We start from the raw sequence: 115,343 nt of genomic DNA, 5'->3' as shown, positions 1-115,343 counted from the left end.
TCAATATTGATTTCATTGTCAATGTATGAAGAATTCTTCTAAAAAGCCGTTTTTATCCGCGCTCGAGGCGGCGCAGGAACTAGGAGTGGAAGTGGAGACGATCTATGCTTATGTAAGCAGAGGGATTCTTCATTCCGAACCGGGAGGTTCCAAGGACCGAAGTAAACGATATCGACGCGAGGAAGTGGAACGTCTTCTTCTGCAAAGAGAGGAAAAACTTCATCCCGGAAAAACGGCACGAGCCGCGTTGACGTTCGGACAACCCGTTTTGGAATCCGCAATCACTCTGATCCAGGACGAAAAACTTTATTATCGCGGAAAGAATATCCTGGATCTTGCGGAATCCTACACGTTCGAACAAGTTTGTGATCTTCTCTGGGAGGCGGCATCGTCCACTTTCGATTCCCCTTGGCCTTTGCTGGGGGATGCCTGCAAAAAGTCGCTTCCTTATCTTTCCGATCGCCCTTTGATCGATCTTTGCAGGATTCTTCTCGGAATCGCGGAATACGATGACACGGGGGCGCTCTTGAAAACTTCGGAGGCGTTGCAGAAAACGGCTTCTCGAATCGTTCGACTTCTTTGTTTATTCGCATCTCGCGTAAAGCGGGGAAAAACGTCGATCGCGGAAACTTTATGGTCGGCTTGGAAAAATTCCGATGCATCAAACTCCGTCCGCTCCAAATCACATTCGAAAACTTTAATGGATCGGAATACAATCTCCAACTCTAAGAGCGAGGATAAAAAGGCCGTCCGATTGATCGAAGCTTCTCTTATTCTATCGGCGGATCACGAACTCAACGTTTCTTCGTTTACGGCACGTTGTGTGGCTTCGAGCGAAGCGAGTTTGTATCAGGCGGTGATTGCGGGACTGGCCGCGCTTTCCGGAAGAAAGCACGGTTTGCTGACCGAAAAAACGATCGAACTTCTCGAAAGTGCGAGCGTTCGTAAAATGGACGCAAAGGAATTTCTCACCGAACGTTTGCGAAAAGGAGAAACGATTCCAGGGTTCGGCCATCCATTTTACAAAAACGGAGATCCAAGGGGAAAAAAGCTGATGGAACTCTGCGAACGTTTCTTTCCTAAGAGCAAGGAATTTCTTTCCGCAAAACGAATCATCGACCAAGCAGCCGAAATGTTAGGGGATCATCCCACGATCGACGCGGGGTTGGCCGTTGTAAGCAGAACGTTGAAACTTCCGAAAGGGGCGGGTCTTGCGTTATTCGCCATTGGGAGATCGGCGGGTTGGACGGCGCATTCGATGGAACAATACCAAACGGGACAGTTGATTCGGCCTCGGGCGCGTTATAACGGAATCGCGCCCGAAACGACTTCGTATTAAAAAGTCAGATTTCTTCCTGAAGGATTCCGAGACGTTTCGGTCGTACTTTTGTGATCTGAGGATTGCCGTCGTTTCCTAAAAAGACAAAGGAAGGTCCGGGGATTTCCTTAAGACGGACTTTGAAATTTTTCCCTTTGCCGGGATAGATGTCCACTCCGGGAAAAATCTCTTGCTCCACTTCCACATACGAATCCTTATCAGGTTCGAAACCCATAATCATGGTTTGTTCCTGACCCAACAAGTTGTTTAGAATTCCTGAATATTTCTGTTTGATCGCTCCGAGTTTGGGAAGGCTTTCCTTTTCTTCGGAAGTGAGTTGCCTTCTTTGCGAATCTTCGTGAAGTTTGACGAGACTTAACTCGACCTTTTTCAGAATTTCCTGATTCTTTTGAACTTCGGAACGGAGTTTTTCCAGGTCCTCCAAAAGTTCGGGTCGAATCCCGACCGAAACGGAAGTTTTGGTTTCGGCTACGGCGCCTAACTTCGTGCAGACGACCGATTTACCCGCGACGCAGCTTCCTCCGATCAGTTCTCCCCGTCCGCCGCGGATCACGACGGACTCTCCCGCAACGAGGTCGGAGTGCATGGACGCTTCTTCGATAAAGATCGTATTTTTCGCGATCAATCTTCCTTGTTCGACGAAGCGCGTATAGATATCCGCTCCCGATTCGATCAGGCCGCCGTTTCTACCCATAAAACCGCCGGATAAAACGACGTCGCCGCCCGCTTTGAGAAATACCTTGCCCACCGATTTTTTGACGATGATCGATCCTTCGGTTTCCAACGTGAATCCGTCGGCGATCGAACCTTCTACGATGATCGTTCCCGGAAAACTTACGTTTCCGGTGGAGAAGTCCACGTTTTCAAGATGACATACCTCGTCGACTCGGATCGTTCCTTGACGATCGAGAATCGGTCTTCCGTTGATAAGCGAATGGACCGTCGTCCCTTCCGAAGAGAGTCTAACGTTGGCTCCGAGTTTCCATTCGGCTTCCTTTCCCGGATCGTAAGGAAGGATTTCTCCCAATACGTTTTTTCCCTCCTTGCCCGGAATCGGAGAAACTTTTTCGGCTAGTTTTTGATCCTTAGCAACACTTTGAATAATTTGAATATTCTTAAAATCTACTCTTCCGTATTGATCCTCTTCCAAATGAGGAGTCGCGGGATGAATGAATAAGATTCGAATGTCTCCATTCTTTCCGGGGATCGGCGCCGTACCTTCCGCGATGAGAATTCGTTTTCCGTATTCCGGTTCCTGCGAAAGTTGATCGATGGTTTCTTGAAGAATTCCGAATCGAATTCCGCGGAGTTGAATCGATTCGCGGATTTGCTCCGTGTTTAAAATTCTTCCTCCGTATTTGGGAGGATGAAAGATCAAGAAGGCCTTCATTTTGTCTTCGGGGATTTCGATTTCGATCCGGGAACTTTCCGGTTTACCGGGCCATTTTCCGATAAGATGAGAAAGTCCATCCGATTTCTGAACCAGATCCTTGACGACCGTGGGGGAAACTTCCGTAATTTGAAAGAGTTCGATTCTTCTTAGAATTTCTTTGGAGTCGACGGGCTTTCCCTTTTTACCCGCGGGAAAAACCGATAGATAGGCGAGCCCGTCTTCATTTTCGATTTTGAAGAAGCCGTTTTCATTCTCTTCCAGATCCTTTAAAAGGGAATCCGTAAAATTCTTGAGAGAGTCGCTCATCCGGGGTTTCAGTGTAGAAATCATTGTTCCTTTTTACAATCGAAATCTCCCGGAAAAACTTGAATGTTTGGAAGGAATTTTTCTTTAGTGGTGATGCGAATGATCCTCGTTCGGAGAGGAATTCCACTCGGTTTTGTTTTCGGGAGCGGAATGTTCATGATTTGCGTGAGAATGGTTCATTCGAATGAAGATCATTGAAATTCCGATCAGAATGATCGCGATTCCTCCGAAACGAATCGCTCCGCTCGGCAGTTTAGTCAAAATCTTGCGAAATCCGATTCCGAACAAAAAGAGCGCGGGAAACGTTCCTAAAAAGAAGGAGGACATTACAAGAATTCCGGAGGGCGCGCTTCCCGTGGCGAGGGCTAAGCTGAAAGCGGGATATAAAACCGCACAGGGTAAAAGTCCGGTAACCATTCCGAACGCGAGAGAGGCTCCGCTCAGATTCTTTCCCTGTTTGAGGGAAGCGATCAAAGGAGCCGCAAAGTAGTTTAGAATTTTCTGATAGAATCCGGAACGTTCGGGACCGGCGTTTTGAATCAGACTCAACCCGAAGACGACGATAAAAATTCCGGAGACGATGGCCGCAAACTCGTGCAATGAAACCAGGCTTCCCGCGAGATTGAGACCGGAGCCTACGAATCCGAATATGGCGCCTAACGTGGAATAGGAGAGAAGTCTTCCCAAGTTGTAGAGTAGGTTCGTTTTAAATTTGGATTTTTCACCCGCCAGGTTTAAGGTTCCCGCAAACGGTCCGCACATTCCGAGACAATGAAGCGAACTCGTGATTCCATGAAGGAAGGCCACCGAAATCGTAGTAAGGACCAATTCAGTCTGCACGGGATTCTTCCTTTTTCGCTGAAACGCCCGTGTTTCTTTTTTCCGTCTGCGGAGGATCGTCGTCGAAAAGCATTCTGTATTTCGGACCTTCTATGTCTTCATATTGCCCCGATTTTAGTGACCAAAAGAATACGACCAAGGCTCCGAGTGCGATCAACATCGCCATTGGGATCGTGAGATACAAAGCGTTCATAGTTTGGTTCTCCATTGTAACGAGATCGAATTGAGGACGACGGATAAGGAACTCAACGTCATAAATCCGGCGCAGATGACCGGAAGCATAAACCCGAAGGCGGCGAGCGGGATCATGATCGAGTTGTACGTTAAGGATATTAGAATATTCTGAAATATGATTTTGCGCGTGCTTTTGGAGATTCGAACCGCGGAAACGAGAGAGTCCAAACGATTGGAAAGAAGCACGAGATCGGATTTGTCGATGGAAAGATCGGATGCGATTCCCATTGAAATCCCCAGATTGGCCGCCGCCAAACATGCGGAGTCGTTGATTCCGTCGCCCACCATAACGACCGTATGTCCCTCGTTCTGAGCCTTTTGGATTTCTTCCAGTTTCTCTTCCGGTTTTAATTCATAGAAAGAATGTTCTAAATGCAAAGCGGAAGCCAAGGATTGAACGTTGGATCGGGAATCCCCGGAAAGAATTCCTAAGAATGGAATCGTTTCGTTTAGGGTTTGGATGGTTGATTCCGCTTCGGGGCGAATCGTATCTTCCATGGAAAAAGATACGATGGGTTCCCGATTGCAGCCGAGATAAATCTTTCCGTCCTGCGGAACTCGGCCGTAAGTCACGAAATGTTTGTTTCCGATTCGATACGTTTGATTTCCGTTGAGGGAAACCGCTTCGATTCCGTTTCCCGGAATTTCTTTCAATTCTTTCCAAGAGATCGGAATCGGAGTCTGACCTAGGTCTTCGAGTTTCTTTTCGATCTCTTTTTTTAATCCGACTGCCAGAGGGTGCGTGGATTTGGATTCGAGCGAAATCAGAATCGAATAGATCCGAAGCGGATCTTCCTGTTTTAAAAACCGTTCCTCTTGAATCGAAAGTTTGCCGAGGGTCAAAGTTCCGGTCTTATCAAAGTAGATCCGATCGGCGCGGCTCAAAATTTCCAGCGAATCCGGGTTTTTAACAAGAATTCCCTTGGAACCGTGAAGCAGATTGCTGACCACGTAGGCCGCCGGAACCGCCAAACCGAGCGCACAAGGACAGGCGACGATGAGAACGCTGATCGTATTGAGGGTTGCGGCTTCCCAAGTTCCATAATAAAATCCGAATATACTAAACGTTGCAATCGCGATCAGAAATACGACTTGGATAAAGTATGTCGAAAATCGATCCGTGGTTCTTTGAATCGACGGTTTTGTCTGAAGAGAACTTTCGATGAGGGATGAAATTCTCGCGAGCGTGCTCTCCTTCGCGGTGGTGGAGGCGCTCATCCGAACGTTCGAACTGAGACAAAGCGCTCCGGAAAAAATCGATTCTCCTTCTTTTCGAGTGACCGGTTTGGATTCTCCCGTTAAAAAGGATTCGTCGAAATAAGCCGTAGTCGATCGTAGGATTCCGTCCACCGGAACTCGATTTCCGTTTTTTAATAGAATGAAATCGCCTGTTTGGATTTTGTTCGGAGATACGGAGAGTTCAACGTCGTCACGCGATACGGTGTATTCCTCCGGTAAGGTGGACAAAAGTTCTCCGATTTTTCTTCCCGCTTTGAGACGAATCGCCGATTCGAGAAATTTTCCGATCAGAATAAAAAAGTAGATCGTGCAGACCGAATCGAAGTAGACTTCTCCCTTATCGCTTAACGTTACGTAGACGCTGTAAAAGTAGGCGAGAGAGACTCCCAAAAAAAGAAGAGTATCCATGGACAACATTCTTCGTTTGATCGATTCGATCGCTCCTTTGTAAAACGGATATCCCGAATAAAGATAAACGGGGGTCGCGAAGATCCAGGAAACGTAATGAAAGAGTCGCTTGAATTCGATTTCGATTCCCGTAAAGTATCCCGCGTAGAGTCCGATGCTGAAAAGCATGATGTTTCCCCAGGAAAATCCCGCAAGTGCCATTCTGAGAAACAGATCTTTGGAAAACAGTCCGACTTTGGTTTCCGCTTTCAAGGGAGAATACAAGGAAGGTTCGTAACCGATCTTTCGGATGATGGAGAAGATTTCCCCCAAATCCACTTTGTTTCGATCGTAGACGAGTTTCATTCTCGCGGTCGCGAAATTAATCCGAACTTCGAGAACCCCGTCCCTTTCGGAAAGAACTCGTTCGTTTAACCATACGCAGGCGGAACAATGGATTTTTCCGATCGTAATCAGGGTTTCGCAGATTCCGTTTTCCTTTTGGACGACATATTCCTGATATACGGAAGGAGTTTCCAAATCTTCTTGATTGTTTCTTTCGGTAGCGACCGGCTCCAACGTCTCGGATCCCCTGAGATCATAAAACCGAGTCAGTCCGTTTTCCACCAGAAGGGTTGCGAGGGATCTACAGCCGGAACAGCAAAAGGTTTCCGTTTTTCCTTTCAGTTCTCCGAATACGATTTCCTTTTCAGAGCGGATCTGTGTGTTACAGTGATAACAGTTCGTGATCGTCAGGGTTTGCATATCGTTTATTGAATATTCAGTTCTTGTGTTTTTTCAAGGGTTCTCCCGCTTGTTTCCCCGCGGAGGCTGAGAATCCATCTTCCCTTTTCCGGAAATTCGATTTCTCCTAAGTAAGTTCCCTTGTTTTTGGAATCTTCCCGTAACTCTAAGGTTTGATTCCATTGATCGGTGGCCGATCTTTCGATTTGAACCGTGATTTTTGCACCCGAAACGGGATGGCCCGATTTCAGGAAACGGATCGAAATCGGATTTTTTCCGGCTTTGAGTTCACCGTTCAATTCAAAAAGCGGACTCGCATACGAATAACCTTCCGCGAGCATCTTTCTTTGTTCGAGAATGGACTTTTCGTAGTTTAATCCTTTTTCGTAATATTCCTTTTCGATCGGTCCGGTATAACCGTTGTTTGCGTATCGGATCGTTACCACGGTCGCGGCGATCAATGCGACGAATGCGACTCCGATCCAAGCGAACGCGAATTTCATAGTTCTGTGTAGCGCCATAGATTTTCCTTTAGTTTCGATCCTGAATCGGAATTCGAAACGGAATCTTCTTTTTTAATACGTAATTTTTGTTTTCCGCATCGCCTATTTTGAGCGTAATTTGATGCGATGTTTTACGAAGATCTTCTTCTTTGATCTCCGTTTCCAAAATGATTCTGAAATCCTGGGAACTATTCCGCTGAATCGAAATCGAAGGAACTTCCGTTCCTCCCAAAAGGATTCGAACGGGAGAATGGAGAGTGCTTTCCTCCACGGAAACGCCCAAATTCCGGTTTTGAAAGGTCATATTCAAAATTTGTGCATTATAAAAGTTGCGTACGATTCCTCCCGGGATTTCCATCGGCTGTATGATTCGATCCGGTAGAACGTTCGCGTAAAGCGGAACTCGATTGTAGAGCAGAATCGCGGAAACGATCGCAACTCCGAAAAGAAGAACTCCGTATACGATGCTTCTCGGGCGAATCCAACGAATTTTCGCACCGGGTTTGTTCGCTTGGTTTTCGGACATATAACCGATGAGAGTTTTCTTTCCTTCTTTCCCCATGGTTTTGGTGCAGGCGTCCACACATTTTCCGCATGCGATACAACCTACGTTGACGCCTTCCCGAATGTCGATTCCGGTGGGACATACCACCAAACAAAGGTTACACGCCGTGCAGTCCCCGACTTGGGTCCCGGCCTTTCTGCGAGGTTCTCCTCGTTTGTAGTCGTAAGTGACGTTGACCGAATCCGCATCCATCATCACGGTTTGAAATCTTGCGTAAGGACATGCGTATTTACAGAATTGTTCCCGCACGAATGCCATATCGAGATAAAGAGTCATCGTGAAAAAGAGAACGAAATAAATCCAAGTCGGCGGCTTTGAAAAAAACGAAGCAGATCGGATGTCGCTTATCATTTCGTATGGGTCCGCAAAATACGAAACCCAAGCCAAGGCACCCAGGATGCTCACGAGAATCCAAAGTTTTTGAACGAGAATCTTTCCGAATAGAGGTGCATCCTTTTTCCCGTATTTGGAACCGAGAACGGTTCTTCCGATCAGATCGAACAGATCGGTGAACACGGTTTGAGGACAAGCCCAACCGCACCAAACCCTTCCGATCAAAGTGGTGAAAAAGAAAAGGGAAAGTCCCATCCCGATCAGAAATAGATGAAGATAAAAACCTTCCTGCGGAGTGAAGATGTTTCCGAGCAGGTAAAATTTTCTTCCGGGGATGTCGAGCCGGATCAGAGGATGTTCTCCCCAGCGCAGCCAAGGAAGAAGGAAGTAAAACGGAAGTAAGAACGCTTCTACAAGATATCTCGCCGAACGAATCTTACCGGAAATTTGTCTGGAGATGACCACAAAAGTCCTCCTTGTGGTCCCCGGAAAAAGTCTCGATGTTTTTTAGACGGATCGAAAACTTTCTCCGGAGTTGAAACGATAAATTAACGAGACGCCTTGATACTTGCGTTTTGAGAAGCAAGCCAAGCCATCACTTGATACACTTTTTCGGAGCCGAGAGAATTCTCATGCGGAGGCATTGGACCTCTTCCGAGTTTCGTTTTGTCCGCGGCGATTCCTTTCATGATGGTTTCGTAAACTTGCGGGTCCGCGGATCCGTGGATCCATTCGTTGTCCATCAGGCTCGGTCCGACAAGACCTTGACCCGTGGGGCCGTGACAAGCGGCACAGATCGTTTTGAAGGTCTTTTCTCCTTCCGCGATCGCACTCGCATTTCCCCGGAACGGGTTGCTACCGTCGTTAGACGTAACAGCGGCTTCTTTCGGAAACTTCGCTTCGTGTTCCTGTACTTCCAACTCGTAAGCCACTTCCTGCCCCCAATTGGAAAATTTATGAAAATAAACGGCGTAGACCGCCGACACCGCTATACATGTGACGAAAATCCATTGCCACCATGCGGGCATCGCGTTGTCTTCTTGCCGAATGCCGTCGAAATCCTTATTGGAATCATGAGTCATCGATTTAGTCCTCCTTGAGCATTCTGAACTTGGGTTCTTCCATTTCCGTCTTCCGTTTCCGGTTGTAGACGTATGCCGTGATCAAAGCGATCGCCAACACGAGAATCGGAAGTCTCGCGAACTTGTAGATTTGAATCAATTCGAGTTCCATACTTCGCCTCACTGAATGGATTTGGAAAGGTCCGCGGTGTCCTTTCCGAGTTTCAAGAGATACGCGATAAGAGCGTCTCCTTCCGTTTTACCTTCCAATTCCTTAGCGGCGGAAAGATAATCCGCTTCGGAATAAGGAACGCCGATTTTGGAAAGACCTTTCATGTGATTCACGATCTTTTCCGCGTCGAGTCTCGCGCTTTCTTCGAATAACCACGGATAGGCGGGCATCACCGATCCCGGAGAAGTGTCTCTCGGATTGATCAGGTGCGTCTTATGCCAAGCGTAAGAAGGTTGAATCTGGGATTCGTGCGCGAGATCCGGTCCGGTTCTTTTGGAACCCCAGAGAAACGGGTGATCATACACGAATTCGCCGGCTTTGGAATATCCGTCTCTTCCGTAGGATTTGGAAGGATCGAAACGATCCACTTCCCATTTGAAAGGACGAATCATCTGTGTGTGACAGTTGTTGCAACCTTCCTTTTGATAGATATCTCTTCCTGCGAGTTCCAAGGCGGAAAACGGTTTTACTCCTTGGATCGGAACCGCAGTTCTCGAGATAAAGAAAGGAGGAATGAGTTCGAAGATACCTCCGATCAAAACCGCGATCGTGGTATATACGGTGAACTTAACACCCTGTTTTTCCCATTTTTCGGTAAAACCGCTAAACCAGGTAAGAAGACTGTCGAATAGTTTCATGCGTTTCCTCCTTGTTCTTTCACTCTCAGATCGATTTCTTGAAAACCGGAACCCGAGTTTTGAATCGTCTTAACGATGTTATAGATCATAACGAAGACGCCGCTCAGGTAAATCGTACCGGCGACTCCTCTCGCAAACCGGAACGGTTTGAGAACTTCGGTGATCTGAACCCAGTTCGGATATTGAAGAAAACCTTTCGAGTCGATCGCTCTCCACATGGAACCTTCGGTGATTCCCGAAACCCACATCGAAACGATGTAGAGAAGAATTCCGAGTGTGGCGAGCCAGAAGTGAAGGTTCGCCAATCTTTCGGAGTAAAGATTCGAGTTCCATAATCTAGGAACGAGATAATAAATCGCGGCGAAAGACATCATTCCCACCCAACCGAGGGTTCCCGAGTGAACGTGACCCACGATCCAATCGGTGTTGTGACCGAGGGCGCTGATGGAACGAATCGAAAGAAGCGGACCTTCGAACGTAGACATACCGTAGAACGTGATTCCCACGAGCATCATCTTGAGAAGAGCGTCGGTTTTGATTTTCTCCTTCGCTTGAGTCAAGGTAAGAAATCCGTTCAACATACCACCCCAGGAAGGCATCCATAACATGATGGAGAACGCCATCCCCGTGGTTTGCAACCATTCGGGGAGAGGAGTGTTGAGTAAGTGGTGAGGGCCGGCCCAGATATAAATGAAGATCAAGGACCAGAAGTGAATGATCGACAATCTATGACTGTAGATGGGTTGTTTGATATGTTTCGGAAAGTAGTAATACATCAGACCGAGAAACGGTGTCGTTAATACGAACGCGACCGCATTGTGTCCGTACCACCACTGAATGTTCGCGTCGTAAACTCCCGAAAAAATCGAATAGGATTTTCCCAAACCTACCGGAATCGAAAGGTTGTTCACGATAAAAAGAATCGGAACTGTCACGAAGGAGGCGATGTAGAACCAAATCGCGGCATAAAGTTGTTTTTCCTCTCTTGTGAAGATGGTTGCGAAGAAGTTTACGATAAAGATCACGAACCAAACAACGATCAAAAGATCGAGAGGCCATTCAAGCTCGGCGTATTCCTTGGATTGGTTAAGTCCCAAAGGAAGAGTAATCGCCGCAAGAACGATGGTTAGATTGTATAATACGAAGTGGATCTTCGCTAAAGAATCGCTCCAGATTCTTACTCTGCATAATCTTTGGATGAGATGATACGCCGTCGCAAAGATGATGCTCAATGCGAAGCCGAAAATCGCCGCGTTGGTGTGCAAGGGTCGGATTCTGCCGAAGCTGAAATACTGAGTGAAATTCAGTTCCGGGAAAACCATTTGAAATGCGGCGAGAACTCCCACTAACATGGAAGCGACTCCCCAAACCATAGCCGAGATGATGAACCCTTTTACGATGGAATCGTTGTATTTGGCGTTCGTTTGGCTCATGAGATTTAGTCTCCTGATTCGATTGTTCCTGTTGGATTAAACCGAAAAATCACCATTAATCAATTATAATTTAATAAAATTGAATATAATATGAATTTTCGGCTTATGCTTTAACCTTATATTAAAATCGACGTATAATTGGAAGAATTCTGGGTCGGATTTCGGGTATTGGAACGATGATAAAAATCAAGTCGGACTCTTGTGCTTGGAGTTGAGTAAAAAGCGGAGAATTCTAATTTGGTCGTTCTTAGAATAAAACGTTTATGAGATTGTTTCTCAGAATGAAAACGAATGCGGCTAGGAGAAATCCGTTCCTGACGGACCCGTTTTCATCGGCTTCTCCTTCTCACTAAAACCGTAAAAAAACGGGTCGAGAATTTTCTCTTTGTTAGTAGAATTGGGAAAACGGCCGAAAATAGAAACAATGGATCTCAATTTCAAAGATAAACTTCAATCCGGATTTTCCTCGATCGACAGTCTATCCCGCAATCTTCCCCCACAGGTGCAAAAGACCCTTTTGTACACCGGAATATCCCTCGCGGTATTGGGGGTATCTTTGGCCGTTCTTGTGGGAATTCAAAGAGGAAAGGAAGGGGCAGCGTTCGACGACCAAGCCAAGGAGCTGGATCGTAAGGCGCTCTTTTTAGAAGATATAGAACGAAATTATAACCGCAAACGGAGATCCATCCACTACAGCGATCCCGATCTTTCGATCACGGGAGAATCCTCTAATCTTGAAATCGATCGTTATGAAAGGGATAAACCCAAAAGCGGATTGTTGCCCGAGTCGAATTTTCCGGAAGGAAAAGATCCTTTGCGTGAGGGAAGAAGGGAAGGAACGGGAACGCCAAAACTTCCGACGGAATCCGATTCTCTTCCGACCGAGGATCGACAAAGAACCCCCGATTCGAATCGGAATTTGGACGATCCGGGAACCGTTTCCCCCGATCGAAATTCTTCCAATAATCAGGATCGGCCGAGTTTGATTCGTCCTCCTAAAAACAATACGAAAGGATCTCCCGAACTTCGATGAAACGTTTTTCGGCGGCCGTCGTAACATTCTTGCAGATCAGTATTACGGTTTCTTTATATGCCGATATGCCCCTTCCGTTTCCGGAGGAATTGGGGGAAAGCTCGGTTCCCGTGAACGAAGCAGGAACATCCAACCCGACCGGTTCTGGTTCCGTGGAAACAGGAAATTCTGGGGATTCAAAATCAAAATCGTTGAGCGACGGAAACTCGCAAAGCGACGGCGGTTCGGAAGAAAAAAAGAATTCGAACGTCGAAGTTTCCGACTCAACGATGGATCCGAACACGTCTAAGATCGCTTCTTCCTCTGCGGAAAGTGGGCAAGAAATTTCCAAAATAACGACGGAAGAATCCGCACGACCTTCTAAGACGACCCTTCCGAATTCCGAAAAAACGAATTTAAAAAAGAAGAAGGATAAGAAGAAAGAAGATCCGTCCGAGAGCGGGTATAAAAAAGGACTTCTTCGTCTGCGTGAAAATCAGAGAAACAACGCAAAGACCGAGTTCAATCAGGCGGGGCAGGGAAAGTCGGCGAACGCTTCGAGACTGGAAGACGCAAGATTGACAGCGGAAAGTTCGAACGACGCGAATGCGATCACAGAGCAGATCGATTCCGACGAGGAAAAGTGGAAGGCAGTTTTCGAAGTTGCGCGTTCTTTGCGAGGCAACGGAAAAATCGCCGAAGCCGAAACGCAATATTTACGAATCATCACCGAAGCGCCGGAAAGTTTTCAATCCATCTCCCTTCTTTCCTTAGGGGAAATGCTTTCCACAACGGATCGTAAGGATTCCGCGAGAAGATATTTGTTGCAGCTTGTCAAACTTCTGCAGAAAAAACCGGAGCTGGATCCGAAAAAGGATGGTCTCGAAAAAGCAATTACTTTGATTGCGAGAATTTACGGCGATCAAGGTAAATACGAGGAAGCGGAGAATTGGGCGAAAGTGTATCTCCAGCGATTGAACCCGGACGCTTCCGAAGATTCTCCCTTTGTGAAAGAACTCCGTAGAATTTTAAAACGAAGATATTATTGATTTCTAAAGCGATAATATCTTCGAATACGAGAAAAGCGTTCGAGGAAACATTCAAGAATTCTTATGAACTAGAAAAAACCGGACTTGAGATTCCGTTTTTTTCTAGTTTCGAGTTGATTTCTTATGCTTGCGCGAAAGAAGCACTCATAACTCAATCTCACTTCCTATGGGTCGTTCGATAGTGCTCTGGTGTCATTTGTTTGAATTGCTTCCTGAACTCAGCGTCTCATTCTCTAAGGTCATTCGGCCGGTCGCAATCACTCAGCGAATTGCTTTCGCGATAATTTTTCGTACTTCGTGTGAAAGCCAACGCTTGCGTTCCGGTATCTTTTGGCCGACTCGCTCTCTATGGATCGCTCGTCAAGTCAGAGATACGTTTACGTCCAATTTTCCGAACTTGGAAAAAAGGCTGATTCCTAAGGAAGGTTTTTTAGGGATCTTTAATGTTTCGTTTTTGGAATCGATGATGTTCGGAGCGGTAATCTCGATCGATTGACCGGAACTCGCAAAGATGTTCATCGCATTTCCCGTAGTCATGTTCGCGATCTCACCGAGGATATCCTTGTATTCGTTTTTGATATCCTGGTCGCTCATTCCGGGCATCAGAACTCCAGCGATCTTATAGGCGGCGTCGTAGTTGAGACCGTAGACGACTTCTCCGTTGAAGGTTCCGATCACACCGATCACGATGGAAAGTTCAAGATTGGTTTCCGGACTATCCTTGATTCCGATCTTTCCACGGATCAGGTCCGTTTTTAAGACATCCCTAAAAACGATCGTAGCAGCTTCGAGAAAGGGGTTTACCAGTTCAGCCCGGATTTGCATTATTCTTCTGCCTTTTGACCGATCCTTCTTTCAATCGGGTATTTTTCCTGAAGCGCCTGACTGATTTCCATTACGAACCCGTTCATCAGGTTCGGATTGTCTCTCAAATCGGGTCCCTGGGAGGTATTGATTTTAGACGTATCTATTTCCAAGGAAGCGAATTCCACAAAAACATTTTTTTCGGAATCTTTGTAAGGACCGCCGACTTTTTTAGACCCGAATGCTACGGTTGTCAAATCTTTCAGAAACTGAGTGTTATTTCCCAAACGAATGTTTTGATTTCCGGCTTTGAGTTCCCAGAGATTCAAAAGAGATTGGTCCTTGAATTCCTGAACGCCACTGCCTAAAAGAGAAGCGATTTTCTGAAGTCCGTCCGGCTCTTGTTGAAGAGACGCGATTCTTCCCTTCCATTCTTCCTGAGATTTGGAACGGGTTTCGAGAAGAAGTTTGCTTCTTAGGAAATTTTTTCTTTCCTCGAAGCTGACTTCCTTTCCGTCCTTGTTTTTCGGAAGTTTTCCTTCTTTCTTTTCGTTTTCGTATTTAGCGCGTAAAACTTCGTCGGTGATCGGAGCTTCTTTCTCCGCGAGTTTCGTCAGTTGATCGTCCGTATAGGAAACGATGCGAAGTCGAACTCTTGCGGAAGAGGATTCTTTTTGAACCGCGACTTCTCCATCCGTCTTTTTGAGATCGGAGGTTAAAAGAGCTTCGTAAAGACCGCTTGCGTTTTTGCGGTCGATTCTGTACTGCATAGGAGCGGAATTGAGGATCTGCTTGTAGATCGCTTCCGGTTTACGGACGTCTTCGTCCGAATATCCGGCTCCGTTCATCGATTCGCGATAGATTCTGCGGGCTTCGTCCGAAAGTTCTTCACGGATTCCGGTTTCGGAAACGGAGAATCCGGTCGCGTCCGCGATTTGTTTGGTGACCACCAAACTGCGGATCGTCTGAAATGCGCAGGATTGAAGAGTAGAGGGATCTTCCGCGAGGGACGGGGCGATGCTTCTATATTGGAAGAAACAATCTCTTCGCGCAGCTTGAAAATAGTCCATCGGGATGGAATAGTCCCCGATTTTTCCCGCGTTCAAATTGGAGCGGCCGGAGATTACGTCGAAAAAGCTTTTTTCGGCGTCGCCGGGGAGAAAGGTGATGATCAAACCACCGACAAGGATAAACAGAAAGAATCCGACGACGGTGCGGATGATCTTGTCTTTGAGGGAAACGTTTTCTAATTCCATGATTGTAACTGTTAAACTGAAAGGGTTTGTGAAGGAATATTTCTGTAAAGGAGAAAAGTGAGAAAAACGCTTCAGAAACCCGCCCAAACGACAGATACATAAAATGATGCTCTTTATTGCGATCGCGCTCATTCTTGTGGGACTACTCTGTTTTATCTATGTCTCTCTGAACCCGAATCCTTCCGAAGGTTTTGGATTCAAGCCGGGCTTGCGCAAAGGCGGTTCGGAAAACGAACATTTGATTTCAAGACCGAATGCTCGGAAGGGAGCGGAGATTCTCTCTTCTTCCAAAAGGGCTCCGAGTTTGGAACAGATCGAAAAACAAAAACATCTGGAGAATCTTTTTGTGGAAGGAAGGAGAATTCCGAAACAAAGCAAGATCTCCTCGTCGGAGCCGGAAGCGAGTTACGAAACCGTTTCGAGCATCGAAGTCGAGGAAGACTTTGGGGAAGACAACGATCCTCATTCCGGCATAGAGGTTTTGGAGGAATCTCCGAAGTTTTCCATTGCAAGCGAGCTAAAGAAGGAAGAAGTTCGGGAGGTTCGTTTTGAAATCGACGGGCTTTTGTATTTGGATCAGAATCGCGAACTTCCGTATGAAAAGCTCGCGAGCAAAAAGGAAGAATTGACTCCGGATAAACTCAAAGGGTTGAAACGGATCGGTCCGGGTAAGTTGAACGAGAGCCGCGATATGCTCGCGTTCGAAGCGTTGAACAGCAGTTATAAATATTCTTTTTCGGAGATTGAAAAGATTCTCTTTTTCGACGAGGGGATCGTTCTCATTCCCTCTAAGTCGAATTATCCGGTTCCGGTCTTTTTTACGAGAGAAACCAATCACTTGAAATCGTATTTGGAAAGTTCGTCCAGGACGTTTTCGAATTAGCGGAAGGTCTTCTTGAATTCTACCTACAATTTATCGTAAAACCGCCGGGCCCCCTCCCGAATTGGGTGGAGGTGGCGGGCTTTGTGGGCGTCCTTCCGCAATTTTTCCACATATCAGAAAAGTCGCATGAAGTCAATTCCGTCCTGAAGGAACTGTTCCGACAAGATGAATCGATATTGTTTTTGACTTTAGAGGGAAGACATAGAGTCACGGACGAACTCAGCCTTCCGGTCGTTCAATAGATCGCTCAGGAACTCAGCCGCTTCGCTCTCTGAACTCATTGAATTGCTCTCTACGGATCGCAATTCAGATCGCTCAGCGACCCTCTACATGCAAAAGTTTTGTCGTTTTAACGATGATTCTCACGAGAAGATAAAACACAAGACCGCCGCCGAACAGAATGATCTGCGGAAGACGAATCGCTTCTACAAGATTGCTCACGGGCTCATTGAAATAAACAGCAACCAAATCGAACACGCTGAAGATCACAAGAATTCCGAAAAGACTCGGATATTCTCGTTTGAGAACGTTGCGGATCGAAAAGCCCAAAGCCGGTTTTTTATAGCCGCTGAACTTAGGGATAAACGCGGGAACTGTGTTCGCCCAGGAAAGATACGCATCTCCGAATTTCTTACGCAGAAATTGTTCTTCCGCAAACATAATTCTTTCGTAATATACCCAGAAGAATAAAATAAATACGGACGCGATCAGAAAATTCTTTAAGAAAAGAACCGCACCGAGATACATCAAAAAATTTCCGAGATACAAAGGGTGACGAATCAAGGAATAGATTCCTTCTTGGTTCACCAGGTCCGCGACTTGTTCTTTCGTATTTCTTCCGGAAGTTCGCGCGGGTGCGTAACCGATTACAAAGCTGCGAACAAAAAGTCCCAAGAGACTGACCGCAAAACAAAAAGACTGATAATAAAGATGATACGTGTATGAATTGCCGGGGAACTGATAGAACGGCAAAAGACCGATGCAGAGAATCAAGATGATACCGGGGATATAGGATCTCCAACGAAATAAAAAATTCCCTTGAGATTCAAATTCTTCGATCAAAGCCATGCTTTTGTCCTAAGTTATAGAGTTCTTTTGAAATGAAATTGGACGCCCTTGCCCTGTCAATAGAGAATCGGAGCTTCAAAACGGATCGGAAGAATCCCGAAAGAACTCGTTTGCGTTGAAATCTTCTCGAAATCCGCGTAGAAAAACGGGATCGGCAACGAACAAAACGGAATCCGAGTTCGAACGAAAGATCGGTTCTTGATCGATCGTGTTTCCAATCCATTCCAAACGCAAGGGAGAATTTTGTCCGCCGTGAAAGCGTATCTCGATCTGCAATTTGTCCCCGGATGATAGAGGAAGAATTCTTTCGTGAAACGGTTTGATCCAAATCCGTTCCGCCTTCCAGGAAAGAATTTTTTGAATCAATGGAGAGCAGTCGTCTCCGGGACAAAGCGGAGTGTCGGTGCGGTTAGGCTTCCAAACGCCCGATCGTATTTGTTCTATATTGATTTCGATTTTCCGGGCGCCGTCGGAGTGTATTAGAATAGTATGAATTTCTTGTATATTTCCGGTTTCGGGAAAGAATTTTCCGGAAAAAAAGAACGTTTCGTTTCCCCGGCCGGAAAGAGAATTTAAGTTTTCTTCCACAAGCCAAATCGGGCCGCCCGCACGTTCTTGCACGAACGTTCCGTTCGCATTCGTTTCGCCCGCGCCGATTCCTAGGGAAGCGATTTCTCCCGACGCGGTTTGGAGTTCCAGTTTGAGTTCTTCCCCGTTGAATCCGAACTCCGCTCCGTTCGAACCGTTTTCCTCGATCTTGGTAAATTTTCGAATCTTCAAAATTCCGTTTAAAAACGCGGCGACTTTCTGCGAATCGGAGTCCGCCGAATTGTTCCGAACCGTCACGATCCAGGCGCCGCCCGTTCGTTCCAAAACGGTTTCATGTCCTTTTCTGCCGATTTGAATCCGTTCGATTTCGTTTTTTGCAAACGGAAAAAACGGGTCCGCGCTTTGGTAGTTCTTTAAAAAGAATCCGAATGGATTTGCGAGTAAAATCCAAACCGTCGCTAAAACGACATTGATCAGAACCAAAGAAAGCGCCTTGTCTTCCTGAAAAAAACGGACGACCCAAGAAACGGTTCTGTTTTGAAAGCGCGCTTTCACGTCGACGATTCCTCGGAGACAAAGGGTGGCGCGGAGTTTCGACTCCTGATTCTTAAAAACGCATAAAGACCCAATAAAAACGGAATTCCAAGAAGATTCAAAAAACTGAATGTGATTCTTTCCGCGTCCGAAAAGGGCTTCAGCTTTAAAAAGGCGGATTTTTTTCCGCGCAAAGAAATCAGATCCGTATCTCCGTTGGAAACGTCCAATACGTTCAACAAAAACGGAAGATTGGATTCTTGATAGATTTCCCTCGTATCCGGAAATGCCAATAGATCGGAAACGAGATAGGGCGAACCGACCACGAAAATCCGGGAAACCTTTCCTTCCGGCGTGGATGGAAAAAACGAATTCGATTTTTGGAATGGATTCTCCGCTTGTGAAAAACGGGATCGGAATCTTCCTTCTAAAACCGCACCTAACACGATTCTATCGCCGAAAGCGGACAACGGGGTCGCAAAAATCTGTTTTTCTCCTAAGGCAACGATCGAGGAACGGACCGTCGCTTCTTCGGAGGACCAAAGGATCGGTTCCATTTTTACCGTCGGCTGGCGTTCCGGAAACAAACTTACGCTGGAAACCCAGGGTAAAAGAAGACTTTGAAAGGGTTTTGTGAACGGGCTCACTTCGCTTAACATTTTTTCGGAAGAATCCGCCACGATCCAAGCGGGATAGGCGTATCTTCCGATCACACCGGGTTCCACTTCCATCAAGGAGCCGATCGGTAAAGAATGATTGAGATCGAGAACGAGATCCGTGTTTACTCGAAAACCGTAATATTCAAAAAGTTGATTTTGTTCTTCGTTGTGCGCGGAAGGTTTTGCGATCCCGAGCCCGGTCGCGTTCATTCCGATTCCGGTTTCCCGTTCGGGAGATTCCAAACGAAAGTCCATCGATTTTGCAAGAATCACCAGATTTCCCCCGCGCATCAAAAACTGATCGAGGCGATAGGCCGCTTTCGGCGATAACGCGCCTTCGCCGATCCAAAGCAGGGTCCGAATCCATAGCGGGACTTCTTTTTCCTCGAGTTTGAGTTCGGGAATGTTTCCGTATTCTTCCTTTAAGATTTGATGCGTAAAAATTCCGATCGTGTCTTTTCCGGTTTCGGGTCCGGGAGGAGCGGAGGATAAACTTCCGGATAAGGAAAGAATTCCTATTTCCGCGTCTCGTCGTTCGCGGATCATCTTTCGCAAAGTAGTCAAAATCTGATATTCGATTTCCTCCGCATAAAACGCGACCGGAAGCGTTTCTTTTCGTGTGCCGAGGGTAAGAGTCAGTCCGAGAAAAAGACGTTTGAATTCGGCGCCGCCTCTCTCCGTTTTTTCCAGGATCTGCGGTTGAATCCCCGCTTCGGCCGCTTTTCGTTGTTCTTCCTCCGATTCGTCCGGATCATGAAACCGCAACGAAACCTTTGCTCCGCCGAGCGAGGCGATCTCTTTCAAAAGTTCTTTGGTCAAATCCAAACGGACCTTGTATTCTCCCGGAATCTTGGAGGAATAATACGCGTCGATGGTCAGGGGAGAATGCAGATTTTTGAATACGTTTTTCGTACTCTCCGATATTTCGAATCGGCCGGATTTGGAAAGATCCTTTCTACAGGCGAATTGCGAAACGATTCCATTCAAAAATAAGAATATAATAAAAACCTGAAAAAACAAAAACGACGGATTTCCGTTCCAACGCGCAAAAAAAATCCGTATTCGGGCGATCATCGTTTTGACCTCAAACGAAGCACGTTTGCGTAAAGTGTCAGAAGAATAAAACTCAGATAAAAGAATATTTCTCTTCCGTCCAAAATCCCGAGACGAAACGTTTCGAAATGTTTGGAAAGCGACAGAAACGAAAGCGCGTTTCCGAGTTGCGGTCCTACGAATTGCAGAAAGGGCCGATATCCCAAAAGAAAGAACGCGAGGCAAACGATCAAACCGAGAAGATACGAACCGATCTGATCTTTCGTAAGGGAGGAAACGAAACTTCCCAAGGAAAGATTGGCTCCCCCCAAAAGAAAAATTCCGATGTAACCGACCGCGACCGTTCCGAAATCCAAATCGCCTAAATAGAAAATCGTTCCGGGGATGATGAACGTGAACGAAAGCACGAACCCTAAAAAACTCCAAGCCGCCAAAAATTTTCCGAACACGAGTTCCGCCTCGCGCAACGGGAGAGTAAAAAGAATTTCTAATGTTCCCGAACGTTCCTCCTCGGACCAAAGACGCATGGACAACGCTGGGATAAATACGACATACAGGATCGGAACCCAAAGAAAATACGCTTCCATACTCGCGGATTTAAAATCCCAAAACGAACCGTCTCCGAGGCCGAAAAAAAATAAGAACGAAGTCAGAAACAAAAAGAAGGACGCGAAAATCATTCCGGAAGGAGAATTGAAATACACGGAAAATTCTTTCCAAAAGACGGTTTTGACGTTGTTTAAAAATTCCTGTAGAAAATCGAAAACGTTCATCTTTGCGCGGGGGAAGTGAGGGATTCAAACACGGATTCCAGGGAATTTTTTTCCGGAATCAAGGAACGGACCGGAAAGGAAGCTCCTTTCAAAATCCGAAAAACATCTTCCGATACGATTCGTTCGTGTTCGGACAACGCGCTCACACGAAATTCCGCGAAACGATCCCGGGTTTTACCGGTCGTTTCGATCGTATATAAATCGCTCGGAAACAGGGCTCGGATCGTTTTTAGATCCGTTTCGGCCAAAATCAGACAGCCTTTTCCTTTGGATAAGGATTCGACCGAACCGTCCGCGATCAGTCTTCCTTCGTCTAACACGAGAATGTGATCGCAGATTTCCTCCACTTCCTTCAAAACGTGCGAGGACAAAAGAATCGTTTTCTCTTTTCCTAATGTACGAAGGAGGGTTTTCAGTTCGGAAATTTGGAGCGGGTCCAAACCGGAACTCGGTTCGTCCAAAATGATATATTCAGGATCTTGAATGAGCGTTCCGGCGAGCGAAGTCCGTTGTCTAAATCCTTTGGAAAGAAATCCGATCGGTCTATGGACAACCGTTTCCAGTTTTAAGAGCGAAATCACGAAATCGATTCTTTGTTTCAAACGATCGGAAGCGATTCCCTTTGCCTTTCCCAAAAAGGAAAGAACTTCGAAGACCGTAAGATCGGGATAAATCGGAGAGGATTCGGGAAGATATCCGATCCGTTTCTGGATCGAAATTCGGTTTTGAAAAAAATCGAGACCGTCGTAACGAACGGATCCTTCGTTCGGAAGAAGAGATCCCGTTAAAAGTCTGAGAGTGGTGGTTTTACCGGCCCCGTTCGGACCGAGCAGGCCCGTAATTCTTCCTTTTGGAATTTCAAAATTAAGATTCGAGACCGCTATTTTTCCCGGATAGGATTTGGAAAGTTGGCTGACGGAGATCGTTCCCATTGGGATAACCCAGAGATTGCCGATCTGATCCGAGCGGCAATCGTTTTTCGAAACATCTCAGAGCCCGAGTTTGCCGTCCACTTTGAACTTTTTCAAAACTTCGAGAAGATCGGGACTGAGATTTTTGATTTTCATCTTTACTCCGTAGTTGTCCATCAAGTTCTTCAAGGTGAGAAGTTTCGCGATTCCGCTCGAAGTGATTTTTTTCACCGAGTCGACAAAAAACTCTACGTCCGTCAAAGAACCCGAGGAAGCACTTTTGGAAACCTCGTCGAAGATCTTATCATAACCGTCGATCACCGTCGTATCGATCATTACCTTACCGGATTTTCCTTCTAACTTTAACTTGGACATACGCTTTTTCCTCGGTTTCCGTCTTCGACGTTGTGAAACTGAAATCCTTTCTCTTCTTTTTCTGTATCAGTACTTTCTAAAACGATTTTGTTTGAACCCATTCTTATAGGTTAACACACTTCGACGTAATAAATCGAATGCTAAATATATGATAAATGTCACCGATTCCGTAAATAAATTTCTGAATTTCCGCAGAGATAATTTATCAGAGAAGCGTCTTCTCGTAAAATCCAATCTTCGTAATCGGAGCCTTCTTCCAAAAGGAAGAGTCCGGATTCCCGCAGAAGTTGATGAATCGTATTCCTTGGGAAGTATTTATGAACATGAGTTTCGGTAAATTCTTCGTCCGTTCGTTTGTGAGAAAATGTGAGCGTCGATTCGAGAACGCGCTCTTCTTCCAAAAATCGATTGATCCATCGGATTTTATAATCCCCGGCGCGTTCCACAAAGGTCTGTCCGTCAAAATGATTCTTGAAGTTGTAAAGACTGCTGATATCGAAAAAGAAAAGTCCGTCGGGCGCGAGATGGGATCGAATCTTGGAAAAAATTTGTTTCAATTCGCCTTCATCATTCAAGTAATTGAGTGTATCGTGTGTGGAAAGAATGAGGTCGAATTTTCGCGGGGAAAGGTCGAACTTTAGTAAATCGGAAAGGATCAATTCTCCGCAAATCTCCTTTTTTCTCGCAATTTCGAGCATTTCCGAGCTTGAGTCGATTCCGGTCATTTCCGCCAAATCCGGGAATTCTTCCCAGAGCCGGCAAGTGCCGCAGCCTAAATCCAAGATCGTTTTCGGAAAAATTGTTTCGCTGTGAGCGCAATAAGAAGAGAGAATAAATTCAGACCAACGCTTGTACTGAACTTCACGCATAACTGCGTCATAAACCGACGAAAAGCCGGAATAGGGCTTTTTTTTAAGCATAATTTAATTTTTTCTTGCTCTTTTTACGATCTTTCCAATAGTCAATCGTAATTTGATGAGACATAATGTTTCCGGAAACATTTTGTCTATGGTAAACAAAATTCAATGGGAATAGAATTACTCCTGCCGTTTATAGCCAGCGTAGGAATTACAATCCTTCTTCGAAGGCTGGATAAATCCAACTATAAACTCAGTCAAATCAAACGTTTTACGGGAAAAGTTCAAGACGAACTGAATGATATTGCCTTAGAAAAAATCCAATCCGTAAAAGACGCAGGAATCGATTTAGAAATCAGCCTCAAACAAACGCGTAAACTCGCAAACGACGTCCACGCACTCAACGAAGAATCCAGACAACTTCTCGATTCGATCAAAACAAACCGCGATTTTCTCGACGGCGTGGCGCGCGATCTCAAGGAAGTCGTTCAACTTTCCTCCGATATCCGCGAAGAATCCAACGCGATTCAACAGGGACTTCTTCGTATGGAATCCGGAAAAAAGGAAATCCAGCTTCTGGATCAGAAAATTCTGGATTTGAGATCCGAAGCCGAAGCGATCTTGGAAGTGTTTACCGATAAGGTCAATCTTCGTTCGGACGAACTCTTACAATCTCTTGCTTCCAAAATCGTGGAACTCGAAGAACTTTTAGAAATTAAAAACGATAAGATCGATCAAGGTTTGAACTCGATCGCAGCAAATTACAGAGACAGCCTGGAAGCACATTCCAATTCTCTAATGCGTGAATCCGTGGGAAGAATCGAACAGCTTCGTTCGGAAATCTCCTCTCTCTTTGAAACGATCCGCAACAAAGAGGAAGACTTGGATCTGAGATCCGAAAGACTGCAAACCGTATTCTTAACCGTAAGCGATAAACTCGAACGCCTGGATTCCAGAGTGGAAGAGAAGGCCGAGGCCGCGGACCGCAAACTCGAAGAGATGGCGCGTGTCGCCGAAAAATCCGCTCAGGAAAAACTGGATCGTATCCTCGAACAGGTCACTCATTCCAAAGAAGCGTTCATCAACGGAGTTAAACTCGAAGTGGATTCGATCCGCAGAGAGATCGAGGGAATGAGTTTGGAAACGATGACTCGTCGCGACGAAATTCTCAACGAAACAAGACGTCAGGCGGAATCGATCAACGAATCCATCCAGTTCTTTCAGGAAAAATATCTCGAGGCGGAAAACAAACTGCTTCGTCAAGCAGACGCTCGCAAGTCGGAGCTGCTTCGTCAAATCGACAGCTTTGAAGAGGAATTCAACCGAATCAGCAGCAATCTTAGAAACGACGCGGACGGTCTTAAAAAGGAAATCTCTCTCGGACTCCGGGAATTCCATTCGGCTTTGGATTCGGCGAGGGAAGAGGCGAAGGAAAAAACGATTCACGGGATTTCCACGCTTCAGGAGAATTTCGATTTAGAACTTTCTAAAATGCACGCCGAACGTTCCGAACAGATCCAACAGGATTTAGAAGCGGTTCGTCAAAGCATCGTTACTCTCGATAAACAGATCTCCACTCGAATCAAGGACGTGGATTCGTATTTGGGCGATCTTCAATCCGCGATGGAATCCAGCGCGGGCGATCTGATGTCTCAGGTCGAAGAAAAGATCGATCTTCTTTCCGGAACCGTGGACGAAGAAGTCCGTAAAATCGATCAGAGATTCGAGAATTTGGGCCGTTACTGGGAAGAAGAACTCGGTACTATCCGACTCGGCGCACAAGATCAAATGGGCCGTTTGCAGGATAAACTCGGCGAAATTCACGTCGAAGGGCGAGGTCTTCTCGAAGAATTCAAAAACGAATACGCGCTTCAAAAAGACAAGATCGAAGAATTCGTTTCCCGTTATAAGGCGAACTTTCAAAAAGAAGGCGATAGCGTATCCGATCGTCTCGGCGAATCTTTACGCAGCATCAAGGAAGAAGGATCGGAGATCCTCCAGAACCTTCGGGAAGAATTTTCCGGAACCATCGATAAGATGGAACAGATCGTTAAAAAGAACGAAAAGGTTCTCGAAATCCACGCGGAAAAAATCCGCAACAACGTGGAATCCAATCTCGAAAACGCAGGCCGCGACGCCGAACGCGTGTTAGACCGTCTCCGTGATTCCGCCGAAGACTTTTTTGAAAAACAGGAAGAAAAGATCAGCCGTTTGAACGGAACGATCGACGCAAAAATTTCGAAACAACTTACTTCTCTCATGGACAAGGGCCAGCTCCAGCTCGGTCAACTCGAAGAGAGAATCAGCAAATACATTTTGGACGTGAAAAAGAATCTGGAAGAATCCCTCAAGTCCTCGCGCAAAGACAGCGACGATCAGATGAAGGGTTTTCAAAAACAGCTTCAAAATCAACTGCGCGAAATGGAATCGGCCGCGGAAGAATTCTTACGTTCCGGAAAAGAAGAGTTCAAAGATTCCATGGAAGAATACAGAACTCTTCAACTCGATCTTAAAAAAGACCTCGAAGAAATCCGCAACGCGAAAAAAAATCTCATCGCGGAAATCCAGGAAGAATCCGAAGGTTTACGTTCTTCCGTGGAAGCGATCACGGACAAGATGGAAGAACTCGGAGAAAAAACAGAACTCTTCCACAAAGCGAGCGAGGTCGTGGAAAGAACCGATTCTTACATTCAAACGATGGAAGAACTTCTCTCCAGAGCGGACGAGAAGACTCCGTTGTTAAACGAACTCGAAACGAAACTCGACGAACTGCAGAACTTAAAACATTCTCTTCTTTCCGAAACGGAAGACTTGAAACTCAGATTGGATTCCCTTACTTCCATCAAAGACTCTTCGGATCTTTTACGCAGAGACTTCGAAGAACTGCAAAGAAGGTCCTCCGATTGGGAAGACACCTTTACGAGACTTCTCGAAGCAGGTGAAAAGGCGCTCGAAATGGAAGAGACGTTCGGAGATCTTACCGCAAGACTGGAAACGTTGGAGTCCGTTCGCGAAGAAGTCAAAGGTCTTTTCGACGAAACCGACGCGCACAAAGAAGCCGCGAAAGGACTTACAAACAAACTGTATTCTCTTCAAAACGACGTTGAAATTCTCGAAGCGAGAGAAAAGGAAATCGCGGAAACGGTGCGTAAAACAGACGACCGAATCGAATCCTTGTTCCGCAAAAAGGAAGAAATCCGTTCCGTGGAAGCGAAGTTCGAAAAAATCGAAGACCTGATGGTCGATCTTTCCGAAAGACACAAACAGATTTCCACGCTGCAACATAGAATGGAAGACTTGAAGGCCGGAGCCCTAGTTGTGAAGGAAGATCTCGAAAGTCTTTTGGGAGAAGCGGACGATAAGTTTGAAAAACTCTCCGGATTTTTGGACGCGGTAGGCGCGGTTACCGAAGGTTCCTCTCCTTCCGGCAAGTCGAAGGACACTTCCAAGGATCATTTGATCCAAAGAAAGAAGGCCACCGTGCTGAATCTGTATCATAACTTTCAATGGCCTGCGGAAACCATCGCGGAAAAATTAAATTTAGAGACGGGGCTTGTGAATACGATTCTACAAAGCGAATCCATTAAGAAGAAATGAAATACTTCTTGACGACTTCCGATTCGAGCTCTATGTCTCATTTTCAAAGTTATGGTATCATTTTTTTTAAAACAAAGGTAAGGTCGCGAAGGGGAAAGTTCTAAAAGGTTGTTCTTTTTCCGGGTTTCTGAAAAGAATACAAACTGAAACCGAAAACGGACAAAAACAAACTGGACGGCCGTGAACCGGAGCAATATTGAAGATGGCACAAAAGAAGAAAACTAAGACAGAGAGGAAGAACTCAATGGCTGGAAAGAATGTCGAAAAGGAAACCCTGATCGTAACGAGCAAAGTAAAGGCTTATATCAAGTCTAAAGGATTTATGACTTCCGGAGACGCGATTGACGGTTTGAATGAGAAGATTCATCAACTGATCGACGACGCGGTGAAACGTACTGAATCCAACAAAAGAAGTACGGTCCGCCCGACTGATTTCTAATTCGATTTGATCTTCATCAAAAACAAGAGCGAAATCGAAAAAATGAGAGCGGCTGGGAAACTGGCCGCTAAGCTTTTGGATTATATTTCCGCACACGTTCGACCGGGTGTTTCTACTCTTCAGCTGAACGATCTCTGCGAGGAATTTACGAAGAAGCACGGAGCTAAATCCGCTCCGCTCGGTTACAAAGGATTTCCTAAATCGATTTGCACATCCGTGAATCAAGTCGTTTGTCATGGGATTCCCAAGGCGACGGACGTTTTAAAGGACGGGGACATCATCAATATCGATGTGACTCCGCTCTTGGACGGTTATCACGGAGATTCATCCCGTACGTTCATTGTCGGCGGTAAGACAAGTCCCGAAGTCGAGACTCTCGTGAAGGATACGGAGAGAGCGATGTATATCGGGATCGAACAAGTTAAGCCCGGCAATCGAGTACACGATATCGCGAATGCAATCGACGATTTTCTTACGCCCAAAGGATACGGAATTGTACGCGATTTGATGGGGCACGGAATCGGAAGAGGCTTTCACGAAGATCCGCAGATTCCTCACTTCCGTCAAAATCGAAAACTCGCCAAACTAGAACCGGGAATGATCTTTACGATCGAACCGATGGTGAACCTCGGCACTTGGCAGGTGAATTTTTCGAAAGAAGATCATTGGACCGTAACTACGAAGGACGGGAAATGGTCCGCGCAATTCGAACATACGATCCTCGTCACCGAAAAAGGCTATGAAATTTTAACCGTATCGGGTTAATCTGGTGTCATGGAAACGGTACTTGGTTATCTAAGCGCTTTAGGAAGAGACGCGGTATTTTTTTTAATCAGTTTTGTTCTCTTTTACATCGGTAAAAAAATCAAGGACTGGATCGAACCCGGTGATCTCGATCAGGAAATCATCGCGAACAACAACACCGCGGTTTCCACTGGATTGTCCGGTTATTATTTCGGACTCACCTTAATTCTTCTCGTGATTTTAGCCTCTCCCGGAAGCGATCTTATCTCCGATTGTTTTCAAGTTTTGTATTACGGAATTCTCGGAATTCTTCTCTTGAATCTTTCCTACTTCATCAACGATAAACTGATCTTTCGCAGTTTGGATTTTAACGAACTCGTTTATTCGGGGAGAAACGTCGCCGTAGGTGCGGTCGTATTCGGAAGCAGCGTCGCTTCCTCCATCATCATCGCGGCTTCTCTCAGCGGAGACAACGCGGGACTCGCGTTCCCGCTCTGGAAGGATCTGGGACTTTTGGAACCGGTTCAGAAGTTGTTGGACGGAAGCCTTCTCGGGATTCTATTCTTTTCCATAGGACAAATCGCACTCATTCTATTCACGTTTGCCTATCGTAAGATCGTTCCGTATTCCTTGGATTCGGAATTGAAAGAGAAAGAAAATCTCGCTTCCGGAATTTCCTACAGCGGCGCGTTAGTCGCTCTTGGAATCATCATCGCGAGGGCACTTCACAAAGACCCCGTTTCGATGGAACACACTCTGTTTCAGATCTTTCTCGACTTTATACTCGGATTGATCGTGATTCCCGCGGTTCGTCTTCTGACGGACGCGGTGATTTTACCGGGAAGCACTCTCAAAGAAGAGATCAGCCGGGATCAAAACGTGGGCGTTGGGATTTTGGAAGCGGTCGTGTTGATCAGCTTTGCGGGAATTCTATTCTACGCGGTGTGACAAGTTCGACGATTACGGTGTTGCGTTAACGAAGAAACGAGACAACTTTTGAAAAACTCGAAACGAGTTGCCGATGCCGACGGATGAACGGATCAGTAGATTTCCCGAGAACTATACAGTTTCCACTCTAAGTGATATACTTTGCGGATTCCGTAGTCGAAGGCTTCTTTTAAAAGTTTGATTCTATCCTCGTTCGAAATCGTATCGATGGTGCCCGCAACATCCAAGGTCTTTAAGACTTCGGAACCGAGTTCCGAAAAAATGTATTTGTGATTTGAGTGAAACGGTTTGAGATCTCTTTCCGCAAAACCTTTCAACGCTCCGACAACCGATGCGAATACGACTTGTTTGGAAAGTTTATCCTTAGGTAAAAGAGTAAGACGAATCGCGGCGATCACATCCGAATAAGAGAGAGGGGAACGATCGGGGATCAATTCGAGATCGGTTCTGGGAAACTTAATACGTTCGGATAATTCTTTTTGCATACTCGATGTATAACAAATTTATGATCGAAAGTAAAGAAATAATTTCCGAGTTCAAAACTCTCATCGAACGATCCGGTTTCGATATGTATGGAATTTGTGACGCAAAAATTCCGCAAGAAGATCGGGAGAACATACTTACCTGGGTCGCCGAAGGGAGACACGGAAAGATGGAATGGTATCCGAAGAACATGGATCTTCGTTTGGATTTTAAGAATCTCGGTTTTGAACCTCGATCCGTTTTAGCGCTCGGTACAATTTACAACGATCCCGACTACGACGACGTTGCGGAAACGATGTCGTTTCGATTTTCCCGGTACGCGGTCGGAGAGGATTATCATAGAGTTCTTCGCAGACTTGCAAAACCTCTCCTACAGGAACTCAAACGAAAATATCCGAATCATCATTTCAGACAAGGGGTCGATTCTTTGCCGGTGCCGGAAAAGGTTCTCGCGAGAAGGGCCGGGCTGGGTTGGAAGGCGAAGAATACGAATCTCATTCATCCGGACTTCGGGTCATTCTTCTTTATTACGGTCATTCTGACCGATCTCCCGATCAAAAGCGCGCAGATCGAACAAAAGGATCGATGCGGAACCTGCACGGCTTGCATCGACGCTTGTCCTACGCAGGCGCTCGAACCGTATCGGATCGACGCGGGGAAATGTATTTCCCATCATACTCTCGAGGATTCTTCTCCTGAGATTTCGACCACACACGGTTGGATTGCGGGCTGCGATATTTGCCAGGACGTTTGTCCTTGGAACCGGGTTAAGGCCCGTAAAAAAGGGATTCGGACGCATTTGGAAGAATTTCGAGTCCGTCCTGTTTTTCGGGAGAATTCCGATTCTCTTCTGGATCTGAATGAAAGCGAATTCAAGAATCACTTTTCCGACTCGGCAATTTCACGAATGAGTTTTTCGATGTATGAAAGAAACGTAAAGATGGCAAAAAAGTGATTTAAAAATTCTCAGGGTTTGATCGAATGTCGTCTCTGATTCTTGTTTCAGAGAACGAGTTTTTGCCATGAATTCCGGCTGGGAATCTTCTCAAGAATTCAAACCTCCTATCTTTCGAACCAACCAGCGCGGCGCGTATACATCTTCCAATTCCGAGTTTCTGACGTTTTTGGATTTGGACGCGGAACGGGAAGAATCCTTCCGATTTTCCAAAACGATTTCCGATTTTATCGGCGACTTTGCAAAGAACGCTTTTAAAGACAAGCTGATCGCCGCGATCGATTTTAAGACCGAAGTCGGCTATATCAAGACGAGATCCGTATTTCTACGAAAGGTTTACAAAGACGAAGAAGTTTCCGAGGTAGAAGGGGTTCTCCTTCCCGAACAGACCGAACGAGGCGAGACCGACGACGAAAGAAAAATCGAAATCAACCGGTCCTATTTGATCGCGAACGAAATCAATCAATGGATCTTGAAGTCCAAATCCGTTCAGGAACTCTACGGAGGAATCTGCAAAATTCTCGTCGCGGAGGAGAATTTCGGGTTTGTCTGTTTTGGAACGGTCGAATCTAGGAAAAACGTAATATTCCAAGTCGCTTATGCAGGCGAAAATCTCTTCGCGTTTCAGGAAGAATCCGAGGCCATCGATCTCGGACCGGCCCTGCGGGTGATTAAAACCGGAAACCCTCTCATCGTGGAAGATATCGCCGCTCAGGATGATTTCGGAAGTTGGAAGGAAATCTGCGTGAAAGCGGGATATCAATCCATGGGAGTCTTTCCGATCTTTCTCGTGGGAGAACTCACTTCCGTTCTTTGTATCTTTTCCAAACAAAAGAATTATTTTCTCGAAGAGGAAGCGACTACGTATGCGGGAATCGCAAGAAACTTAGAATTAGGATTAAAGAATATTCGGGAAAGCGAACAGAGATTTCTCGCCGTTAACGCGATGCGCGAAAGCGACGAACGATTTCAGGCCATCTTCGAGACTGTCGTCGACGCGATCATTATGATTACTCCGAAAGGGACGATCATCATGTTCAATACAGCCGCGGAAAGGATGTTCGGTTATAACTTCACCGAAGTCGTGGGTAAGAATATCAAGTTTTTGATGCCCGAGCCGTATCATTCCGAACACGATCATTATCTGAAACGGTATCTCGAAACCGGCGAGAAAAAGATCATCGGGATAGGAAGGGAAGTCATGGCTCTTCGAAAGGACGGAACCGTTTTTCCGGTGGAACTCGCGGTTTCTGAATTCTTTCAAAATCAGAATCAGTATTTCGTGGGCGTGATCCGCGATATGACGGCGCGTAAAAAATCGGAAACAGAACTCAAAGAAAAGACGAACGCATTGGAGGAATTGAATCGCAGCCTGGAGGCGAGGGTCGAAGCGGAGATCGAAAGCCGAAGAGAACAGGAAAAGGCGATGATTCTGCGTTCCAGGCTCGCGGATATGGGCGAAATGATCGGCAATATCGCGCATCAGTGGAGACAACCGCTGAACGCGATCGGATTGTTCGTGCAGGACTTCCTATACGTTTACGAAGCGGAGGAACTGGACGAACAATACATCCGTCAATCGACGGATAAGATCATGAATCTGATCGAGCAGATGTCCGGCACGATCGACGATTTCAGGAATTATTTTCGTCCCAATAAGACGAAGGAAAAATTTTCACTCAAAACGGTGATCAATAAAACGTTCTCCCTTGTGGAAGAAAGTTTGAAAAATCAAAATATTAGTATTTACTTTAATCCTTCTTCCGATTATGAAGTATTCGGTTTTCCTAATGAATTCTCCCAAGTGATTTTGAACGTAATCGGAAACGCAAGGGACGCGATTGTGGAAACACATCCGCCCGAACCGGAAATCAGGATCGAACTCGAAATGAAAGACGATAAAAAACTCGTAACGATCAGAGATAACGGAGGCGGAATCGAAAGAACGGTGCTGGACAAACTTTTTCAGCCTTACTTTACTACCAAGGATCAAGGGAAGGGAACCGGGATCGGCCTTTATATGTCCAAATCAATCATCGAAAACAACATGGGCGGCAGCATCTACGCATACAATTCCGAACGGGGCGCGGTGATGGTGATCGAACTTCCATGAAACAAATCGCATTAAAAATTCTTTATGTAGAAGACGAAGAGTTGATTCGAGTGATGATGGTTCGTTTTTTGGAACGTTTTACGATTTCCGTATGTTCCGCGGAGAACGGAAAAATCGCTTGGGAAGTGTTCCTTGAGTATCAACCTGATGTGGTGATTACCGATATCAAAATGCCCGTGTTAGACGGAATCGAACTAACGAAAAAAATAAGAGCGCAAAATTCTAATATTCCGATTGCAGCCATGACGGCCTTCTCGGAACCTGAGATTATGGAAGCGGCTCGTAACGCAGGTGTGAATGAAATTTTCATCAAACCGGTGAGCGTCGAAAAGATCAGAGAGCTTCTTCTTACATACGAAAAATAGAATATTTGTAAACCGACAAAGTCGTATACGTTATGATTGTCCAGATCGAATAGAATAGGAGTCGGTACTTGTCAACAGAAGTAGCTCAACCGGATAACGGACAAAAGAATATACAAAGAGAACTAACGCTTGAAATCGATACGAATTACGCGGTGGAAATCGCCGAAGACGTATACTGGATCGGTTTCTACGACGAAAAGGAATCGCTTCACTGCAATCCCTACATGATCAAGAACGGGGACAGCACCATTCTGATCGACCCCGGTTCCATTCCGGACTTCCCCGTGGTCGCAAGAAAGATCTTCTCGCTTGTCGCGCCGGATTCAATCGAAACCATCATTCTACAGCACCAAGATCCCGATCTTTGCGCGAACGTTCCCATATTCGAAGATCTTCGAGGGGATTCTCAAGTCCAGCTCGTCGCCGAAACGAGAACCGTCTATCTCATCAAACACTACGGAGTAAAGGGAAGTGTCGTTCGGATCGGGGACACATTGACCGATTTCGAATCTCCGAGCGGAAGAAAACTGCAGTTTATCAGCACTCCCTTTGCCCATTCTCCCGGAGCGATGATTACGTACGACGTAAAGTCGAAAGTGCTTTTTACGAGCGATATTTTAGGCGGTCTCGGAAAGGAATGGTCCTTGTATCACGATACGAGGGCTTTGGACAATATGAAAGCGTTTATGCAGGCGTACATACCTTCCAATCTCGCCTTACGTTATGCGCTTCTTCGGATTCAAAGTTTCGACGCGGAAGTGATCGCGCCGCAACACGGACAAATCATACGTAAGGAACAACTTCCTTCGATCATCGAAGAACTCTGGAATCTTCCCTGCGGTCTGGATTTAATCAAGGACGATATGATCCAAAAAGCGAGAAAAGGAGATAAAAGTTGAACGAACTGGCGGAATTCGCGAAGAACATCGCGATCGGAAGTCCGGAAGACATCATTCGACGGGAAGAAGACTACTACCGCGCGTTAAGCCGGATCGTTCGTTATCGAAACAAGGAAGCACTTACGCGGGAGATGATGAATCACTTGGTCAACAGCGATCGAAATCGGATTCTCGCTGAGAAAAAAAAGGCGGACGTTCTTTTGCAGAACATTCTTCCCGAATACATGATCGAAGAATTGAAACTCAAGGGAAAGGTAAGGCCGATTCAGCACGAGAACGCGGTCGTGATTATCACGGACTTCGTCGGCTTTTCGGATATCAGCCGTTATATGAGTCCGAACGAACTTTTGAAGGAACTATCCATTTACTTCGACGAGTTCGAACGGATTTGCACCAAACATAGAATCGAAAAGGTAAAAACCATCGGGGACGCGTTCCTCGCCGTGGGAGGTTTGGGAGGATACAAACGAACCGCGAAACTAGATTGTATTCTCGCTTCTTTGGAAATGATGGAATACACGGAATCGAAAAAGAAGGAACGAATCAAGGACGGGGACGACGCGTGGGGACTTAGGATCGCGATTCATTCCGGAACCTTGATCGCGGGAGTCGTCGGCCATACGAAGATCGCGTTCGATATTTGGGGACATACGGTCAACCTCGCTTCCCGGATTGAAAACATAGGCGAGCCCGGAAAGATCACGGTTTCCAAATCGGTTTACAACGACGTGCGCGATTATTTCGACTGCGCGTATATCGGTATGAAAGAACTCAAAGGCGTGGGCAGCCACGATCTTTATACGATCGATTCCATTAAGAAGAATCTGGGTGATCCGCAGTCCATGCAGACGCCCGGTCCGAATTTCAAACGTCTGTATCACGCTTTGGAAGAGGGAAAACACATCATGTTCTCCGAAGGAAAGTATCATATCTCGAATCCGGGCAAACAAGGAAAGCAGCAACCCGTTCTCGCGAGAGAATAATTCGGACTTTTATCGCGTTTTCAAATCCTATTTCGAATGAAAATTGAACTTCGGAAATAAAACGGGATTTACCTTCCTTCCGCGTATCATTCCATGTAAAGAAATCGATTTTCTTTACGACAGTGACAGCGGCAACCGATCTTATCGACTCAAATCTTTTTCCCGAACTCAGAAAGAACCTTCTTTCCTGGTTTCACAAAAACAAACGAGACCTTCCGTTTCGAATCAATAAAAACGCTTATCGAATTTGGGTAAGCGAGATTATGCTTCAGCAAACCCGCGTCGGCGCGATGCTTCCGATTTACGAAGCTTTCCTCCAAAGGTTTCCCGAGCCGAAAGCGCTGCAAGAAGCGAGCGAAGAAGAAGTTATGAAGTATTGGAAGGGACTCGGTTATTACTCCCGTGCGAGAAATCTGAAAAAAGGCGCGGAGTTGATCGTGGAAAAACATCGAGGTTCGTTTCCGCAAAACTACGAAGAAGCGTTGTCCATTCCCGGCGTGGGAAGTTATACCGCGGCCGCCGTTTTATCGATCGCATACGGAAAACGTCATGCGGTATTGGACGGAAACGTGAAGCGCGTGTTGTCCCGATTGTTTTTGATCACGTCCGATCCTAATTTAAGTTCCACCAATCAATTTCTTGCGAACCTCGCACAAGAATTCTTAACCTACGAATCTCCCGGAGATCACAACGAAGCGATGATGGAATTGGGAGCGCTCGTTTGTGTTCCCGCTCCGAACTGCACCGCTTGTCCTTTGGAAAAACGTTGCGCAGCGAGAATTGCGGGAAAGGAAAGGGAAATTCCCGCTCCGAAATCTGTGGAGAATTGGATTGATCTGGATCTCAATTTTTTATATTTAAAATCGGAAGAAGAACTTCTTTTGGTGAAAGATCCGAAACGAAGATTTTTCAAAACGATTTATTCTCTGCCGTTTCGCTTGGAAGGCAAACATCCGTATGAATCGGACGAATGGATCGAAGAACTTTTCGACGAAGATCGGATCGTAACGAACGCGATCCACGCAAGACATTCGATCACAAATCATAAGATTCGGCTTAAGTTCAGCGAACTCGAAACGAAGAACCGCAAGAAAGTGGAATCCGTCCTGCGGAAACGAAAGGACGTCGAGTTCAAATGGATCCGAGAATCGGAACTTAAGGAAGAATTTCCTTCGTCCATCTCAGGCAAACTGATCAAACTTCGAACTAAAACTAAAAAATATCCGGAACTTCCGGTGGGGAAATCATGAAACTCAGATCCACTGCGGAATTCGTAAAAGAACTGCAAAGACAAAAGGAACTGCTCGTCATCGAGGAGGAAGTCGATCCGAATCTGGAACTCGCCGAGATTCAAAGAAGGGTCGTCGCCAAACGAGGCCCGGCTCTTCTTTTTAAAAACGTAAAAGGTTCGCGTTTCAGCGTAGCTACCAATCTCTACGGTTCCGAAAGCAGAATGAAGATCGCGTTCGGAGAAGATCCGATCCGCTTCGTACAAAAGATCGCGCATACGATTCAACACATTTTGCCTCCGACCCCTTCCAAGGTTTGGGGACTGAGAAACGTCGCGTTTCAGGCGCTCAAGGTCGGATTAAAAAAAGTAGGCACGGCTCCGGTTCTGGAAAATACATTAGATTCTTTGCATGAACTACCCACGATCAAATCCTGGCCGAAGGACGGTGGGAACTTCGTCACGCTTCCGCTGGTATATACGGAAAGTCCCAAAACCGGAAAGGGAAATCTGGGAATGTATCGGATTCAGATTCACGGTCCGATGGAAACCGGAATGCACATTCAGATTCATCGAGGCGGCGGAAATCATTACTACGAAGCCGAAAAACAGGGACGGGCTCTACCCGTTCATATCTACGCAGGCGGTCCTCCGGGTTTGACGATCGCCGCCGTCGCGCCCTTGCCGGAGGAAATCAGCGAGCTCATTCTCGCATCGCTGTTGTTAGGTGAAAAACTTAAGGTTAAACGCGATTCGAACGTTTCTTCTCTTCCGATCGTGGCGGATGCGGACTTTATGATTCAAGGAGTGATCCCTCCCAAGATCCGAAAACCGGAAGGACCGTTCGGGGATCATTACGGTTATTACGCTTTGAGGCACGATTACCCGATCGTCCAGGTTCAAAAAATCTTTCATCGAAAGGATGCTATCTGGCCCGCGACCGTGGTCGGTCGTCCACCGCAAGAAGATCACTGGATCGCGGAATATCTGCAGGATCTTTTATCTCCCATGTTTCCGGTCGTAATGCCCGCGGTCAAAGGCGTTTGGGCGTACGAAGAATCCGGCGTACATTCTCTTGCCGCTGCGGTCGTTCAGGAACGATACCAAGGAGAAGCGTTTACCGGCGCTCTTAGGATTTTGGGAGAAGGGCAGTTGTCCCTCACGAAGGTATTGCTCGTCACGGATCAGAACGTGGATCTCAAAAACTTTAGAGAAACGTTTATTAGCGTATTAGAAAGAATGAATCCTATTACGGACCTTCATATCTTTGCGAACATTTCCCAAGATACTCTGGATTACACCGGACCGGAAGTGAACAAGGGAAGCAAGGCGATTCTTTTGGGATCGGGCAAAAAGAAGAACGATCTCAAAACGGCTTTCCGAGGCAAGTTTGCGAATTCTTCCTTTACCGATCCGAAAGTCGCCTATCCGGGAGTTTTAGTGGTTTCCGGACCGAAGTATAAGTTTAAGGACGGCGTTCCCGCAAAACTTCTGAAAGAAAAATCCATCCGGGATTTCTTGTTCGTCTTTCTTGTGGACGATTCGGAGGACGCGACTAAAAGCGATCACGACTTTATCTGGTCGATCTTTACGAGATTCGAACCCGCGGGGGATATCTACGCCGATACGAAATTAATCCGAAATCATCCGGCGCTTTATCCTCCTGTCGTCGTCGACTGCAGAATGAAAACCTGGTATCCTCCTTTGACGGAAGCGGACCCGAAAACGATCCGAAAGGTCGACGATAGATTTGGTAGACTGTTAGAATCACTTTAGGAAATCTGAACCCTATGACGAAAAAAAGATGCATCGTAACGGGAGGAGCCGGTCTGATCGGTTCCAATCTGATCGAAGAACTAAACGGACAAGGAATCGACGAGATTCTCGTCGTGGATCATCTCGGGACTTCCTCCAAATGGAAGAATCTGCTCGGTAAAAAATATTCGGACTATTTGGAAAAGGATCGTTTCCTCGAATCGGCGCTTCGTTCCGATCTATTAAAATATTATGATATTCTGTTTCATTTGGGGGCGTGTTCCTCGACCACGGAAACGGACGCGTCCTATCTGATCGAAAACAATTTCGAATACACGAAGTTGCTCGCGAAAGAATCGCTGAAGAACGGATTGCGTTTCGTTTACGCTTCTTCCGCCGCGACCTACGGAGACGGAGCGAACGGATACGACGACAAGGCTCCGATCGATTCGTTGAAACCTCTGAACATGTACGGATATTCGAAACACATGTTCGATCTCTACGCGCAAAAACAGGGATTTTTAAACAGAATCACCGGAATCAAATACTTCAACGTGTTCGGTTACGGAGAAGGGCACAAAGGGGATATGAGAAGCGTCGTGTTGAAGGGTTACGAGCAGATCAAAAAAGAGGGAAAGATCCGTCTTTTTAAATCCTATAAGCCGGAATACAAGGACGGGGAACAAAAACGGGACTTTTTATACGCGAAGGACGCCGCAAAGATCACCGCCTATCTGGCGTTTGGCGGTCACGGAGGCCTTTACAACCTCGGAAGAGGAATCGCCGAAACCTGGAACGATTTGGTTTCCGCGATCTTCGATACGTTGAAACTTCCGAAGAACATAGAGTATACTGAAATGCCCGAATCCTTAAAGGCGAAATATCAATACTATACTTGCGCCGATACGATAAAACTGCTGAAAACGGGTTATAACGGTGGTTTTACGAAATTGAGCGATGCGGTGAGAGAGTATGTAACCCTCCTCGATGAGGAAGAGGGTACATAACGTATTTTGAAAGTGATTTTTTAAGGATTATCCGTAGATTTTTACGATCGTACGGATCAGATCCTTGTATTTTCCGTCTTTCAGATAGTAGAAGACTTGGTTGGATTCTTTTCTGCTGGAAAGAATTCCGTTGATCTTCATTTTGCTCAGGTGTTGGGAAGCCGCAGATTGGCTGATTCCCAATAAATCCACGAGTTCACCTACGCTGTGTTCTTTCTGAGATAGGAAGAAAAGAATCTGCAGACGGTCCGGGTGAGCGATCCCCTTGATTCCGCGAATTGCCGATTCCAACTGGTTTTTCTTTAATGCTGATTTTTCTTTAGACATTGTTTTACTCTTTTTTTTATTTCTAAAAGAAGAAGATGCTTTTCTTTTTAGACTCGCTTTACCGTTTTAAGTCCATTCAGTTTTGTTAAACTAGTAAATCTTAATTCGGTAAATTACGGTCTATTGTATTATAATTTTATCTTAGTGTAAAGTTCTTTTCTTAAAAAAATGATTTCCGATTAAATTTTTACTCCACCTGAAATTTCTAATACAACTCCGGACACTAAATCATTGTTAGCAATGAACTCGGCAGTGAGAGCGATTTCATAAGGTTCTCCTAATCTACCAATCGGTATAAGAGCTTCCCATTTTTTTAATGCTTCCGGATTCATATCCTTCATTACCATTTCTGTTTTTATAAATCCGGGTGCAATGCCTGCCACACGAATGCCGTATCTACTTAATTCTTTTGCCCACAGTTTCGTCATTGCGGCAACGCCGGCTTTTGCGGCAGAATAATTCGTTTGTCCCGGATTACCATGCATAGCGACGGAAGCAATCGGGATAATAACTCCTTTGCTTTTGCTTTCGATCATCTGAATCGCGGCTTCTCTTCCGGTAAGAAACACTCCGGTAAGATTCACGTCGATGACGGATTGCCAATTCGATAAGGACATTTTAGAAACGACTTTGCCGGTTTCCTTATCCGTCTTTACGAGAAGACCGTCTCTTAAGATTCCCGCATTCAATACCGCGACATCCAAACTTCCGAAATGTTTCACCGCAGACTGCATAAGCTTTTCTGCATCTTCTTCTTTGGATACGTCCGCTTTGAAAGAGAATACTTCCGCTCCTAAAGCTTTGATGTCGTTTTCGGCTTCTTTCAGTTTTTCTTCAGATATGTCCGAAAGGACGATTTTTGCCCCTTTTTTGGCGAAATGTTCCGCCATCGCCTTTCCGAGTCCGCCGGCGGAACCGGTAACAAGTACTGTTTTACCTTTAATGTCCAAGATTATTTTCCTTTAATTCTTTGCTTCTAATGCTGATATAACGTTCCGAAAACGGGATTTCGACTCTCGCGATCGTTTGGTGTTCGTGCGTCATGATACGGAAAAGGTGCGGATCTATATTCTCACTTTTTAATAGAATCATGATGAGGGCGATTCCCAATCCAGCTCCTTCCGTATTGTCCATATTGTCCATATAGAATTCGGCGATGTCGTTATAACCCATCGCCTTTCTCATCTTCTCCCGCATCCGTTCTTCTTCCTCTTCGATTACGGGAGTATTATTCGTTACCTCGACGACAACACCATCGTTCGTATAAGTAATGTTTAATTTTACAGAAATGCCGCGAGCAAGACATCGCTTGCCATATTCGTCCGCCATCTTTTCGGAGAACTTCGCTTTAAAAGCGGTTATTCCTTTTTCATAATGTTCAGGATTTCGAATATCCAATCCTTCGTCTTCGAAAAAGACCCTCTTTTGATTGGCTTTCACTCCGTTGATGGACATCTCTTTGGTGATTGTATACAACATTTCGATGTATCGGGTTTGGCCCACCTTGGTTAAGATTTCCGTAATAATTCGGAGAACGTATTTTTCAAGTTTGGAGTTCATCCGGGAGGATTGAACCGTGATTCGGGAACGAGTTTGAATGAGTTCGGAAAGCTTTTGATCTAAGTCTTGAAAACTTTTTGCCATATTTCTTTAAATCCCCGCGGTATACCGGACGCTACAAATTTCCCTGTCAGTTTCAATCAGAAAGAGAAGGAATCAATCAAATTCCAGAATTACGATATTCTAAAAATCAGATAAATCAGACAAATTTGAAACGATTCCTTTGTTCGTTCCGATCGTTAGAATTTCTGAATTCTTTTTAAAACAGAAGGGACAACCGGATTCATAACCTATCGTCGGCATGTTTTTCTCAGAGATTCACAAAAGATTCCATTCTAAATTCTTCATATTTGAATTTGATACATCGGCTCGTTCGTTTTTATAAGAAGGGAATTGCTCTTAGGAATCGATCTTTCTTTCCCGTTCTCGAACCGTTCGTTCAAACGGTAGGAGATAAAACCGATTTCCTTTTGGTTCCAACGATTTTCCGTTACGGACTTTTCGTTAAGGGAAGAAGGAAGTGCGGATTCGATTCTCCGTTCTCGAAAATAAAATTCAATTTTCCGTAAAAAATGATTGCAATCATTTGTATAGCAATTATATGAAGGGTATAATTTGTTTAGTATTTAGAGGAACCTATGCTCAAGACACTGAATATAAGAGATTTCGCTCTTATCGAAGAAGCCTGTATCGATTTTCAAAAAGGAATGACGGTGATCACGGGTGAGACCGGCGCCGGAAAGTCTCTGATCCTGGACGCGATTTCCTCGCTTTTGGGAGGCAAAAGTAGCCCGATGGAAATTCGAACCGGGGCGCCGCGTTATGTGTTAGAGGGCGCCTTTGATCTTTCTAAAAATCCGGCGGCGCTGGAATGGTTGAAGGAGAAAGGGTTCCCATACGAATCCAAGGAGCTTACGCTTCACAGAGAATGCAGCCGGGACGGTAAGTCCCGGATTCTTATCAATCAATCCCTGGCTTCTTCCACGACGCTTCGGGGTTTGGGGGAATTGATCGCTGAAGTTCACAATCAAAACGATCAGATTCTTCTTTTGGATCGGGGAGAACAGCTCGATATCATCGATCTGCACGCGGGTTTGATTCCTCTGCGAAACGAAGTGAAGGAATGTTTTCTTACGTACAGAAGTTTAAAAAAACGTTTGGAGGAACTTCGTAAAAACGAAGAGGAAAAATCCAAACGAATCGAATTTCTAACCTTTCAAATCAAAGAAATCAAAGAAGCCGATCTCAAAGACGGAGAGGAAGAAAGTCTAGTCCAAGAGGAACATCTGCTTGCGCACGGAGAACTTCTTGCACAAAATTACGAAATACTTTCTTCCTATCTCGCCGACAGCGAGTCCGCGATTCTTCCTTTGTTTCCGAGACTTTTGATGGCCGCGGAAAAGATCAAATCGATTCAACCCGATTTCAGCAAGACCTTGGATTCGTTACAGGAGATTTACATTCAACTCAAGGAGATCAACTCTTCCGTTTTGGATGAGAAGGAAGAAATCTTCTTTTCTCCGGACAGACTTCAATTCGTTCAATCCCGTTTGGATCTGATTTCCAAATTGAAAAAGAAATACGGCTCCAATCTTTCGGAGATTCTCGACTGCAAAAACAAAGCGGAACAAGAACTCGAAGCGATGGAAAAGAATTCCAAAAACAAAGAATCTATGGAAACCGAGATTGAAAAAGTGACTTCCCGACTCGGTTCTCTTTCGATTCAACTTTCCAAAGCAAGAAGAGAATCCTTGATCCGATTCGAGTCTTCTTTGAAATCGGAACTCGAACAGCTCGGAATGCCGGGCGCTGCCGTGCAAGTCGTTCTGCGCTGGGAACCGAGTCCCGAAGGTGAGGTTTCGGCTTCCGGCAAGAGTTATATCGTAAACGAATCCGGTCTGGATCAGCTTGAGTTTTATTTCAGTCCGAATCCGGGAGAAAAACCGAGACCGCTTCGAAAGATCGCTTCCGGCGGAGAAGTTTCCCGAGTGATGCTTGCGATCCGTTCCATTCTAGGAAATCAATCGAATCTGCGCGTGTTGATCTTTGACGAGATCGATTCCGGTTTGGGCGGAGAGATCGCGATCGATGTGGCCCGCAAACTCAGAAACTTGGCGGCCAATCACCAGCTGATCTTGATTACTCACTTGCAGCAGATCGCTTCCGCGGCAAACGATCATCTGAAAATCAGCAAATCCGTGGAAGGCGGTAGAACTTTTTCGAAAGCGGAATTCTTGAGTTTAGAAGAACGAACTTTGGAACTTGCGAGAATGATTTCGGGTCAGAGGGTTTCAAAAGGCGCTCTTGAACACGCTAAGGAATTGCTGAAAAAACAGGCGGTCTAACGGTGCGGGTTTTTTCATTTGGAATCCCCATAAAAAGGAGGCACGCAGATTAGAAAACTGTTTGGCAGCCACAAGAGAGTTTTAAACTCTACTTATGGGAGAATTTTATTCAAATGTTTTTAGCCAAGTCCGATTCTCTAATTTCTGCGATTCCTCCGGAATCCGTACCGATCATTATCGTTTTAGTTTCCATCATCGGTTTTACCATCATCATTGAAAGACTGATTTACTTCTCTAAGTGGAAGCCGATCACACCGGACGATTGGCGGTCCGTAAAAGAATTATTCCGTCAAAAAAATTGGGACACGGCGGCCGATTATCTCAAAGGCATCAGCAACGGTCCCGCTTCCCTCGTTCTTCAAGCGGGTATCGAATCCTCCCGAAAAAATTCGGAAGCCGCAGAAGACGAAATGCTTTCCGCGGGTTTCGCCCAGATTCTGAAGATGGAACGTTTTCTTTCCGGACTTGGAACGATCGCGACAATTTCTCCTCTTCTTGGGGTTTTAGGAACCGTTCTCGGAATCATTCGTTCCTTTGAAGAAGGTTCGGGAACCAGAGGGGCGGAAGTAGGGATCAGCGAGGCCTTGATTACAACCGCGATGGGACTTGCGATCGCAATTCCGGCTTACGTTGCTTATAACTACTTTCAAAAGAAAAAGGAAGATACGATAGCCGAAATGGAAAACCTTTCCGGTCAGGCTCTCAAATATCTGAAATAAATTATGAAATTCAGAAAGTTCCGATCTTCCCCCGGCAGAGGAGGCCAAATCGAATTGGCTCCTCTCATCGACGTCATTTCTTTTATCGTCATTTATTTTTTGATGAACGCGACTTTGGAAAAATCGACGGTGATGAAGATCGAGCTTCCGCGTTCTTCCTCCACCGCGCAGGAAAAGAAAAAGGACGAACTCGTGATCACGGTAAACAAGGACGGAAAGATTTTTCTGGATAAGGACACCGATCCGGTTCCTTTGGAAAAACTGACCGAAAAGATCAACGTTTTTCTCGGACCTGTGGAAAAAAGAGAACCCGGTAAAAATCGAGTCATCATCCGCGGGGACGGAACGGCGAGCTATCAAACCGTGATCAAAGTAATCGATAAGGTAAACGAGGCGGGAGTAAGTAAGTTTAACCTAGCCATGGTTAGACAAACGGGTTCCGGAGAAAAATAAACAATCTTCGGTTAGACGGTTTGATTCTGTAAACATATATCTGGTGGCTTGTCTTTTACTTTGAAAAGAATATTCTCCTTAACTCTGAAAGGATCCGTATTAGCAATTCTTTTAGGACTGTTATTCTATTCGGGCGAACTGACTCAGCTTCTCTCCAAACGGACCGACTACATCGGCAAGGTCATCAAAGAAATCAAATTCAAGGGAAACAAAAACACTCCCGACGGCGACCTCGAGTCCATGCTCGACATGAAGGTCGGCAAAACCCTTACTAAGAAAGTTCTCGATAAAGACTTAAAGACGTTATTCAACTCCGGATTCTTCTACTTTGTGGATATTCAGGCGGAAGACGTACAGGACGGAGTTCGCATTATCGTGGACTTAAAGGAAAGACCGCGCGTTCGAGACGTGGAGTTCGTCGGAGCCGACGAAGTTTTTCCAGCCGATTTGCGCGACAAACTTCCTCTCAAAGACAACGAAGTCATCACACCTCAAAAGATCACCAAATCCAGAGATCTTATCTTGCAGAAATACAGAGACGAAGGATTTTTTCTCGCCTACGTAAAAGTGGAACTCGGCAAACCCGATCCGAAGACGAACTTGGTTCGCGTTCGTTTTATCATCGACGAAGGCGAAGAGATTCCCGTTTCCAAGATCAACGTGTACGGAAACGAATCCGTGGAAACTTCGGAACTTCTTTCGGTGATGGAGATGAAGGAAGAAGGAGTGTTCGAAGGCGGGAACTTCAAAGAATCCTCGTTCGAAAAGGATAAGGATACGATCGTCGCCTATCTCAAGAGCAAGGGTTATCTCGACGCCGAACTCATACGAGAAGGTACGAACTGGGAAATCCATTGGGAGAACCCCGAAAAAAAAGACAGACGCGTTATCATCGTAAACATCAAGATTTCCGAAGGTCAGGTTTACTTTTTCAACGGTTATACATTGAATCACGATATGTCCTTGGATGGAGAAGGGCGTCCTCTCTTCTTAAACAAGGAAAAAAATCCGCCCGAAACTCCGAAAGACGATTTTAAACCGCTTTTCACACCGAAAGAAATCGAAAAGAATTTGGATTACAGCGACGGGGACATCGGGGTAATCTTCGACGAAACGCGTTTTATGCGGGACCGGGGAACGATGAACGAACTCTACAGCTCGAAAGGATATTTGTTCGCTCAGGTCATTCCGCGTAGAAAGGTGATCTCTCTCGATCGCGAAAACATCGAGTATTACGAGAACTGTTACAGCAGAAAATCCGAAGAGGAAAGAAGGATTTGCGAAAGCGAATATACGCAGCTTCACATCAAACGTCTTCGCCAGCTCTACAACACCAAACCGGAGTTACACGGAAAAAAATTCGTTCACGTGGATTTTAACATCCGCGAGAACAACCTCGCTTACGTGGAGAACGTAATCATAAAGGGAAACAAGAAAACTCAGGATCGTGTGATTCGACGCGAACTTCTTTTCAAACAAGGAGACCTTTTCAATTCCACTCTCGTAAACCGTTCTCGGGAAAGAATTTATAACCTCGGCTATTTCAAGGAAGTCAACTTCAACATGAGACCGGGTTCGGATCAAACCAAGATGAACCTCATCATCGAAGTTCTCGAACAACCGACAGGAACGGTCTCCATGGGGGGCGGTTACGGAACGATTACCGGATTTTCGATCTTTACCGAAGTCGGGGAAAACAACCTGAACGGAACCGGTCAAAAAATTTCGGGACGTCTTGAATTCGGTCCTTATCGAAGATTGTTTCAAATCACTTGGACTGAACCTTGGCTCTACAATAAACCCTGGTCTCTTTCTCTTTCGCTTTTTTATTCTTCGAGAATTTACAACGTGGGCGCGGTTTCGATCACGGAAAACAACAACCAGCAGTCCATCAAGGAACAGGCGATTTACTCCAGGGACGGGGTCGGTTTTACGGTGGGGATCGGTCATAGGATCTTCATCAACTGGACGCACTTCCATAGATATTCTCCGAGTATTTACGCTTCGACGAATCCTTCTTCCCTTGTTTCGGATCAGGTTCTTGCCGAGGTTCGAAGAGGCTGGCAGTTCCGTTCTCAGCTTTCGAACGGGATCGCGTATGATATTCGCGACAACGTATTCAATCCTACGCAAGGATACGATCTTCTCTTTCAGATGGACAACGTCGGACAGGCGTTAGGCGGGCAATCCCACTTCGACCAATATCGCATTCTCGCGGAATACTATCATACCTGGTTTGATTACAGCTTCTTCGGTTTTTTCAGAAACAACGCTCTGAGACGTTGGAGAGTCGTTCAGGAATTCAGAAGTTCGTCCCTCTTTACGTTCCAACGAGTTCCGTATTACGGAAAACAGGACCCGATTCAAAATCCGTATATTCAGTTGCAGGATTTACAATTCCTGGGCGGATACGAATCCCTTCGCGGTTGGTTTTACAACGACGCGAAATATCCGACGGAGTGGCGGGACGGGGCCGCGAGTCGTATGATCTTCGGTTCGGAACTTCGTTTCCCGATCGAACCCACCTTACTGTGGTTAGTCGCATTCTTCGACGCCGGTGCCTTGTATGAGGAAGTCAATCGAGCACAAGGTGTGAGGAGAGATCTCTTTACGACATACGATCAAAGAATCCGAGAAGCACAGCTTAAGGATCCGGTCGGTTACGCGCTCACGAATCACTACAATCTCAGCGCGCTTCGCAAAGCGGATTATACGTTTGAGGAGCTCAACAACCCGGCCAACCTGGTTCTTTCGGGTAACAACGTCGCTCTGGATAAATTTAGGTTCTCCTGGGGGATCGGTCTTCGAATTCAGATCCCGGTTCTTCCGCTTCGGATTTACTTTGCGCAGAAGTTGAAATACACCGGGGTCGCGGAACATCCGTTTACGAAATTCGATTCGGACAACGCATTTCAGTTTGTATTCGGGATCGGAGATTATAGATTTTAACCGTGGACCCTCTGTTAGTTGGATTAAACGAAGAACAAAAAAAAGCGGTTCTTCAGGTTTCCGGTCCGGTTCTTATCTTGGCCGGCGCGGGTTCCGGAAAAACCAGAGTCATTACGCATAGAATCGCGAACCTTCTCGTCAATCACGGAATCGATCGGATCTGCGCGGTGACCTTTACGAACAAGGCCGCGGCAGAAATGCTGGAACGAGTCAAAAGTCTCGTTCCGTTTATTCCCGCCAATCTTCAAATCAAAACCTTTCACTCCCTTTGTCTTTATATCTTACGAAGAGAAGCTTCATTTTTCGGTTTTGATAGCGGTTTTACCGTGTACGATACTACTTTGCAGGAATCTCTTCTCAAACAAGTCGTGAAGGATCTTTCCCTCGATCCGAAATTTTACAAACCGTCCATGCTTGGAAATTACATCAGCGGGCTCAAAGACAAGATGTTGTCTCCCGAAGCGTATTTGGAAAAGGAAGGACGCACCGATTTTTCCAAAACGGTTTCCGCGGTTTACAAAGAATACGAAAAACGAAAGGACGCGAGCCGCGCGTTCGACTTCGGAGATCTCATCTGGAAAACGGTTCAACTCTTACAAAAATCGCCGGATGCGATCGCAAAGTATCGTCACAAATGGGAATACGTGATGGTCGACGAGTATCAGGATACGAACAAGGTCCAATACGAACTCGTGCTTCTTCTCGCGGGAGAAAAAAGAAATCTTTGCGTCGTGGGCGACGACGATCAGTCCATCTATTCTTGGAGAGGGGCGGACATCGGAAACATTCTCAACTTTGAAAAGGATTTTCCCGAATCGGTCGTTATCAAACTCGAAGAGAACTATCGTTCCTCTTCCAACATCATTCTCGCAGCGTCTAAGGTCATATCGAACAACACGCAGAGAAAACAAAAGGAAATCTTCACGAACAATCCGGAAGGTTCTCCCGTCGTGTTAAACGAATACGAAAACGAGTCCGAGGAATCGCACGGGGTAGTGACTCGGATCCGCTCGGCGTATTCTTCGGGAACGGAATATAAGAATATCGCAATATTCTATAGAACAAACGCCCAATCCAGATACTTCGAGGAAACACTGCGTAAGTTGGCGATCCCGTATAAGATCTTCGGAGGTTTCCGATTTTTCGATCGCGCCGAAATCAAGGACTTTATCGCGTATCTGAACGTGGTTTCCAATCCGCTCGACAGCGTTTCTTTATTAAGAATCGTGAATTATCCTCCGCGAGGAATCGGGGATTCCGGCATCGATAAGATCCGAGAATTCTCCCTGGAAAACGGAATTTCCCTTTTGGAAACGCTCGGAAAAGAAGACATTCCTCTCAAAAAAGCGGCCAAAGCCAAAGGAAAAGAACTCTATCATCTCTTCAACGATCTGATCGAAAAATCGGAGAAAGGCTCCGCGCCTTCGGAAATCGCATTAGAACTTTTGAATCGATCCGGCCTCATGTCCCATTTCAAGGAAGAGGGAACGGAAGAATCGATCGCACGTCTTGAAAACCTTCAGGAGTTAGTCAACTCCATCGAGGAATACGAAAAAAATTCGGATTCTCCCTCTTTGGAGGAATATCTGAATCAGATCAGTCTTTTGACCAGCGAAGAAGACACGAAAGAACTGACCGACTACGTGAACCTGATGACGGTGCATAACGCGAAGGGATTGGAATTCAAAATCGTGTTTCTTTCCGGATTGGAAGAGGGCACGTTTCCTCACAGCATGAGTCTGGAGGATTCTCATTTCGGAGACGAAGAAGAAAGAAGACTTTTCTACGTGGCTCTTACCCGCGCGCGGGAGGAACTCTATCTGAGCTATTGCAGAACCTCCCGCAAATTCGGTAAGGTGGAAGATCGGATTCCGTCCCGATTTTTATCCGAGGTTCCGCGGGAATGTTTCGGTGATCGAGGTTATACCGCCCGGGAACGCACCGCTCGAAGACCGCAGGGGCCGCCTTTGGCTTCTAAGATCCGCGAAGTCGCGGAAGAAGAATTCGATTCCGGTTTTTCCCAAGCTCCGAATCCGGACAATGCCTTTCTCAAACCGGGGGATCGCGTAAAACACAAACAATTCGGGATTGGGACGATCGTATCCGTTTCCGGAAAGGAAAAAAACACGAAGGTTTCCATCCGCTTCGGAAACGTGGAGAAGAACTTTTTTGTTGCCTACACCCCGCTCGAGAAATTATAAGGAAGGGGTAAGTTTGCCCCTCTAAAATCCGATACTTATAGCAGAAACAGGAAACCCAGATGAAGAATATATTCGTGATTTCACTCTTACTCCTCTTATCCTTTGCGGGACTCCAAGCGGGAAAATCCCAAGGCGTCGTGGAAGAATTCAACAAGGTCGAAGAATTCAATAAAAACATAAAACTTTCGGATTCAGTCAAAAAAGCGACCCTCGAAAAGAATCTGCTTTCCGCGGTGAAATATACGCTTCATCACAGATATCTCGAATACAAAGAGATCACCAAGGACCTGAACGCGGAAACCATGCTCTACGAACCTCAAAAAGGGACATATACGGTTTATGTGAAGTTTAAGAAGTATCTGTTCTTTTACAGTTTCAAAATGGATCCGGAAATCTATCTGCAAACTCCGGAAAACGAAGTTTTCTATCTTCGTCCGGAAAATCTCGACGATCCTCACAAGGAAAGCGCGGCTACTCCGGATAAAACCGGAAAGTAATTCTTCCCGAGTATTTTCTTTTTTGGATTCGATTCAATATCTCCAGCCCGCCGTGGACGCCGTCCTTGAAGCGGGCAAAATCGTATTAGAAATCTATCATTCGGATTTTAAGGTTACGGATAAGGGAAAAAACGATCCCGTAACCGAAGCGGACGTGAAAGCCGGTCAGCATATCACCGGGCGACTTGCGTTTACGAAGATTCCGGTTCTCTCCGAAGAGGATTCTGAGAGAAAGGATATTTCACAACTTCCCGCTGCTTGGATCTTGGATCCGATCGACGGAACTCGTGAATTCGTTCATAAAAATCCGGAGTTCGCCATCAGCTTGGGTCTTTCGATCGGAGGTAAGGCGGTTTTAGGAGTCGTTTTCAATCCAGTAACCCGCGAACTGATCTACGGCGTTACAAACTTCGGTGTCGCTTATCAAATCGTCGATCCCGACCGGAATGTTTACCCGATTCGAACGGAATCTCTTTCCAAGATGCTCGAGAGTTCCGAACCCGCCCATAAGATTCTGGTCTCTCGAACCGAGGAACGGGAAGGGTTGTTTCGTTCCGCGGTCGTTCCCGAGGGTTGGGAATTTTCGGCGATGGGATCGATTGCCTATAAGCTCGGTTTGGTGGCCGCCGGAAAGGCCGCGCTCTCGATTTCCCTGAAGCCGAAAAACGAATGGGATATCTGTGCGGGAATCGCGCTTATCTTGGCGTCCGGAGGCGCGGATTTGGAGATTCGTTCGGGTAAACCCTATTTGTTTCAGACGGTTTCCGGAAGAGGGGAAGGTTTGATCGCGGGACATTCCCCATCTCTCGAACAAGTTTGGGAAAAATCGAAATCAAACTTTCAATCCGGTCTCCGCGACTGGAATTAAAAACGCCATTTATATACGGTCAATGATATGAAAAAAAAGGAATATTCAAAAACCCAAATACAACCGATCCGAATCGGAGTCGACGCGCGTCCGTTTTCCACGCCCGTTTCCGGCGTGGGGAAAATGATTCACAGCGCATTGCTCGATCTGGGTAAGGATCCGAGTTTCGAGTTTTATCTTTTTTCCCACCGGGATCTTCATCCGAGTTACGCCGATCTTTTGAATCTTCCCGGAATCAAGTTCGTCAAGGGAGAAGGGATTCTTTCCAAAAAAGGAGGGCTTTACTTTGCGATCGCTCTTCCTCTTCAATTGAGAAAGATTCCGCTCGACCTTTTTTGGGGAACACAACAGGTGTTTCCCCCGTTTCTATCCAAAAAGACCGCGACCGTCCTGACCTACAACGATCTTGTAGCGTATCGTTTTCCGGATACGATGCGGACACTCGCGAGAATCCAACAGAAATTCTATCTTTCCCGTTCGATTCGGCGTGCGGATAAATTGCTTCCGATTTCACAATCGACGGCCGACGAGGTTTCCTCCTTTTTCGGAATTCCACCGGAAAAAATGCAGGTCGTTTATCCGGGAATCGAACTTTCCGAGTTTCAAGGTTTGCTCAAACAAAAACCGGGAGAACGCGTAAAATCCCTTCCGAAAAAATACTTTCTTTCCGTTTCCACCGTGGAACCGCGGAAGAACTATCAGTTTCTATATCGAGCCTATTTAGAATATTCAAAAAATGTAAATAAGAATCGGCGGTATTCCTGGGTGATCGGCGGAAAGGCGGGCTGGGAAGATCCCGCTTTCATCGAACTTCTTCGCAGCGAAGAAAGCAAGGCAGCGGGAATTCTCTGGATCGAAAGTCCCTCGGACGTTGAACTCGCCCACATGTACAAAGGATGTTCGTTGTTTTTATTCTCTTCCTTGTACGAAGGATTCGGAATTCCTCTTCTCGAAGCTTTGAGTCTGCAAAAACCGGCGATCGTGACCGATCTTTCCGTGTTTCGCGAAATCGGAGGAAGTAAAATCCGTTATCTGGAGTTGAAGGAACCGTTGTGGACGTCAGCGCTTTTGGAGTTTTCCAAAAAGCCGTATTCGGGGGCGAAGGTCGAACTTCGGAAATTCTACCGAAGCGTCGCGGCAAAAACGATCGCGGATCAGATTCGAGCGGTTCTCAAATCGAAAACCACTTCTTCCAGCCGCTAAGCCGGTTTAACGTACCGGAAAATTCCAGTCCGATTTTCGAATCGATCTGAAGGTGAATTCTTTGCCGATCAAGGGGTTGCAGGCGAACGCCGACTTCCGAATCTCCGTCCTGAAATCCCAGATAATCGGGCTGAAACTCGAGTTTTCGTTTTTTTTTCGAGTCGGCCGGTGTTTCGTCTAACGGAATCAGAAACGTTTTGGATTCTTCCTTTCCTTTGAGAAGAATCGCGATACCGTTCTCCTTGATTTCCAACCGCGCTTTTCGGTTCGTTTCCGAAAAATACGGCTCTTTCTGCGCAGGAGTGGAGATCATTCCCGCACCGGAAAAAAGATCGTTCTTAAAATAACCTAAGAATTCTTCGCGACCTGAGAAGTAATTGTAAAAGACCGGATTCACTGGAGCTGCTCCTAATTTGAACGCACCCCTTGCGTTGGAAAGATTTTTTCCTTTTCCATTCTTTCCCTTTCTTTTAAGATGATGGATGTGATGCGCATTTTCCGGACGATTTTCCCCATCGTTTTTTTATTGTTATCCGCTTGTAATTCCTCCAAGGAAGAATCCGTTCTTTACAAACTTTCTTTGTATGATTTGGAGGGCCGTTCCATTTCTCTCAAAGAATATAAGGGAAAGGTTTTGCTTTTGGACGTTTGGGCTTCTTGGTGCGAACCTTGTAAGGATGCGGTTCCCGTGTTGGAAAAACTTTCCAAAGATTTGCAAGGGAAGAATGGAGTTCTTCTTGGGATCAACACCGAACCGGAACTTTCCAAAGAGGAACATATCAAAGCCGCGAAAGAGTTCGGCATGACGTATCCTTTTTATGTGGATAAGGATTTTGCGTTCGTGAACGAGTATAAGGTGGAAGGTCAACCAGCTTTGATCGTCTTTAGTCCTTCGGGAACCTTGTTGAAAGTTCAGTACGGAATCAGGGACCGGGATTATCCGAAACTCAGAGCGAGTTTTTCCAATTGGTTCAGTGCACCATAATTTTGCATAACAAGCCAAATAAATAGGATCTTCTCCGGCGCATTTTGAAAAAAAGGGTTTATTTCTCAGGTTCCCTATTTACCGTTGAATCCTCGTCCGGCAGCTTCTATGTCGGAATCCCTAAGTTGTTATAACAAAAGATATCAGGAGTTAAATGAGTTTCATGGCGGAGAATTTAGCGCAGCTATTTCGCGAATCTGCGGAAAAATTCCGGGACCTACCGGCTTTCTTTTCCAAAGATTCTAAAAAGGAATATACCCCGACTACTTACGGTCAACTGTACGAGCAAGGAATCCAACTTGCGGAAGCTCTGATCGAACTGGGAGTTCAACAGAGACAAAGAGTGGGTTTACTTGCGGATAACCGTATCGAATGGATTATCGCGGATTACGGCGTAATTCTTGCGGGCGCGGCAGACGTTCCTCGTGGAACCGATATTACGGATTCCGAAATCGTTTATATTCTCAATCACTCGGAAGTGGAAGTCGTTTTCGTTGAAAATGATAAGATGCTCGAAAAGTTCAACCGCAACAAATCGCAGTTAACGAACGTAAAGACCATCATCCTGATGGATCCGGCGAGTTCCGCTCCGGGCGTTTTGAAAATGCAGGATCTGATTGAAAAGGGTAAGAAACTGCGCGAAGGCGGTTCTAAAAAAGCGGAAGAAAGAATTGCCGCGATTTCACCCGAAGATCTTTTCACTCTCATTTATACTTCCGGAACCACGGGACTTCCGAAAGGCGTTATGTTGAAACATTCCAACATGATGCACCAGGTGAACCACGTAAGCCCGATGCTGAACATCAAATCGAGCGCACGTCTTCTTTCCATTCTTCCGATCTGGCACGTGTTCGAACGCGTCGTAGAATATGTTTGTCTCGGACTCGGTGCGGCGACGTATTACACGAACGTTCGCGATCTTCGTCAAGATTTGGCGACCGTTAAACCTACGTTTATGGGTTCCGCTCCAAGGCTTTGGGAAAACATTTACAACGGGATTTATACAAGAATCAATGATCCCGCACAGACTCCTGCGCTTCGTAGAGGTCTTTTCAAACTCGCGTATTTCTTTTCCAGCAAAAAGAATCAAGCGGTTCGTTTCTTGAAAGGAATCGAAGTGGATTATACCGGAAGAAATCCGATCGGATCTTTCTTTTACGGAATTCTTATGGTGATTCAGTTCCTTCTTACGGGACCGTTCACTCTTACGATCCTCGCGGGCGCGTTAGGCGCTTATCTTGCAGGAACCGATCTGTATTTCTTAAGTTCTCCGCTTTATACGATAGCAGGGCTTGCGGTTCTTCTGAACAGCTTTACTCTGGACCGAATCGTTTTGGCGAAAATCAGAGCGGCTACGGGAGGACAACTCAAGGCGTCCATCTCCGGCGGGGGCGCGCTTCCGCGACACGTGGATGAATTTTTCGGAAACATCGGGATCAACGTTTTGGAAGGTTACGGTATGACCGAAACTTCTCCCGTGATTTCCGTAAGAACGTTCGAAAAACTCATCATCGGTTCCGTTGGTGTGATCGTTCCAAAAACGAAACTCCAGATCCGAAACGACAACAACGCAGTATTGACCGAAATCGACGAAAACGGCCAGATTACGCAAGGAAAGCTCGGACTCAAGGGAATCGTTTTCATCAAGGGACCTCAAGTGATGAAGGGATACTTCAAAAACGAAGAGGCGACTTCCAAGGCGATTTCCGACGGCTGGATGAACACCGGCGATATGGGGATGATCAACTTCAAAAAGACCCTGACTCTTACCGGTCGCGCGAAGGACACAGTCGTACTTCTCGGCGGCGAAAACGTGGAGCCGGTCCCGATCGAAAACAAACTTCAAGAATCCACTTATATCAGCCAATGTATGGTGATCGGTCAGGATCAAAAGAATCTGGGAGCGATCGTTGTTCCCGATTTCGAAAAACTCCAGGAATGGGCAAAAGAAAACGGAATCAACGAAACAAGCAACGAGAAGTTGATCGAAAATCCGAAGATTTACGATCTTTTCAGAAAGGAGATCAAGGCGTTGAACAACACGAAAAACGGGTTCAAATCTTTCGAACAGGTGACTCCTTTTATTCTGATCGCGAAGCCGTTTGAAGTGGGCGATGAACTCAACAACATGATGAAGATGAAACGCCACGTAATCACGGAAAAATACAGCGATAAGATCAAGAAAATCTACTCTACCAACCAAGATTAGAAGTTTTCGATCTTTTGATCGTTTTAAAGCCGGCCGATTTCGGTCGGCTTTTTTATTTCTTCTGAGAATTTGCGGTCGTACCGATAGAATTTGTATATGGCCGGTACTCAGAAAAAAATCCAGAAATCCTCCGTATTTTCTCCTTCCGGACACGGGGATTTATACGCGCTCGACAATCTCTATCTTTCTCCGCTGCGGGAAAACGAGGTCTGGGATTTGTCCAACATAAGCGTGTTTTCTCCGTTGAATTTCGGATTTCTTTGTATGAGATCGGTTCTGGCCGCTCACGCCGAATCGAAGATCGCCGTTCAAGGAATGAGTTCCGGATTTATCCGAGGGCTTTCCAAAATCGACGGATTTGAAAATTGGGATCTTTTTGAATCGAAGGGATTTGTTCCGAAAGTTTTCGGAACGACGTTTCCGATGAGCATGAATTCATCCATCCACGAAATTCTCAACCCGGCGCTCGCGAGTTATGAAAAGGAACTTTTCGAAGAATGGAATCCGAAAGCGGTCACTCTCACAGGCAAATGGGAAAACCGGGAAATTTTGATCGCGGGCGCGGCGCTTCCCGAAGACGAAAAAAATCTTCCGAAATTATTGAAGGAACTCATCCAAACCTTTTCCGGGAAAAGCGGAAAATTCTATCTGAGAACCGATAAACATTCGTATCTTTGTCTCAAAAAGGAAAAAGAAAGTCTCGGCCCCGTTTTCTTTCAGGAAAAGGAGAAACACTGGGATTCTTTCGTTTTCCTAATATTAGAAATCGAGAATATTTAACTCAGGTGTTTGCTGAAGAGGAACGCTTCGATATTTTCGTAGTTTTCCTCTTCCGAAAGTTCGAGAATTTTTTTTACCAATGTCCCCGCCTGGTGAAGCGAAATCGAACGGATGATTTTTCGGATCGGATTTAAAAACGGAATCGAAACGGAAAGATCGCGAATCCCGATTCCGACCAGAAAGATCGTAAAGTTCGTATCCGAAGCGAGTTCCCCGCAAAGACTCAACGGTTTATCGTAATCCCGCGAAACTTCCACGATTCGGATCAAGGCCCGTAAAAACGCGATGTGATACGGATTGTAAAGGGAAGATACGTGGATGTTGTTTCGATCCACGGCCATGATATATTGCAAAAGATCGTTGGTTCCCACGGAAAAAAAGTCCGCTTCTCTCGCGATCAAATCCAACGCGGAAACCGCCGCGGGAGTTTCGATCATCGCACCCACCTTGATCTTCTTATTGTATTTTTCCTTGTTTGCCGCGAGTTTGCGTTTGCAATCTTCCAAGAGCGCCCGGGTTCGAACGATTTCGGCCGGACCGGTGATCATCGGCAGAAGAATGTTCACGTTTCCGTACGCCGAGGCCCGCAAAATCGCTGTTAGTTGCTCGGAGAACCATTCTGGATTGGACAGGGAATAACGGATTCCTCTGTTCCCGAGGAACGGATTTTCCTCCAATTCTCCCGTGGAAAATTTGTCGGCTCCGATGTCGAAGGTTCGGATCGTTACCGGTTTGTCTTCCATTCCTTCCGCGATCGCTTTGTAGGCGAGAAACTGTTCCTCACCGGAAACGTTGCTGTCTTGGTATTTTAAGAATAAGGATTCGCTTCGAAATAATCCGACTCCTTCCGCACCGAACTTCAGCGCTTGCTCGCAGTCGAGTTCCGTTTCGAGATTGCATTTGATTCGAACCCGGATTCCGTCCTTGCTGACGGCTCGCATTTTTTTCGTGCCGCTTTCTTCCACGGGATAAACGGAAGAGAAGCCGTAGTATTTCACTTCTTCCAGTGTGGGGAAGCGAATCGCGTTTCCGGATTCCGCATCCAAAAAGATGAATTCGTTGTCTTTGACGTAAGAGGAAAAATCCTTCAAACCTACGATCGTAGGAATCCCGTAGTTTCTCGCGAGGATCGCCATGTGACCGGTTTTTCCTCCGAGGTCGGTTGCGATTCCGCGGATTCTCGTTTTGTCCATGAGAATCATCTGAGAAGGGGTGAGTTCTCTCGCGACTAAAATGAGATCTTCCTTCAAACCGGACAGGAAAGAATCCTCTTCCTTTTTACCGGCGATGAATTCGATCAGACGATTGGAAACGTCCTGAAAGTGATCGACTCGTTCTCGGAAGAATTCGTTTTCGATGGCTCTGAATTTTTCGGAGATTTCGTGTGTGACGTTTTGTACGGCGAGAATCGCGTTCTCTCCGAGTTCGGATATTCTCTTTCGAACCGAAGTCGCAAGGCTCGGATCGGAACAGATCATCGCCTGTGTTTCTAAGATTTCCTGAACTTCTTTGTGATCGGAACCGGACGCTTCGACCGAGGTGATTAAGATCCGAAGACTGTGAAGGCTTTCCTCCAGAGCGACGTCGAACTTTTCGAGTTCGTGTTCTTTTTCGGATTCGTGAATATACGTTCCGGTGAGAATGGTGTTTCGTTTTTTTCCGGTCTTAAGGACCTTACCGTATAGCTTTCCCGGAAAGGCCGTAATTCCTGGAAAAACTGTACGTTTGGATGGAATCATTCTGTATGGAACGAGTTCAAACTCGACTACAGAATTCTCGAAAAGAAGAATCTGACAATTCTTTTCTGAAGAGAAAATGGGAACGAAAAATCCCTCCGACCCTTAGAGGGTTTCAGGGAAAATCCCCCGACAGACCGCAGGTTTTACAGAGACGACGATCTTATACGACCGCCGCTTTCCGCTTGAAAAGAGGAATTCTCCTGCTTTTGTATTTGCTGATCTCGTCTCCCGTGACACTGCTCATAACGAGCTTTGCCATGGATATATCAAGAGCGTGTCCCGCTTTGGAAGCGAGATAATGGCCGATGATCGGACGGCCCGCGATTGAAATATCGCCGAATAAATCCAAAATTTTATGACGAACGCATTCGTTTTCAAAACGGAGCTGCTGGTTCAAATATCCGTCTTGCGTCAAAACGATCGCGTTGTCTAGGGAACCTCCCATCGCCAATCCTCTGGCTTGGAGCGCTTCCACGTCTTTTAAAAAGCCGAAGGTTCTCGCAGGGAGAATCTCCTCTTTGATCTTTTCTCTGTCGAGGGAGATCGTGATGTTTTGTCCTTTGAGGAGCGGGTGGTTGAAGTCGATGGTGTATGTTACTTTGAGTTCGTTGCTGGGAAGAAGGACGAGGTATTTGTCTCCGTCTACGACCCAGAGAGGGTTTTGAACGTAGATCGGTTCGACGATTTCCGGATATTCCACGATTCCCGCCGATTCCAACGCTTGCAGGAACGGGAGAGAAGAACCGTCCATGATCGGAACTTCCACCGCGTCGATTTCCAGAATGAGATCCGTTAAACCGAGTGCATAAACCGCCGCCAAAAGATGTTCTACGGTTTGGATTCTATGAAGGCCGTCGCCTAAGGTAGTCGCGTTACTCGTATCAACGACGTTGCTGAGTTCCGCAGGAATCGAGGCTCTATCCTCGCCCTTACGGTATTCGAAAAGGATTCCGGTGCCGGAAGGTGCCGGATGAGCGATCAGATTCACTTCCTTTCCGGAATGAAGTCCGATCCCCTTGATTCTAACCGTATCTCGTATGGATCTTCTATAGATAGTTTCTTTCATAGTTTTGTATTTCGATTTTCCGAAGACCCTCTTTTGGAAAGACGGTCCTCCGGGATTCGAAGTTCGCTTTTGTATTTGCAAGAGACAAAATTCCGATTGTTTTTGAGATTCGATCTCTTGTCCCAGTAACCCTATTAAGCAAACTCTATGCCAAAGTACGTAGGAAAACCGGTTTTTTCAGGCTTACAAACCGAGGTTTACGGAGCAATCCGACATAATTCGAAATAAATTTCCGACAAACTGTCTCTTTTTTGCAACTGTGTATCTGTACGAACACAGGTTATGGTCCCATTGAATCACCAAGGTAGTTCTTCACCGTTCTGATGAAAAAACTTTCCGGAATTGCTTAGATTCAAGGACTCGATCCGTTCCACAAGGCCCTGAGCGCTTTCTTCCGGAGAGATTCCCTGTCCTCCGGTCATCTGTGTCGCGACCATTCCGGGGTGAAAGATCCCGACGGAGATTCCCTTAGGGCTCAAATCGCGGGCAAGGCTGACCGCGATCGCGTTTAAGGCGGCTTTGGAAGCGCGGTATCCGTAATACGAACCGGAGCTATTGTCTCCGATTGAACCCATTCGGCTCGTTAAGAAGACAAGTTTTGCGTTCGGGTTTAAATGAGGAAGCAGAGCCTTGACCATCTTGAGAGGTCCCAAAGCGTTTACTAAGAATTGAGTGAATACGTTTTCCTCATCCAGACTTTGCAGGTTGTCCGGAATCAAAATTCCCGCGTTGTTGATGAGAATATCGATTTTGGTATCGAGCAGTTTGGAGGACAAGGATCGGACCGAATTGGAATTCAAAACGTCCACTCCGTCGAGAATGCGGGTCGGTTTGATTTTGACCAGATCCGAAGAAGACTTTCTGCAAAGAGCGAAAACCCGATCCCCTTTGGATAAAAACAGTTTGGTAAGTTCCAAACCTATGCCGCGATTGGAACCCGTAATGAAAACGTTTCTTTGAGTCATATTGCCTTCCAAACTAAGAATCGCGAACCGTTCTGGAAGCACTTTTCCGATTGACGTTCAGGTCAATTTATTTACATTGCTGCTTCTATGAATTACGAGATCATTCACAAACCTTCGTATTCTTTTCTTAAAGTAAAACTATCACCGGGGCAAACGATCAAAGCCGAAGCGGGCGCGATGGTATATATGACTCCCGGAGTGGACGTCGAAACGAAAATGGGAAGCGGATTTTTATCCGCGCTCTCGAGGAGATTTTTCGGGGGAGAATCCTTCTTTTTCAACGTTTTCAAAGCTCCTTCCGCCGGCGCCGAAATCGGACTTGCGCCCGAACTTCCCGGAGACGTGGTCGGAGTCGATCTGACCGACACGGGCTTGATCGTGGAGGCGGGAGCGTATCTTGCCTCCGACGAGACGATCACCATGAAACCGAAGTTCGGCGGACTCCGTTCCTTTTTCGGAGGAGAGGGAGTTTTTCTTTTGGAGATTCTCGGAAAAGGAAAACTCTTCTTAAACGCATACGGAGGAATTCTCCCGATCGACGTGCAAGGATCGTATACGATCGACACGGGGCACGTTGTGGCGTTCGATAAAAGTCTTCAGTATAAAATCGCAAAGGCCGGCGGAAGCTGGAAGTCCACTCTGTTCGGCGGAGAAGGACTCGTAATGGAATTTTCCGGTCACGGAAAAGTGTTGATCCAAACGAGGGTTCCATCGGGATTCTTGTCCTGGCTCACGGGCCTTTTGCCTCAATAAGGAAAACTGAATATTATGAATATTGAAATTCTAAGCAAACCATCCTACAGCTTTGCGAAGGTTCTTCTAAACGGCGGAGAATCGATCAAAGCGGAATCCGGTTCCATGATGTCCATGAGTTCGGGGATCACGATCCAGACTCACAAGGCGCAACAAGGCGGATTCTTAAAGAGTCTAAAGGCGGCGTTTCTTGGCGGAGAATCCTTCTGGATGAACACGTTCACCGCTTCTTCCGGAAACGGAGAGGTTCTGCTCGCGCCGACTCTTCCGGGAGACGTGGAACGAATCGAATTGGCCGGAACGGTCTACGTCCAATCCAGTTCCTTTCTCGCTTCTTCTCCGAACATAGAAATGGATACGAAGTTTCAAGGTTTGAAAGGATTTATCAGCGGAGAATCTCTCTTCTTTCTCAAACTTTCCGGAAACGGTCCCTTGCTCATTTCGAGCTACGGTGGAATCGATGTCCTCAATGTAGACGGAGAAATGATCGTGGACACGGGTCATATCGTCGCGTTCGACGAAGGCTTGAACTACGAGATGACCAAGTTCGGCGGATGGAAGTCCTTCTTTTTAGGCGGAGAAGGATTTGTGGCTCGATTCAAGGGAAAAGGCCGCGTTTGGATTCAATCCAGAAACGTTCCTTCGTTGGGAAGTTGGTTTAGAGATCAACTGCCTCCGATCAAAAGATAAGGGAGAAAGATCGTGAAACACGAAATATTATTAAAACCTGATTTTCCAATCGTACAAGTCCAACTCGAAAACGGAGAATCCATCCGCGCCGAGTCGGGCGCCATGGTCGCGATGAGCCCGACAGTCAAGATGGCTACGAAAGCCGAAGGAGGAATCTGGGCTTCCGCCAAACGCGCGTTACTCAGCGGAGAATCCTTTTTTCAAAACACTTTCAAAGCGGAAGGCGGAACCGGGACGCTCTTTCTGACGAGCGCCACCCAAGGCGATATCGAATACAGAAAAATGAAAGGAGAAGAACTCATCCTAAGCCGAGGCGCGTATGTGGCCGGTTCGGAATCTCTCGCGATCGACAGCAAGTGGGGGGGATTCAAAGGATTCTTTTCCGGAGAAGGTTTATTCTTTTTGAAAGTGAGCGGATCGGGAGATCTTTTCTTCTCGAGCTTCGGAGCGATTCATACGATCGACGTCAACGGACAATACGTAGTGGACACGGGTCATATCGTCGGGTTCGAAGGAACGTTGAATTATACGATCCAAAAGGTGGGCGGTCTTAAATCCTTATTCTTGAGCGGAGAAGGTTTGGTCGCGGTTTTTTCGGGAAGCGGTAAGTTGTATATTCAATCCAGAAACCAAAACTCGTTTGCCGGCTGGGCCAATCAGTGGAGAAGAGTGGAGCGTTCTTCCTCTTCGAGTTGATTGTTTGTTGTTTTAGAACGAGTTCTTTCGAAAAAGCCCGCGGTTTCGCGGGTTTTTTTGTATCGAATTCAGAACAGATTCCGGTTCCGAATTTCGTCGGGAGACGCGAATCAAACCTCGTTTTTGCGGAAATTGTTTCCTCTCGAAGATTTTTCGTCTTAGGGGATTCCCGCATTAGGGAGATTCCCTATAGACGAACCGTTCTCCCTAGGTTAAGATCGTTCCAGGCTAGAAGGGTCTTAAGCGATAGGAGGCCTTCCATGAAGGCGAACGTAAAATCATTGTTTCTGCATTGCAGTTTAGCGGGAATGGCGCTTTTATTCTGCGCGGGTTGTTACACGGGACCGTATCGTTATTACGATCAATGCCAGATGGGTTCCACGTATTCCCGTCCCTGCGATCGTTATCTAAACGATTACGGATACGGGGGAGGTTATGGATATCGCCCGTACCAGAATTACTACTTTAGACAATATCCGTATTACAACAATGCGGGCGGTGGGGGCGGACACAATCCGTTTCACGTTCCATCAGGAAGGTATCACAATATCGGAAGACCTTCCAAGTGGAAACTTTAATAGAGTCGAGTCCGGCACAGGATTTTGAATTTTTCGATTTCGGTTTGAGATTTGTCCGAAACTTAAGACTGTGGGAACTCCTGCGAATTCTCCCGTATTACGAAAGACTGTGGGAACTTCTACAGTACACTGGCACTAAAGACGGGGAATGTCATTGAGACGCGCTCTAAGATCGTAATAGTTCCCACAAGTACAGTCTATTTTACGCTTCTTGGTTTTTCAAAGACAGTTTCATCGATTGAAAAAAGAAGGAGTTCCCACATATTCCGGTATTGGGACAAACTCTTAATTTCTACCTTGATAACCGATCACGTCCATAAAAGCGGAAACCGAAAAGACCGCCTTTCCCGGACCCGGTTCGCCGTAACCGGGAGGAACCGGTAGATTATACTTTTCGAATGTAGCCTTCCAGACGGTCAAAAGTTCGCAGAAATATTCCAAAGGCGGACCCGCTTGGGTTCCGAGAGTCGTGTACGGTTCGGGACACCAGGCAGTGAACCGAGGCATGATTCCTTTCGACATGAAAAAGTCCAAACCTTCCCCCGTAGAGGCGATCGCTTCCGAAACGGTCGCGAAACCGTACGGTTTGGAAAGTTCCACGCCGCCCACAAAGTTCGGAATCACATACGAAGGTCCGAATACTTCCGCGGAATCGACGACTCTGCGAATCCAATTGTCCCTTCCGATGTAAGCTTCCTTACCCGGACAAATCTTTTGAAATAAATTTTTATCCCAGACTTCGTAGTTCGGATGATAGACTTGAATTCCCGCGTCTTTGAATTTTTGACAGTCCTCGATTTCCCAGGCTTGCGAAACGATTTTGCCCATCCATCTACCGGGAAACTTCGACTCGATCGCTTGTGCGTAATCTAGATAAAAATCGATTTCGTTTTTTTTCTTTAAGGAGGTGATCACGCTTCCGCCGGTGATCGTATAAACTTTCGCAGTTCTGTCTTCCGCATCGATCCAGGAAAGAACTTCGAGAATGTCTTCTATGTCCTTGACGCCCGTATACGGACGACCCGCGTTCTTCTGTTGACGATAGTTGTGATTGATGTCGCAGTACGCGCATTCCTCTTCCTTACCGAAATACTGACAGTTTCTGAAAACGGTAAGATAAATCAGATAACCCCATTCGATGACGGGAGCGATCTCGCCTGGAATTTTTCCGTTCTTTGTTTTATGACGATACCAAGCGGGAAGAGGAGGAAACTCCACGTTTCCTAAAAACGTTTCCCCGAGATACAAAGAGGGTTTTCCATCCGGAGACTTTTTCACTTTATACGGAGAATTCGGATTATTGCGCGTGGAGATTACGGTCGGAAGAAGATTGAAATGTCCCCCCGAAACTTTGATTTCCTCCGGCGCCTTCACGTCCGCGCCTTCTCCGAGTTCGGAAAGAGGAATATGATCAAAGGAGAATATAAAGTAGTCCTTGGTTTTGTATTCGCCCGAAACTTCGAAGGCTTCTTTGAGAAAATGGATTCCTTGTCTAAGAATATCCTGTTTCACGATGGCTTCCATCGGAATGGATTTGTATTTCCTCTCCATTTCTTCCAGGAGGGGAATCGTAGAACTTTGGCGGATTGAATCGGTAGCTTCCATCTTGATTAGACAATATCCCGAGCGGAACGGAAATGACACGCAGTTTTTTCCGGGAAAACCATCCTGGGTAACGGGAGAATTCTTCCCAGCGATCCGATCGAACCGTTGCAAACGGCCGAATCCAGTAAAAAGAAGAAATCGGAATTCCGATTGACCGATCCCGGAAAGCCCTTAGGAAGGACGGATGATTTTTCCGCGTTTTACCGTAATCTTTCACCTGGGAATTTTGGCGATTCTCCTGTTCCATTCTCCCGGAATTGCAAAAACAAAGAAACCCTCCGCTGCGAACCTTCCTCCGAAAAAGAACGTTCCCTCGGCGGAAGTAGTTCCCTGGTATGCGAGCGTAGCCGACGGTTTTCAAGAACCGACGGACATTCAATTTATTCCGGGGAATTCGAACCGGATGATCGTTTTGGAAAAACGCGGTAGGCTCGTCGAAGTCGATTTAACGACAAAGGTGAAAACACTTCGCGCGGATTTTACCGGCCAAGTCGAAACCCGATCGGAAGAAGGACTTTTGGGACTTGCATTTTCACCCGACTTTGCAACGGATTCGAAATTCTTCGTCAACGTGGTCGTAAAAGAAGGCGGTAAAGATTATACCAAGGTTCTCGAATTTGAATGGAAGAATGACGCGGTTCAAAAACTCGAGGATGCAAAACGAACTTTGTTCAAAGTAGAGCAGCCCTATTCGAATCACAACGGGGGACAACTTGCGTTCGGACCCGATCGTAAGTTGTACATCGGTTTTGGAGACGGGGGCGGGGCCAATGATCCTTATAAAAACGGACAAAATTCCCGAACCTTCCTCGGAAAATTGCTTCGCATTCTACCCAACCCTCAAAGTTCCGGCGCACCGTATAAAATTCCGGAAGACAACCCGTTTGTGAACCGTCCCGGGTTTTTGCCGGAGATCTGGAGTTACGGACTCCGAAATCCGTGGAGGTTCTCCTTTGATTCCGCGACCGGCGAACTCTACTTAGCCGATGTCGGTCAGAACGAATTCGAAGAAATCGATCTGATTCAGAAAGGGAAAAATTACGGATGGAATATTAAGGAAGGATTTCATTGTTTTAAGAAGAATCCGGACTGTTCCAATCCGCAGCTTGTCGATCCCATTCACGAATATCCGAGGGAAGAAGGCCAATCGATAACGGGCGGTTACGTCTATCGGGGAAAGGAACTACCTAAATTAAGTGGGGGTTATATTTACGGAGACTTTGTGGCGGGAAAAGTCTGGATTTTAAGACAAAAGAACGGTAAAAAGATCTCGAACGAGTTGTTGTTTCGTGTCCCGTTCCAAATCAGCACTTTCGGCCAGGACGGCGCTGGAGAGTTGTATTTTGCCGATTTCGGGTCAGGAAATATCTTTCGCATAATAAAAAAAAATTGAAAGATTTGGAAAAAGCGATTCTATTGTCTGTTGAGAAACAATAGATAGAGGCTGCCTACCACCGCAGTCCTGTTATCAATCCAATCTTAAGGAAAATGGGTATGAAGAAGCTCTTAATCGTTTCCTCAATCGTTTTGACCGCCGGTGTTCTGGTGTTCAGCGCTTGTAAGAAACCTACTGAAAATTCCCAGGCAGCCGATACCGGTAAAGCAAACAGCCCTTCGGCTGTTGTTGTGTTCAGCGTTGGAGAAGCTAAAATTCTTCACGCGGATCTTACCGAAGAAAAAGCTACTTTAGGCGCAAGTCTGAAGACCGGCGACAAAGTCAGCACGAAAGACAAATCCAAAGTTGATATTCAATTTGCGGACGGTTCCGCGATTCGTATCTCTGAAAACTCAGTGATCGACTTTGACGGACTTTCGATCAACTCCAAAGGAAACTCCGATACAAGACTGGCTCTTGTTTCCGGAAAAGTTTTCGCGAAAGTCAACAAGGCTTCCAAAGAAGACCAGTTCTCCGTGGTTACTCCGACCGCGATCGCTGGTGTGCGCGGAACATCCTTTATCGTAGAGAGATCTAAATCCGACAAAGCTGTCGTAAAAGTTTTGGACGGAGCGGTTGCGGTTGCTCCTCGTGTTGCGGCACTTGAAGGATTGAGCGACGAAGAGATCGCAAAGGACGAAGATCTGAAAAAGATCCAGCAATCCGTTGCTTCTTCCGAAATCGTTTTGGAAAAGAACCAAGCGTCCGTGTTGAAAGCGGATGATAAATCTTTGGAAGCGAAAGACGCTTCTAAAATCAGCGAAAAGAATATTAGTGGCGTCGTAAAGAAACTGGATAATTCCGGAATCTCCAAGAAAGAAGAAGAAGAGATCAGAACGATCGTAACCGTGGACAAAGACACGACGGAAAAGATGGTTCGTATCAACGAAGAATCTTCCGGAAAGGTTGACGAACAAAAAGCGGCCGCTCTGGAAGCTGAGAGAAAGAAACTCGAAACAGAAGTTGCATCTCGTCAAGAAGAAGAAGCTAAGAAATTCAAACAAATCCTGATCTCCGCTCCGAAAGAGCTGAAATCCAGCAAGGATATCGTAAGCTACTACGAAAGAATCGAAAAGATCATCATGACTGACGGATCTTCTATGATCGGTGCAATCGTGGATCAACAAGGATCAACGATGATCGTTCATACCGAACAAGGTATCAAGAAGATCAATCAAGCGGATGTTCAAGAAGTAATCTACGACTTCCAAACGAAAGCTAAATTCTGATAACAGTGACTGAACCTGAAATCAGGTGGAAAAAACCCGGGCGTAAAACCTCGGGTTTTTCTTTGTACGACTGCACTCGGGTTCTTATCCATTTCTTCGGAAAAGAAAATCCATGATTATGAAATAAGCTCTGATAGCCGTCTTCTATCACTACGACTTCGTTTCACGATTTCAGATTTTGCGGAGTTTTTTGCGCGAGGATCTTTGAATCGGAGGAAAAATCAACCCTCGAACTTTTGATTCCATAGAATCAAAATCGATTCTAAGATTTCTTCCATATCGATCAGCATTACCTTTTTTTCCCAATGAAGAATCATTTTATTCTTACCAAAGCGATTGATTTCCGCCCAATGCGCTTCCAGGTTCGGAATCAGATTGATCGTCTTTTCCAAAAGATCCTTCACTTCGGAACGGCTGACGGGACCTTGTTTATCGGAAAGATAGGAAATGATGGAATGATAGAGGAGTCTCTTAATGTCTTCAGGCGGGGGACCGAAGTGTTCTACGGATTCCATGAGACTTGCTCGTCCGCGTGATAAGAGCTTCTGACCAAAGGCCCCGAATACACTCCCTTCAACCCGATCGACTTACCGTAAATTCTCAATTCTTGAAACACTTCGGGAAGAATGTATTCTTTTACCGGAAGATGCGTCGGAGTCGGTTGCAGATATTGTCCCAGAGTCAAAAGAGAAACGCCGACTTCTGCTAAGTCTAACATACATTCTTTGACTTCTTCCACGGTTTCGCCCATTCCCAAGATCAGACCGCTTTTCGTCAAAAAACCGCGTTCAGACGCGATCTTTAAAACTTCGAGAGAACGTTCGTATTTTTTCTGAGGGGCAACTTCGGGAAACAGACGTTTGACGGTTTCTACGTTGTGATTGAAAACGTCAGGCTTGCTTTTGAAAATAATTTCCAAGGATTCTTGTTTTACTTTGAGATCGGGAACGAGCAATTCGATCTTGCAATCGGGAAGTCCCGCTCGAATCGCTTCCACCGTTTCCGCAAAATGTGCGGCGCCTCCGTCTTCCAAATCGTCCCGGTTTACGGCCGTGATCACAACGTGTCTTAGCCCGAGCGCGATCGCCGATTCGGCGACTCGTTTCGGCTCGTCCCGATCTAAAGGTGCCGGTTTGCCGGATGCAACGTCGCAATAGGAACAACGTCGCGTGCAGATATCGCCTCCCAACATATAAGTCGCCGTTTTACGGGACCAACAGTGATTTAAGTTCGGACAAGAAGCGCTTTCGCAGACCGTATTGAGTTTTTTTTCTTCTAAAGAATCGCGAACGATCGCGACGGTGTTGTTTTGGCGATCGGGAAAGATAAGCTTTACTTTGAGCCAATCCGGTTTTTCCGGCGCTTCCTGAATCGAATGAGTACGCGGCTTTTTTTTGAGAGGGTTCATACAATACGGGTCCGAAAAAACGGAGCTTTCCCTTCTATCCTGCCGCGAAGGAGGACGAGGTCAACGAAAGTTTTGGGTAGAAGATTTTTTGAAACATTTCGGAATGGAAGAATCCATGCAATCCAAGGATGATCGGAACACCCCGGAAGGAATTCGTCTCAATCGCTTTCTCGCGGATTGCGGACTCGGTTCGAGAAGAAAGGTCGAGGAAATCATTCTCGGCGGTCAGATCGTGATCAACGGAAAAAAGGTCACCGATCTAGGAACCCGTGTGAACCCGGAAACGGACGTTGTCTCTTACCGAGGTGATATACTTCGACAGGGAACGGAGCCGAAACAACTTCTGATCCTGAACAAACCGGTCGGCTATCTCTGTTCGCATCAAGATCGTTTTCATGAAAAAACGGTATTCTCCCTTCTTCCTTCCGCCTTTAAAAATTATAAAATCGCGGGCCGATTGGATTTGAACTCCAGAGGGCTTTTGATTTTAACCAACGACGGCGATTTAGCACAGAGAATTTCACACCCGTCCAACGGTTCCGAAAAGGAATACCTCGTAACTCTCAAATACGATCCGGGAGAAAAGCAGATTCAGGCGGCGTTTCAAAAAGGGATTTTGGATGCAGGGGAAATTCTGCGTGCAAAGATGGTTAAACTCGTTCCCGGGAAGAGTTGCGTATACCGCGTCATTCTCGGGGAAGGAAAAAAAAGACAGATTCGAAGGATGTTTCACGCATCCGGTGCGAGCGTGGTGGATCTGCAAAGAATCCGCGTAGGTTCGATACGACTAGAAAAGCTGGGTTTGGAAGAAGGTAAATTCCTTCTCCAAGACGCAGGGGTTTGGGAATGAATTTTATCAGCATAGAATTTCTTTTATTTTTTTTGGTGTTTTATCTTCTTTACTGGAACGTTCCGGAAAAGAGCCGAAAGTTTCTTTTGATTCTGGGTTCTGCATTCTTTTATTCGGTATTCAGTCTTAACTTTCTGTTTCATTTGATTCTGGTGGTTTTTGCGAACTGGGCGCTTTACCGCTATTGCCGCGAAAAGTCCTGGTATGTAAAGGCCGCGGTGGTTTTAAATCTTCTCAACTTAGGTTTATTCAAATATTTTTATTTACTCATGGAGTTTGTCGGGTTCGTTTTATCGATTCCCGCGCTTCAGGAAAAAACCGCGCTCGACGCTAAGGTTTCCGCTTTGTTCGGCCTTACCGGTTTCGAAGTCGTGTTGCCCGCGACGATCAGTTATTACACGTTTCAGTTGATTTCTTTGGCGGTGGATTCCAAGCGGGAAGGGTTTAACAAGAATGTCGGTTTAACGGATTTCTTTTCGTTTATCTTTTTCTTTCCCGTGATGATCGCGGGTCCGATTTTACGTTTCGATCAAGTCCGGGATCAGTTCGCGGCTCCTACGATGACCCCGTCTAAAATGATCGACGGTCTTTGGCTTTTTCTGCGAGGACTTGTAAAAAAAGGACTTTTGTCCGCCGCGATTTTGCCTTTGATCGCGCCCGCATTTTTATCACCGAAGGACTATTCCGGAATCGCGCTCCTTTTGACCTGCTTTTTGTTCGCGGCCAATCTTTACTTCGACTTTTCGGGGCTCACCGATATGGCGCGCGGAATCGGAAAATTGATGGGATTCGATCTTCCCGAAAACTTCAAGGCTCCGTTTTTCTTTCAGAGTTTCGGGGATCTATGGAGAAGATGGCACTTAACGTTTTCCTATTGGATTCGCGATTACATCTACATTCCGTTAGGCGGGTCTCGAAAGGGAGAATTCAGAACCGCCGTGAACTTTATCGTTACGTTTATGTTAGGCGGACTCTGGCACGGTGCGAACCTGAACTTTTTGATCTGGGGTCTCTTGACGGGAGTTTATCTTTCCTTGGAACGATTGTTTGAAGTGAAGAATTGGAACGTTCTTCCTGAAATCCCGTATGTCAAAGCGACTCTCCGTTACTTGTTCGTTCTGCTTGTGTATTCGATTTCATGGACTTTCTTTTTCACCCCTGATTTCAACTCCGCGCTCTCGTCCATCGGAAGAATCCTTACCTTTCAGAGCGGTCAAGCTCTGGCCGGTTTGGAAACGGGAGTGTATATGCTTCTCTTCGTTTTCTTGTTCCACGTCGGTGAAGAATGGCCGGAGCGTTTTTCCGTTCCCGAACTTTGGAGAGCGAGACTTTTACCGATCTTGGGACTTCTGATTCTTTTTATCATGGTCGGAATGAACGCGGGTAATGCGGACTTCTTTTACTCAAGGTTTTAAACGGGTTTTTATCAATGAAGAAATTCTACATCTATTATCCGGTTCTTTTTTTAGTTTTCGTATTTTGTTTGGACAAGATATTCACTCTCGAATATTTCCAAAAGAGTTTTATCCAAGCGGGTAATACGGTTTATTATACGCAGAGAAAATCCTTGTTCGAAAAACTCAGCAAGGATAAGAACTTGGAAAACAAGTCCTTAGCGCTTGCGTTCGGCGATTCAAGAGCGTATCCGTATTCGGTTTTGGGGATCGAAAAGAAGTTTCAGAAAGACTGGGTTCTTTATAATTTTTCCGGTCCGCAGGCCGTTCCCGCTTACGGATTGTATTGGTTCGAAAAGATCATTTCCAAAGGAATCAAGCCGAAACTCGTATTTTACGTGGTTAGTCCCGAAGGTTTCGATGACACGAAGGGGATTTTCTACGATCCGTTTTTGAAATACGGAGCGGACGACGAGTTTCTTCTCAAATATTTGGATCAGATTTCCTTCGAGGACCGAAAGAAACTTTTTTTGGATAGGCTCTTTGCGGTTCGAAGAATCAATCCGGATTTGAAGCTGTTTTCCAAAAGATTTCAAGAGAAGAAGTTAAGCGAATACAATCCTGCGTTTAATACGGATTATGTGATTCTTAATTTAAAGAATGGAGAACAATTCGCGTATACGACCTTTCTAAACGATCCGGATCGTTTGGAAAAAGACGCGGTTCGAATCCGAAACCTATATCTTTCCACCTTTACTCTGGGGAAGACTCAGTTCTTCTTTGTGGAACAATTTCTCAAATTGGCGCACGAAAACGATGTGAAGGTTTATTTGATCTGGCCGAAAGTCTACAAAACATATCAAAAACGGTATTACGAACTGGAAATGGAAAAGACCTGGTGGCCTAAGATGCAGGATCTTGCGGCAAAGTATTCCGCGGTTCCCGTGGATTTGAACACGCAGACTTCCTGCGATTTGTTTTACGACGCCTCCCATCAATCGATCATGTGCTTTTTAGAATCCATGAAGCTGATGACGGATGATTATTACGGATTTAAAAAAATTCCTGTTCGATAAGCCTTTTGTCGGAGCATTTCGTTTTTCGTTGAGCCTGTATTTGAAAAAGGACGAGCTACTTTTGAATTTTCGAATCGGTAGGAGTTCCCACAATTGTATCAAGGACGACTCGTTCGCGAATTTAGTTTTTCGGTGAAACAAAGATTTGCATGAGTTCCCACACTTTTTGCTGTTTTTATCCGTGCTAAAGTATCGAAATATTCAAACTGCGGGATATTCGTATGAGTTCCCACAGTTTTGAATTGCCGAGTTCTATGATCGGAATCGAAAAAAGAAAACCCTCGTTTTTAGGCGAGGGTTTTTTTCGTGACCACCTTGATTGTAGAAAAATGGTAGATTGATCGGTATCTAATCTATCCAAGAATCGGTTTTTCATTCCTAGATCAATCCTTGACTCCATACCAAACGGTTTAATCTACCGTTTCTCATACGGCGGTTTTCACCACTTTAGCTTTTTAGAATCTTCTAAAAACTTCTCCAATCCAATGTCGGTCAATGGATGTTTGAAGAGTTGTAAGAATGCGGAGTGGGGCATAGTTGCACAATCAGCTCCTCTCAATGCCGATTCTTTCAGGTGCATAGGGCCGCGAATGGAAGCTGCGAGGATTCTCGTGTCGTATCCGTAGTTGTCATAGATTTCTCTGATCTCGGAGATCAGTTCCATTCCGTCCCAGCTCGTGTCGTCCACTCGTCCGATAAACGGAGAAATAAAGGTGGCACCCGCTTTCGCCGCGAGCAGCGCCTGTGGCGCTGAAAAACAAAGAGTAACGTTCGTCGGAATATTTCTTTTCGTTAATTCAACGACAGTTTTGAGACCTTCCGGAATCAAAGGAACCTTGATGACAACGTTTTCCGCGATCTCAACAAGTTCGAGAGCTTCTTTCAACATTCCATCGTATTTTGTGGAAAGAACTTCCGCGCTCACGGGTCCGGGAACGATGGAACAGATTTCTTTGATGACTTCTTTAAAATTTCTTCCCGACTTCGCAATGATGGAAGGGTTTGTGGTTACGCCGTCCACGAGGCCGTAGGATGCGATTTCTTTGATTTCGTCTATGTTTGCAGTATCGAGGTATAATTCCACTGACATGCTCCGAGAAAATAGGATGCTTAGAGCATGCGGGGAAAGCTAGATGGTGGTCAATTGAAATTCTTCGGTTTTATGGAATCAAATCGCGAAGGGTTTTGATTTCTTCCGCGCTGAAGAATTCTTTGTATTCTTTTTCGATTTGAAATTTGATCGAAGAACTGAAATAATCCACTCTTCTCGTAAAAGGCATTTTTTTATAAGCCTCTTTCCACTGAACGACGTAGCCGCCTTTAGGAGGAGATTGTTTCTCGTCCGTTTTTTCCCAAAGAACCGCGCCGCCGATTTTGTTTTCCGCTAAGGATTCTTTTTTCGGTTTTCCGTATTTCTGTTCCAACTTTTGTTGAACGTCTTTTCCGGGAAGATAACGAAACAAAACTCCCACGGAAAAAAGAACTCCGGGAGAAGAATGATTTTCATCCTCCATCTCCGATTTGTTTTCCGCGGTAGGAGCGGGTCTTTGCTCTTTCGGCCTGGAATCGATTACGATTTTCGGCGTGGAATAAAAACGATACGAATATAGAATTCCGTTTCTTCGGATAAGAAGCGTTTTCTCCTTATCTTCGAAAACGATTTCCACCTTCTCGTCGTTTTGAGGATTGGTGGATAACGAAAGAAACTTTTCGCGTAGGTTCGCGTAACTTTCTCCCCAAGAGGATTCGGCGAATCCTTCCAACAAGTTGATCGCTTGTTGGTTCGTGTTCGTGGGTTGTCTCCGGTTCGGACCTTCGTCCGGAAGCTGCGCATATAAAACGGCCGGAGCCAGAATCAGGGAGAAAAGAAGAACAAAGATTCTCATAGTGTTTCTATCGGCAGTTTCGGTCGAAACCTATTCAGAATCTTCTTCCTGAAAACGGTTTTTCTGACCCGCAAACTGAATTCCGCCGATCCTAACCTTTCCATTCCAACGTAAAACAAGCAAAACGGCGATGATCGAAATATTCGGAAGAACGAATAAAAACGGAATCTCGTGAAACAGTCCGTAAACGGCCAGGTTGGATGCGATTACCGAAATCGAAGATCCGCTGAGTATCGTGACTTCCTGTTCGAAGAACCGGACCAGAAAGTGATTCGGACTCGTGGAAGGAAGGTCTTTGAGGACCAACTCGACAAGAACCCCGTACGTCGTTAAAAGAGTTACCGGCAATAAAAATGAAAGAAAGAAATAATTTCCAAATGCGTCCGCGTAATGCGGTGCGCCGATGATTCCGCCGAGCAGTGTCCAGAGGTAAGACACGAAGGCGGAAACGGAGAATGCGATCGCTCCGTACTGAATGCTTCCGTTGGATTCCAACAGTTTGATCAGTTCGTCCGGAACGATCCGAATCCAATCTATCAATTCCAATCTTTCGAAGGATTCTCTTCCCGAAAGAAAGAGAAGTTTAAAGTAATAACTCACTAGTACGAGCACGACCGAAAGGATTCCGAAAAAGATTAGATAGAGTAGAAATTCCATATCAGTGTCTGAAGTGCCTCATCCCTGTAAATACCATAATGAGTCCGTGTTCGTCGGCTGCCTGAATGACTTCCGCGTCCCGAACCGAACCTCCCGGTTGGATGATCGCTTTCGCTCCCGCTTTGGCGAGCGCGTCGATCCCGTCTCGAAACGGAAAGAATGCATCGCTCGCAACATAAGAACCGACAACGGAAAGTCCGACGTTCAAGGCTTTGTTGGCGCCTAACTGCACCGAGTCGACCCGGGACATTTGTCCGGCACCGATTCCGAGAGTCGCATTTTCTTCCGTGTAAACGATCGCATTGGACTTGATAAAACGAACACAAGACCACGCGAACATCAAACCACGAATATCATCGGGCGTAGGTTGTTTTTTAGTGACTATTTTTAGATCTTTTTCGGTGATCGTGGTGTAATCCCGATCCTGTATGAGCAAACCGTGATGGATCGGTCTAAGATCCAATTCGTCGAGAGCTTCTTTGAAGTCTTCGATTTCGATTAGACGAACGTTCGGCTTTTTGGAAAAGATTTCCAACGCTTCCGGAGTGAACTTCTGCGCGATCACTCCTTCCACGAAGTTTTCCGTGATTACGTTCGCCAATTCTCCGCTTACGATTCCTTTGATGCCGATCACGCCGCCGAACGCTGAAATCGGATCGGTTCTCCTCGCGAGTTGATACGCTTCCAAAGGATCGTCCGCGTATGCGATTCCGCAAGGATTGAGATGTTTGATGATACAGACCGTGTTTTCGGGAAGAAGACTGGAGATATGAAACGCCGCGTCGAAATCCAGCATGTTGTTAAACGACAATTCTTTCCCTTGCAAAGGAGCAAAGTCGCTCTTGACGAACAATGGCTCATAGAACGCCGCCGCTTGGTGAGGATTTTCGCCGTATCTGAGTTTTTGTTTTTTGAGAAAGGAAAGATTGAGAACGTCCGGGAACGTATCACCCGCTTGTTTGTTGAACCAGGAGGAGATCGCGGTGTCGTACATCGCCGTATGAGAAAAAGCCTTTCTCATATAACCCGCCGCGACTTCTTCCGAAACGCCGCCGGATGCAATCAACGTCTGCACTTCTTTGTAGTCGTTCGGATCGGTAAGAACGAGAGTATGTTTGTAATTCTTAGCCGCGCTTCGGATCATGGAAGGTCCGCCGATATCGATATTTTCGATGGCATCTTCCAGTTGAACGCCCGGTTTGGAAACGGTTTTTAAGAACGGATATAAATTGACCACGACCAAATCTATTTTAGGAATCTTTAATTCTTCCATCTTCTGTTTGTGAGCCGGATTGGAAGTGACTCCCAAAAGACCTCCGTGAACTTTCGGATGAAGCGTTTTTACGCGGCCGTCGAGAATTTCGGGAAAACCGGTGTAGTCGTCGATCGCGATCGCCGCGATTCCGTTTTCTTTCAGAAGTTTTAAGGTTCCGCCCGTGGAGATGATTTCCACGCCGTTTTGATGCAAGAATTGTGCGAATTCTACTAAACCGGATTTATCGCTGACGGAGATCAGGGCTCTTTTGATTTGTATCATTGTTTATCGGATGTTGACCTTTCTATTTTGGATCGTAAGCCTATCCTCGCAAAAGTATTGAACCGCGAGTGGCAGGATTTTATGTTCCTCTTTGAGAATCTCCAGAGTCAAATCTCTTTCCGACATTCCTTCCTCGATTTTCACGACCCCCTGGAGAATCACCGGACCCGAATCCACTCCTTCATCCACGAAATGAGCCGTGCAGCCCGCGATCTTGACGCCGTATTCAAAGGCTTGTTTCTGCGCGTTCAGTCCCGGAAAGGCGGGAAGAAGAGAAGGGTGAATGTTGATGATCCGATGACGAAAGGCTTGAATAACCGGGGGCTTCAAAATCTTCATATAACCCGCGGTCACGATGAGATCCGGTTGGAGTTCCAACAAAAGGCCGAGAAGTTTTTTGTGATATTCTCCTTTATCGGAAAACGAAGCGAAGTTTAGAACGTGAGAAGGGAGTTTGAATTCCAGGGCGATTTCGAGAGCCTTTGCGTCGGGGTTGTCGCAAATCAGTGCGATTGCGGTTCCGGCGATTTTTCCGGCCTTGAGACTTTGCAAAACGGCCTTGAGATTGGAGCCTCGGCCCGAGGCTAAGAATACGATCTTTTTTTTAGGTTTAGTAAACAGACTTGCCAAGAAAATTCAATCCGAGTAAAATCAGAACGGCTCCCGAGCTTTCGGCGTAATCCGGCGGTATTTCGGGAACTTCATGCGGAACTCCTGAGAGCAGGCTGAAAACGTTGGGCGGATTTTCCTCCGAGAAGAAAAAATCCGTGCCAGATCCGTAGAAATATTGATTCCAAACGATTTCCACGGAAGTTTTTTCTGAGTTTTCCGGTTTCGAACGACGTTAAAGTTTTGAGAGAAACCGCAAGAATGTTCAGACCCAGCATTAAGGAGGCAAGAGTTTTTGTCGAAGAGTATTTCAGGAGAGATACATGTCACTTGCCAGAAAATCCACAGCGACCGTTGAACAATACAAATCCAACGAAATCTCGACTGTCAGCCAGGGAAAACTGATCGTTATGCTGTATGACGGCGCGATTCGTTTCTTAAATATCGCTCTGGAGAATAACACTCCCCGGAAGTACGATGTGGTTAACAATCATATCCTCAAAGCCGGAGAAATCGTAACCGAACTCATGCTTGCCCTCAATTTGGAACAAGGCGGGGAAGTGGCGAACAACCTCCTAGGAATCTACGTTTACATCAAAAAACGCCTTCTAGAAGCGAATATGAAGAAGGATTCCGAAATCATTCAAGAAATCATCAAATACATGGAAGATCTGAAATCGGCTTGGGAAGAAATCGAGAAAAAAGAAAAGTCCAACGTCGTTTCGGCTCCGTTCCAAGGCAGCCGCGGAAGCGGTTTATCCATCCAGGGTTAAAACTTGTCGAACTCGGGTTCAATCGATCGGGACCGTAGCCTTATCATCCTTTACGGGGATAAGATTCTTTTGTTGGATCAGTTGATCTCCAATCAAAAGCGTCAGATGGAAGTGTTGGGTTACGGAGATGGAGAAGGCGGAGCCAAGATAGAAGATTTCAACATCACGATCATCGACAAACTTTGTTCCATCGACCGAAAGATCGAACGGATGGAAGAGGGAGTTCCACAATCCTTGGAACTCATCGAACTCACGGAATGTCTCTTTCAAAAAATGGAAGAATCCAGAATTCTCCATTCTCAAGTCGAAGAAAGAATGAAAGAGATTTTGAAGGAATACCAGAAGGAACTCAACCAAGTTCAAGTCCAGATCCAACTCAAGAAACATCTCAGAAAAGACTATTGGAACACGGGGACCTGCTAGAAAGAGCCTTGGAGTTTCTGGGTTTAAACCCGGACTTCAGCGAAGAGGATCTAAAAAACCGTTTCTACTTTCTTTCCAAAAAATATCATCCCGACACGGGAGAATTCTCCAGCGATTCCTTGTTCAAGGAATTGATCGAATACAGAGACGTCTTATCGGCGCATCTCGAACAAAAAACATTCAAAAAAACGAATGTTCCTTCTGCGGCCGTTTCTTCACAATCGAAAACTTCCAAGGATGCGGAATACTCCCTCTACAAACAGGCGAGGGAAATCTACGATTCGGCGATTCACGAGTATTATAAACTCACGGACGGCAATCCCATCTTTTTAAAAGGAGAGGAGAATCCGGCGCTTCGAAAGTTGAGGCATTCGCTCGAAATTTCCAAGTCCGGTTTTGAAACTCTGATCGCTTCGTATCCGCAGAGCATTTGGGTCGCAGACGCAAAGGATACGCTTCACAAAATCGAGGTTTGGTTTAAGGCACCCTAAGAGAATTGGAAGGCATGGAAAATACGAAACCGGACGCCGCTCCGTTTCGAATGCTGATCACCAGTACCTCGGATCGAAGAGTGATGTACTGACCGCTCGTTAAGGTCACGTTCATCTTGCAGATCCGATTCGCGTTTTCTCCCGTTCCGACCGCTGCCAGCGGACCGCTATTCGGACTGAGTTCGATCGAATATTCCAAAGGCTGGTTTGGGATTAGGTTTAAAAGTCCGTTCACACAATCGATTCCTGTGTTCATATCCGCGGGAAATCTCGAATCGTTTTCCGTATTCGCGACAAACAATCTATATCCGCTAAAAAAAAGTTCGGGGTTTCCCGCTCTCAAGCGCAGTTCGTATCCCGTCGCGATCGGCACGATGCTGATCAGGGTCGGAGGCGTGGAGATCAAGCGCGTGGTGGAATAGTGAGGGCAGCCCCAGAAAAAAAAACAAAACGCAATTAGAAAGAATGGATAAAGACGTTTCAAAAAGAAATATACTCCCGCCAGCCGAACTTCTCCGCCTGCTGATCCGATATTGAGAAGAGTGGAAAGCGTAGCTTCGGTGTCACCCGATTTTCTTTCGGTAAATCCCACTTCAATTCGGCGAGAAGCTTGTTTCCTTTTCGAGTATTGCAGTGTTTGCAGGCCGCTACAAGATTTTCCCAGGAATTGAATTCCTTCGGCCTTTCCTTTTTCGGAACATGATCCCATCGGCTACGCGGAATCACATGATCGAGAGTGAGTTTTGAACCCGGAAATTTCTTTCCGCAATAAACGCAGTGATAGTTGTCCCGTTGAAAGATATTTTCGCGGGAGACTCGATCCCTTCTCGGAGGAACTCGGTAGTAGTCTCGAAGAAGAATGATTCGGGGCGCGGTGAATTTGAGTTTTTCAGAGCGGATTAAAAAATTTTTATCATCCTTGATGAGTTGGGCTTTTTCAAGAATGATCAGGATAAGGGCGTCTTTGACCGACCGGATCCCGATGGGGACGTAACCGGCATTCAGCACAAGCACCGGCTGCGCAAGAATGTCCATAACTGGTCAAAAAATAACCGATCGTCGGAAGATGTAAAGAAATTCTCAAGGGTCGACGGATCGTTTCTTGCGAATCCAATACACGACTCCGAACAACAAAGCGAACGTTCCTAAAAGTCCGAGAACCGTTAGTTGACCTTGGTGAACCCAGGCGATCAACGTATCGAAGTTGTAAGCGCCGAAATATCCCAAATAAACCCAAACGGGAACGGAAATTACGGCGGCCATAAAGTCGAGCGCGACAAAACGATAAAAGGAAATTCGATCGGAAGTCCCCGCCGTGAGATAAATCGGCATACGAAGACCCGGCATAAAGCGAGCCATAAAAGTAACCCAGTTTCCGTAACGGGCGATCTTGTCTTGAACCTTTGCGAATCGTTCGGGTGTAACGATTCTGGAGATCATCGGAATTTGAAGAACGCGGACTCCGTAAACTCTTCCGATTAAAAAAACCGCGCTGTCGCCGATCAAAACTCCCGCCATACCGACGAGAAACATAGAATGAGGATCGGCTTTTCCGAAACCGGCGATCACTCCGCCGGAAACCAAGGAAATATCTTCGGGAACGGGGAGTCCGAATCCGCAGAGAATGAGAACTAAAAAGACGGCGATATATCCGTATTCCGAAAAGAGATTCACGAGAATATTTAAGAATTCCATTCTTTGCGCTGTCCCTTGGTTGAGGATTTCAAGGACAGTAAAAAACGTGTCCCGTAAAATAGCAGTAAACAAAACAAAAAAAGTGGGGGGACTTTTCGGAAAAGTTTCGAAATTTTGTAAAACGTGTACTTTTCCAGAGACGATTTGATTCAAAAAGAAAAAGAGGGACTTGCACCCTATGCGATTTCCAGCGCGAATAACGGAGGAAGGATCTACGAAGAAGAGGAACATTCCTATCGTCTTCCGTTTCAAAGAGACCGGGATCGGGTTCTTCATTCCAGCGCGTTCAAACGGCTCCAATACAAAACCCAGGTGTTTATTTTTTCCGTCGGGGAGAATTACCGCAATCGAATGACTCACACTTTGGAGGTCGCGGGACTTTCCAGAACGATCGCGAGCGCTCTCGGACTCAATTCTCACTTATCCGAAACGATCGCTTTGGCGCACGATCTGGGTCATACTCCGTTTGGTCACGCCGGTCAGGAAGTATTATCCGGTTTGATGAAGGATCACGGAGGATTCGAACACAACAAACAATCTCTTAGAATCGTAACCGCCATCGAAAAAAAATATCCGAACTTCCCCGGTTTGAATCTTTGTAGAGAAACTCTCAAAGGTTTGATGAAACACGGAACCGATTACGATCCTTCGATGATGTTGTTGGAAAGAAAAGAAAGCGGGCCGTCGCTCGAAGGAATGATCGCCGATCTTTCGGATGAAATCGCGTATACGAGTCATGATATCGAAGACGGTTGGGAGATGGGTTATCTTCATCTCGGAGACTTATCGGAAAATCGGTTTTGGAAAGAAGTTTACGAAAATTGCAAGTTGCAATACAAGGACGCCGGCGAAAAAATTCTCGTGCGAACCGCGATTCGAACCCTTACGAATTCCATGGTTTCCGATCTGATCCAAAATATTTCTCAACAATTGGAAAAAAATCAGGTGCGGTCCACCGAGGATTTGGTGCTTCTATGGAAACAAAACATTCGCATCGCATCCTTTTCGGAAGAGATCCATTCGTATTTTCGAGAATTAAAATCATTTTTGTTCGAAAAGCTCTATCGTCACGAGGATCTCGTTCGTATGAGCGATTATGGTAAGAAGGTCATCGAATCCCTCTTTGATTACTTTTTAAAACATCCGGAAAAGATTCCGGAAACGTATAAGGAAAGAATCGAAGACGAATCCTTGCATCGGGTCATCAGCGACTATGTGGCCGGGATGACCGATCGATATGCCGAAAGAATTTATCAGTCCTTGCCTTGAAGCAGATTTTCGAATATTCAAAAAATAAAATGTTCTATTTTTTGAATATTACCTTGAAAAGTCGGCTTTCGGTTTCGAGTCGCGCCGTTTTTAGATTCGAAGCAGTATTTCGTTTAGAAACGCGCAATTTGGATGCTCGGTAATTCTTCGTTCGGGATTTCTTGTTTTACTTGTCGGCCGGGGCGATCTTCGTGTCGACCTTTGTCGCCGCCGGTTTGGGCTCGATCGTTTCCGCCGGTTTAGAACAATAATTCACAATGATCATGATCGGGAACGGACCTTCCGTGCAAAAGTTCAAAATCCCGATCTGAAGATTTCCGTCTTCTCCGAGGTTCAAAGCCCCGATGCTGAGTCCTTTTCCGGAATTGATTACGCCGACGTTGACTCCGTAGCCGTAGTTGAATCCGCCGACATTCAAGCCGAATCCCTCGTTGTTGATCAATCCTACGTTGGCTCCGCTTCCGCCTCTATTGTAGGCGCCAGCCGTAATAAAGAGGCCTTTGTTTTCGCCTTTGTTATAGATGCCGACCTGAACTCCGGCTCCGCCGTCTTCCACATTGTTCGCGACTCCGGCTTGAACGGTAAAACCGCCTTTTTTTGCGGAGTTATAGATCACTCCGACCTGCGCCCCATAGGTTTTTCCTTCAGAGACGTTCGCGCCTCCCACTTGAAAGCCGATCAATCGTTCTTTGATGATGTTGACGACTCCTAAGTTCAGTCCGTATAAGTTTTTCACTTCTCCATGGAGAAAGTTGGCGTGAAAGACTTCGGTTTCGGTTTTTACGGGAACGCGGACGACGGAATGTTCGTTCGTGAATCCCGTGACTCCGCAGCTCAGCAAAAAAAGAAAAATCGAAAATTTAGCTGGAGATAAAAAATGAATTTTGAATATTCTAGAATTTGTATGTTTCATTGTTATTTACAGTAGTTGAATCCGATCATAATGGGAAAGGTTCCTTTTCCGCAGAAGTTTAAAAGTCCGAACTGCATCGTGGGTCCGTCCGTTTCCTCTTCGCCGCCGGAGTTGATCAAACCGATATGGATACCGCTCCCTCCGTTGAGAATTCCTACGTTGACGCCGCCGCTTTTGATGTTCAAAGCCCCCAGATTAAAGCCTCCCGCTTTTTCATTGAGAATTCCGATGTTGACACCGTTCGAATATAGATTCACGCCTCCGATCATCAGTCCTTTCGTGTCAAAGTTTCCGGCACCGATGGTAATATCGAATCCGGATCGTTGACTTCCAATATTGACGATTCCGGCTTGAATTCCGCTGGATTCTCCCTTGGAATAATTGACGATCCCCGCCTGAATCCCGGCCCCTTTGTTCTCGGATAAATTAACGACAGCGATTTGGGCTCCGTATGTTTTTTTTTCGGAGAAGTTTACGATCCCGAGTTGGCCGCCGATCATCCGGTCTTCCACGATATTGACGACGCCTACGTTCACCCCTGCGAGATTTTTGAGTTCTCCATAGAGAAGGTTTAAGCGGAATACTTCCGTTTCCGTTTTGGGTGGAATCCGAGTCGTGATCCGGGGAGTCAGCGCAAAACCGCAGTTAGTTGTCGCGATCCAGGCTAAAAGGGAAAAGAGATAAACGGTAGGTTTGATTTTGTATTTCATGATTCGTGTTAGATTGTGCGACGTAATTGGAACCGAAGAAAATTCGTTGTCAATATTATTTCGAAAGGAAAGGGTTCTAAACTTTTTAAAAAGACTTTTTTCGAATTTTGTTTGGAAAGAATTTATTTTGTTTCCGGTGCGAATGTATTTTCGTTTGCAGAGGAGTTTTCCGTCCAACCCGGTCTGCAATAGTTCGCGACGATCATGAAGGAAATCGGTCCTTCTTTGCAAAAGTTAAGAATTCCGATCTGAAAATTCTCCGTTTCGCCGATGTTGACCGCGCCGATCGAGACGGCGGAACCCTCCCCGTTCCAATTGATCAACCCCGCGTTGAAGCCGTATCCGTAGTTGAATAATCCGAAATTCACTTTGCCGCTTGCAAGATTGGCGACGCCGACGGAAAAAGCAAGATCTCCTTTTACTCTGCGTTCTCGGTTTTCCGGTGTGTCTCCCGGTTGCGGTCTCCCCGAATCCAAAAAGAAGTTCAAATTAAGAATTCCGATCTTCAAAAGAGCGAAGGAAGGCTTCGAATTATTGATCGCGCCGATTTGAATTCCCGTACCTTCTTCAGCCCCGTTTACGATTCCGAGTTGTATTCCAATCAAATCCTTTTGAACGAAATTCGCGAATCCGAGATTCAATCCGTGCATACGGTACGTTTCGCCGTAGATCACATTGACTCGAAGAATTTCCGTTTTCGTTTGCGGAGGAAGTTTTAGGGTCGCCCGAGTGGTAAGGGCAATTCCGCAATCGAGACTGATCAAAGAGAAGAATATTAGAAAAACGGAATGGATGAAGATTCGTATCATAGTTTCACCTGATTCTCGTTATCCATGAAAGAAGATTTTGTAAACCCAAACGAGATCCTTTCCTTATAAATCGTCCGTCAAGGCTCGCAGGACTTTGCGGATATGCAGGCAAAGTTCGTCCACTTCTTCCTCGGTCGTAAACCAGCCTGTCGAAATGCGGATCGCTCGAAGAGCTTCTTCTTCCGAATAGCCCATGGAAAGAAGGGAAGGAGCCGGTTCTCTAGATCTGGATTTACAGGAAGAGCCTGTGGAAACGACAAAGCCCGATTCTTCCATTCCCATCATAAAAAAATCCACGTCGTCCGTTGGCAATAGACAGAAGGAAGTCGTGGAAATCCGAGCCGATTCCTTTCCGATTAAAATACATCCGCATTCTTCCAGAACGGATTCAATCTTTGTCCGAAACCGTTCAGCTCGATCCAGCTTTTCTTTTTGTTCGGGAATTCTTCTCTTTAAAACTTCGGAAAAAGCGAGTATGGCGGGAGAATTTTCCGTTCCGGCTCTGTGATTGTTCTCCTGATTGCCGCCGTGAAAGATCGCGAATTCCTTTTCGGAAACGAGGTCGCTTTGCACCCAAGTTCCCGAGGCGCCCATTCCGGCTCCGATCTTATGACCGGAAAACGTAAACCCGTCGAGAAGTTCGAATGGAATCTCCAGTTTCCCGAAGGATTGCATCAGATCGGAAAACAAAGGAACGGAAAATCGTTTTGCAAGAGAGGAAATCGCTTCGATCGGTTGAACGACTCCGGATTCGTTGGCTACGTGAAGAACGAAAATCGGAGCGGCTTCTTCGTTTAACAATGTTTCGAGATGGGTCAGGTCGACGGTTCCGTTCGGATTCGAACGTATTTTTCGAAACGTAAATCCGGCAAATTCCAACGCGGAATACATCGAGGAATGTTCCAAAGAAGATACGATCGCGGAACCGGAAAACTTACCGCGGATCGCCTGCGTCATCAAATGATTCGCCTCCGTTCCCGTGGAGGAAAAGACGAATTCTTTCGCGGGTTTTCCGGTGTAATCCTCCAGGGTCTTTCGAGCGGATTCTATCTTTCCTTGTCTGGCTAAGGAGAATCGGGTCGCGCCCGAAGGGTTATAGAAGTCATCGAGATAATCCTTTTGAACTTCTAAAATCACTTCCGCGAACGGAGGATGCGTCGCGTTGTAATCAAAATAACGAATCTTCTTCGACATAGAGTTCGTCCGCTTCTTCGTATCTTCCTTTTTTTCGTAAAACGTATCGAAGAAGTTTTTTTCTGTCTTCTACGAGATCGCTTCTTCCGCTGCCAGTCACTCGATACGCTTTATCGATCGTGTAGAGATCCGTTTCGAGTTTCTGCAATTCCAAAAGCGCGGAATCGAGTTGTCCTTTTCGGATTTCAGCGCGGACGATCATCAATTTGGATTCGAATACGGAGCCTTTGTCCAAAAGTTCCGATCGGGCCGCTTCGGTGAAATAAAAAATCGCTTTGTTGAAAAAGAACGGATCGCGTTTGCCGAGTTGATAATTGAGCATTCCCCGTTTGAACAGCAATTCATCGTATTCGACCGTGCCCGGATCGGAAAAGAACAACAGCTTTTCCAAAATTCCGTCCGCCTCCAAGGGAGAAATCGAATTGAGGCCGGTTCTATAGATTCCGAACGCGAGAAGGTTCAACGCTTTTTTGAAATCGTTTGCGTTTACTTTGAGATTTCGATCCGGATCGATCACGAACGAATTCGATTTGATCTGGGACCAAACCCGCATCTGATTTTGTTTTTCGGTCAATACGTTATCCGGCTCTTCGTTGTTAGCGCAGGAAAAAAAAGATTTCGGTTTTTTCTTTTTCTCCATCGCAACTCGAACCGCTTCTTCCGTGTTGCGAACGTAGTCTGCGTAGGCGAGTAAAACCTCTTCCGGTCTGCAAACGGCGAGCGCGGTCTTTTCGATCTTTTTCGGAACGGAAAAATCGGGTCCGGAAAAATTCAAGGCTCGCTTGTAATAGTCGAGCGCTTCCAAAACGTTCGGAGAGGCGACCTTCCAATATTCTCCCGGATTAAAACTTCCCGTGATCGGATTTCTGGATTTCGTTTTGGAAGAAATTTTTTTCTCGGAGGATTCTTCCCTCATACCCGAATCCTTGAATCTCCAGATCGACATAGAATCGGTCCAGGACGGTCTGTATAAAACCGTATCTCTTTCACTCAAAGAATAATAGTACAAACAAGCTTCTTTCAGAATTTCGAGATCGGGAATTCTTTCCCCTAAATCCTGATAGGCGATTTCCCTTTGAAGAATCGCGTCTCCCTTTTCGATAAATTCTTCGGCGGTTTGGCGATCGTAGCCCGGCGGTCGAATCATCAGGGCGAGTTTACTCAATAATTTATATCTGTTCGGAAGAATCCATGCCGCGGCGATCGCCCAAACGAGAATTAAGAGAAAGACATACTTTCGATTTTCCCGAATGTAAGTTAACAAAGTGGGAGACTCCTACGCGTTGGAAAATTGATTCGACTCCTGGACGGATCGGTTGCAAAATGAAATTCCGGACCTGCTGAGAGGATGGTTCCTGTTTCGTGGAACATTCTTTTCAAATCTGTCCGATTACCTGAATGAATCAAGCAAATAATACAATCGCTTCCCGACTTCCCGGTTTCCGTTTTCTTTCGTTTTGCGCGCTGCTTCTTCTCTTTACGACTGTCTTGCATGCTCAGGAAGAATGCGAGTATTCCGGGTCGACGGTTGCGCCGGAATTCTTTCTTTCGCTCGCGTTTGAAAAACAAACCGACGCCGCAAAGATTCCTTCTCAGGAAAAATCCCGAAAGAGCTACGAAGAATCCGTCGAGCATTATGAAAAATACATTCGATGTTCGGACGTTCTGCAAAGAAAGGTTTCTCCGGTTTCGAGAGTAGCCAAGGCCAACGTGCATTTTTATCTCGGTCAGTTTGATAACGCGGAAAAGGAAGCGGACGCGGCGATTCTCACGGATGCAAACTTCAGGGACGCGTATCTTTTAAAAGCGAGAATTCTGATTCGGGTCGGTGAATTCCAGAAATCCAGCGATTATCTCGAAGCGAATCTGAGTCGATTTCCGGACGACTCCGATTTCTTATATCTTTTGGGTTCCCTCAATCAGGAACTCAAAAACTATCCGAGAGCGATTCTGTATTTAACGTCTCTCAGCGATTCGATTCGCAACCGGGAAGGAAATCCGAAATACAGATCCTTCGTCGACAAATCACTCGGAGAAATGTATTTCGCGAACGGTCAAAACAAAAAGGCCTTGTATTTTCTGACTTCGTACGTCCAGCAGAATCCGAGCGATATTACGGCGCGATTGACACTTGCCAAGATCTACAATCAGCTCGGTAAATTCTCTTCCGCGAGAAAGGAACTGAATAAGATCCTCAAATCCAAAAAAAATCTTTCCTCGGTGGAACACCTTTTGGCGGAGATGTATTTCATCGAAAGTAAGGCTACCGCATTCGAATATTTTAATATTCTGAATCAGCAGTCCAAAATCCCGAAAGGAAGCGTTTTGGAAGGGTTGTATCTCGTTCTTTTGGGGAAATATTCGGAAGCGAAGAATATTCTTCAACCCGTAAAGGAAAAACTTCCGGGCAGACTCGCGGTTCGTCTCGCAATGTTGGATATCTACGAAAAGGAGAAGAATTCTTCCTTGTATCGGAAGGAACTTCGAGAAGTCGCTGAACTCGTATTCAATATGCAGCAGTTCGAACTCGCGGAACGAACGGCCAATCGTGCGTTGCTCGCGTCTGATTCCGCTTTGGAATGGGGAGAAGCGGAAATCTATGATTTTCTCGCATCCTGTCACGAACAATCCGGTTCCATCTACCGGGCGATTTTGATGTCGCGCAAAGCCGCCGAAAAAGCGCAAAAGGAAGAGGACAAGCTCAAGTTTCAATTGCATCTCGCGTATTTGCTCCGCGCCGAACCTCCCGGAAAAAAAGAGGAAGCCGAAGCGATCATTCGAAACGTATTGAAAACTCAACCCGGAATGTCTTATGCGCGTTATCTGCTCGGGATCGTTTTGGCTTCGAGGGAAAAATACAAAGAAGCATTAGAAGAATTTAATGCTGCGATCGAAACCGATCCGCAAAACGGAGTCTATTATTTTTACAGAGCTTCGGTCCATGAGAAGTTGGAACAACAGGAATCCATGGAAAAGGATCTGAAAAAGTCCATCGAAATCGATCCCGGAAATCCGATGGCTTACAACTATCTCGGATATTATCTTTCGGAAAAGGGGATTCGTCTGGAAGAAAGCCTCGCGCTGGTTCAAAAAGCGGTCGAACTCGCTCCGGACAACGAAGCGTATCAGGACAGCCTCGGTTGGATATTTTTCAGATTAGGAAATCTCGACGAGGCGCTTTTGCATCTGCAGCTTGCCTATCAGATTCTCAAGGACAAAGGGGAAGAAGACCCCGTGATTCTGGAACATATCGGCGACGTTTATAAGGAAAAAAACCAAGGACGAAACGCGACCGCCTATTGGGAAAAAAGCCTCAAACTATTTAAGAAGAAGGAAGACATTTCCAGGATTCAAAAAAAACTGCAAAACGGATCTTCGGAACACTCCGGTCTTAAACCCGGAAAATAATCTCGGAAAATTCAAGTTATGAAACAGACTCTTTATGCAACAATTCTAATGGTTTCTCTTTTCGCGATCGGATGTACAAGTCAACAGATCGAGGAGATTTCCTTTCCCGATAAGGGAAATCTGAAATTCCTTTCTTCCAAAAATCCGGATGCGGCGCGTGTTTTAAAATCGGTCCGCGATTTGGAAACGAAGAATTCATCTTATTCGGGGGAATTCTCCATGCGTGTGGAAAATTTCGTTCCGAAAAAGGAAAGTTTTTCCGCGGACGGAAAAATCTATTACGACAAACCTTCGGGAAAGATGTACATCGAACTTTCCGATCCTTTTTTCGGAATGATCGTTTCCCGGGTTTATACGGACGGGAATTCGATTCATATCAAGACCGCAAACGGAGGGCCGCAGGTTCTTCCGATGGGCGATATTCTTTTTAAAGATCCGAGCGGCAAAAAACAATCCACGATTCCGTTTCCGGTTTTGTATTCTTTGCTTTCCAACAACAGTTCCGGACTTGCGGGGAACGATCCCATCTTCGTAAATCTTTCGGAAAAGGCCATTCTCGTCAAAAAACCGGGAGAGGACATTACGTTTTGGATGACGGATTTTGGAATCAGTTCCGTGGAACTTCTTTCCAAAAAAAGCAATCTCAAGGCGATTACGAAAGTGCAGGGAACGATTTCTTTTCCTCCGAAAACTACGATCACAAGAATCGTGGAACCGAACACGAATTCGGATCAGAACAAGATCGAGATCAAAATGAAAAAGATCGCTTTGTCGGAAACGATTCCGGCGTCCAAATTTCAGTTTTAAAAAACCAAGATCGAGATTTACAACATTCTTTCCGGATTCAATTTGGAAAAATCCGGAATAAGAACGAATCGTTTAAACGCACGTTCAAACGATTCGAACTACTATGAATCCAAGGAGCGAAAATGCTTTCCGAAATTAAAAACAATCACGTTCTCGAACTCTACATCGAAACCAACGAGGTCAATTCCCTCGACGGAGAATTCTTTAAAGTCATCTCCGCAAAGTTGGAAGCAGCTGCAAAAGATCCTTCCGTCAAAGCGGTGATCCTTACTTCCAAAAACGAGAAGTTTTTTTCCAACGGATTCAATCCGGAAATTTTCGTGGGAAAAACATTGGCGGAGATTCAAGACGTTCTTCGTCTTGCTCTCGACACCGCTTCCAAACTTCTCTTTTTTGAAAAACCTCTGATCTGCGCGATGAACGGACATTCCATGGGGCTCGGCGCCGTTTATGCGATCTTTTGCGATTATAGAATCATGGTTGAAAAAAAAGGAAGACTCGGTTTTCCAGAATCTCAAATCGGAATCAACTTTCCTTCGGTCGCCGGGTTTATGTTGAAAGAAACCGTGGGTATCACAAAGGCACGAGATCTTTTGTATTCGGGAAAAGGACTCAAAGCGGAAGAAGCGCTCGAGATCGGTTTGATCGACGAGGTTGCCGCATCTTCCGAGGATCTTCTCGTGCGCGCGCGTAAATACTGCGATCAATTCAAGGACATGGCTATGGGCTCGGTTACTGGAATTAAAATCGCTCTCCGCGATCCGGTTCGTATGTTTGCTGAACACAACGCGGAACGAGACGTAAAACTTCTATCCGAGGCGGTTTTTTCCCGAAACGGTCAGGAAGGAATGAAGTCCATTCTCGAAAGAAGAAGGCCCGTATTTCAGTAAATTCTAATTTTAGAATATACGAAAATCAAAAAGCCGGTTTTATGCCGGCTTTTTGATTTTAAAAATCTTACTTCAGTGAAACACTTTCCCAGGATTTAAAATTTCCTTTTTATCTACTTCTTTTTTGAAAGCGCGTAACCCGAGTAGCACCGGTTTGGAAGTCGCTTTTTCATACCAAACCTTGTGATCGAATCCGACGCCGTGGTGATGGGAGATCGGCGCTCCGTTTTGATAGAACGTATCCGAAACCATCCGTTTCATCTTAAACCACTGATCCGCCGGTTTCTTTTCGTCCATCGGAAACAGGATCGTATAATAGAGACACGCCCCTTCGTGATAGCTGTGAGAGATATGACACATCGCAATCGAACCCGGAATCGATTTTTCCAGAGAAGCGATCCCTTCCTTGTGAAGATGTAGAACCCGGTCGTAGGTCGTGGAGGTTTCCATCGTATCCACACCGAGGCCGTTTTCCATCACGTGATTGCGTAAGAAAGGCATGTTGTATCGGGAATGAATCCATTGTTCTCCGAGATGTGTTCCGGCATACAATCCCTTATGTTTACCGATCAGAGGTTTGATCTTGGAGAAATTCTGAGAAACGTCCTCTTTCGTTCCGTCGAGTCCCAAAAGAATCACACATTTATCTTCGCCGAGATTCTTCCAGCGTAGAACCTGATTTTGAATGATATTTTTGATCCAGCGGATCGGAGTGTTTTTCTTACCGAGAGTGCCTAACGTTTGATACAAACGAGTTTCGTTTTTATCGGAAAGACGAATCATGGAAGTCGGAATTTCCCTATGATTGACTTCACGGATAAAATCCAAACCGGCCGCAAAGTTCGGGAAAACGATTCCGAAATACTTTCTCGTTTCCGGAAGTTTGTGAATCTTGACGGTCGCCTCGGTAATGATTCCGAGCAAGCCCTCGCTTCCCGCAAAGATCTGATTCAGATCCGGTCCCGTGGAAGAGGCCGGTTCTCGGAGTGTTTCCACCGTTCCGGAAGGAGTGATTACTTTCAAGCTCGTAAGAATTTCCTCGATTTTACCGTAGCGATTGGATTGTTGACCCGCGCTTCTCGCCGCGATCCATCCGCCTAACGTAGAATATTCGAAAGACTGAGGAAAATGTCCGAGAGTAAATCCTTTGTCGTTTAACAATTTTTCGAGTTTGGGTCCGTAAATCCCCGCTTGAAAGGTCGCGAGATAACTTTCTTTGTCCAAGGATAAGAGGGAATCCATCCTGGTCGTATCCAATGAAAGAACCGCTTTTTGCCCTTTCCCTTTTACCACTTCCAAACCGCCGACCACGGAGGAACCTCCTCCGAATGGAATTACGGTGATGTTGTTTTTACTACAGTATTCCAAAATCTTTGCGATCTCGGATTCCTTACTTGGATAAATAACTCCGTCTACGAACGCCTTGAGAGTGTTGAAGGAAAGTCGAAGAACGTCGTAGTAGCTTCTTCCCGCGGAATGAAGAACTCTTTCTCTACGTTCGGTGGAGAAATGTTTGCTTCCGCAGATTTTGCCGAGTTCGCGGATTTGAGCGGGACTCAAAGAGGATTTCGGAAGTGTGATTTCTTCCAGGGCAACCGGAGGGGTTTTTCGAATCTCGGAGATCTTGAATTCGTCCGCGAGAAAGGCGAGGATGTCCTGCATCTGACCGACTCTAAAGAAGTCTTGTCCGTAGGCGCCCCATGCGTTCCATCTCAAGTTATCCCTTGAATAGTCTATCTTTGAATTGAGTTCCGTATAAAACATCGTTTTAAAATCTCCGAATGATTCTTAAAAATAAAACTGTCCGAATCGCCAAGCATGCAGATTCGATCGAAATTCGCAACAGAATTCCGATCGAATCGTTACGAAGAGATCAGCTTTTGCAATTCCAAAACTTTTTCGTTGTTCGGTTCCAGTTCGGCCGCTCTTTCGATCAAATACTTGGCTCGAGGGCGATTGCCCTGAAGCCGATAGATGTCCGCGAGATGAATTAAATTTTTGACATGATTCGGAAAACGAAGCCGGAATCGCTCGCTGGATTCCTCCGCTTTTTTCAAAAGCTCTGCATTCTTACTTTTGGAATATTCCCGTTTTGCCAAAACGGAAGAATATAAAAGAAGTTCATGATCCACCGGATCCAGATATAAGGCGCGATTCGCGTTTTCGAGGGCGCGGCCGATATCTCCCGATTTTTCCAAAAGTCTCGCGAGGAGTTTGAGTTCTTCGGGAGAATCGGAAATATCCTTCTCGGAATTTTCATACTCTTTCAACGCACCTGAAAAGTCTTTGGAAAGAGCCGCTTTTTTTGCACGGGAGAATCGATCGTTTGTTTCCGATCGGAAGCCCTTTCCGTTATATTCGATGGACAAAAGACTGTAGTCGTCCGAAAAACTGCCCACGGATAAAAGTAGATTTTCGATCTCCGACAATTCTCCCTTTGCCTCTTCCACTCTGCGTAAGAATTCCGTTTCGTCTTCGTTGATCTTTCTTTTCCCGTCCGCGGATTCGTCCAGGATCAGATCGTCTTTTCCGTCCGAACCGCAGAAAATCCGATCGCCCGGTTTCATTTGAAAGAGCCGCACATAAACTTGAGCGTTGATTCCGCCCACGCCGAGTTTGTAAAAGTGGGTTTCCGGATCGATAAACGAAGCTTTTCCGTCTCGGAAAAGAATCAGCCAAGGATGTTCTATATTCAAATAGTATAATGTTCCCGTTTCTTCTTCCACAAGTCCTAAAACCGCGGAAACGAGCATACTTCCGTCGAAGGTTTCGAATACTTTTTGAAGATCCGTAAAACAATCCTTGAGCCAGCGTTCCGGAGAACGATCCGCCGAATCGGGATCCATTTTGGAACGGATGATGACCGAGTTATAAACGGCCCCCAAGACGAGCGCCCCGCCGGCCCCTTGGATGGATTTTCCCATCGCGTCTCCGTTGATAAACGCTTTGAACTTTTTTCCTTGAAGAGTTAGATCGTAGGCGCTGAGATAATCGCCGCCGAGTTCGTATTCCTTTTCGCGAAACATGAATTTCTTATATTGGTTGAGAGCGAAATCGATTTTGACGGGACCGTTCTCGGTCTTCTTTGCGATCAAAGGATCGAGAAGAAGAGAAGTAAGAAAATAATCTCCGTCCTGTTTTTCCTTTAAGTTTTGGATTTGCTCCATATTCTCCGAGATTTCACGATTCTTTTCCAAGATCTTAAAATGACTGATGAAGTTGGAAAAACGGTATCGTTCCACGATAAATCCGCTGAATGCCGCGAGGACGTAACTGATCGCAAGATTCTGCATCGAATACGACGCCTGGTCCGTGGAAAGATTCGGATGGTAGAGGAGAACGCCGCAGAGAAAGGCAGCGATGGAAAGCCCGTAAACGGAAAATAAAAATTTCCGGGGAAAGGGCATGAATACTATGGACATGACCACGATCTGTAAACCGGAAACGTAATTCGGATCATCCGCGATTCTTCCCGTAAAAAAGGCCGTCGCATTCAAAATATAAAGAAAAAGAATGTAGGCCCATTCCAATCCTTTCCCGCGAATTTTGGTTCCTAAAACACGATCGATGATCAGAGCGACAAGGAAAAAAAGACTTAAGAGAGTAAGACCGATTCGGAAATAAAATAGTTCCGGAAATTCGGGGTGAAGCTTTCGATCGGTGTCTAACGCGAATCCGAGCCAAACGAAGATTCCGATAATGGAACCCGGGTAATGGAGAAATCGAGCCTGTCTATGGAGATCGTCCATATATTCTCTCTCATGCCGGATCCTATCTTCATTGATGTCAAATAGAAGGCGCAGGTATCTTTTGAAAGAATTAGACAAACTCATCGTAGCTCAAATCTTTTCAGAATTACTTTTTTTTCAATCAGAGTTTTCGATTTTAGAATCCAAGAAGTCGAATTATAAAATTATTGATTTTGCACAACCGATATAAGAGGATTGATCCTGTCATATTTTTATGAAAAAGAATCCCCATGCCTATATCTAAAAAATTGCCGAGTGCGACCCCAAGAATGAACCGAAGTTCAGAATCGACCGTCTACGACCTGTTAGTGATTGGAGGTGGAATTACGGGGGCTCAGGTCCTCTGGGATTCTACGTTACGAGGCATGAAATCGATACTTTTGGAAAAAAACGATTATGCTTCCGGGACAAGTCAGGCGACATCGAAGATGATTCACGGCGGCTTGCGGTATCTCAAGAATTTCGAACTCGGGCTCGTGCGCGAATCTCTTCGGGAAAGGGCAACCCTTGCCCGAATCACTCCGCAAGCGGTTCAGTCCATGGGGTTTTTGGTACCAATCTATTCGAATATCGAACGATTTGTTTTAAAGGCCGGTATGGAGATGTACAATGCGCTTTCCTACGACCGGAATACGAATCTATCTCAGGATCGTTTGATTCCCAAATACAGCTTTCTCTCAAGAGAACAAACGATCTTAGAATCTCCAACTGTGGATCGTGAAAATCTGAAAGGTTCTTATCTTTACTACGATTATCTAAATTTGAATCCGGAGCGACATACCTGCGAATTTATCTTTTCCGCGAGGGAACGAGGGGCGGAGGCGAAGAATTATACCGAAGCAATTCAGATCGTTCACTCCGGCGATTCCATGTATACAGTGATTGCGAAAGATAAAATTTCCGGTAAGGAAACTTCTTTTCAAGCGAAAACGGTCGTAAACGCGGCCGGACCTTGGGCCGATTTTGTCGAATCTCTTGCCGGAGCGGAAATCGAAAAACATCTCGTGCGTTCCAAAGGAATTCACGTCGTTACTAGAAAAATCTGCGGAGACAAAGTTTTTGTAACCAAGAAGAAGGACGGAACCCATTTGTTCGTCATTCCTTGGAGAAACAAAACCATCATCGGAACGACCGATACGGAATATCCCGATAATCCGGATCGATTTCGAGTCACTAAAAAAGACATCGAAGAATTGTTAAACGAAGTCAACTATACGTACGGTTATACCGATCTCACCTTGAAAGACGTGGATTTTTATTACGGCGGACTAAGACCTTTGGTGGAAGATCCCGGCGAAACCAAATCCACTTATAACGCGTCCCGTAAAACGGAAATTTTCGATCACAAAGAATCCGGCTTTCCGGGTTTTTTCACGGCGATGGGAGGGAAATATACGACGAGTCGCGCTGTTGGAGAAGCCGTCGTGAATAAGGTTGCGGAATATCTTCCCGGTAAGTTTCGTGCCTGCGAAACGGCGACGGTTCCTCCTGCGACCGGAAATTATTCTGATCTTTCCACGCTCATCAACGAACTCGGAATCAAATTCCCGAAATTAAACGGTGAATTGATCGAGAACATCGCGTTTCGATACGGTTCGCAAGCGGTGCAGGTACTGGAAAGAAGTTCGGCCAAAGAAGAATTCTATACTTTGCAAAACGGGGAAAAGTTCTTTGAAAGCGAATTGCGGTTTATCGCAAAACGGGAAGACATTCGTTTTGCGACCGATTTCTTTTTCAGAAGATCCGGAGTAGGAGTTCCCGGTTTACCGGAAGAAAAAGAAACCGCAAAAATCGTCCGTTCTCTCGGAAAACACTTGGGCTGGAACGCGAGCCGTGTTTCGAAAGAGATCAAATCGGTCGAAGAACGTTATAAAATTTATTGAAGTTTTAAAACGTAAACGAGTTGGAAAGAAGAATGGACATAAAGTCCTTGATGATCTCGGAAGTGTCCGCAAGGCTGATCGCTTCTCCGTCCACGATTCTTTGAACGACCGTACCCAAAATCACGCTGATTAAAATCCGGTTGAGAGTCGGATTCGTAACACCTAAGTGTTTCGTGATAATATTGACGTATTCCTTCATTGCGTCCGCGATCAGAGTTTTTTCTTCTTCGTGATTTTTCAAACGCGAAACGTCGCAGATGATGTAGAGCAGGTTCTGAAAGTAAGCCTCTCTGGCTTGAATCATTTGGAAAAGGGATTCCACTCTGGATTCGAGCGTTTGTCCGGGATTTCCTTTGGAATAAAGTTGTAATTCCTCGATGTCCTTGCTGAGAACGAACTTTACCAACTCCTTAAAGATATCTTCTTTGGTTGCAAAATAGTGATATAAGGTGCCCGTGGAAACGTCGAGTTCGGTTGCAATTTCTCTCATCGAAACCGCGGAGTAACCTCTTCGCGCGAGAATATCCACGCACTTGGATAGGATCTCCACTTTGTATTTTTCATGATTCACTATCTTGGGCATCGGGACTTCCTCAGATTTTTATATTTATTTATTGTCAAACTCGTATTCCGTGATGTTGAAATCGCCCGGCCCGGTCAAGAAGATTGGATCGGGGAGATTCCAACAAAGAAGGATCGCAAAACGATCAATAGGCGATTCTTAGTTTTTGATAAACGAATCCTAACAGCCAAATCGGACCGATCATCAAAAACTGAAGGTCTTTGAAGAAGGAAGGCTTTTTGCCTTCGATCTTATGACCGATAAACTGTCCGATCCAAGCGAGAACAAAGATCGTAATCGAAAGTTCTAAAATACCGTAGGCGTACGTCCCGAACATGATCGGAAGGACGGTCCGTTGCAAAATCACGATCAAATAAATCATGAAAGAACTGAGAAAGAACATTCCCAGGGCTAAGGTCACGGAAAGTCTTACATAAAAAGCGAGTGCAAACACAAGAGCCAAAGTCGCAAAGTTCAAGTAAGGAACGGACTGAAAAAAAGAAGGCACTGGAATGGACCAAAGAAGACCGATGACAGTAAAGTAAATCAGCGGAACACAAACCCAGTGGATGTTTTTGTTGATCGGGTTTCGGTGGCTTTCCGCGTATTCGTTAAACCAAGTTTCAACGGATTTCATAAAAAACTCCTCTCTGTTAAAAATTTTAAACGTTCGAAATAGAATCGCAAGTGTTTTTTTCGAACTTAGTGAATAAAATCCATTTTCCGAAGGTGAAACGTTTGTTATCGTACCAAATTCCCTTGGGATTTCGGTAGTCTGTACAAAAAGTCGGATCTTATAAGTTCGGACCATTTTTTCAAAGGAGCCTATTTTTTACATTTAGTCGAAAGACGCGCTAAAAGCTTCTCAAAAATTAATCCGAAGTCGTTTCGGGGAGAGGATTTTCCGGATTTTCTGTCGATGGTACCGCGGAGTCCATTGGTGTTTTCGTTTCAACGGAAGCGGTTGGAACGATCGTAGATTGCTGTCGAGGCGATTCCACTTCGAGGGGGCGGGTGATTCGTTCGATCGGAAGTCGTTTTACGTGATTGGCCATTTCTTTCAAAATCGCTTCCGTAATTTGTTTCATGATTTCGCCGGTGACTTGGTTTTCCAAAACCTCGGTGATCATCGAACTGATATCTTCTCCGAGACGTTTGGAAATTTCTCCCATAAACGGGATTCTGGACAATTCTCCCAATAAGAACTTGGATTGAAGGGATTCGTTTACCTTGGCGTTGAATTCTTTCTGATGAAGTTCGAAGGCGCGTTTGGCGAGCTGACTATAATCCAAGCGGATCATCACTTCTTCCACTCTTTCCAAAGAATGCAGAAATACGGCGTCGGCGATCGTATCCACGATCACATCCCGAAACCGAAAGGTGATTTCTCTTGTGACGATATCGCTTAGGTTTTGTCCGGATTGACCTAACTTGTAAAATGCGATGAGAATCTTCATTCCCCGCAAAAGCAAAAAGGGACGGAGAAAATAAAACGGAATCACACCCACGATTTCGTACCAGTTCATCGAGAAATACGTGCTCGGATCTTTCGATTTTCGAAACTTAGTGATCAGTTCCATTACCCACACGACTAATACGAAGAAGTCGAAACCGATCATATACGCGTACAATTCTTTCGGAAGAATTTCTTTATACGAGTTGTAGATCAAAAGTAGAAGAACGTCCAAAGCCGCCAGCGAAAGAAGAAACAAATCTCTTCCGGACCCGGGCAACGCCTTGAGCCAAAGATAAAAATGCCAGACGTTAAATTTGTTGACCCGGACCGGATAACGTTCGGAATCAGCCATTTTACTCATACTCTCCCCGGAAAGGTTGGTTTACAGTATTTACGAGAATGGGATTCTGGTCACTACAATTCCATGTCTTCTCAAGTGGCAATTGACGGTTTCAATCTGATCTATAAATTTCCGGATTTGGAAGAATGTATGTATCAGAATCGGCTTTCCAAAGCGAGACAAGGACTGTTGGAATTGTTAGAATCGTATTCCAAAAAAAAGAAAAAACAAACCTTTCACGTTTTCTTCGATGGAAAGAAAGAAGTCGGTAGCGAAGTCTATCAGGAAAATTTCGGAAAACTGAACGTATATTTCAGTCGAGAACGAAAAGCGGACGACGTGATTAAAGAATTCGTTCGAACGAACGTGCGTCCATCGGAGATTCAAGTGGTCAGTTCGGATAAGGAGATTTTTTTTCACGCGAAAAAATGGGGCGCTCATCCGATCACTTCCGAAGAATTCGCATCTCTTGTACTCGCCGAAATCTCTCCTCCAAAAATCGAAGCGGACTCCGAAGAATTCAAAGATAAAAAACTGAACTCCGAAGAAGTGGAATACTGGAAAAATTTATTTAGGAAAGGCAGATAACAGTGCTGTTCAACTCCGTTACGTTTGCGATTTTCTTTGCCGTTGTTTATGTAATCTATTGGTCGATTCCGAAAAAGATCCGTCCCGATTTTCTGATTCTTTCCAGCGCGTTCTTTTACGTCTGGTTTTCCTGGGTGTTTTTCCTTCACTTTGTCGCGGTGATTCTTCTGAATTACTTTTTTTATCTGAGAATCAAAACGTCGAAGGACGGTTCCAAACACTGGATGATTGCGTCGGTTCTTTTTAACTGCGTCAATTTGGGATTTTTCAAATACTTTTATTTCTTTTCCCGCGTTCTTGCGGACGTCACCGGTTATCCGTTTTTCACCGAGATCCAAGGCATCGTTCATATCATTCTTCCTTTGGCGATCAGCTTTTACAGCTTTCAGATGATCGCCGCGGCGGTGGACGCGAGAAGAAATCCTACCGGAGAAACGATTTCTCTCAAAGGGTATTTTCTGTTCGTATTATTTTTTCCCGTTTTGATTGCGGGGCCGATCATGAGAACGGGGGATTTTTTCCCGAATCTGAACAACCTCGAACCCGACCGCGATAAAATCTATAACGGCTGTTATCTGATGATCGGCGGTTTGATCAAAAAAGTCCTGATCGCCGATCCCGCGGCCGGATTGATTTCTCCGATTTTTTCAAGTCCCCAAACATACGATTCGTACTCGTTGATCTTGGCGGGGATCGGATATTCGATCCAGGTGTTCTGCGACTTTTCCGGGCTTACGGATATGGCGCGCGGAGTGGGGGCGCTTCTCGGATTTTATCTGCCGGAAAACTTCAAAGCTCCGTTCTTTTCTCTCAGCGGAAGAGAACTTTGGCAGAGATGGCACATAACGTTGTCTTTTTGGCTCCGCGATTATATCTATTTTTCCTTGGGCGGAAGCAAGGTCGCACAATGGAGAACGCACTTGAATCTGATTTTGACCATGACCATCGGAGGTTTTTGGCACGGAGCGGATTATACGTTCATCGCTTGGGGATTTTATTGGGGATGTCTTCTCGCCGGAGAACGATATTTGGAAACTTCTCTCGGCTGGAAGTTGACTCCGGAAAAGAACGTTTTCCTGAAAGTGATCAAGGCTTGTATCGTGTTTAACCTATTTTCTTTTAGTGCGGTATTGTTCCGCGCGGATAACGCAAAGACGATGGTGCAACACGTAACGGGAATTTTTCTAAATTCTCCCGATACGATCGAAACACAGATCGCTTCTTCTTCTCTTGCTTGGTTGAACGACGCCGGAACTTTGATAGACGGAAATTCTTTTTTTCTCCTCAAACAAATGGAGAATGTGGAGAAATTCTTTTATCTCTTTCTCGCGCTCGTTCTGTTCAACTGGGTTCAATACGTTCCCGATTTTTGGAAGCGTTTTCGGAAATACGATCCTTGGCTTTTGACGGGATTGGGCGTTCTTACCGTGTTTTTACTCGCGTTGTTTTCGGAAGATTCGGGCGCGTTCATCTATTATAAATTTTAGGAAAATAGAATGTTTCGAAATCGATTTCTACTCGTTCCTTTTATCATTTTTCTGCTCGCATTCGGAATCGATAAACTCATCAGTTCCACCGCGTTCGAGCCTTATTATTCGCTGACCCTTTCGGATTTGAACTTTAGACATAAGGAATTCCTGTTCGACGAACTCAAAGACTATCTCCAAAAAAAGGATCGCAAGAAGGTTTTGGTTTATTTCGGAAATTCAAGAGCCCTTCTATTCAGAAACGATTATATAGAAAAGAAATATCCCGATTGGGTTTTATTCAATTTTTCCGTGCCGGGCGGATCTCCGGATTATTATCTATATTGGCTGGAGAGATTTAAAACAGACGCGGTTAAACCCGATTTTATCCTGATGGATGAATCGATCGAAATTTTCAATTCTTCCTCCGTTCTTACTTTGGACGAGGTTCTTTTTTACGGACTCAGCGCGTCCTTTGTTTTCCGCCACGCAGATCGATATTCTTCTTCGGATCTGACCGGATATATCGCAAAGAAATTATTTCATACGCACAAGAACCGTCCCCGCATGAATGTGATCCGGGCGAGGGTAAAAGACGGGGGAATGCTTGCCGCCGGTTACAGCAAACTTCGTTCCGAAATCTGGGAAAATCTCAAAAAACAAAGAGGAAGCGCCACGTCAGACGCAAGTCCGCGGATCGTGTTGCCTACGGAACTTTTGAAAAAAAGATCCAATACGGATTTTAAATCCTATCTCACTCCGTTTACGTTCAATCCCAAGATGTTGGCGAATCAAGAGGATGCTATAAAAATCGTTAAAGAAAGCGGGGTTCCGTTTGCCACGATTTGGGTACGCGTAGCCCGTCCTTATTTCGAACTGTATAAAACGCGCAAGGTTCTAACGAACGAGAAGGACGAACGAACCCCGTATGACATCATGATTCCGATATTAAAAAAATTGCATACGTCTACCGAAACCGAATTTTGGAATATGAACGAAGATCCCGAATATCATTGCGACGATTTCAGCGACCCGGGCCACATGTCTCCGAGCTGTTTTAACGACTATGCGGATTTTATTTTCAAACGATTGCCGAAATGAATGGTTGGGAATGGAGAAGAGAAGCCGATGATTGAACTTTTTGAATCTGCGATTTCGGGAAATTCGCATAAGGTGCGAATGTTGTTGTCTTTCCTGAATTTGAAATATGAAAGCGTTTCCATAGATTTAAAAGGAAAAGAACAAAAGTCCGAGGGCTTCTTAAAAAAGAATCCGTTCGGACAAGTTCCCGTTTTGAAGGACAAAGAAGTCATCGTCCGTGATAGCCATGCGATCTTGGTCTATCTCGCTCTGGAATACGGAAAAAAAGAGGATTGGTTTCCCGGCTCGAGTTTTGAAGCAGCCAAGGTAATCCAATGGATTTCGACCTCAGCGAACGAAGTGGGGCGCGGTCCGGCTGCGTTACGCGCTCATCATAAATTCGGACGAAAGATCGATGAGGACGGGGCGCTTTCGGTAACGAACGACCTGTTGCGGATTCTGGAAAACCAATTGGAACAAGATCCGTGGTTGATCGGTGATAAAATCACGATCGCGGACATCGCGCTGTATCCTTATATCGCGCTGGCTCACGAAGGAAAGATTGATTTAAAACCGTATGAAAAAATCCGCGCTTGGCTGAAACGCATCGAAAGCCTACCTGGTTATGTTTCGATGGAAGGGATCGAGTTGCAAGGCGTTTGAAGAAAGTCGAGATTTTTTAAAAAGTTTCCAATGATACCGATCGATATCCTTCTTCCCGTTGATCGCGAGCGGATTTAACCAAGGCCATAAAATTTCGAAAATGTTTCAGTCGACGGAAGAACCTTAAACCTTACTTTAGAATCTGTTCCACCAGTTCGGGCAAAACCTTTCCCGTTTTTCCTTGCAGAAATAAATCCACCGAAGAGGAAAAGGAGGAACGTTCCGGATTGATCTCCACCAATAGGGAGCCGGAACGTTTTGCGATTTGAGCTAAATAGACCGGCATACTCACCGAACCGGATGTTCCTAAAATCAACAATAGATTCGTGTTTTGCATCCTCGCGATCGAAAGATTGAGTTTGTCCTCGTCGTAACTTTCCCCGAACCAAACCACACCGGGTCGAAGCGGACCTCCGCATGAGTTGCATCTTGGAGGAAGAGAATCCGATTCGGAAATTTTTTCCTTGGATTCTTGTCCGCAGGAAACACAACGATTGAGAAAGATGTTCCCGTGAATTTCGACGAGCTTCCGGGAACCGGCTGTTTCATGGAGTCCGTCCACGTTCTGCGTAATGAGGAAAAAATCGGGATGTGATCTTTCTAAATCGGCAAGAGCCGTATGGCCCGGGTTCGGTGCCTTGCTTTCGATGATGTTTCTTCTCCAGAGATACCATTCCCAAACCAACTTGGGATCTTTTTCGAAGGCTTGCGGAGTCGCGAGATCTTCGGCGCGAAAATTATTCCAAAGGCCGTCCGCGCCGCGAAACGTGGGTATTTCGCTTTCTGCGGAAATTCCCGCTCCGCTGATCGCGGTGATTTTTTGAAACGAATGTTTGTGTTCGGATAAGAATTCTTTCATGAAGCGAGTTGAAGCGAGGATTTCACTTTCAACATGGATTCTTCCCCGCAAAGAATTTTAACGAGTTCGAGGGAGAATTCAAACGCCGAACCGGGGCCGACGCTCGTCACGATTTTTCCGGAAATTTCCAGTCGGGAACCCGTATAACCCGGGGCGTCGGATACGATTCCGGGAAACGCCGTGAACTTATCTTGGGAAGTGAGAATATTCTGATGTACTAATACACTAGGCGCCGCACAGATCGCTCCGATCCATTTCCCTTTTTGTTTTGCTTCTTTTAGGAGTTCCGCGATTTTGGGATCGGCTCCGAGCGCTTTGGTTCCGGGACCACCTCCTGGAAGAACGATCATATCGAAATGTTTCAAGTCGACTCGGTCCAGGGTCGTGTCCGCTAAAATCCGAACTCCTCGGGACGCTTTGACTTCTCCTTCCTTTAAAGAAGCGCTCGTGACTTCCACCCCGCCCCGGCGCAGTACGTCCACGATGATAACCGCCTCCATTTCTTCCATTCCTTCCGCAAAAGGAACCAAAACCTTGGGCATGGACTTTCTCCTTTGAAAACGAAATCAATCCCTGGAACCTTTCCAGGTGACGTTCAAGTTTAAGAAATAATTTGTGATCATCGCCGCTAAAATGGCAAGCGAATCCGATAAAAATTTAACAGGAAGTCCGGAAGAATTCAATTCCAAAAGAAAAATTCGGTGATACAAAAGCTGAAATACGCTGATCTGAATCAGAAGTCCCAAAAGACTTACGAGATGAAACAGAATCAGACCTTGAACGAGCCGGATTCCTACGTATCTTTTTTCGTAGAACGTAAGATAGTTGTTCAGGACAAAATTGGAAAGAATGGAGATTTCGATTCCGAATAGAACCGAACTGTAAACCGGATTTAAAAATCGAAACGGGGTGGAAATCTCCGGAAAACGAAAGGTTTCACCGATTACAAGTCCGAATAAATTTACGAGAACTCCGAAGGAACCAACCAAGGAATACAGAAGAAACGTAGGAGAGATTTTTTTTCCGAAACGAAGATCGAGTAGTGCGATCAGATAATTCCGAATCACCGAGCCGTCCAATTTCGTTTTGCCGAATTCTCTGCTGCGGAACGTAAACGGCACTTCGAAGATTTTAGGAGTTTGCCCGGCTCCATTCAAAAATTCTAATAGGATTTTGAACCCTCTCGGATTGATTCGATCCGCCGTTTTCTGAAAATACGAACGGGAAATCGCAAAAAATCCGCTCATTGGATCGGAGATCGGAATCGGTAAAAGAAACTTTGCTAGCTTGGTCGCGAACACGCTGAAGCTCTTCCGTAAGAAAGACCAATCGGATGTGGAACCTCCGTTCATATAACGGGTTCCTATGCTTACCTCAAAACCGTTCTTTAAGATCGGTTGAACCAAAGCGGGAAGAATTCTTTCGTCGTGTTGTAAGTCCGCATCCATCACGGCAAACACGTTTCCTTTCGCGATCGCCATTCCCGAAAGAACCGCGGAGGAAAGTCCTCGACCTTCCATCCTTCGGAGAACCGTTAACGTAGGGAATTTGCCTTGGAGCGCTTCCGCGACTTCCCATGTTTTATCGGGGCTGTTGTCGTCTACGAGAATGATTTCAAAGGATGCGTTTTTCAGCGCTTCCGCGATTTTCGGAAGTAAGATCGGAACGTTTTCTCTTTCGTTGTAAGTAGGGAGAATGACGGAAATTTCCGGGTTTGTCATCGGTTTCTTAGAATTTTAGAAGTCGGATCATTTGTAAAATCAATAATTAAGTGTACACTTACTTATTTTAAAATTCGATTTCGATTCGAGGTTTCCCGCCTAAATCGAACCGAACCGGCGATTTTGAAAAATTACAAATCTCTGACATTTTGAGAAAGGTTTTAAAAAAGAAGAACGTAAAAAAACGCTGTGAATCGAAAAACTTTTCTCATAAATTCGATCCGTCCTTTCATGGAATCCGTATGGCGTTCAAAAGAAGAATCCATCCCCGAATCTGGCGTCGAATCTTAGGCGCCTTTGCGTTCTTAGGAGTTACTCATTTTCTGACTTCTTTTCTTTTGTATCAGGAACTGGATTCTCACTTGAAACTTCCGTTTTTCGGAAATCGAATTCATTCTTCCTATTCGTCGACGAAACACCGTTGGCTCAAATTCGCGTTTCATCTTCATTCGGATCGGGACGGTTTTTCTCCGTTTCGAAGTCCTCCTCGGGAAATTCAGGAAAAGTATCTCGATAAGCGATACGACCTCGTCGGAATCACCGATTATCTGAAGATCAGCGGAATCGATTCCAAAGAACCGAGATTTTTTCCCGGTTATGAATGGGGGAGGGACTTCAATCGAAAGCATATTCTGGCGTTGGGAACCAAGGTTGCCGTTCCTGACTTCTTTCCTTTGTACGCTTCTGCGGAAAACATTCAATGGACGATCGATCAGATGCACAAGTCGGGAGCCTTTGTTTCGATCAGCCATCCCGGTTTGGAAGGTTCGATCTCTTATTCTTTGATTGAACGATTGAGAGGAGTCGATGCGGTGGAAGTTTTTTCACCCTACGGAGATACGTTTCAAGAATGGATCCGACTTTTGGATCAAGGAACTCCGATTTTGGCTACGAGCGGAGACGATCTGCATTACTTTCCGGGAGAATTCATCCGCGCGATGAAACTTCCTCTGTATCAGAGAATCTTTCACGAACTTACTTTTTCCGAACAAAACGCGGGGGACGCCTTTGTGCGTTATGTTCTTTTGAATACGAATTCGTATGATCCGAAAGAAATCACTGCGAATCTAAAAAAAGGGAATTACGTTTCTGTAATAAAGCTTGTTGATTATATGGATGATCCTAAAATTTCCGAACTTCGGTTGGATCGAAATACGATCGTCGCCGAGTTTCCTAAAACGTTCATCAAGGCCGAGTTTATCGGAAAAGGCGGAACGATTTTAAAGGAAGAACGGCAAAAACAAAAAGCGGAATTTACGATTCGTCCGGAAGACGGATACGTGATTTTGCGAGTCGTTTTTCCTTCCGGTTCCATTGTCTCGAATCCGTTTTATCGAATTCCCGAACCGGAAGAAAATCAAACGGAGAATTCTCTCGATCCTAAGGATTGATTCGGCAGCAGAGAAGGGCGCTTGCTCCTCCGTTTCTTTGCGCGATTCCTCCCGCATATTCTTGATCTCCGCATTGACCTTTGTAAGAACCGTACGCCCAATCTCCCCCTTTGATCGAAGAGCAATTGTCGCCTCGATCAAACCAGATCGTTCTGCAGGAATTGCTTAAATTGATTCTGCTTTGCGAACAAAGGATTCCGCTCGTCCCCCAAGAACGTTTGGAAAAACCGGAAACGTAAAAATTCTGCGGACATTCGTATTTCGTAAAACCGCCCGCCCAATCTCCCGTTCCATGATAGCGCGTAGGGGTTTCATAGACGGCTTGGACGTTGTAGTTACGATTGGAGTTCCAGAGATTGCTCGTGACGATGTCCGTACAAAGCGCTTTTTGATTGGTGCTGAGTCCGTTCAAACGATATCCGTCCGGGCAGGTTCCCTTGTTTGCGCCGTTGTCCCAGTCGTTTGTGATCGTGGAGCTGTTGTCGTTCCCGGAACCGATCCAAAGATTCGAAAAATGATTTTCCTGCGTGAAGCCTGTTCGACCGTTTGTGGATAGAAGTCGGTTTAAGTGTTGAAATCGCCAATCTTCTTTGAGAGTTCTCGACCAGTCGCTGGATAAAAGTCCCCATTCGTCGTTTCCGTTTAAGGGCCAATACGCGAAATCCATATCACGTTCGATTAAAACATCCGTCAAACGGCGCAGCCATTCTTGATCTTGTACGCCGCTTGAGGAAGGAGAGGCGCCGAATTCGCTCAACCAAACCGGAGCGGAATAATACATTTCCGGAGTAACGACGTAACCCCATTCGTTTTGAACCGTGGACTTAAACGTATTCTCGTCCATTTCGCGGTATTTGATGTTTCCACCCGAAGTCGAGTCGTCTCCATTGTGGTTCGGTCCGATGTACGCGTAATTGTGAGCCGCATAGACGAGTTTGTTGGAAACGGGAAGATGAACCGGAAGATCCTTGATCGGTTTTAGATGAGGACGTTCCCCCGAGCCCAAAATCGGAATGAGTCCCCACCAATTGATTCCTTCCACGATTACAAGAATATTAGAATTTTCTTGTGCGATCAGAACGCCCATTTCTTGCGATGCTTTATGCCAGTCGTTTGCATCATTCATTCCCCAGTTCGGACTATCGGGAATATGTGTGTCGCCTTTGCGCATCGTACGAACCTCGTTCCTAAGATCCGCTCCGACGACCATCGGATTGTTTTTATAGCGACGAATCATCGTTAGCCAATCCGCCTGCCACATTTCCGTCGTTTGGTTGTAGGCGAACGAAGAGCCGGCATGGTACCAAAGACCGTTGTAATCGTAACCGCAGCACCATTCGGAAAATGTGGTGTGGTTGTTGAGAATGACGACGATTTCCGCTTGGGTCAAGGCGTGGATTGTTGCATCATAAACTTCTAATGGAGTCTTTCCGAAAAATTGCGGATTGGCCGCGACCGATTCGTTAGATACGGGCGTGATTTGATGAAGCATTAGATTGGAAAAGGGAAGTCGAACCGAATTGAATCCCCATTCTTGAATCAAGGAAATGATATGGGTAATGGGCTGTTTGTCCAGACCGGCGACGACATACTGTGTATCACTCGCGCCGTACCAATTGACGGATTTGAGCTTGAAACGATTTCGATTGGAATCGACGATATATCGCCCGTCGGTACTCAACGGAACGCTCGGATTGAGCGTAGTAGTAGATAAAAAGGAAGAAGTTGCGTTGTAGTTTGGAAATTGCGCCGAGCTTTCTGCGATCGATCCGATCGGACGGAAAAACAAAGAAAGAATCGTTTCCGTACCATTTTCTGAGGACGTTTCGTTGCATCCGATTAAAAATTGAAGCGTAAAAAGGCAAACGAGAAGTCCGATTGAAATTTGATTTCGATTCGATTTGTTTTTGTTCGGCGATGCGCCTAAAATTAATTTCCGCATTGTATTCTTTCCATTTTTTTAAATTGATCTTAGCGATTGCCGTTACTTTTCTACAAGATTTCCCTTATATTGTTCTTATAAAAGATCACATTCTATCGACGAATGAGTGAAAGGGGCGCTTTTCGATTGACAAAGATACGAATTCTTTTCATCCAGAAGCATGATTCGAAATGCTCTTCAAGAACTTCTGAAACTTACTTGGATAAAAGCCGGAAATAAAAACGCCATATTGAATGCGAAGGCACATTTCGGTTTAGAAGACTTTCCTGTTTCTTTGAGAGAGTTATATTCTTTTGCCGATGGTCAAAAAGAAGAATGTGTTCCGATTTTTGAAGCGTATACATTTCTGAGCAGCGCGGATGCGATCGAATCGAAAAAAAGCATGGATGCACTGGCATTGGAAGAAGGCTGGTACGAAGATCATTGGTGGGAAAAAAATTGGTTTCCCTTTGCATCTGATTCTGCCGGGCAATATTTGGTCGTTGACCTTCTAACGGGCAGCGTTCTGGAATTTTATCACGATGATCCGGAACGTCCGGTTCGGGCCGAGTCTCCAGAAGCTTATATCCGCTCCTTGATCGCCGGTTTGAAATCCGGTGAATTGACGTATGATGCAGACATTGGAATTTGTTCTACGCAGGATTTAGAGGAATTTACACGGAAACAGGAAAGTCGGAAGAATTCAAGGAAGGCTTCTTCTATATTTTTACAACTTTTTCGCAGGTTTCTGCCAAAGACGCCAACGAAATCCGATTTTATAGAATGGATCGTTGCTGTTGCGATCGGAATTCTTGGTATCTGGATCAGTAGAATGTATTGTAGATAAAAAGCAAATCGAAGTGAAACGATGCGAAATAGAAAGGTTTGAGTTTTTTGATTTTTTATAGAACATCTTTTACTCGACTTGCATCACGAAAAAACGACTCTAAAGAGGCGAGGGGAATCATATAAAAATCTACTCCAAATATAGAAGAATATTCAAAAGGTGTAAACTATTTTCTGTTGTTCCAGAGCTTTTCACTTGCCCGTCTTAATTCTTCGATTCTCTGTCTTTCGATAAAAGGATTTTTTGTTTCCGAGTTAATTTCTCTTCTCCAAACAGGGATAGTATGAATAATTCCTTTCTTTCTCCGAATTCTAACTTTTTCGATTGGATTTCGGATTGGTGCGGCTGACCGAACAATCTGTGCTTGAAGTTGATTGATCTTTTCTTTGAGTTCGAAAATATTTAAGGACGAATAGAAAGAGATCAATTCCTTCTTTGTAATTTTCAAAACCTCTTTTCTTTCTAAAACTCTGCTGTAAGGTGATTTTGGTTCGTCGTATTTTCGGATTCCTTTGGATCCGATCCGGTGTTTTTCTACCAGAACCATAACGGGTAAGAAGAAATTGTTGTAAAGATTCAGATAAGAATAGAGGGCTTTTAAGGAATCTGCGTGTTCCGGTCTATCGAATCTGAGATAACCGGTATTTCTTCGAACGACTGAATAGTTCTTTTGTTCGATATGCGGGTTGTCGTTCTTCTTGTAAGGGCGGCCCCGAGTGAAAGTAAGTTGGTATTTTGCCGCAAAGCGAAGAATTGTATCATTGATAAATTCAGAACCGTTGTCTGAATGGATTCCGAGCAAAGGGAATGGAAATGCCTTTCTAAGCCTGGAAAAAGCCTTTAGCATTTGAAATTCAGTCTTGTTCTTTACTAAGATACAAATTGTCCAGCCGGTGCAAACGTCTGTTGCATAAAGAGTCGAGAAAAAACCTCCATACACATTTCCGCCGTTATGAGCAATAAGATCCACTTGAGTAAAACCGGGAGACGTATTTTTCCATTCTCCAAAAGTTTTGATTGGGATTTTATCAATGAGAAACCGAGGTTGTCTCGTAGTGGAAGTGCCATGTCCTCGAAACTTGAATCGAATTTGTCTGAGTAATCGATCGATGGTTGCAGAACTGATGGATAGAAGTCTTGTTTTAAGATGTTTATTAAGAGGATAATTTTGTAAGTGTTCGATTTGTTTTAAAACTTCCGGAATTGCGGCTTTCATTCTCTTTGAACAAATACGATCCAGGACTTCCCAGATAAACTCCAAAGCTTTTCGAACTTCATCGTCATAAACAGGATTCTTTTTTCTTAGTTGTTTTGAAGGGAATTTTTTCCCTGCGGCTCCTCGTAGAACCGTCCTTGCATAGGATCGGTTGTATCCTGTTACTTTTACAAATTCATCGAGGATCAGACTTTTTTCTTTTTTAAAAGCCCAACGGTATCTCTCCTTGAAGATCTTCGTGACCATTTGTCTCTCCCGTAGATTGAGTCCCATACATGCGTACTCCTATAAGGAAGAAGATACACCTGGACTAATCGCCTTAAGATTTGGAGTAGATTTTTACGTGATTTTCAAAAACAGTTTGGAGTAGATTCTTATGTGATGCAACAGGTTACTTCCGATAATACATATTATGTCGCATTATAAAAGAGCTGGTTTCGAGAGTACCCATACACATCGGTAACACTCTAAACCGGAGACATGGGTTACACTCGATTCGTTGTAGTTGTGCTTTGATATTCAAAAGATTCGTGAGGTCTTTCTCGAATGATTTTGTATGAGATCCTACATTTCCAAAGAATATAAAAAGACTCGAAGACTCACTCATGAACTTCTGCAAAACGCTCCCACACCGAACGAACAATTCCAACTGATAACTCGGTGACCAGAAAACTTTCGGCTCTCGAAAACTTTATTCCTTCTTCGTAAGAAACAATTTTTATTTATAATTTTTAAAATACGCTCATAGGCGCTTCTACAAAATGAAATTGCAAATCTTCCTTTCCGTCGAATTTTGCGCGTATGAAAAAACAAAGTTTGACACGAATTCTTGCGGCACTTGGCTGCATTTTTCTTTTGGCGACGATCGGCTGCAACTCGCAAGATCCGGTCAGTTATAACAACAAAATCATGGATGTCCTGAACGGTTCCACTGATGATATGGATGCGCTCAACGATGCGATGGTAAAAGAAGATTACTCTGAGGCGGAAACTGTACGGAAATCTTGGGAAGCGAAACTTGTAAAGGCTTCCGAAACCCTCAAAGGCATCGGAGATTTCAAAGGAAATTCCGATTTCAAGAATACGGCTGTCAAAGCGATCGATTCGTATAAGAACAGCGTGAGCAACGATTATAAACAGCTGATCGAACTTCGCACGAGTTTAAAAACGGGAACGAAAGTCGACGAAGGAAAAATCGACACTCTTTTGAACAAGATCAATCAGGACTTTGAAAAAGCGGCTAACGAGCTGAATGCGGCTTCGGATAAGTTTGAAAAGGATTTTAACAAATAATCTTTTGATAAAAATCGATACGACCGCTTTCGATGTGGGCCGTATCGGAAAAGGAGCGCGCCGGAGGGTAAAATTCCGGCGTCGCGCGCGTTCAGGAAGGAATCTTAATAATACTGTCCTAAAGTGATGGTAACGATGGTTTTGTTGTTATCCTTTTTGTTGATGCACTCGCATTTTACCTGCGCGGATTGGCTGTAATAGCCTTGGTGCGCCGAAAAACCGGGGGCCGCCTTACAGCTCTTATAGAGTCCCTCGTTCACCAAACGGTTGCAAGCTTCTTGAATCGCTGCCGCAGCGTCGCTTGCTTGGGAAAAAACTCTTCCGGGAGCCAGAATTCCCGCTAAAATCAATGTAACAAATAACGCCCTTTCAACCCATCTTTGAATCACGGAAAATCCCTCTCTTATGAACTGAAAATAAATAATTCTCTCGTCTAAAATTTCAAGAGATTATTTTCAAAATTGCTGTTTTATCAACAAATTTCTGAAATAATTTTACACAGAAAAAAATAGGAATTCAGGACTATGACCCTTCTATCTTTGAGAATCATATCGTACGTATTGGTGTGTTTTTTATCCTTCTCCCTTACGGCACAAACCGCAAATCCCTCACCCGGTTCCGAAGAAAAATCGCTCGAAGAATACAAAGTGAAAAAGAACGATTCGCTTACGAAAATCGCCAAAGAAGTTCTAAACGATCCGGGCAAATGGAAAGAATTTCTGAAATACAATCAGATCCAAAATCCTTCTCTGATTAAGGAAGGAATGGTTCTCAAGGTTCCCGTTCACTTGAGAAAGGTCGTCGAAGTCGAAGGTCAACCGATGGCCGCGCTCGAACTATATCACGGAGTTGTGGAATATTCTAAAAAACCGAAGGAAGGAAATCCGGTTTGGAGCGCCGTATCAAAAAATCAAATTCTCAGAGACGGTGAAAGTCTGAAAACCGGAGTAAAGTCCGGCGCATTCTTAGCCTTTGTGGAAAACGAAACCAAAGTAAAAATTTTTGAAAAGTCGAGCTTCCGCGTTTCCAAAAAAGAAGCCCCCGAAATCTTTTTGGAAAACGGGCAACTACAAGCCGATGTGAAACCCGGAATTTTCAAAACGGCAAAGAAGACGGTTCAAAAACTGGTCATCAGTACTCCTGTTGCGGTCGTGGGTGTTCGGGGAACGAAATTCTACGTAAACAACGAGGGTGAAGAACGAAGTGACGTGGGATGTTTTGAAGGAACCGTTAATGTCGCCGCTTCCGGAAAAGACGTGGATGTGAAAGCGGGATTCGGAACCTACGTGGAAAAAGGAAAACCTCCCGTGGAACCGTTCCCGATTCCTGGCAAAATTCAAATCGATAAGGACTTCCAGAACCAATGAAGAAGTTCGAAAACCTCGCCAAAATCACGGCGGTCCTCGTTTTACTTTGGATCGGAACCGTCGGAGCGCAAGATAGAAAGGAACTCGAACTTCGATGGAAAGCGGATTCGGCCGCGCAATCTTATCGAATTGAATTTTCGGATACTTCCGATTTTCGAGTGATCCAAAGAACTCTTACGACCAACGAAAGGCAGATTCGATTCTTCCCTGAAGGCAATGAACGATATATCCGTGTCTTGGGAATCGGAAGAAAAGAATCCAGAGGAGAACCTTCGGATGCGATCTCGATCGATTCGCTTCGACCGTTCGTAAAGCTGGAACGAAAGACGCCGCCTCAAAACAACAAAGCGATCATTCTTTCTCCGACTCAAAACGAAAAAATCGTTTTGGATAATCCGAGTGCGGGCCGAAACGGAGTGAAGGTTTTCTTTCGGGTGAACGAAGGAGAATGGAAAGAGTATCAGGGAACGATCTTCGGACTTCAGGAAGGAAAGAACGACGTTGAATTCTATTCCGAAACGGCTTCGGGAGTCAAGGAACTGACCAAGTTGATGGAAGTCGTACAGGATACGAAGAAGCCCGAAGTCAAAGTCGAGATCGGAAAAGGATGGAAGCTGGAATCGGTTTACGTCACAAGAAGGGATCAACTTCTTCAGGTGGAAATCGTAGACGCCGTTTCGGGAGTTGCGGATGCGGAATTCTACTTTTTTCAGAACGGTAAAAAATTTCCGGTCAATCCGATTTCTCAGGAAAAAAATTTCTACCGGTTTCAAATTCCGAATTCGATCGAGGACGGAAGTTTCGGGATCGACGTGAAGGCTCGGGATCTCGCGGGAAATAGTACCGAAGAAAATTTTTACGGAATCTTGGATTCCAATCCGCCGATCTGTCGTGTGAGTCCGCCGATCGGTGCCGGAGAATTATTCCCGATCGGAACCGAAATTCAAATTCAGTGCGAGGACTTGATCTCCGGCATGAGATCGATTCAATTCAGCGTAAACGGAAGCGAGTATCGCAATTACGCGGAAGGACTCGCACTGGAAGCCGGAAAACATAACTTCGACTTTCGGGTGAGCGATAAGGTAGGAAATGTCGCCAACGTAAAAGCGCAATATACGATTCTAAGCCCGACCTTAGAATCCAAAGTAAAAATCAAACCGCAAACGAAGTAGGGTCCCCTACTTCGGAAAAATCGGATTCAAACAGAGATCAATGCGCGGACTGAACGCTCAAAACGCGAAGGTCCGAGGCCTGCGTTTTGATCTTCACGATTTCTTCCTGCAGTTTGGCGGAATCCTCGTTGATCTCGTTGATCTCCGTACCGAGATTTCCCATCGTCTGTACCATTTCCCTTTGACCGAGCATCTGCTCTTTTGTGGCTCGAAGGATTTCTTCCGAGGTGGATTTGATTCGACTCACTTCCGATACGAATTTTTGAATGATGGATTTTTGCTCGAGATAAAACAGATTCATTTTGTCGATCCGGTCGGCGGTCTCCAAAATTTTTAGTTTTTGATTTTCGGTCATATCCCCGGTTTCCGTGGAAGCGATCCTCGCCTCTTCGATGAACTTGCGGGACTGATTGACGATATCCGAAATCGATTTTGCGTTTCCGGAAGTGAATTCTGCGAGTTTGCTGACCTCGTTTGCGACGACGGCAAAACCTCGACCCGCAACCCCTGCCCTTGCGGCTTCGATGGAAGCGTTCAAAGCGAGTAAGTTCGTTTTATCCGCGATCTCGCTCATGATCCGATTGATCTCGTCGACCCGGTTGAAGGAATTCGTAATGTCCACCAAATAGGATTTCGTTTTTTCGGCGGCAATCGTGACGTTCTCCATATCCTCTTTGTTCTCTTTTGCAAAGGTCGCGAGAGCCTCGCTCAAGGACGCGCTGTTCTTTAGAATTTCGTCTAACTTTGCGGCGTTGCCCGCGAGTTCGCCCAAACTGAGATTCTGGGTTTCAATCGAATGAGCGGTGCTGGAGGAAGAAGCGGAAAGTTCTTCGATGACCGCGTTCACTTCTTCGATGGCGGCGGCTTGCGATTCCATCTTCTCGCCGGTGCGGTTGATAAAATCTGCGAACTTACGAATCGAATTTTCCAGACTTTCCGCGGATTTTTCCAAGGTCCGACGATCCTGCGTAAGTTTGTTCAAAAGAACTTGAGAATCTTCGTAAAGTTTCGAGCCTTCGTCCGTCAATTTGCCGAACAGCTTCATCAATTGCGAAAGAATGATACTCGCCGTGAAAACGAACGTGACCTTAACGATCTGAACCGAAAAGATCATGTGACCGGGAACTTTTCCGAGTTCGGGGTTTTCCGTCAAAACCATCCCGCCCTTCCAAGCGACGAAAATCGAAGCGATGATTCCTAACGCGGAAAGAACTCCGATCAAAAGCACGAATCTTCTTTCACCCAAAAAGGAGGAGTAGATCATCACGTAGAAATAAATAAAAAAGATAAGCATGTTGGCGAGAATTCCCGAAGAAACCGTCGGTTCGATCGAACAATCCGCCATCAAGGTCAGGGAAAGAATGTTTACGTCCAAGAGAACTAACGTCTTCTGAAAACGAACGCCGATCTTGCCTGTGCGATGGAGTGCGAATTCCAAAAGACAATACGCCGCCATCAAAGCCGTGCCGACTACGTGCGCGATCACCTGCGTCGGGTGGTTGGTCTTCGAAACGCTCAGAAGCGTAAGTGAAAATAAGATAACCAACCCGAGACGAATTCGGTTGATTACAACGGCTCCGTCCTTCCAGATCTGGTGGATCGAAGATTTTTGGGAATGAGCCGCAGACTGCATGGGATTCTCCTTTGGAACGGCCTATCTTGAAAGGTTCGGACAAAAAAGAAAAGCAAAAACTTCGAATTTATAAAAAGCGGACATAGGCTTGGGGCGCCCGCCGGAGAAAATTAAATTCAAAGGATATAATACTTCGAAAAAAGCTCCGGCGCCGCGTCTCGTCCGGGGTGCGCTTACGCTTCCGTTCCGAAATGTATTTAAGAGCGAGCGGATTCGATCGTCGCAGTCGATGGCTCCTAACGTGCAGTTCGGAACCGCTTCGCGCCCTTCCGGCCGCTGGCGCACCGAACGACAAAATTCTTTTTTAAAAACGAAACCGAATCAACGAAACTGAATGCGTTGCACTTGACAGAAAGGTTTCTGCCGTTTCTATTCTAAAAACGAAAAGGAAACTAAAAATCGATGAAACTCATATTGAGAATTTTGGCCGGACTTGCGGTGTTGGTGATCGGATTTTTTCTGCTTGGAGTTTTTGCCGATCCGAAGTTCGAAGGCGAAATCAACGAAACGATCAACGCTCCAGTCGATCGAGTGTATCAACATCTTTTGAATTTGGAGGCGATTCCGAAATACAGACCGGAAGTCACCGAAGTCGTATTCGAGGGAAAAAACGCGAAAGGATATCCGATCTGGAAGGAAGGAACGGATATGGGCGGTTATATTCATTTCGAAATGTTGGAACGAGCGGAAAATTCTCGGGTTCAGATTCAGATGAAAGAAAGCAGCTTCGGAATGAAAGGGATTTGGGATTATAAACTCAGTGCAGAGGGAAACAAAACGAAGATAACGATTTCCGAAACATCGGAGGTTTCCAGTATTCCGATCCGATCGATCTTTTCTCTCGTAGGAAAGGATGCGAACCTAAAAAAAGAAATCGAAATTCTGAAGACGGTATTTCCTTAAACTTTTCCAAAAAAAAAGAATTTCTTAGAAGCGCTC

At 45.6% G+C, this 115,343-nt stretch carries 108 protein-coding genes and 1 pseudogene; 54 read left to right on the top strand and 55 right to left on the bottom strand.

Annotation, left to right across the window (positions count from 1 at the left end; genetic code table 11):
* Positions 1-25 precede the first annotated feature (25 nt).
* Positions 26-1,339 (top strand): citrate synthase family protein, encoded by a 1,314-nt coding sequence (locus LFX25_RS10225; protein WP_238730149.1) that lies wholly within the window; start codon positions 26-28, stop codon positions 1,337-1,339.
* A 4-nt stretch (positions 1,340-1,343) separates the two neighbouring features.
* On the opposite strand, the gene LFX25_RS10220 is transcribed toward LFX25_RS10225, so the two are convergent.
* The 10 genes from LFX25_RS10220 to ccoN form a co-directional block, all read right to left on the bottom strand.
* Positions 1,344-3,038 carry a DUF342 domain-containing protein gene (locus LFX25_RS10220; protein WP_238730148.1) on the bottom strand — a complete coding sequence of 565 codons (1,695 nt, stop codon included), beginning with the start codon at positions 3,036-3,038 and terminating at the stop codon, positions 1,344-1,346.
* 84 nt (positions 3,039-3,122) lie between these two features.
* Positions 3,123-3,878 (bottom strand): sulfite exporter TauE/SafE family protein, encoded by a 756-nt coding sequence (locus LFX25_RS10215; protein WP_238730147.1) that lies wholly within the window; start codon positions 3,876-3,878, stop codon positions 3,123-3,125.
* Positions 3,868-4,071, bottom strand: coding sequence for a cbb3-type cytochrome oxidase assembly protein CcoS (ccoS, locus tag LFX25_RS10210; protein WP_238730146.1), 204 nt, complete (start codon positions 4,069-4,071; stop codon positions 3,868-3,870). The genes LFX25_RS10215 and ccoS overlap by 11 nt, the downstream gene beginning before the upstream one ends.
* Positions 4,068-6,503 (bottom strand): heavy metal translocating P-type ATPase, encoded by a 2,436-nt coding sequence (locus LFX25_RS10205; protein WP_238730145.1) that lies wholly within the window; start codon positions 6,501-6,503, stop codon positions 4,068-4,070. The genes ccoS and LFX25_RS10205 overlap by 4 nt, the downstream gene beginning before the upstream one ends.
* Before the next feature lie 5 nt (positions 6,504-6,508).
* Positions 6,509-7,003 (bottom strand): FixH family protein, encoded by a 495-nt coding sequence (locus tag LFX25_RS10200; protein WP_238730144.1) that lies wholly within the window; start codon positions 7,001-7,003, stop codon positions 6,509-6,511.
* Between the two features lie 10 nt (positions 7,004-7,013).
* Positions 7,014-8,348: a cytochrome c oxidase accessory protein CcoG gene (gene ccoG, locus LFX25_RS10195; protein ID WP_238730143.1), complete on the bottom strand. Its 1,335-nt coding sequence runs from the start codon at positions 8,346-8,348 to the stop codon at positions 7,014-7,016.
* 83 nt (positions 8,349-8,431) lie between these two features.
* A complete protein-coding gene (locus LFX25_RS10190; protein ID WP_238730142.1) occupies positions 8,432-8,965 on the bottom strand; it encodes a cbb3-type cytochrome c oxidase N-terminal domain-containing protein in 534 nt (177 codons plus the stop codon).
* Positions 8,966-8,969: 4 nt separating this feature from the next.
* Positions 8,970-9,116, bottom strand: coding sequence for a cbb3-type cytochrome c oxidase subunit 3 (locus LFX25_RS10185; protein ID WP_238730141.1), 147 nt, complete (start codon positions 9,114-9,116; stop codon positions 8,970-8,972).
* An 8-nt stretch (positions 9,117-9,124) separates the two neighbouring features.
* Positions 9,125-9,814, bottom strand: coding sequence for a cytochrome-c oxidase, cbb3-type subunit II (ccoO, locus tag LFX25_RS10180; protein WP_135779744.1), 690 nt, complete (start codon positions 9,812-9,814; stop codon positions 9,125-9,127).
* Positions 9,811-11,247, bottom strand: coding sequence for a cytochrome-c oxidase, cbb3-type subunit I (gene ccoN / locus LFX25_RS10175; protein WP_238730140.1), 1,437 nt, complete (start codon positions 11,245-11,247; stop codon positions 9,811-9,813). The genes ccoO and ccoN overlap by 4 nt, the downstream gene beginning before the upstream one ends.
* A gap of 424 nt (positions 11,248-11,671) precedes the next feature.
* Between ccoN and LFX25_RS10170 the strand changes: the two genes are divergently transcribed.
* Both LFX25_RS10170 and LFX25_RS20940 read left to right on the top strand, forming a co-directional pair.
* Complete coding sequence (locus LFX25_RS10170; protein ID WP_238730139.1) at positions 11,672-12,280, top strand: LIC_11485 family protein; 609 nt, start codon at positions 11,672-11,674, stop codon at positions 12,278-12,280.
* Between the two features lie 362 nt (positions 12,281-12,642).
* Positions 12,643-13,308, top strand: a pseudogene (locus tag LFX25_RS20940) (tetratricopeptide repeat protein); the annotation flags it as partial.
* A gap of 360 nt (positions 13,309-13,668) precedes the next feature.
* Here the strand turns inward: LFX25_RS20940 and LFX25_RS10160 are convergent.
* Complete coding sequence (locus LFX25_RS10160; protein ID WP_118955755.1) at positions 13,669-14,133, bottom strand: chemotaxis protein CheX; 465 nt, start codon at positions 14,131-14,133, stop codon at positions 13,669-13,671.
* A complete protein-coding gene (locus LFX25_RS10155) occupies positions 14,133-15,368 on the bottom strand; it encodes a hypothetical protein (protein ID WP_238730137.1) in 1,236 nt (411 codons plus the stop codon). The genes LFX25_RS10160 and LFX25_RS10155 overlap by 1 nt, the downstream gene beginning before the upstream one ends.
* A 103-nt stretch (positions 15,369-15,471) precedes the next feature.
* Here LFX25_RS10155 and LFX25_RS10150 point away from each other — a divergent pair, with 103 nt between their 5' ends.
* The gene (locus tag LFX25_RS10150; protein WP_238730136.1) at positions 15,472-16,251 is read left to right on the top strand and encodes an LIC_11490 family protein; all 780 of its coding nucleotides are present in this window, start codon (positions 15,472-15,474) and stop codon (positions 16,249-16,251) included.
* A 315-nt stretch (positions 16,252-16,566) separates the two neighbouring features.
* Here the strand turns inward: LFX25_RS10150 and lmtA are convergent, their stop codons facing one another.
* The 7 genes from lmtA to LFX25_RS10115 form a co-directional block, all read right to left on the bottom strand.
* On the bottom strand, positions 16,567-17,319 hold the full coding sequence (gene lmtA, locus LFX25_RS10145; RefSeq protein ID WP_238730135.1) for a lipid A Kdo2 1-phosphate O-methyltransferase: 753 nt from the start codon (positions 17,317-17,319) through the stop codon (positions 16,567-16,569).
* A gap of 75 nt (positions 17,320-17,394) precedes the next feature.
* Positions 17,395-18,423, bottom strand: coding sequence for a DUF4340 domain-containing protein (locus LFX25_RS10140; RefSeq protein WP_238730134.1), 1,029 nt, complete (start codon positions 18,421-18,423; stop codon positions 17,395-17,397).
* Positions 18,420-20,135 carry a GldG family protein gene (locus tag LFX25_RS10135; protein WP_238730133.1) on the bottom strand — a complete coding sequence of 572 codons (1,716 nt, stop codon included), beginning with the start codon at positions 20,133-20,135 and terminating at the stop codon, positions 18,420-18,422. The genes LFX25_RS10140 and LFX25_RS10135 overlap by 4 nt, the downstream gene beginning before the upstream one ends.
* Positions 20,132-20,887, bottom strand: coding sequence for an ABC transporter permease (locus LFX25_RS10130; RefSeq protein WP_238730132.1), 756 nt, complete (start codon positions 20,885-20,887; stop codon positions 20,132-20,134). Before LFX25_RS10130 ends, LFX25_RS10135 begins: the two co-directional genes overlap by 4 nt.
* Positions 20,884-21,819 (bottom strand): ABC transporter ATP-binding protein, encoded by a 936-nt coding sequence (locus tag LFX25_RS10125; protein ID WP_238730131.1) that lies wholly within the window; start codon positions 21,817-21,819, stop codon positions 20,884-20,886. Before LFX25_RS10125 ends, LFX25_RS10130 begins: the two co-directional genes overlap by 4 nt.
* 57 nt (positions 21,820-21,876) lie before the next feature.
* A complete protein-coding gene (locus LFX25_RS10120; protein WP_238730130.1) occupies positions 21,877-22,173 on the bottom strand; it encodes an STAS domain-containing protein in 297 nt (98 codons plus the stop codon).
* 158 nt (positions 22,174-22,331) lie between these two features.
* Positions 22,332-23,093, bottom strand: a complete 762-nt coding sequence (locus tag LFX25_RS10115) for a class I SAM-dependent DNA methyltransferase (RefSeq protein WP_238730129.1) — start codon at positions 23,091-23,093, stop codon at positions 22,332-22,334.
* A gap of 105 nt (positions 23,094-23,198) precedes the next feature.
* Between LFX25_RS10115 and LFX25_RS10110 the strand changes: the two genes are divergently transcribed.
* From LFX25_RS10110 to LFX25_RS10095, 4 genes are all read left to right on the top strand, one after another.
* Positions 23,199-26,627, top strand: coding sequence for a SpiroCoCo family coiled-coil protein (locus LFX25_RS10110; RefSeq protein WP_238730128.1), 3,429 nt, complete (start codon positions 23,199-23,201; stop codon positions 26,625-26,627).
* A 244-nt stretch (positions 26,628-26,871) separates the two neighbouring features.
* On the top strand, positions 26,872-27,066 hold the full coding sequence (locus tag LFX25_RS10105; RefSeq protein WP_003008197.1) for a hypothetical protein: 195 nt from the start codon (positions 26,872-26,874) through the stop codon (positions 27,064-27,066).
* 6 nt (positions 27,067-27,072) lie between these two features.
* Positions 27,073-27,831, top strand: a complete 759-nt coding sequence (gene map / locus LFX25_RS10100) for a type I methionyl aminopeptidase (protein ID WP_255717808.1) — start codon at positions 27,073-27,075, stop codon at positions 27,829-27,831.
* A gap of 9 nt (positions 27,832-27,840) precedes the next feature.
* A complete protein-coding gene (locus LFX25_RS10095) occupies positions 27,841-28,758 on the top strand; it encodes a DUF350 domain-containing protein (protein ID WP_238730126.1) in 918 nt (305 codons plus the stop codon).
* A gap of 92 nt (positions 28,759-28,850) precedes the next feature.
* Here the strand turns inward: LFX25_RS10095 and LFX25_RS10090 are convergent, their stop codons facing one another.
* Positions 28,851-29,243 (bottom strand): LIC_11502 family protein, encoded by a 393-nt coding sequence (locus LFX25_RS10090; protein ID WP_238730125.1) that lies wholly within the window; start codon positions 29,241-29,243, stop codon positions 28,851-28,853.
* Positions 29,244-29,263: 20 nt separating this feature from the next.
* Here LFX25_RS10090 and queG point away from each other — a divergent pair, with 20 nt between their 5' ends.
* From queG to rfaD, 8 genes are all read left to right on the top strand, one after another.
* Complete coding sequence (queG, locus tag LFX25_RS10085; RefSeq protein ID WP_238730124.1) at positions 29,264-30,196, top strand: tRNA epoxyqueuosine(34) reductase QueG; 933 nt, start codon at positions 29,264-29,266, stop codon at positions 30,194-30,196.
* Between the two features lie 67 nt (positions 30,197-30,263).
* Positions 30,264-32,309, top strand: a complete 2,046-nt coding sequence (locus LFX25_RS10080) for a PAS domain S-box protein (protein ID WP_238730123.1) — start codon at positions 30,264-30,266, stop codon at positions 32,307-32,309.
* The gene (locus tag LFX25_RS10075; protein ID WP_238730122.1) at positions 32,306-32,674 is read left to right on the top strand and encodes a response regulator; all 369 of its coding nucleotides are present in this window, start codon (positions 32,306-32,308) and stop codon (positions 32,672-32,674) included. Before LFX25_RS10080 ends, LFX25_RS10075 begins: the two co-directional genes overlap by 4 nt.
* Positions 32,675-32,742: 68 nt before the next feature.
* Positions 32,743-33,573, top strand: a complete 831-nt coding sequence (locus LFX25_RS10070) for an oxygen-binding di-iron domain-containing protein (RefSeq protein ID WP_238730121.1) — start codon at positions 32,743-32,745, stop codon at positions 33,571-33,573.
* Positions 33,570-34,556, top strand: a complete 987-nt coding sequence (locus LFX25_RS10065) for an adenylate/guanylate cyclase domain-containing protein (RefSeq protein ID WP_238730120.1) — start codon at positions 33,570-33,572, stop codon at positions 34,554-34,556. The genes LFX25_RS10070 and LFX25_RS10065 overlap by 4 nt, the downstream gene beginning before the upstream one ends.
* 122 nt (positions 34,557-34,678) lie before the next feature.
* On the top strand, positions 34,679-35,806 hold the full coding sequence (gene mutY, locus LFX25_RS10060; protein ID WP_238730119.1) for an A/G-specific adenine glycosylase: 1,128 nt from the start codon (positions 34,679-34,681) through the stop codon (positions 35,804-35,806).
* The gene (locus tag LFX25_RS10055; RefSeq protein WP_238730118.1) at positions 35,803-37,560 is read left to right on the top strand and encodes a UbiD family decarboxylase; all 1,758 of its coding nucleotides are present in this window, start codon (positions 35,803-35,805) and stop codon (positions 37,558-37,560) included. Before mutY ends, LFX25_RS10055 begins: the two co-directional genes overlap by 4 nt.
* Before the next feature lie 14 nt (positions 37,561-37,574).
* Positions 37,575-38,546, top strand: coding sequence for an ADP-glyceromanno-heptose 6-epimerase (rfaD, locus tag LFX25_RS10050; protein WP_238730117.1), 972 nt, complete (start codon positions 37,575-37,577; stop codon positions 38,544-38,546).
* Between the two features lie 27 nt (positions 38,547-38,573).
* Here the strand turns inward: rfaD and LFX25_RS10045 are convergent, their stop codons facing one another.
* The 3 genes from LFX25_RS10045 to LFX25_RS10035 all read right to left on the bottom strand — a co-directional run bounded on the left by LFX25_RS10045 (position 38,574) and on the right by LFX25_RS10035 (position 40,517).
* A complete protein-coding gene (locus LFX25_RS10045; RefSeq protein ID WP_000031888.1) occupies positions 38,574-38,873 on the bottom strand; it encodes an ArsR/SmtB family transcription factor in 300 nt (99 codons plus the stop codon).
* 179 nt (positions 38,874-39,052) lie between these two features.
* Entirely contained in the window at positions 39,053-39,823 is a 771-nt protein-coding gene (locus LFX25_RS10040) for an SDR family oxidoreductase (protein ID WP_118955736.1), read from the bottom strand.
* A complete protein-coding gene (locus LFX25_RS10035; protein ID WP_238730116.1) occupies positions 39,813-40,517 on the bottom strand; it encodes a histidine kinase in 705 nt (234 codons plus the stop codon). The genes LFX25_RS10040 and LFX25_RS10035 overlap by 11 nt, the downstream gene beginning before the upstream one ends.
* Before the next feature lie 554 nt (positions 40,518-41,071).
* Here LFX25_RS10035 and recN point away from each other — a divergent pair.
* The 8 genes from recN (at position 41,072) to LFX25_RS09995 (ending at position 51,668) form a co-directional block, all read left to right on the top strand.
* Complete coding sequence (gene recN / locus LFX25_RS10030) at positions 41,072-42,778, top strand: DNA repair protein RecN (RefSeq protein WP_238730115.1); 1,707 nt, start codon at positions 41,072-41,074, stop codon at positions 42,776-42,778.
* Positions 42,779-42,891: 113 nt separating this feature from the next.
* Positions 42,892-43,497: a MotA/TolQ/ExbB proton channel family protein gene (locus LFX25_RS10025; protein ID WP_238730114.1), complete on the top strand. Its 606-nt coding sequence runs from the start codon at positions 42,892-42,894 to the stop codon at positions 43,495-43,497.
* Between the two features lie 3 nt (positions 43,498-43,500).
* On the top strand, positions 43,501-43,950 hold the full coding sequence (locus LFX25_RS10020) for an ExbD/TolR family protein (protein WP_238730113.1): 450 nt from the start codon (positions 43,501-43,503) through the stop codon (positions 43,948-43,950).
* Positions 43,951-44,010: 60 nt separating this feature from the next.
* The gene (locus tag LFX25_RS10015; RefSeq protein WP_319937149.1) at positions 44,011-46,899 is read left to right on the top strand and encodes a BamA/OMP85 family outer membrane protein; all 2,889 of its coding nucleotides are present in this window, start codon (positions 44,011-44,013) and stop codon (positions 46,897-46,899) included.
* Between the two features lie 2 nt (positions 46,900-46,901).
* Complete coding sequence (locus LFX25_RS10010) at positions 46,902-49,100, top strand: ATP-dependent helicase (protein WP_238730112.1); 2,199 nt, start codon at positions 46,902-46,904, stop codon at positions 49,098-49,100.
* A gap of 59 nt (positions 49,101-49,159) precedes the next feature.
* Complete coding sequence (locus tag LFX25_RS10005) at positions 49,160-49,597, top strand: LIC11625 family surface-exposed protein (protein ID WP_135779721.1); 438 nt, start codon at positions 49,160-49,162, stop codon at positions 49,595-49,597.
* 22 nt (positions 49,598-49,619) lie between these two features.
* Positions 49,620-50,465: a 3'(2'),5'-bisphosphate nucleotidase CysQ gene (locus LFX25_RS10000; protein WP_238730111.1), complete on the top strand. Its 846-nt coding sequence runs from the start codon at positions 49,620-49,622 to the stop codon at positions 50,463-50,465.
* Positions 50,466-50,492: 27 nt separating this feature from the next.
* Positions 50,493-51,668 carry a glycosyltransferase family 4 protein gene (locus LFX25_RS09995; RefSeq protein ID WP_238730110.1) on the top strand — a complete coding sequence of 392 codons (1,176 nt, stop codon included), beginning with the start codon at positions 50,493-50,495 and terminating at the stop codon, positions 51,666-51,668.
* On the opposite strand, the gene LFX25_RS09990 is transcribed toward LFX25_RS09995, so the two are convergent.
* On the bottom strand, positions 51,637-52,065 hold the full coding sequence (locus LFX25_RS09990; protein ID WP_238730109.1) for a hypothetical protein: 429 nt from the start codon (positions 52,063-52,065) through the stop codon (positions 51,637-51,639). The genes LFX25_RS09995 and LFX25_RS09990 overlap by 32 nt on opposite strands.
* Before the next feature lie 90 nt (positions 52,066-52,155).
* Between LFX25_RS09990 and LFX25_RS09985 the strand changes: the two genes are divergently transcribed.
* The 3 genes from LFX25_RS09985 (at position 52,156) to LFX25_RS09975 (ending at position 55,642) form a co-directional block, all read left to right on the top strand.
* Complete coding sequence (locus tag LFX25_RS09985; protein ID WP_238730108.1) at positions 52,156-52,653, top strand: TlpA disulfide reductase family protein; 498 nt, start codon at positions 52,156-52,158, stop codon at positions 52,651-52,653.
* Between the two features lie 163 nt (positions 52,654-52,816).
* Positions 52,817-54,862 (top strand): AMP-dependent synthetase/ligase, encoded by a 2,046-nt coding sequence (locus LFX25_RS09980; protein ID WP_238730107.1) that lies wholly within the window; start codon positions 52,817-52,819, stop codon positions 54,860-54,862.
* Positions 54,863-54,958: 96 nt separating this feature from the next.
* Positions 54,959-55,642, top strand: coding sequence for an LIC11631 family protein (locus tag LFX25_RS09975; RefSeq protein WP_238730106.1), 684 nt, complete (start codon positions 54,959-54,961; stop codon positions 55,640-55,642).
* On the opposite strand, the gene ptsP is transcribed toward LFX25_RS09975, so the two are convergent.
* The 3 genes from ptsP to LFX25_RS09960 all read right to left on the bottom strand — a co-directional run bounded on the left by ptsP (position 55,639) and on the right by LFX25_RS09960 (position 59,412).
* Positions 55,639-57,381, bottom strand: coding sequence for a phosphoenolpyruvate--protein phosphotransferase (gene ptsP / locus LFX25_RS09970; protein WP_238730105.1), 1,743 nt, complete (start codon positions 57,379-57,381; stop codon positions 55,639-55,641). The genes LFX25_RS09975 and ptsP overlap by 4 nt on opposite strands.
* A 160-nt stretch (positions 57,382-57,541) precedes the next feature.
* Entirely contained in the window at positions 57,542-58,447 is a 906-nt protein-coding gene (gene lpxC / locus LFX25_RS09965) for a UDP-3-O-acyl-N-acetylglucosamine deacetylase (protein ID WP_238730104.1), read from the bottom strand.
* A 296-nt stretch (positions 58,448-58,743) separates the two neighbouring features.
* Positions 58,744-59,412 (bottom strand): SDR family oxidoreductase, encoded by a 669-nt coding sequence (locus LFX25_RS09960; RefSeq protein ID WP_238730103.1) that lies wholly within the window; start codon positions 59,410-59,412, stop codon positions 58,744-58,746.
* 87 nt (positions 59,413-59,499) lie between these two features.
* Between LFX25_RS09960 and LFX25_RS09955 the strand changes: the two genes are divergently transcribed.
* The 4 genes from LFX25_RS09955 (at position 59,500) to LFX25_RS09940 (ending at position 62,129) form a co-directional block, all read left to right on the top strand.
* Positions 59,500-60,165, top strand: coding sequence for a TIGR00266 family protein (locus LFX25_RS09955; protein WP_238730102.1), 666 nt, complete (start codon positions 59,500-59,502; stop codon positions 60,163-60,165).
* Positions 60,166-60,180: 15 nt separating this feature from the next.
* Positions 60,181-60,855, top strand: a complete 675-nt coding sequence (locus LFX25_RS09950; RefSeq protein WP_118955720.1) for a TIGR00266 family protein — start codon at positions 60,181-60,183, stop codon at positions 60,853-60,855.
* A gap of 12 nt (positions 60,856-60,867) precedes the next feature.
* Positions 60,868-61,551 carry a TIGR00266 family protein gene (locus LFX25_RS09945; protein WP_238730101.1) on the top strand — a complete coding sequence of 228 codons (684 nt, stop codon included), beginning with the start codon at positions 60,868-60,870 and terminating at the stop codon, positions 61,549-61,551.
* Positions 61,552-61,811: 260 nt separating this feature from the next.
* Positions 61,812-62,129, top strand: coding sequence for a hypothetical protein (locus LFX25_RS09940; RefSeq protein ID WP_238730100.1), 318 nt, complete (start codon positions 61,812-61,814; stop codon positions 62,127-62,129).
* 285 nt (positions 62,130-62,414) lie between these two features.
* Here LFX25_RS09940 and LFX25_RS09935 read toward each other — a convergent pair whose 3' ends face one another.
* Positions 62,415-63,734, bottom strand: coding sequence for a radical SAM protein (locus LFX25_RS09935; RefSeq protein ID WP_238730099.1), 1,320 nt, complete (start codon positions 63,732-63,734; stop codon positions 62,415-62,417).
* Between the two features lie 184 nt (positions 63,735-63,918).
* Between LFX25_RS09935 and LFX25_RS09930 the strand changes: the two genes are divergently transcribed.
* On the top strand, positions 63,919-65,127 hold the full coding sequence (locus LFX25_RS09930) for a PQQ-dependent sugar dehydrogenase (protein ID WP_238730098.1): 1,209 nt from the start codon (positions 63,919-63,921) through the stop codon (positions 65,125-65,127).
* A gap of 101 nt (positions 65,128-65,228) precedes the next feature.
* The gene (locus LFX25_RS09925) at positions 65,229-66,398 is read left to right on the top strand and encodes a lipoprotein LipL45 (RefSeq protein ID WP_238730097.1); all 1,170 of its coding nucleotides are present in this window, start codon (positions 65,229-65,231) and stop codon (positions 66,396-66,398) included.
* 221 nt (positions 66,399-66,619) lie between these two features.
* Here LFX25_RS09925 and LFX25_RS09920 read toward each other — a convergent pair whose 3' ends face one another.
* The gene (locus LFX25_RS09920) at positions 66,620-66,913 is read right to left on the bottom strand and encodes a hypothetical protein (RefSeq protein WP_238730096.1); all 294 of its coding nucleotides are present in this window, start codon (positions 66,911-66,913) and stop codon (positions 66,620-66,622) included.
* Positions 66,901-67,806 (bottom strand): lipoyl synthase, encoded by a 906-nt coding sequence (gene lipA, locus LFX25_RS09915; protein WP_238730095.1) that lies wholly within the window; start codon positions 67,804-67,806, stop codon positions 66,901-66,903. Before lipA ends, LFX25_RS09920 begins: the two co-directional genes overlap by 13 nt.
* A gap of 115 nt (positions 67,807-67,921) precedes the next feature.
* On the opposite strand from lipA, the gene LFX25_RS09910 reads away from it, so the two are divergent.
* The 3 genes from LFX25_RS09910 to LFX25_RS09900 are packed head-to-tail and all read left to right on the top strand — an operon-like array spanning position 67,922 to position 71,126.
* Positions 67,922-68,656 carry a pseudouridine synthase gene (locus LFX25_RS09910; protein WP_238731566.1) on the top strand — a complete coding sequence of 245 codons (735 nt, stop codon included), beginning with the start codon at positions 67,922-67,924 and terminating at the stop codon, positions 68,654-68,656.
* Complete coding sequence (locus tag LFX25_RS09905) at positions 68,653-70,071, top strand: MBOAT family O-acyltransferase (RefSeq protein WP_238730094.1); 1,419 nt, start codon at positions 68,653-68,655, stop codon at positions 70,069-70,071. Before LFX25_RS09910 ends, LFX25_RS09905 begins: the two co-directional genes overlap by 4 nt.
* 14 nt (positions 70,072-70,085) lie before the next feature.
* Positions 70,086-71,126 carry a DUF1574 domain-containing protein gene (locus tag LFX25_RS09900; RefSeq protein ID WP_238730093.1) on the top strand — a complete coding sequence of 347 codons (1,041 nt, stop codon included), beginning with the start codon at positions 70,086-70,088 and terminating at the stop codon, positions 71,124-71,126.
* Between the two features lie 439 nt (positions 71,127-71,565).
* On the opposite strand, the gene fsa is transcribed toward LFX25_RS09900, so the two are convergent.
* The 5 genes from fsa to purN form a co-directional block, all read right to left on the bottom strand.
* Complete coding sequence (gene fsa / locus LFX25_RS09895; RefSeq protein WP_118955709.1) at positions 71,566-72,210, bottom strand: fructose-6-phosphate aldolase; 645 nt, start codon at positions 72,208-72,210, stop codon at positions 71,566-71,568.
* A gap of 76 nt (positions 72,211-72,286) precedes the next feature.
* Complete coding sequence (locus tag LFX25_RS09890; protein ID WP_238730092.1) at positions 72,287-73,012, bottom strand: hypothetical protein; 726 nt, start codon at positions 73,010-73,012, stop codon at positions 72,287-72,289.
* Between the two features lie 30 nt (positions 73,013-73,042).
* Entirely contained in the window at positions 73,043-73,669 is a 627-nt protein-coding gene (locus LFX25_RS09885) for a hypothetical protein (RefSeq protein WP_238730091.1), read from the bottom strand.
* A 1-nt stretch (position 73,670) separates the two neighbouring features.
* The gene (purH, locus tag LFX25_RS09880; protein ID WP_238730090.1) at positions 73,671-75,206 is read right to left on the bottom strand and encodes a bifunctional phosphoribosylaminoimidazolecarboxamide formyltransferase/IMP cyclohydrolase; all 1,536 of its coding nucleotides are present in this window, start codon (positions 75,204-75,206) and stop codon (positions 73,671-73,673) included.
* A gap of 3 nt (positions 75,207-75,209) precedes the next feature.
* A complete protein-coding gene (gene purN / locus LFX25_RS09875) occupies positions 75,210-75,836 on the bottom strand; it encodes a phosphoribosylglycinamide formyltransferase (RefSeq protein WP_238730089.1) in 627 nt (208 codons plus the stop codon).
* 302 nt (positions 75,837-76,138) lie between these two features.
* Here purN and fliS point away from each other — a divergent pair, with 302 nt between their 5' ends.
* The 3 genes from fliS to LFX25_RS09860 are packed head-to-tail and all read left to right on the top strand — an operon-like array spanning position 76,139 to position 77,502.
* Entirely contained in the window at positions 76,139-76,588 is a 450-nt protein-coding gene (fliS, locus tag LFX25_RS09870) for a flagellar export chaperone FliS (RefSeq protein ID WP_069607446.1), read from the top strand.
* Between the two features lie 3 nt (positions 76,589-76,591).
* Positions 76,592-77,011: a hypothetical protein gene (locus LFX25_RS09865; protein ID WP_238730088.1), complete on the top strand. Its 420-nt coding sequence runs from the start codon at positions 76,592-76,594 to the stop codon at positions 77,009-77,011.
* Entirely contained in the window at positions 77,005-77,502 is a 498-nt protein-coding gene (locus tag LFX25_RS09860; protein ID WP_238731565.1) for a DnaJ domain-containing protein, read from the top strand. Before LFX25_RS09865 ends, LFX25_RS09860 begins: the two co-directional genes overlap by 7 nt.
* Here the strand turns inward: LFX25_RS09860 and LFX25_RS09855 are convergent.
* Genes LFX25_RS09855 through LFX25_RS09845 form a run of 3 tightly spaced genes read right to left on the bottom strand, consistent with a single transcriptional unit; the run spans position 77,489 to position 79,197 of the window.
* Positions 77,489-77,986 carry an LIC11661 family lipoprotein gene (locus LFX25_RS09855; RefSeq protein WP_238730087.1) on the bottom strand — a complete coding sequence of 166 codons (498 nt, stop codon included), beginning with the start codon at positions 77,984-77,986 and terminating at the stop codon, positions 77,489-77,491. The two genes, LFX25_RS09860 and LFX25_RS09855, sit on opposite strands and share 14 nt — an antisense overlap.
* Complete coding sequence (locus LFX25_RS09850) at positions 77,983-78,537, bottom strand: HNH endonuclease (protein ID WP_118955702.1); 555 nt, start codon at positions 78,535-78,537, stop codon at positions 77,983-77,985. The genes LFX25_RS09855 and LFX25_RS09850 overlap by 4 nt, the downstream gene beginning before the upstream one ends.
* A 45-nt stretch (positions 78,538-78,582) precedes the next feature.
* Positions 78,583-79,197 (bottom strand): DedA family protein, encoded by a 615-nt coding sequence (locus LFX25_RS09845; protein WP_238730086.1) that lies wholly within the window; start codon positions 79,195-79,197, stop codon positions 78,583-78,585.
* A gap of 123 nt (positions 79,198-79,320) precedes the next feature.
* On the opposite strand from LFX25_RS09845, the gene LFX25_RS09840 reads away from it, so the two are divergent.
* Positions 79,321-80,466 carry a deoxyguanosinetriphosphate triphosphohydrolase gene (locus LFX25_RS09840; protein ID WP_238730085.1) on the top strand — a complete coding sequence of 382 codons (1,146 nt, stop codon included), beginning with the start codon at positions 79,321-79,323 and terminating at the stop codon, positions 80,464-80,466.
* A gap of 166 nt (positions 80,467-80,632) precedes the next feature.
* Here LFX25_RS09840 and LFX25_RS09835 read toward each other — a convergent pair whose 3' ends face one another.
* From LFX25_RS09835 to LFX25_RS09815, 5 genes are all read right to left on the bottom strand, one after another.
* Positions 80,633-81,379 (bottom strand): LA_2272/LA_2273 family lipoprotein, encoded by a 747-nt coding sequence (locus LFX25_RS09835; protein WP_238730084.1) that lies wholly within the window; start codon positions 81,377-81,379, stop codon positions 80,633-80,635.
* Positions 81,380-81,381: 2 nt separating this feature from the next.
* Complete coding sequence (locus LFX25_RS09830; protein ID WP_238730083.1) at positions 81,382-82,089, bottom strand: LA_2272/LA_2273 family lipoprotein; 708 nt, start codon at positions 82,087-82,089, stop codon at positions 81,382-81,384.
* Positions 82,090-82,211: 122 nt separating this feature from the next.
* Complete coding sequence (locus LFX25_RS09825; protein ID WP_238730082.1) at positions 82,212-82,898, bottom strand: LA_2272/LA_2273 family lipoprotein; 687 nt, start codon at positions 82,896-82,898, stop codon at positions 82,212-82,214.
* Positions 82,899-82,961: 63 nt separating this feature from the next.
* Positions 82,962-84,092, bottom strand: a complete 1,131-nt coding sequence (locus LFX25_RS09820; RefSeq protein WP_238730081.1) for a cysteine desulfurase family protein — start codon at positions 84,090-84,092, stop codon at positions 82,962-82,964.
* Positions 84,067-85,356, bottom strand: coding sequence for a hypothetical protein (locus LFX25_RS09815; RefSeq protein WP_238730080.1), 1,290 nt, complete (start codon positions 85,354-85,356; stop codon positions 84,067-84,069). The genes LFX25_RS09820 and LFX25_RS09815 overlap by 26 nt, the downstream gene beginning before the upstream one ends.
* A 134-nt stretch (positions 85,357-85,490) precedes the next feature.
* Here LFX25_RS09815 and LFX25_RS09810 point away from each other — a divergent pair, with 134 nt between their 5' ends.
* The 3 genes from LFX25_RS09810 to LFX25_RS09800 all read left to right on the top strand — a co-directional run bounded on the left by LFX25_RS09810 (position 85,491) and on the right by LFX25_RS09800 (position 89,197).
* Positions 85,491-87,500: a tetratricopeptide repeat protein gene (locus LFX25_RS09810; protein ID WP_238730079.1), complete on the top strand. Its 2,010-nt coding sequence runs from the start codon at positions 85,491-85,493 to the stop codon at positions 87,498-87,500.
* Between the two features lie 18 nt (positions 87,501-87,518).
* A complete protein-coding gene (locus LFX25_RS09805) occupies positions 87,519-88,307 on the top strand; it encodes a LolA family protein (protein WP_238730078.1) in 789 nt (262 codons plus the stop codon).
* Between the two features lie 122 nt (positions 88,308-88,429).
* Entirely contained in the window at positions 88,430-89,197 is a 768-nt protein-coding gene (locus tag LFX25_RS09800; RefSeq protein ID WP_238730077.1) for an enoyl-CoA hydratase/isomerase family protein, read from the top strand.
* 72 nt (positions 89,198-89,269) lie between these two features.
* Here the strand turns inward: LFX25_RS09800 and LFX25_RS09795 are convergent, their stop codons facing one another.
* Positions 89,270-90,961 (bottom strand): FAD-binding oxidoreductase, encoded by a 1,692-nt coding sequence (locus LFX25_RS09795; RefSeq protein WP_238730076.1) that lies wholly within the window; start codon positions 90,959-90,961, stop codon positions 89,270-89,272.
* Between the two features lie 98 nt (positions 90,962-91,059).
* On the bottom strand, positions 91,060-93,030 hold the full coding sequence (locus tag LFX25_RS09790) for a SpoIIE family protein phosphatase (protein WP_406600490.1): 1,971 nt from the start codon (positions 93,028-93,030) through the stop codon (positions 91,060-91,062).
* Positions 93,031-93,176: 146 nt separating this feature from the next.
* Between LFX25_RS09790 and LFX25_RS09785 the strand changes: the two genes are divergently transcribed.
* Entirely contained in the window at positions 93,177-94,829 is a 1,653-nt protein-coding gene (locus LFX25_RS09785; RefSeq protein ID WP_238730074.1) for a glycerol-3-phosphate dehydrogenase/oxidase, read from the top strand.
* A gap of 4 nt (positions 94,830-94,833) precedes the next feature.
* On the opposite strand, the gene LFX25_RS09780 is transcribed toward LFX25_RS09785, so the two are convergent.
* The 3 genes from LFX25_RS09780 to LFX25_RS09770 form a co-directional block, all read right to left on the bottom strand.
* Positions 94,834-95,412 carry a TetR/AcrR family transcriptional regulator gene (locus tag LFX25_RS09780; protein WP_238730073.1) on the bottom strand — a complete coding sequence of 193 codons (579 nt, stop codon included), beginning with the start codon at positions 95,410-95,412 and terminating at the stop codon, positions 94,834-94,836.
* A 124-nt stretch (positions 95,413-95,536) separates the two neighbouring features.
* Complete coding sequence (locus tag LFX25_RS09775; protein WP_238730072.1) at positions 95,537-96,028, bottom strand: Mpo1 family 2-hydroxy fatty acid dioxygenase; 492 nt, start codon at positions 96,026-96,028, stop codon at positions 95,537-95,539.
* Between the two features lie 235 nt (positions 96,029-96,263).
* Positions 96,264-97,199: a hypothetical protein gene (locus tag LFX25_RS09770; protein ID WP_238730071.1), complete on the bottom strand. Its 936-nt coding sequence runs from the start codon at positions 97,197-97,199 to the stop codon at positions 96,264-96,266.
* 72 nt (positions 97,200-97,271) lie between these two features.
* Between LFX25_RS09770 and LFX25_RS09765 the strand changes: the two genes are divergently transcribed.
* Genes LFX25_RS09765 through LFX25_RS09750 form a run of 4 tightly spaced genes read left to right on the top strand, consistent with a single transcriptional unit; the run spans position 97,272 to position 100,984 of the window.
* Positions 97,272-97,775, top strand: coding sequence for an NYN domain-containing protein (locus LFX25_RS09765; RefSeq protein WP_118955687.1), 504 nt, complete (start codon positions 97,272-97,274; stop codon positions 97,773-97,775).
* 2 nt (positions 97,776-97,777) lie between these two features.
* On the top strand, positions 97,778-99,262 hold the full coding sequence (locus LFX25_RS09760) for an MBOAT family O-acyltransferase (RefSeq protein ID WP_238730070.1): 1,485 nt from the start codon (positions 97,778-97,780) through the stop codon (positions 99,260-99,262).
* A 9-nt stretch (positions 99,263-99,271) separates the two neighbouring features.
* Positions 99,272-100,342, top strand: a complete 1,071-nt coding sequence (locus LFX25_RS09755; protein ID WP_238730069.1) for a DUF1574 domain-containing protein — start codon at positions 99,272-99,274, stop codon at positions 100,340-100,342.
* 27 nt (positions 100,343-100,369) lie between these two features.
* The gene (locus tag LFX25_RS09750; protein WP_238730068.1) at positions 100,370-100,984 is read left to right on the top strand and encodes a glutathione S-transferase family protein; all 615 of its coding nucleotides are present in this window, start codon (positions 100,370-100,372) and stop codon (positions 100,982-100,984) included.
* Between the two features lie 130 nt (positions 100,985-101,114).
* On the opposite strand, the gene LFX25_RS09745 is transcribed toward LFX25_RS09750, so the two are convergent.
* The 3 genes from LFX25_RS09745 to LFX25_RS09735 are packed head-to-tail and all read right to left on the bottom strand — an operon-like array spanning position 101,115 to position 103,564.
* Positions 101,115-101,843: an SIR2 family NAD-dependent protein deacylase gene (locus tag LFX25_RS09745; protein ID WP_238730067.1), complete on the bottom strand. Its 729-nt coding sequence runs from the start codon at positions 101,841-101,843 to the stop codon at positions 101,115-101,117.
* The gene (locus tag LFX25_RS09740) at positions 101,840-102,385 is read right to left on the bottom strand and encodes a DJ-1 family glyoxalase III (RefSeq protein WP_238730066.1); all 546 of its coding nucleotides are present in this window, start codon (positions 102,383-102,385) and stop codon (positions 101,840-101,842) included. Before LFX25_RS09740 ends, LFX25_RS09745 begins: the two co-directional genes overlap by 4 nt.
* Positions 102,386-102,409: 24 nt before the next feature.
* Positions 102,410-103,564, bottom strand: a complete 1,155-nt coding sequence (locus LFX25_RS09735; protein ID WP_238730065.1) for a glycosyltransferase family 2 protein — start codon at positions 103,562-103,564, stop codon at positions 102,410-102,412.
* A gap of 242 nt (positions 103,565-103,806) precedes the next feature.
* On the opposite strand from LFX25_RS09735, the gene LFX25_RS09730 reads away from it, so the two are divergent.
* A complete protein-coding gene (locus LFX25_RS09730; RefSeq protein ID WP_238730064.1) occupies positions 103,807-104,955 on the top strand; it encodes a PHP domain-containing protein in 1,149 nt (382 codons plus the stop codon).
* On the opposite strand, the gene LFX25_RS09725 is transcribed toward LFX25_RS09730, so the two are convergent.
* Positions 104,945-106,897: a glycoside hydrolase family 5 protein gene (locus LFX25_RS09725; protein ID WP_238730063.1), complete on the bottom strand. Its 1,953-nt coding sequence runs from the start codon at positions 106,895-106,897 to the stop codon at positions 104,945-104,947. The genes LFX25_RS09730 and LFX25_RS09725 overlap by 11 nt on opposite strands.
* 160 nt (positions 106,898-107,057) lie before the next feature.
* Between LFX25_RS09725 and LFX25_RS09720 the strand changes: the two genes are divergently transcribed.
* Positions 107,058-107,723: an SMI1/KNR4 family protein gene (locus LFX25_RS09720; protein WP_238730062.1), complete on the top strand. Its 666-nt coding sequence runs from the start codon at positions 107,058-107,060 to the stop codon at positions 107,721-107,723.
* 166 nt (positions 107,724-107,889) lie between these two features.
* Here the strand turns inward: LFX25_RS09720 and LFX25_RS09715 are convergent, their stop codons facing one another.
* The gene (locus tag LFX25_RS09715; RefSeq protein WP_238730061.1) at positions 107,890-109,212 is read right to left on the bottom strand and encodes a DDE-type integrase/transposase/recombinase; all 1,323 of its coding nucleotides are present in this window, start codon (positions 109,210-109,212) and stop codon (positions 107,890-107,892) included.
* A gap of 528 nt (positions 109,213-109,740) precedes the next feature.
* On the opposite strand from LFX25_RS09715, the gene LFX25_RS09710 reads away from it, so the two are divergent.
* Positions 109,741-110,232 carry an LIC11966 family lipoprotein gene (locus LFX25_RS09710; protein WP_238730060.1) on the top strand — a complete coding sequence of 164 codons (492 nt, stop codon included), beginning with the start codon at positions 109,741-109,743 and terminating at the stop codon, positions 110,230-110,232.
* 104 nt (positions 110,233-110,336) lie between these two features.
* On the opposite strand, the gene LFX25_RS09705 is transcribed toward LFX25_RS09710, so the two are convergent.
* The gene (locus tag LFX25_RS09705; protein ID WP_118955678.1) at positions 110,337-110,621 is read right to left on the bottom strand and encodes a hypothetical protein; all 285 of its coding nucleotides are present in this window, start codon (positions 110,619-110,621) and stop codon (positions 110,337-110,339) included.
* A 135-nt stretch (positions 110,622-110,756) separates the two neighbouring features.
* Between LFX25_RS09705 and LFX25_RS09700 the strand changes: the two genes are divergently transcribed.
* Positions 110,757-111,599 (top strand): FecR domain-containing protein, encoded by an 843-nt coding sequence (locus tag LFX25_RS09700; RefSeq protein WP_238730059.1) that lies wholly within the window; start codon positions 110,757-110,759, stop codon positions 111,597-111,599.
* Positions 111,596-112,771: a hypothetical protein gene (locus LFX25_RS09695; protein ID WP_238730058.1), complete on the top strand. Its 1,176-nt coding sequence runs from the start codon at positions 111,596-111,598 to the stop codon at positions 112,769-112,771. Before LFX25_RS09700 ends, LFX25_RS09695 begins: the two co-directional genes overlap by 4 nt.
* A 37-nt stretch (positions 112,772-112,808) precedes the next feature.
* On the opposite strand, the gene LFX25_RS09690 is transcribed toward LFX25_RS09695, so the two are convergent.
* The gene (locus tag LFX25_RS09690) at positions 112,809-114,404 is read right to left on the bottom strand and encodes a methyl-accepting chemotaxis protein (RefSeq protein WP_238730057.1); all 1,596 of its coding nucleotides are present in this window, start codon (positions 114,402-114,404) and stop codon (positions 112,809-112,811) included.
* 402 nt (positions 114,405-114,806) lie between these two features.
* Here LFX25_RS09690 and LFX25_RS09685 point away from each other — a divergent pair, with 402 nt between their 5' ends.
* Entirely contained in the window at positions 114,807-115,307 is a 501-nt protein-coding gene (locus LFX25_RS09685) for an SRPBCC family protein (RefSeq protein WP_238730056.1), read from the top strand.
* The last annotated feature ends 36 nt before the right edge of the window (positions 115,308-115,343 follow it).

The organism is Leptospira sanjuanensis (assembly GCF_022267325.1).
Lineage (GTDB): Bacteria > Spirochaetota > Leptospiria > Leptospirales > Leptospiraceae > Leptospira > Leptospira sanjuanensis.
The sequence above is the reverse complement of the archived record's forward strand: the minus strand, read 5'-3'. Positions and strand labels throughout refer to the sequence as shown.

What these genes read in the sequence shown, in the direction of transcription:
- LFX25_RS10225 (WP_238730149.1), top strand. Translation starts at nt 26, where the DNA reads ATGAAGAATTCTTCTAAAAAGCCGTTTTTATCCGCGCTCGAGGCGGCG.
- LFX25_RS10220 (WP_238730148.1), bottom strand. Translation starts at nt 3,038, where the DNA reads ATGAGCGACTCTCTCAAGAATTTTACGGATTCCCTTTTAAAGGATCTG.
- ccoS (WP_238730146.1), bottom strand. Translation starts at nt 4,071, where the DNA reads ATGAACGCTTTGTATCTCACGATCCCAATGGCGATGTTGATCGCACTC.
- LFX25_RS10205 (WP_238730145.1), bottom strand. Translation starts at nt 6,503, where the DNA reads ATGCAAACCCTGACGATCACGAACTGTTATCACTGTAACACACAGATC.
- LFX25_RS10200 (WP_238730144.1), bottom strand. Translation starts at nt 7,003, where the DNA reads ATGGCGCTACACAGAACTATGAAATTCGCGTTCGCTTGGATCGGAGTC.
- LFX25_RS10190 (WP_238730142.1), bottom strand. Translation starts at nt 8,965, where the DNA reads ATGACTCATGATTCCAATAAGGATTTCGACGGCATTCGGCAAGAAGAC.
- LFX25_RS10185 (WP_238730141.1), bottom strand. Translation starts at nt 9,116, where the DNA reads ATGGAACTCGAATTGATTCAAATCTACAAGTTCGCGAGACTTCCGATT.
- ccoO (WP_135779744.1), bottom strand. Translation starts at nt 9,814, where the DNA reads ATGAAACTATTCGACAGTCTTCTTACCTGGTTTAGCGGTTTTACCGAA.
- ccoN (WP_238730140.1), bottom strand. Translation starts at nt 11,247, where the DNA reads ATGAGCCAAACGAACGCCAAATACAACGATTCCATCGTAAAAGGGTTC.
- LFX25_RS10170 (WP_238730139.1), top strand. Translation starts at nt 11,672, where the DNA reads ATGGATCTCAATTTCAAAGATAAACTTCAATCCGGATTTTCCTCGATC.
- LFX25_RS10160 (WP_118955755.1), bottom strand. Translation starts at nt 14,133, where the DNA reads ATGCAAATCCGGGCTGAACTGGTAAACCCCTTTCTCGAAGCTGCTACG.
- LFX25_RS10155 (WP_238730137.1), bottom strand. Translation starts at nt 15,368, where the DNA reads ATGGAATTAGAAAACGTTTCCCTCAAAGACAAGATCATCCGCACCGTC.
- LFX25_RS10150 (WP_238730136.1), top strand. Translation starts at nt 15,472, where the DNA reads ATGATGCTCTTTATTGCGATCGCGCTCATTCTTGTGGGACTACTCTGT.
- lmtA (WP_238730135.1), bottom strand. Translation starts at nt 17,319, where the DNA reads ATGGCTTTGATCGAAGAATTTGAATCTCAAGGGAATTTTTTATTTCGT.
- LFX25_RS10135 (WP_238730133.1), bottom strand. Translation starts at nt 20,135, where the DNA reads ATGATCGCCCGAATACGGATTTTTTTTGCGCGTTGGAACGGAAATCCG.
- LFX25_RS10130 (WP_238730132.1), bottom strand. Translation starts at nt 20,887, where the DNA reads ATGAACGTTTTCGATTTTCTACAGGAATTTTTAAACAACGTCAAAACC.
- LFX25_RS10125 (WP_238730131.1), bottom strand. Translation starts at nt 21,819, where the DNA reads ATGGGAACGATCTCCGTCAGCCAACTTTCCAAATCCTATCCGGGAAAA.
- LFX25_RS10120 (WP_238730130.1), bottom strand. Translation starts at nt 22,173, where the DNA reads ATGTCCAAGTTAAAGTTAGAAGGAAAATCCGGTAAGGTAATGATCGAT.
- LFX25_RS10115 (WP_238730129.1), bottom strand. Translation starts at nt 23,093, where the DNA reads ATGCTTAAAAAAAAGCCCTATTCCGGCTTTTCGTCGGTTTATGACGCA.
- LFX25_RS10110 (WP_238730128.1), top strand. Translation starts at nt 23,199, where the DNA reads ATGGGAATAGAATTACTCCTGCCGTTTATAGCCAGCGTAGGAATTACA.
- LFX25_RS10105 (WP_003008197.1), top strand. Translation starts at nt 26,872, where the DNA reads ATGGCTGGAAAGAATGTCGAAAAGGAAACCCTGATCGTAACGAGCAAA.
- LFX25_RS10095 (WP_238730126.1), top strand. Translation starts at nt 27,841, where the DNA reads ATGGAAACGGTACTTGGTTATCTAAGCGCTTTAGGAAGAGACGCGGTA.
- LFX25_RS10090 (WP_238730125.1), bottom strand. Translation starts at nt 29,243, where the DNA reads ATGCAAAAAGAATTATCCGAACGTATTAAGTTTCCCAGAACCGATCTC.
- queG (WP_238730124.1), top strand. Translation starts at nt 29,264, where the DNA reads ATGATCGAAAGTAAAGAAATAATTTCCGAGTTCAAAACTCTCATCGAA.
- LFX25_RS10080 (WP_238730123.1), top strand. Translation starts at nt 30,264, where the DNA reads ATGAATTCCGGCTGGGAATCTTCTCAAGAATTCAAACCTCCTATCTTT.
- LFX25_RS10075 (WP_238730122.1), top strand. Translation starts at nt 32,306, where the DNA reads ATGAAACAAATCGCATTAAAAATTCTTTATGTAGAAGACGAAGAGTTG.
- LFX25_RS10055 (WP_238730118.1), top strand. Translation starts at nt 35,803, where the DNA reads ATGAAACTCAGATCCACTGCGGAATTCGTAAAAGAACTGCAAAGACAA.
- rfaD (WP_238730117.1), top strand. Translation starts at nt 37,575, where the DNA reads ATGACGAAAAAAAGATGCATCGTAACGGGAGGAGCCGGTCTGATCGGT.
- LFX25_RS10045 (WP_000031888.1), bottom strand. Translation starts at nt 38,873, where the DNA reads ATGTCTAAAGAAAAATCAGCATTAAAGAAAAACCAGTTGGAATCGGCA.
- LFX25_RS10035 (WP_238730116.1), bottom strand. Translation starts at nt 40,517, where the DNA reads ATGGCAAAAAGTTTTCAAGACTTAGATCAAAAGCTTTCCGAACTCATT.
- recN (WP_238730115.1), top strand. Translation starts at nt 41,072, where the DNA reads ATGCTCAAGACACTGAATATAAGAGATTTCGCTCTTATCGAAGAAGCC.
- LFX25_RS10025 (WP_238730114.1), top strand. Translation starts at nt 42,892, where the DNA reads ATGTTTTTAGCCAAGTCCGATTCTCTAATTTCTGCGATTCCTCCGGAA.
- LFX25_RS10020 (WP_238730113.1), top strand. Translation starts at nt 43,501, where the DNA reads ATGAAATTCAGAAAGTTCCGATCTTCCCCCGGCAGAGGAGGCCAAATC.
- LFX25_RS10005 (WP_135779721.1), top strand. Translation starts at nt 49,160, where the DNA reads ATGAAGAATATATTCGTGATTTCACTCTTACTCCTCTTATCCTTTGCG.
- LFX25_RS09995 (WP_238730110.1), top strand. Translation starts at nt 50,493, where the DNA reads ATGAAAAAAAAGGAATATTCAAAAACCCAAATACAACCGATCCGAATC.
- LFX25_RS09985 (WP_238730108.1), top strand. Translation starts at nt 52,156, where the DNA reads ATGCGCATTTTCCGGACGATTTTCCCCATCGTTTTTTTATTGTTATCC.
- LFX25_RS09980 (WP_238730107.1), top strand. Translation starts at nt 52,817, where the DNA reads ATGGCGGAGAATTTAGCGCAGCTATTTCGCGAATCTGCGGAAAAATTC.
- LFX25_RS09975 (WP_238730106.1), top strand. Translation starts at nt 54,959, where the DNA reads ATGGCCGGTACTCAGAAAAAAATCCAGAAATCCTCCGTATTTTCTCCT.
- ptsP (WP_238730105.1), bottom strand. Translation starts at nt 57,381, where the DNA reads ATGATTCCATCCAAACGTACAGTTTTTCCAGGAATTACGGCCTTTCCG.
- lpxC (WP_238730104.1), bottom strand. Translation starts at nt 58,447, where the DNA reads ATGAAAGAAACTATCTATAGAAGATCCATACGAGATACGGTTAGAATC.
- LFX25_RS09960 (WP_238730103.1), bottom strand. Translation starts at nt 59,412, where the DNA reads ATGACTCAAAGAAACGTTTTCATTACGGGTTCCAATCGCGGCATAGGT.
- LFX25_RS09955 (WP_238730102.1), top strand. Translation starts at nt 59,500, where the DNA reads ATGAATTACGAGATCATTCACAAACCTTCGTATTCTTTTCTTAAAGTA.
- LFX25_RS09950 (WP_118955720.1), top strand. Translation starts at nt 60,181, where the DNA reads ATGAATATTGAAATTCTAAGCAAACCATCCTACAGCTTTGCGAAGGTT.
- LFX25_RS09940 (WP_238730100.1), top strand. Translation starts at nt 61,812, where the DNA reads ATGAAGGCGAACGTAAAATCATTGTTTCTGCATTGCAGTTTAGCGGGA.
- LFX25_RS09935 (WP_238730099.1), bottom strand. Translation starts at nt 63,734, where the DNA reads ATGGAAGCTACCGATTCAATCCGCCAAAGTTCTACGATTCCCCTCCTG.
- LFX25_RS09930 (WP_238730098.1), top strand. Translation starts at nt 63,919, where the DNA reads ATGATTTTTCCGCGTTTTACCGTAATCTTTCACCTGGGAATTTTGGCG.
- LFX25_RS09925 (WP_238730097.1), top strand. Translation starts at nt 65,229, where the DNA reads ATGAAGAAGCTCTTAATCGTTTCCTCAATCGTTTTGACCGCCGGTGTT.
- LFX25_RS09920 (WP_238730096.1), bottom strand. Translation starts at nt 66,913, where the DNA reads ATGGAATCCGTAGAACACTTCGGTCCCCCGCCTGAAGACATTAAGAGA.
- lipA (WP_238730095.1), bottom strand. Translation starts at nt 67,806, where the DNA reads ATGAACCCTCTCAAAAAAAAGCCGCGTACTCATTCGATTCAGGAAGCG.
- LFX25_RS09910 (WP_238731566.1), top strand. Translation starts at nt 67,922, where the DNA reads ATGCAATCCAAGGATGATCGGAACACCCCGGAAGGAATTCGTCTCAAT.
- LFX25_RS09905 (WP_238730094.1), top strand. Translation starts at nt 68,653, where the DNA reads ATGAATTTTATCAGCATAGAATTTCTTTTATTTTTTTTGGTGTTTTAT.
- LFX25_RS09900 (WP_238730093.1), top strand. Translation starts at nt 70,086, where the DNA reads ATGAAGAAATTCTACATCTATTATCCGGTTCTTTTTTTAGTTTTCGTA.
- LFX25_RS09890 (WP_238730092.1), bottom strand. Translation starts at nt 73,012, where the DNA reads ATGAGAATCTTTGTTCTTCTTTTCTCCCTGATTCTGGCTCCGGCCGTT.
- LFX25_RS09885 (WP_238730091.1), bottom strand. Translation starts at nt 73,669, where the DNA reads ATGGAATTTCTACTCTATCTAATCTTTTTCGGAATCCTTTCGGTCGTG.
- purH (WP_238730090.1), bottom strand. Translation starts at nt 75,206, where the DNA reads ATGATACAAATCAAAAGAGCCCTGATCTCCGTCAGCGATAAATCCGGT.
- fliS (WP_069607446.1), top strand. Translation starts at nt 76,139, where the DNA reads ATGTCACTTGCCAGAAAATCCACAGCGACCGTTGAACAATACAAATCC.
- LFX25_RS09850 (WP_118955702.1), bottom strand. Translation starts at nt 78,537, where the DNA reads ATGGACATTCTTGCGCAGCCGGTGCTTGTGCTGAATGCCGGTTACGTC.
- LFX25_RS09845 (WP_238730086.1), bottom strand. Translation starts at nt 79,197, where the DNA reads ATGGAATTCTTAAATATTCTCGTGAATCTCTTTTCGGAATACGGATAT.
- LFX25_RS09835 (WP_238730084.1), bottom strand. Translation starts at nt 81,379, where the DNA reads ATGAAACATACAAATTCTAGAATATTCAAAATTCATTTTTTATCTCCA.
- LFX25_RS09830 (WP_238730083.1), bottom strand. Translation starts at nt 82,089, where the DNA reads ATGAAATACAAAATCAAACCTACCGTTTATCTCTTTTCCCTTTTAGCC.
- LFX25_RS09825 (WP_238730082.1), bottom strand. Translation starts at nt 82,898, where the DNA reads ATGATACGAATCTTCATCCATTCCGTTTTTCTAATATTCTTCTCTTTG.
- LFX25_RS09820 (WP_238730081.1), bottom strand. Translation starts at nt 84,092, where the DNA reads ATGTCGAAGAAGATTCGTTATTTTGATTACAACGCGACGCATCCTCCG.
- LFX25_RS09810 (WP_238730079.1), top strand. Translation starts at nt 85,491, where the DNA reads ATGAATCAAGCAAATAATACAATCGCTTCCCGACTTCCCGGTTTCCGT.
- LFX25_RS09805 (WP_238730078.1), top strand. Translation starts at nt 87,519, where the DNA reads ATGAAACAGACTCTTTATGCAACAATTCTAATGGTTTCTCTTTTCGCG.
- LFX25_RS09800 (WP_238730077.1), top strand. Translation starts at nt 88,430, where the DNA reads ATGCTTTCCGAAATTAAAAACAATCACGTTCTCGAACTCTACATCGAA.
- LFX25_RS09795 (WP_238730076.1), bottom strand. Translation starts at nt 90,961, where the DNA reads ATGTTTTATACGGAACTCAATTCAAAGATAGACTATTCAAGGGATAAC.
- LFX25_RS09790 (WP_406600490.1), bottom strand. Translation starts at nt 93,030, where the DNA reads ATGAGTTTGTCTAATTCTTTCAAAAGATACCTGCGCCTTCTATTTGAC.
- LFX25_RS09785 (WP_238730074.1), top strand. Translation starts at nt 93,177, where the DNA reads ATGCCTATATCTAAAAAATTGCCGAGTGCGACCCCAAGAATGAACCGA.
- LFX25_RS09780 (WP_238730073.1), bottom strand. Translation starts at nt 95,412, where the DNA reads ATGCCCAAGATAGTGAATCATGAAAAATACAAAGTGGAGATCCTATCC.
- LFX25_RS09775 (WP_238730072.1), bottom strand. Translation starts at nt 96,028, where the DNA reads ATGAAATCCGTTGAAACTTGGTTTAACGAATACGCGGAAAGCCACCGA.
- LFX25_RS09770 (WP_238730071.1), bottom strand. Translation starts at nt 97,199, where the DNA reads ATGGCTGATTCCGAACGTTATCCGGTCCGGGTCAACAAATTTAACGTC.
- LFX25_RS09765 (WP_118955687.1), top strand. Translation starts at nt 97,272, where the DNA reads ATGTCTTCTCAAGTGGCAATTGACGGTTTCAATCTGATCTATAAATTT.
- LFX25_RS09755 (WP_238730069.1), top strand. Translation starts at nt 99,272, where the DNA reads ATGTTTCGAAATCGATTTCTACTCGTTCCTTTTATCATTTTTCTGCTC.
- LFX25_RS09750 (WP_238730068.1), top strand. Translation starts at nt 100,370, where the DNA reads ATGATTGAACTTTTTGAATCTGCGATTTCGGGAAATTCGCATAAGGTG.
- LFX25_RS09745 (WP_238730067.1), bottom strand. Translation starts at nt 101,843, where the DNA reads ATGAAAGAATTCTTATCCGAACACAAACATTCGTTTCAAAAAATCACC.
- LFX25_RS09740 (WP_238730066.1), bottom strand. Translation starts at nt 102,385, where the DNA reads ATGCCCAAGGTTTTGGTTCCTTTTGCGGAAGGAATGGAAGAAATGGAG.
- LFX25_RS09735 (WP_238730065.1), bottom strand. Translation starts at nt 103,564, where the DNA reads ATGACAAACCCGGAAATTTCCGTCATTCTCCCTACTTACAACGAAAGA.
- LFX25_RS09730 (WP_238730064.1), top strand. Translation starts at nt 103,807, where the DNA reads ATGGCGTTCAAAAGAAGAATCCATCCCCGAATCTGGCGTCGAATCTTA.
- LFX25_RS09725 (WP_238730063.1), bottom strand. Translation starts at nt 106,897, where the DNA reads ATGCGGAAATTAATTTTAGGCGCATCGCCGAACAAAAACAAATCGAAT.
- LFX25_RS09720 (WP_238730062.1), top strand. Translation starts at nt 107,058, where the DNA reads ATGATTCGAAATGCTCTTCAAGAACTTCTGAAACTTACTTGGATAAAA.
- LFX25_RS09715 (WP_238730061.1), bottom strand. Translation starts at nt 109,212, where the DNA reads ATGGGACTCAATCTACGGGAGAGACAAATGGTCACGAAGATCTTCAAG.
- LFX25_RS09710 (WP_238730060.1), top strand. Translation starts at nt 109,741, where the DNA reads ATGAAAAAACAAAGTTTGACACGAATTCTTGCGGCACTTGGCTGCATT.
- LFX25_RS09700 (WP_238730059.1), top strand. Translation starts at nt 110,757, where the DNA reads ATGACCCTTCTATCTTTGAGAATCATATCGTACGTATTGGTGTGTTTT.
- LFX25_RS09695 (WP_238730058.1), top strand. Translation starts at nt 111,596, where the DNA reads ATGAAGAAGTTCGAAAACCTCGCCAAAATCACGGCGGTCCTCGTTTTA.
- LFX25_RS09690 (WP_238730057.1), bottom strand. Translation starts at nt 114,404, where the DNA reads ATGCAGTCTGCGGCTCATTCCCAAAAATCTTCGATCCACCAGATCTGG.
- LFX25_RS09685 (WP_238730056.1), top strand. Translation starts at nt 114,807, where the DNA reads ATGAAACTCATATTGAGAATTTTGGCCGGACTTGCGGTGTTGGTGATC.